The organism is Bacteroidota bacterium (assembly GCA_025059945.1).
Lineage (GTDB): Bacteria > Bacteroidota > Rhodothermia > JANXDC01 > JANXDC01 > JANXDC01.
Genome location: JANXDC010000005.1, coordinates 1 through 113,065, shown reverse-complemented (window position 1 = coordinate 113,065; position 113,065 = coordinate 1). Strand labels below are relative to the sequence as shown.

At 64.3% G+C, this 113,065-nt stretch carries 102 protein-coding genes, 3 tRNA genes and 1 pseudogene (1 of these 106 cut by a window edge); 67 read left to right on the top strand and 39 right to left on the bottom strand.

Going from position 1 to position 113,065, the window contains the following annotated elements:
- The 7 genes in view from trpB to trpE are tightly spaced (at most 18 nt apart) and all read right to left on the bottom strand, a layout consistent with a single transcriptional unit that may run on beyond the window.
- Positions 1 to 734 carry the 5' portion of a tryptophan synthase subunit beta gene (trpB, locus tag NZ993_04430; protein MCS7155038.1) on the bottom strand. It extends 496 nt beyond the left edge of the window, so only the first 734 of its 1,230 coding nucleotides appear in the window; the start codon lies at positions 732 to 734; its stop codon lies off the left edge, out of view.
- Positions 735 to 1,355: a phosphoribosylanthranilate isomerase gene (locus NZ993_04425; GenBank protein ID MCS7155037.1), complete on the bottom strand. Its 621-nt coding sequence runs from the start codon at positions 1,353 to 1,355 to the stop codon at positions 735 to 737.
- Complete coding sequence (trpC, locus tag NZ993_04420) at positions 1,348 to 2,184, bottom strand: indole-3-glycerol phosphate synthase TrpC (GenBank protein MCS7155036.1); 837 nt, start codon at positions 2,182 to 2,184, stop codon at positions 1,348 to 1,350. Before trpC ends, NZ993_04425 begins: the two co-directional genes overlap by 8 nt.
- A complete protein-coding gene (trpD, locus tag NZ993_04415; protein ID MCS7155035.1) occupies positions 2,181 to 3,215 on the bottom strand; it encodes an anthranilate phosphoribosyltransferase in 1,035 nt (344 codons plus the stop codon). Before trpD ends, trpC begins: the two co-directional genes overlap by 4 nt.
- A complete protein-coding gene (locus NZ993_04410) occupies positions 3,212 to 3,814 on the bottom strand; it encodes an aminodeoxychorismate/anthranilate synthase component II (GenBank protein MCS7155034.1) in 603 nt (200 codons plus the stop codon). The genes trpD and NZ993_04410 overlap by 4 nt, the downstream gene beginning before the upstream one ends.
- Positions 3,811 to 4,866 carry a tryptophan--tRNA ligase gene (trpS, locus tag NZ993_04405; GenBank protein ID MCS7155033.1) on the bottom strand — a complete coding sequence of 352 codons (1,056 nt, stop codon included), beginning with the start codon at positions 4,864 to 4,866 and terminating at the stop codon, positions 3,811 to 3,813. Before trpS ends, NZ993_04410 begins: the two co-directional genes overlap by 4 nt.
- 18 nt (positions 4,867 to 4,884) lie before the next feature.
- Positions 4,885 to 6,348: an anthranilate synthase component I gene (gene trpE, locus NZ993_04400; GenBank protein MCS7155032.1), complete on the bottom strand. Its 1,464-nt coding sequence runs from the start codon at positions 6,346 to 6,348 to the stop codon at positions 4,885 to 4,887.
- A gap of 352 nt (positions 6,349 to 6,700) precedes the next feature.
- Here trpE and NZ993_04395 point away from each other — a divergent pair, with 352 nt between their 5' ends.
- Complete coding sequence (locus NZ993_04395) at positions 6,701 to 7,477, top strand: PHP domain-containing protein (protein ID MCS7155031.1); 777 nt, start codon at positions 6,701 to 6,703, stop codon at positions 7,475 to 7,477.
- Between the two features lie 36 nt (positions 7,478 to 7,513).
- Here the strand turns inward: NZ993_04395 and NZ993_04390 are convergent.
- Positions 7,514 to 7,601: transfer RNA gene (locus NZ993_04390), tRNA-Leu, on the bottom strand.
- Between the two features lie 77 nt (positions 7,602 to 7,678).
- Positions 7,679 to 7,753: transfer RNA gene (locus NZ993_04385), tRNA-Arg, on the bottom strand.
- A 123-nt stretch (positions 7,754 to 7,876) separates the two neighbouring features.
- On the opposite strand from NZ993_04385, the gene NZ993_04380 reads away from it, so the two are divergent.
- From NZ993_04380 to thiI, 4 genes are read left to right on the top strand one after another with little or no spacing between them, the layout of a single operon-like run.
- Positions 7,877 to 9,319 (top strand): hypothetical protein, encoded by a 1,443-nt coding sequence (locus NZ993_04380; protein ID MCS7155030.1) that lies wholly within the window; start codon positions 7,877 to 7,879, stop codon positions 9,317 to 9,319.
- A 17-nt stretch (positions 9,320 to 9,336) separates the two neighbouring features.
- Entirely contained in the window at positions 9,337 to 9,735 is a 399-nt protein-coding gene (locus NZ993_04375) for a hypothetical protein (protein ID MCS7155029.1), read from the top strand.
- A 39-nt stretch (positions 9,736 to 9,774) separates the two neighbouring features.
- Positions 9,775 to 10,740 (top strand): NADPH:quinone reductase, encoded by a 966-nt coding sequence (locus NZ993_04370; GenBank protein ID MCS7155028.1) that lies wholly within the window; start codon positions 9,775 to 9,777, stop codon positions 10,738 to 10,740.
- A complete protein-coding gene (gene thiI, locus NZ993_04365; GenBank protein ID MCS7155027.1) occupies positions 10,737 to 12,026 on the top strand; it encodes a tRNA 4-thiouridine(8) synthase ThiI in 1,290 nt (429 codons plus the stop codon). The genes NZ993_04370 and thiI overlap by 4 nt, the downstream gene beginning before the upstream one ends.
- Here the strand turns inward: thiI and lnt are convergent.
- Together lnt and rsmI are read right to left on the bottom strand one after the other, a co-directional pair.
- Positions 11,940 to 13,574, bottom strand: a complete 1,635-nt coding sequence (gene lnt / locus NZ993_04360; GenBank protein MCS7155026.1) for an apolipoprotein N-acyltransferase — start codon at positions 13,572 to 13,574, stop codon at positions 11,940 to 11,942. The two genes, thiI and lnt, sit on opposite strands and share 87 nt — an antisense overlap.
- Positions 13,575 to 13,587: 13 nt before the next feature.
- Positions 13,588 to 14,268, bottom strand: coding sequence for a 16S rRNA (cytidine(1402)-2'-O)-methyltransferase (gene rsmI / locus NZ993_04355; protein ID MCS7155025.1), 681 nt, complete (start codon positions 14,266 to 14,268; stop codon positions 13,588 to 13,590).
- Between the two features lie 67 nt (positions 14,269 to 14,335).
- Here rsmI and holB point away from each other — a divergent pair, with 67 nt between their 5' ends.
- From holB to nadD, 7 genes are all read left to right on the top strand, one after another.
- Complete coding sequence (gene holB / locus NZ993_04350) at positions 14,336 to 15,481, top strand: DNA polymerase III subunit delta' (GenBank protein ID MCS7155024.1); 1,146 nt, start codon at positions 14,336 to 14,338, stop codon at positions 15,479 to 15,481.
- 135 nt (positions 15,482 to 15,616) lie between these two features.
- Complete coding sequence (locus tag NZ993_04345; protein MCS7155023.1) at positions 15,617 to 16,756, top strand: Signal peptidase-like protein; 1,140 nt, start codon at positions 15,617 to 15,619, stop codon at positions 16,754 to 16,756.
- Positions 16,753 to 17,568: a diaminopimelate epimerase gene (gene dapF, locus NZ993_04340; protein ID MCS7155022.1), complete on the top strand. Its 816-nt coding sequence runs from the start codon at positions 16,753 to 16,755 to the stop codon at positions 17,566 to 17,568. The genes NZ993_04345 and dapF overlap by 4 nt, the downstream gene beginning before the upstream one ends.
- 17 nt (positions 17,569 to 17,585) lie before the next feature.
- Complete coding sequence (locus NZ993_04335) at positions 17,586 to 18,830, top strand: DUF5103 domain-containing protein (protein MCS7155021.1); 1,245 nt, start codon at positions 17,586 to 17,588, stop codon at positions 18,828 to 18,830.
- Between the two features lie 73 nt (positions 18,831 to 18,903).
- Positions 18,904 to 20,565 (top strand): amidohydrolase, encoded by a 1,662-nt coding sequence (locus tag NZ993_04330; protein MCS7155020.1) that lies wholly within the window; start codon positions 18,904 to 18,906, stop codon positions 20,563 to 20,565.
- Positions 20,566 to 20,578: 13 nt separating this feature from the next.
- Positions 20,579 to 21,397, top strand: coding sequence for an outer membrane protein assembly factor BamD (gene bamD, locus NZ993_04325; protein ID MCS7155019.1), 819 nt, complete (start codon positions 20,579 to 20,581; stop codon positions 21,395 to 21,397).
- A gap of 5 nt (positions 21,398 to 21,402) precedes the next feature.
- Complete coding sequence (gene nadD, locus NZ993_04320; GenBank protein ID MCS7155018.1) at positions 21,403 to 21,990, top strand: nicotinate-nucleotide adenylyltransferase; 588 nt, start codon at positions 21,403 to 21,405, stop codon at positions 21,988 to 21,990.
- On the opposite strand, the gene NZ993_04315 is transcribed toward nadD, so the two are convergent.
- Genes NZ993_04315 through NZ993_04305 form a run of 3 tightly spaced genes read right to left on the bottom strand, consistent with a single transcriptional unit; the run spans position 21,987 to position 24,432 of the window.
- Positions 21,987 to 22,592: a molybdenum cofactor guanylyltransferase gene (locus NZ993_04315; protein ID MCS7155017.1), complete on the bottom strand. Its 606-nt coding sequence runs from the start codon at positions 22,590 to 22,592 to the stop codon at positions 21,987 to 21,989. The two genes, nadD and NZ993_04315, sit on opposite strands and share 4 nt — an antisense overlap.
- A complete protein-coding gene (locus NZ993_04310; protein ID MCS7155016.1) occupies positions 22,589 to 23,788 on the bottom strand; it encodes a peptidoglycan DD-metalloendopeptidase family protein in 1,200 nt (399 codons plus the stop codon). The genes NZ993_04315 and NZ993_04310 overlap by 4 nt, the downstream gene beginning before the upstream one ends.
- The gene (locus tag NZ993_04305; GenBank protein MCS7155015.1) at positions 23,782 to 24,432 is read right to left on the bottom strand and encodes a hypothetical protein; all 651 of its coding nucleotides are present in this window, start codon (positions 24,430 to 24,432) and stop codon (positions 23,782 to 23,784) included. The genes NZ993_04310 and NZ993_04305 overlap by 7 nt, the downstream gene beginning before the upstream one ends.
- 227 nt (positions 24,433 to 24,659) lie before the next feature.
- Between NZ993_04305 and NZ993_04300 the strand changes: the two genes are divergently transcribed.
- The 8 genes and pseudogenes from NZ993_04300 to NZ993_04265 all read left to right on the top strand — a co-directional run bounded on the left by NZ993_04300 (position 24,660) and on the right by NZ993_04265 (position 35,923).
- Positions 24,660 to 25,334 (top strand): hypothetical protein, encoded by a 675-nt coding sequence (locus tag NZ993_04300; GenBank protein MCS7155014.1) that lies wholly within the window; start codon positions 24,660 to 24,662, stop codon positions 25,332 to 25,334.
- Positions 25,335 to 26,336, top strand: a complete 1,002-nt coding sequence (locus tag NZ993_04295; protein ID MCS7155013.1) for a sugar phosphate nucleotidyltransferase — start codon at positions 25,335 to 25,337, stop codon at positions 26,334 to 26,336. It abuts the gene before it with no gap.
- On the top strand, positions 26,333 to 28,702 hold the full coding sequence (locus NZ993_04290; protein ID MCS7155012.1) for an endonuclease MutS2: 2,370 nt from the start codon (positions 26,333 to 26,335) through the stop codon (positions 28,700 to 28,702). The genes NZ993_04295 and NZ993_04290 overlap by 4 nt, the downstream gene beginning before the upstream one ends.
- Before the next feature lie 8 nt (positions 28,703 to 28,710).
- Positions 28,711 to 29,688, top strand: a complete 978-nt coding sequence (locus NZ993_04285) for a D-glycerate dehydrogenase (GenBank protein MCS7155011.1) — start codon at positions 28,711 to 28,713, stop codon at positions 29,686 to 29,688.
- 59 nt (positions 29,689 to 29,747) lie between these two features.
- Entirely contained in the window at positions 29,748 to 30,176 is a 429-nt protein-coding gene (locus tag NZ993_04280) for a DUF4783 domain-containing protein (protein ID MCS7155010.1), read from the top strand.
- Positions 30,177 to 30,183: 7 nt separating this feature from the next.
- A complete protein-coding gene (locus NZ993_04275) occupies positions 30,184 to 34,062 on the top strand; it encodes an ATP-binding protein (GenBank protein MCS7155009.1) in 3,879 nt (1,292 codons plus the stop codon).
- Between the two features lie 71 nt (positions 34,063 to 34,133).
- Positions 34,134 to 34,490: pseudogene (locus tag NZ993_04270) on the top strand (PaaI family thioesterase).
- Positions 34,491 to 34,756: 266 nt separating this feature from the next.
- Complete coding sequence (locus NZ993_04265; protein MCS7155008.1) at positions 34,757 to 35,923, top strand: phospholipase D-like domain-containing protein; 1,167 nt, start codon at positions 34,757 to 34,759, stop codon at positions 35,921 to 35,923.
- On the opposite strand, the gene uvrB is transcribed toward NZ993_04265, so the two are convergent.
- Positions 35,909 to 37,945: an excinuclease ABC subunit UvrB gene (uvrB, locus tag NZ993_04260; protein ID MCS7155007.1), complete on the bottom strand. Its 2,037-nt coding sequence runs from the start codon at positions 37,943 to 37,945 to the stop codon at positions 35,909 to 35,911. The two genes, NZ993_04265 and uvrB, sit on opposite strands and share 15 nt — an antisense overlap.
- A 122-nt stretch (positions 37,946 to 38,067) precedes the next feature.
- Between uvrB and NZ993_04255 the strand changes: the two genes are divergently transcribed.
- The 5 genes from NZ993_04255 to coaD all read left to right on the top strand — a co-directional run bounded on the left by NZ993_04255 (position 38,068) and on the right by coaD (position 41,680).
- Entirely contained in the window at positions 38,068 to 39,063 is a 996-nt protein-coding gene (locus tag NZ993_04255; protein ID MCS7155006.1) for an ABC transporter ATP-binding protein, read from the top strand.
- Positions 39,064 to 39,222: 159 nt separating this feature from the next.
- Positions 39,223 to 39,687 (top strand): hypothetical protein, encoded by a 465-nt coding sequence (locus tag NZ993_04250; GenBank protein ID MCS7155005.1) that lies wholly within the window; start codon positions 39,223 to 39,225, stop codon positions 39,685 to 39,687.
- Between the two features lie 15 nt (positions 39,688 to 39,702).
- Entirely contained in the window at positions 39,703 to 40,596 is an 894-nt protein-coding gene (locus NZ993_04245) for a hypothetical protein (protein MCS7155004.1), read from the top strand.
- Positions 40,593 to 41,165, top strand: a complete 573-nt coding sequence (gene rsmD / locus NZ993_04240) for a 16S rRNA (guanine(966)-N(2))-methyltransferase RsmD (protein MCS7155003.1) — start codon at positions 40,593 to 40,595, stop codon at positions 41,163 to 41,165. The genes NZ993_04245 and rsmD overlap by 4 nt, the downstream gene beginning before the upstream one ends.
- Positions 41,162 to 41,680 (top strand): pantetheine-phosphate adenylyltransferase, encoded by a 519-nt coding sequence (gene coaD / locus NZ993_04235; GenBank protein ID MCS7155002.1) that lies wholly within the window; start codon positions 41,162 to 41,164, stop codon positions 41,678 to 41,680. Before rsmD ends, coaD begins: the two co-directional genes overlap by 4 nt.
- Here coaD and NZ993_04230 read toward each other — a convergent pair.
- The 8 genes from NZ993_04230 to NZ993_04195 form a co-directional block, all read right to left on the bottom strand.
- Entirely contained in the window at positions 41,630 to 42,604 is a 975-nt protein-coding gene (locus tag NZ993_04230) for a VWA domain-containing protein (protein MCS7155001.1), read from the bottom strand. The two genes, coaD and NZ993_04230, sit on opposite strands and share 51 nt — an antisense overlap.
- Positions 42,601 to 43,494, bottom strand: coding sequence for a hypothetical protein (locus NZ993_04225; GenBank protein ID MCS7155000.1), 894 nt, complete (start codon positions 43,492 to 43,494; stop codon positions 42,601 to 42,603). The genes NZ993_04230 and NZ993_04225 overlap by 4 nt, the downstream gene beginning before the upstream one ends.
- Positions 43,491 to 44,375 carry a DUF58 domain-containing protein gene (locus NZ993_04220; GenBank protein ID MCS7154999.1) on the bottom strand — a complete coding sequence of 295 codons (885 nt, stop codon included), beginning with the start codon at positions 44,373 to 44,375 and terminating at the stop codon, positions 43,491 to 43,493. Before NZ993_04220 ends, NZ993_04225 begins: the two co-directional genes overlap by 4 nt.
- Before the next feature lie 47 nt (positions 44,376 to 44,422).
- A tRNA-Pro gene (locus NZ993_04215) sits at positions 44,423 to 44,496 on the bottom strand.
- Between the two features lie 47 nt (positions 44,497 to 44,543).
- Entirely contained in the window at positions 44,544 to 46,205 is a 1,662-nt protein-coding gene (locus NZ993_04210) for a UDP-N-acetylmuramoyl-tripeptide--D-alanyl-D-alanine ligase (protein ID MCS7154998.1), read from the bottom strand.
- Complete coding sequence (locus tag NZ993_04205; protein MCS7154997.1) at positions 46,172 to 46,969, bottom strand: alpha/beta hydrolase; 798 nt, start codon at positions 46,967 to 46,969, stop codon at positions 46,172 to 46,174. Before NZ993_04205 ends, NZ993_04210 begins: the two co-directional genes overlap by 34 nt.
- 18 nt (positions 46,970 to 46,987) lie before the next feature.
- Complete coding sequence (locus NZ993_04200; GenBank protein ID MCS7154996.1) at positions 46,988 to 49,636, bottom strand: CHAT domain-containing protein; 2,649 nt, start codon at positions 49,634 to 49,636, stop codon at positions 46,988 to 46,990.
- Between the two features lie 222 nt (positions 49,637 to 49,858).
- The gene (locus tag NZ993_04195) at positions 49,859 to 50,581 is read right to left on the bottom strand and encodes a 16S rRNA (uracil(1498)-N(3))-methyltransferase (protein MCS7154995.1); all 723 of its coding nucleotides are present in this window, start codon (positions 50,579 to 50,581) and stop codon (positions 49,859 to 49,861) included.
- A 119-nt stretch (positions 50,582 to 50,700) separates the two neighbouring features.
- Here NZ993_04195 and NZ993_04190 point away from each other — a divergent pair, with 119 nt between their 5' ends.
- The 12 genes from NZ993_04190 to NZ993_04135 all read left to right on the top strand — a co-directional run bounded on the left by NZ993_04190 (position 50,701) and on the right by NZ993_04135 (position 65,167).
- Complete coding sequence (locus NZ993_04190) at positions 50,701 to 50,976, top strand: NifU N-terminal domain-containing protein (protein ID MCS7154994.1); 276 nt, start codon at positions 50,701 to 50,703, stop codon at positions 50,974 to 50,976.
- Positions 50,973 to 51,344: a YraN family protein gene (locus NZ993_04185; GenBank protein ID MCS7154993.1), complete on the top strand. Its 372-nt coding sequence runs from the start codon at positions 50,973 to 50,975 to the stop codon at positions 51,342 to 51,344. Before NZ993_04190 ends, NZ993_04185 begins: the two co-directional genes overlap by 4 nt.
- On the top strand, positions 51,341 to 52,378 hold the full coding sequence (locus tag NZ993_04180) for an NAD(P)-binding domain-containing protein (protein ID MCS7154992.1): 1,038 nt from the start codon (positions 51,341 to 51,343) through the stop codon (positions 52,376 to 52,378). The genes NZ993_04185 and NZ993_04180 overlap by 4 nt, the downstream gene beginning before the upstream one ends.
- Before the next feature lie 109 nt (positions 52,379 to 52,487).
- A complete protein-coding gene (locus tag NZ993_04175; protein MCS7154991.1) occupies positions 52,488 to 54,470 on the top strand; it encodes a peptidylprolyl isomerase in 1,983 nt (660 codons plus the stop codon).
- An 80-nt stretch (positions 54,471 to 54,550) separates the two neighbouring features.
- Positions 54,551 to 55,300 carry a peptidylprolyl isomerase gene (locus NZ993_04170; protein ID MCS7154990.1) on the top strand — a complete coding sequence of 250 codons (750 nt, stop codon included), beginning with the start codon at positions 54,551 to 54,553 and terminating at the stop codon, positions 55,298 to 55,300.
- On the top strand, positions 55,297 to 56,649 hold the full coding sequence (locus NZ993_04165) for a peptidylprolyl isomerase (protein ID MCS7154989.1): 1,353 nt from the start codon (positions 55,297 to 55,299) through the stop codon (positions 56,647 to 56,649). Before NZ993_04170 ends, NZ993_04165 begins: the two co-directional genes overlap by 4 nt.
- Positions 56,639 to 57,643, top strand: coding sequence for a MoxR family ATPase (locus tag NZ993_04160; GenBank protein ID MCS7154988.1), 1,005 nt, complete (start codon positions 56,639 to 56,641; stop codon positions 57,641 to 57,643). The genes NZ993_04165 and NZ993_04160 overlap by 11 nt, the downstream gene beginning before the upstream one ends.
- Positions 57,640 to 59,331, top strand: coding sequence for a S8 family serine peptidase (locus NZ993_04155; GenBank protein ID MCS7154987.1), 1,692 nt, complete (start codon positions 57,640 to 57,642; stop codon positions 59,329 to 59,331). The genes NZ993_04160 and NZ993_04155 overlap by 4 nt, the downstream gene beginning before the upstream one ends.
- A 1-nt stretch (position 59,332) precedes the next feature.
- Positions 59,333 to 61,474, top strand: a complete 2,142-nt coding sequence (locus NZ993_04150; protein MCS7154986.1) for a VWA domain-containing protein — start codon at positions 59,333 to 59,335, stop codon at positions 61,472 to 61,474.
- A 38-nt stretch (positions 61,475 to 61,512) separates the two neighbouring features.
- Positions 61,513 to 63,867: a tetratricopeptide repeat protein gene (locus NZ993_04145; GenBank protein MCS7154985.1), complete on the top strand. Its 2,355-nt coding sequence runs from the start codon at positions 61,513 to 61,515 to the stop codon at positions 63,865 to 63,867.
- Between the two features lie 3 nt (positions 63,868 to 63,870).
- Positions 63,871 to 64,536 carry an energy transducer TonB gene (locus NZ993_04140; GenBank protein MCS7154984.1) on the top strand — a complete coding sequence of 222 codons (666 nt, stop codon included), beginning with the start codon at positions 63,871 to 63,873 and terminating at the stop codon, positions 64,534 to 64,536.
- Between the two features lie 67 nt (positions 64,537 to 64,603).
- The gene (locus NZ993_04135; protein ID MCS7154983.1) at positions 64,604 to 65,167 is read left to right on the top strand and encodes an HDIG domain-containing protein; all 564 of its coding nucleotides are present in this window, start codon (positions 64,604 to 64,606) and stop codon (positions 65,165 to 65,167) included.
- Here NZ993_04135 and NZ993_04130 read toward each other — a convergent pair.
- The 3 genes from NZ993_04130 to NZ993_04120 are packed head-to-tail and all read right to left on the bottom strand — an operon-like array spanning position 65,164 to position 69,043.
- Complete coding sequence (locus tag NZ993_04130) at positions 65,164 to 65,880, bottom strand: response regulator (protein ID MCS7154982.1); 717 nt, start codon at positions 65,878 to 65,880, stop codon at positions 65,164 to 65,166. The genes NZ993_04135 and NZ993_04130 overlap by 4 nt on opposite strands.
- Positions 65,877 to 68,177, bottom strand: a complete 2,301-nt coding sequence (locus tag NZ993_04125) for an ATP-binding protein (protein MCS7154981.1) — start codon at positions 68,175 to 68,177, stop codon at positions 65,877 to 65,879. The genes NZ993_04130 and NZ993_04125 overlap by 4 nt, the downstream gene beginning before the upstream one ends.
- Entirely contained in the window at positions 68,174 to 69,043 is an 870-nt protein-coding gene (locus tag NZ993_04120; protein MCS7154980.1) for a hypothetical protein, read from the bottom strand. Before NZ993_04120 ends, NZ993_04125 begins: the two co-directional genes overlap by 4 nt.
- A 330-nt stretch (positions 69,044 to 69,373) precedes the next feature.
- On the opposite strand from NZ993_04120, the gene NZ993_04115 reads away from it, so the two are divergent.
- Genes NZ993_04115 through NZ993_04100 form a run of 4 tightly spaced genes read left to right on the top strand, consistent with a single transcriptional unit; the run spans position 69,374 to position 72,479 of the window.
- Positions 69,374 to 70,099, top strand: a complete 726-nt coding sequence (locus NZ993_04115; GenBank protein ID MCS7154979.1) for a rhomboid family intramembrane serine protease — start codon at positions 69,374 to 69,376, stop codon at positions 70,097 to 70,099.
- A 13-nt stretch (positions 70,100 to 70,112) separates the two neighbouring features.
- The gene (locus NZ993_04110; GenBank protein MCS7154978.1) at positions 70,113 to 70,931 is read left to right on the top strand and encodes an ATP-dependent Clp protease proteolytic subunit; all 819 of its coding nucleotides are present in this window, start codon (positions 70,113 to 70,115) and stop codon (positions 70,929 to 70,931) included.
- Between the two features lie 4 nt (positions 70,932 to 70,935).
- Complete coding sequence (locus tag NZ993_04105; protein MCS7154977.1) at positions 70,936 to 72,087, top strand: P1 family peptidase; 1,152 nt, start codon at positions 70,936 to 70,938, stop codon at positions 72,085 to 72,087.
- Positions 72,084 to 72,479, top strand: coding sequence for a hypothetical protein (locus NZ993_04100; protein MCS7154976.1), 396 nt, complete (start codon positions 72,084 to 72,086; stop codon positions 72,477 to 72,479). Before NZ993_04105 ends, NZ993_04100 begins: the two co-directional genes overlap by 4 nt.
- Here NZ993_04100 and NZ993_04095 read toward each other — a convergent pair.
- Complete coding sequence (locus NZ993_04095; protein MCS7154975.1) at positions 72,410 to 74,440, bottom strand: tetratricopeptide repeat protein; 2,031 nt, start codon at positions 74,438 to 74,440, stop codon at positions 72,410 to 72,412. The genes NZ993_04100 and NZ993_04095 overlap by 70 nt on opposite strands.
- A 44-nt stretch (positions 74,441 to 74,484) precedes the next feature.
- Entirely contained in the window at positions 74,485 to 74,973 is a 489-nt protein-coding gene (locus NZ993_04090) for an NUDIX hydrolase (protein MCS7154974.1), read from the bottom strand.
- A gap of 127 nt (positions 74,974 to 75,100) precedes the next feature.
- Between NZ993_04090 and NZ993_04085 the strand changes: the two genes are divergently transcribed.
- The 5 genes from NZ993_04085 (at position 75,101) to NZ993_04065 (ending at position 80,232) form a co-directional block, all read left to right on the top strand.
- Positions 75,101 to 75,970: a mechanosensitive ion channel family protein gene (locus NZ993_04085; protein ID MCS7154973.1), complete on the top strand. Its 870-nt coding sequence runs from the start codon at positions 75,101 to 75,103 to the stop codon at positions 75,968 to 75,970.
- Positions 75,971 to 75,993: 23 nt separating this feature from the next.
- Complete coding sequence (locus tag NZ993_04080) at positions 75,994 to 76,200, top strand: hypothetical protein (protein MCS7154972.1); 207 nt, start codon at positions 75,994 to 75,996, stop codon at positions 76,198 to 76,200.
- 15 nt (positions 76,201 to 76,215) lie between these two features.
- On the top strand, positions 76,216 to 77,109 hold the full coding sequence (locus NZ993_04075; protein ID MCS7154971.1) for an arginine deiminase family protein: 894 nt from the start codon (positions 76,216 to 76,218) through the stop codon (positions 77,107 to 77,109).
- On the top strand, positions 77,109 to 77,726 hold the full coding sequence (locus tag NZ993_04070) for a hypothetical protein (GenBank protein ID MCS7154970.1): 618 nt from the start codon (positions 77,109 to 77,111) through the stop codon (positions 77,724 to 77,726). Before NZ993_04075 ends, NZ993_04070 begins: the two co-directional genes overlap by 1 nt.
- Before the next feature lie 88 nt (positions 77,727 to 77,814).
- Positions 77,815 to 80,232, top strand: coding sequence for a prolyl oligopeptidase family serine peptidase (locus tag NZ993_04065; protein ID MCS7154969.1), 2,418 nt, complete (start codon positions 77,815 to 77,817; stop codon positions 80,230 to 80,232).
- A 5-nt stretch (positions 80,233 to 80,237) separates the two neighbouring features.
- Here NZ993_04065 and NZ993_04060 read toward each other — a convergent pair whose 3' ends face one another.
- The gene (locus NZ993_04060) at positions 80,238 to 80,696 is read right to left on the bottom strand and encodes a hypothetical protein (protein ID MCS7154968.1); all 459 of its coding nucleotides are present in this window, start codon (positions 80,694 to 80,696) and stop codon (positions 80,238 to 80,240) included.
- 74 nt (positions 80,697 to 80,770) lie between these two features.
- Between NZ993_04060 and NZ993_04055 the strand changes: the two genes are divergently transcribed.
- Positions 80,771 to 81,898, top strand: a complete 1,128-nt coding sequence (locus NZ993_04055; GenBank protein ID MCS7154967.1) for a DegT/DnrJ/EryC1/StrS family aminotransferase — start codon at positions 80,771 to 80,773, stop codon at positions 81,896 to 81,898.
- Positions 81,899 to 81,900: 2 nt separating this feature from the next.
- On the top strand, positions 81,901 to 82,929 hold the full coding sequence (locus NZ993_04050; GenBank protein ID MCS7154966.1) for a Gfo/Idh/MocA family oxidoreductase: 1,029 nt from the start codon (positions 81,901 to 81,903) through the stop codon (positions 82,927 to 82,929).
- Here NZ993_04050 and NZ993_04045 read toward each other — a convergent pair.
- On the bottom strand, positions 82,926 to 84,062 hold the full coding sequence (locus tag NZ993_04045; protein ID MCS7154965.1) for a glycosyltransferase: 1,137 nt from the start codon (positions 84,060 to 84,062) through the stop codon (positions 82,926 to 82,928). The two genes, NZ993_04050 and NZ993_04045, sit on opposite strands and share 4 nt — an antisense overlap.
- 163 nt (positions 84,063 to 84,225) lie before the next feature.
- On the opposite strand from NZ993_04045, the gene NZ993_04040 reads away from it, so the two are divergent.
- The 3 genes from NZ993_04040 to NZ993_04030 all read left to right on the top strand — a co-directional run bounded on the left by NZ993_04040 (position 84,226) and on the right by NZ993_04030 (position 87,441).
- Entirely contained in the window at positions 84,226 to 85,446 is a 1,221-nt protein-coding gene (locus NZ993_04040; protein ID MCS7154964.1) for an amidohydrolase family protein, read from the top strand.
- Between the two features lie 11 nt (positions 85,447 to 85,457).
- Entirely contained in the window at positions 85,458 to 86,345 is an 888-nt protein-coding gene (gene ubiA / locus NZ993_04035; protein ID MCS7154963.1) for a putative 4-hydroxybenzoate polyprenyltransferase, read from the top strand.
- A 61-nt stretch (positions 86,346 to 86,406) separates the two neighbouring features.
- Positions 86,407 to 87,441 carry an isochorismatase gene (locus tag NZ993_04030; GenBank protein ID MCS7154962.1) on the top strand — a complete coding sequence of 345 codons (1,035 nt, stop codon included), beginning with the start codon at positions 86,407 to 86,409 and terminating at the stop codon, positions 87,439 to 87,441.
- Between the two features lie 8 nt (positions 87,442 to 87,449).
- Here NZ993_04030 and NZ993_04025 read toward each other — a convergent pair whose 3' ends face one another.
- Both NZ993_04025 and NZ993_04020 read right to left on the bottom strand, forming a co-directional pair.
- The gene (locus NZ993_04025; protein MCS7154961.1) at positions 87,450 to 88,151 is read right to left on the bottom strand and encodes a DUF4397 domain-containing protein; all 702 of its coding nucleotides are present in this window, start codon (positions 88,149 to 88,151) and stop codon (positions 87,450 to 87,452) included.
- A 4-nt stretch (positions 88,152 to 88,155) separates the two neighbouring features.
- A complete protein-coding gene (locus tag NZ993_04020; GenBank protein MCS7154960.1) occupies positions 88,156 to 88,815 on the bottom strand; it encodes an MBL fold metallo-hydrolase in 660 nt (219 codons plus the stop codon).
- A gap of 68 nt (positions 88,816 to 88,883) precedes the next feature.
- On the opposite strand from NZ993_04020, the gene NZ993_04015 reads away from it, so the two are divergent.
- On the top strand, positions 88,884 to 90,440 hold the full coding sequence (locus tag NZ993_04015) for a response regulator (protein ID MCS7154959.1): 1,557 nt from the start codon (positions 88,884 to 88,886) through the stop codon (positions 90,438 to 90,440).
- On the opposite strand, the gene NZ993_04010 is transcribed toward NZ993_04015, so the two are convergent.
- From NZ993_04010 to metG, 4 genes are read right to left on the bottom strand one after another with little or no spacing between them, the layout of a single operon-like run.
- The gene (locus NZ993_04010) at positions 90,437 to 92,335 is read right to left on the bottom strand and encodes a M23 family metallopeptidase (GenBank protein ID MCS7154958.1); all 1,899 of its coding nucleotides are present in this window, start codon (positions 92,333 to 92,335) and stop codon (positions 90,437 to 90,439) included. The two genes, NZ993_04015 and NZ993_04010, sit on opposite strands and share 4 nt — an antisense overlap.
- A gap of 19 nt (positions 92,336 to 92,354) precedes the next feature.
- Positions 92,355 to 94,583: a TonB-dependent receptor gene (locus tag NZ993_04005; protein MCS7154957.1), complete on the bottom strand. Its 2,229-nt coding sequence runs from the start codon at positions 94,581 to 94,583 to the stop codon at positions 92,355 to 92,357.
- A gap of 7 nt (positions 94,584 to 94,590) precedes the next feature.
- The gene (locus tag NZ993_04000) at positions 94,591 to 95,064 is read right to left on the bottom strand and encodes a hypothetical protein (GenBank protein ID MCS7154956.1); all 474 of its coding nucleotides are present in this window, start codon (positions 95,062 to 95,064) and stop codon (positions 94,591 to 94,593) included.
- Entirely contained in the window at positions 95,064 to 97,115 is a 2,052-nt protein-coding gene (gene metG / locus NZ993_03995) for a methionine--tRNA ligase (GenBank protein MCS7154955.1), read from the bottom strand. The genes NZ993_04000 and metG overlap by 1 nt, the downstream gene beginning before the upstream one ends.
- A 151-nt stretch (positions 97,116 to 97,266) precedes the next feature.
- On the opposite strand from metG, the gene fusA reads away from it, so the two are divergent.
- From fusA to NZ993_03975, 4 genes are all read left to right on the top strand, one after another.
- On the top strand, positions 97,267 to 99,405 hold the full coding sequence (fusA, locus tag NZ993_03990; GenBank protein ID MCS7154954.1) for an elongation factor G: 2,139 nt from the start codon (positions 97,267 to 97,269) through the stop codon (positions 99,403 to 99,405).
- A 234-nt stretch (positions 99,406 to 99,639) separates the two neighbouring features.
- Positions 99,640 to 100,758: an NAD(P)-binding domain-containing protein gene (locus NZ993_03985; protein ID MCS7154953.1), complete on the top strand. Its 1,119-nt coding sequence runs from the start codon at positions 99,640 to 99,642 to the stop codon at positions 100,756 to 100,758.
- A gap of 37 nt (positions 100,759 to 100,795) precedes the next feature.
- Entirely contained in the window at positions 100,796 to 101,266 is a 471-nt protein-coding gene (nusB, locus tag NZ993_03980) for a transcription antitermination factor NusB (protein MCS7154952.1), read from the top strand.
- The gene (locus NZ993_03975) at positions 101,263 to 101,931 is read left to right on the top strand and encodes a serine/threonine protein phosphatase (protein ID MCS7154951.1); all 669 of its coding nucleotides are present in this window, start codon (positions 101,263 to 101,265) and stop codon (positions 101,929 to 101,931) included. The genes nusB and NZ993_03975 overlap by 4 nt, the downstream gene beginning before the upstream one ends.
- On the opposite strand, the gene NZ993_03970 is transcribed toward NZ993_03975, so the two are convergent.
- Positions 101,922 to 102,722, bottom strand: coding sequence for a BtpA/SgcQ family protein (locus tag NZ993_03970; GenBank protein ID MCS7154950.1), 801 nt, complete (start codon positions 102,720 to 102,722; stop codon positions 101,922 to 101,924). The two genes, NZ993_03975 and NZ993_03970, sit on opposite strands and share 10 nt — an antisense overlap.
- A gap of 28 nt (positions 102,723 to 102,750) precedes the next feature.
- Entirely contained in the window at positions 102,751 to 103,833 is a 1,083-nt protein-coding gene (locus NZ993_03965; protein MCS7154949.1) for a class I fructose-bisphosphate aldolase, read from the bottom strand.
- A 133-nt stretch (positions 103,834 to 103,966) separates the two neighbouring features.
- Here NZ993_03965 and rfbB point away from each other — a divergent pair, with 133 nt between their 5' ends.
- From rfbB to NZ993_03915, 10 genes are all read left to right on the top strand, one after another.
- Entirely contained in the window at positions 103,967 to 105,049 is a 1,083-nt protein-coding gene (rfbB, locus tag NZ993_03960; GenBank protein MCS7154948.1) for a dTDP-glucose 4,6-dehydratase, read from the top strand.
- Positions 105,039 to 105,815, top strand: a complete 777-nt coding sequence (locus NZ993_03955) for a sugar phosphate nucleotidyltransferase (GenBank protein ID MCS7154947.1) — start codon at positions 105,039 to 105,041, stop codon at positions 105,813 to 105,815. Before rfbB ends, NZ993_03955 begins: the two co-directional genes overlap by 11 nt.
- The gene (locus tag NZ993_03950; GenBank protein MCS7154946.1) at positions 105,816 to 106,295 is read left to right on the top strand and encodes a dTDP-4-dehydrorhamnose 3,5-epimerase family protein; all 480 of its coding nucleotides are present in this window, start codon (positions 105,816 to 105,818) and stop codon (positions 106,293 to 106,295) included.
- 85 nt (positions 106,296 to 106,380) lie between these two features.
- Entirely contained in the window at positions 106,381 to 107,532 is a 1,152-nt protein-coding gene (locus tag NZ993_03945; GenBank protein ID MCS7154945.1) for a cysteine desulfurase, read from the top strand.
- A gap of 35 nt (positions 107,533 to 107,567) precedes the next feature.
- Positions 107,568 to 107,894, top strand: coding sequence for an iron-sulfur cluster assembly accessory protein (locus NZ993_03940; GenBank protein MCS7154944.1), 327 nt, complete (start codon positions 107,568 to 107,570; stop codon positions 107,892 to 107,894).
- 18 nt (positions 107,895 to 107,912) lie between these two features.
- Positions 107,913 to 108,431, top strand: coding sequence for a DUF2480 family protein (locus NZ993_03935; GenBank protein MCS7154943.1), 519 nt, complete (start codon positions 107,913 to 107,915; stop codon positions 108,429 to 108,431).
- The gene (locus tag NZ993_03930; protein ID MCS7154942.1) at positions 108,413 to 108,772 is read left to right on the top strand and encodes a DCC1-like thiol-disulfide oxidoreductase family protein; all 360 of its coding nucleotides are present in this window, start codon (positions 108,413 to 108,415) and stop codon (positions 108,770 to 108,772) included. The genes NZ993_03935 and NZ993_03930 overlap by 19 nt, the downstream gene beginning before the upstream one ends.
- 7 nt (positions 108,773 to 108,779) lie before the next feature.
- On the top strand, positions 108,780 to 109,589 hold the full coding sequence (locus NZ993_03925; GenBank protein ID MCS7154941.1) for a class I SAM-dependent methyltransferase: 810 nt from the start codon (positions 108,780 to 108,782) through the stop codon (positions 109,587 to 109,589).
- Positions 109,590 to 109,607: 18 nt separating this feature from the next.
- Positions 109,608 to 110,249 carry a hypothetical protein gene (locus tag NZ993_03920; GenBank protein MCS7154940.1) on the top strand — a complete coding sequence of 214 codons (642 nt, stop codon included), beginning with the start codon at positions 109,608 to 109,610 and terminating at the stop codon, positions 110,247 to 110,249.
- A gap of 113 nt (positions 110,250 to 110,362) precedes the next feature.
- Entirely contained in the window at positions 110,363 to 111,418 is a 1,056-nt protein-coding gene (locus tag NZ993_03915; protein ID MCS7154939.1) for a deoxyhypusine synthase, read from the top strand.
- Between the two features lie 12 nt (positions 111,419 to 111,430).
- On the opposite strand, the gene NZ993_03910 is transcribed toward NZ993_03915, so the two are convergent.
- Complete coding sequence (locus NZ993_03910; protein MCS7154938.1) at positions 111,431 to 112,705, bottom strand: HD domain-containing protein; 1,275 nt, start codon at positions 112,703 to 112,705, stop codon at positions 111,431 to 111,433.
- 177 nt (positions 112,706 to 112,882) lie between these two features.
- On the opposite strand from NZ993_03910, the gene NZ993_03905 reads away from it, so the two are divergent.
- On the top strand, positions 112,883 to 113,065 hold a 183-nt coding region (locus tag NZ993_03905), incomplete at its 3' end, for a carboxypeptidase-like regulatory domain-containing protein (GenBank protein ID MCS7154937.1).

The window sequence follows — 113,065 nt, the reverse complement described above, 5'->3', positions numbered from 1 at the left end:
GATCCCCCGCCTACGCAAGCGACCAGGTGCGTGGGCAGCCGTCCCTCGCGGGCCAGAAGTTGATCCCGCACCTCATCGCCGATGATGCGCTGAAAATCCCGCACGAGCAGGGGATACGGATGAGGGCCGACCACGGAGCCGATCACGTAAAACGTCGTGCGCACGTTCGTGACCCAGTCCCGGATGGCCTCGTTGATGGCGTCTTTTAGAGTGCCGGTGCCGGTCGAGACGGCCCGTACTTCGGCCCCGAGCAAGCGCATGCGCTCCACGTTCAGGCGCTGCCGGCGCATATCGAGCGCGCCCATATAGACGACGCACTCCAGGCCGAATCGGGCGCAGGCCGTGGCCGTGGCCACCCCGTGCTGCCCGGCTCCGGTCTCGGCCAGAATGCGGCGTTTGCCCATGCGCAGGGCCAGAAGCACCTGCCCTAAGGCGTTGTTGATCTTGTGCGCGCCCGTATGGCAGAGGTCCTCCCGCTTGAGGTATATGCGCCCCCGTCCAAAGTGGGCGCTCAGGCGCTCGGCATACGTAAGCGGGGTGGGCCGGCCTACGTACTCGGCCAAAAGCGACCGATAGGCCTGCCAGAAGGCCGGATCTTGACGGGCCTCTCGATAGGCGGCTTCCAACTCCTCGAGGGCCGGCATGAGCGTCTCGGGCACAAACCGACCTCCGTAGGGACCGAACCGCCCTCGGGCGTCGGGCTGCGGCGCAAGCACAGCTTGAACGGGCTCCATTTAGACGTGCTCCTGGGCCTCTAAGGCGGACCAAGCGGCAAAGAGCGCCTGCAGTTTGGCGCCGTCCTTGCGGCCCGGTGCAACCTCCAGACGGCTGTTGACGTCTAGCGCGAAGGGCCGCACGGTTTGGGCGGCCAGGACAAGGTTATCGGGGCCGATCCCTCCAGCCAGAAACAGGGGTGTTTCTTGGGCCAACGCCCGCGCCAGGCGCCAGTTGAAGGTGTGCCCCGTGCCACCCCACAGGTTATGATCGAAGCTATCCAGCAGCAGGTAATCCGCCGCGCCCCGATAGGGTTCGGCCAGCTTCTGGATTTGCTCTATGCTGGCATCGTGGGCTACGGCTATGGCCTTGATCACCCGCAGCCCTCGAGCGCGCAACGCATACAGCAGCTCGGGGGGCTCTAGCCCATGCAGTTGCACCAGTCGGATGCCTGTTGCGCGGGTGATCTCCAGGATCGCCTCGAGGTCGGCGTTTACGAACACGCCCACGGGTTCTGGGCCGTGCACCCAGGCCAAGATCTCCCGGACCCGCTCCGGCTCCACGTAGCGAGGGCTTTGGGGGTAGAAGATGAACCCCAAGTAATCGGCTCCCCCAGCGGCCACCAGCCGGGCGTCATCCAAGCACGTAATGCCGCAAACTTTCAGCCGAGGTTTGCCGTAGCCGCTCATAGAAGTCATGACGCAGACGGTAGAGCGCCTCGCCAGGGTCGGGCGCGCGCATAAGCGATTCCCCGATCAAGGCGGCTTCAACGTTATGCTGGTAGAGAAACCATAGATCATCGGCCGAGCGAATACCGGACTCGGAGACTTTCAGCACATGCGTGGGCACGTGGGCCAGGATCTCCACCGAGTGCCGCAAGTCCACCGCAAAGGTGCGCAGGTCTCGGTTGTTGACGCCAATTAAGCGAACGGCGTCAAAGTCCACCCGCTCCAACTCCTCCTGGGAGTATAGCTCCAGAAGCACGCCCAGCCCCAGGCCGCGGGCGGCCTGCAGAAGGTCTTGAAGCTGATAGCGGTCCAAGATGGACGCGATCAGCAGCACGGCGTCCGCTCCGAAGGCGCGCGCCTCGTAGAGCTGGAATTCATCGATGATGAAGTCCTTGCGGATCAACGGGACATCCACCCAGGGCCGGATCCGTCGCAGGTTTTCCAAAGACCCCCCGAAGAAGGGCTCCTCGGTGAGCACCGAAAGCGCCGCGGCTCCGGCCAGGCGGTAGCTCGTGGCTATGGAGACTACGTCCGGAGCGCTTCGGATCCGGCCGGCCGAGGGGGAAGCAGGCTTGATTTCGGCGATCAGGGCCATGGGCCCGTTTTGGCGCAGCGCCCGCTCTAGGTCCAGGATCGGACCTCCAAAATAGGGCATGGACTCCAGGTAGGCGCGCGTGTAGCGCCGTTTGCGCTCCGCTAGATCCGCCCGCGTACGCTCCAAGATGCGTTCCAAGATGTTCATACGGACTTTTCCCTTATCCGACGCAACGCTTCCAGCACGGCCCAGGCGCGACCGCTCTCGAGGCTATCTCGGGCTAGCTCTAGGCCTCGAGTGGGGTCTTCAGCCGCCCCCGACGCGTAGAGGGCGAAAGCTGCGTTCAAGAGCACCGCATCGCGGTAGGGCCCGGGTTCTCCTTCCAACAAAGCAGCCAGGGCGCGGGCGTTCTCCTGGGGCGAGCCGCCCCGAAGGGCCTCTGGGGCGCTGCGCTCTAGTCCCAGGTCCTCCGGGCTTATCCGGTAGATACGCTTGCCCTGTCCGGAGCGGTATTCGTAAACCGTCGTGGGGGCGCAGACGGAGAGCTCATCCCAGCCCTCATCGCTGTGTACGACCAGAATGTGCTCCCATCCCAACAGGACGGCTACCTCCAAGATCTGCTGTGCGGCCTCGTGCGAAAAGGCCCCTATGAGCTGCCGCCGCACGGGGGCGGGGTTAAGCAGGGGGCCCATGAGGTTGAAGCAGGTGCGCACGCCCAGGGCACGTCGCACGGGCGCCACCTGCCGCATGGCCGGATGGTAGCGGGGCGCGAACAGAAACGCCATCCCGTGCTCTTGAAGGGCCCAGGACGCCTCCTCGGGTTCCAGCTCAATGGGCACTCCTAAGGCCTCCAGCACGTCGGCCGATCCGGAGCGGCTGGAAACGCCCCGATTGCCGTGTTTGGCCACGGGCACGCCCGCTCCGGCCACCACGAAGGCTACGGCCGTGGAGATGTTTCGGGTTTCGGCGTTGTCGCCTCCGGTGCCGCAGACGTCCACCAGCTGGGGGTGTTCAAACGGAATGGGCACGGCGGCTTGGCGCATCACCTCCACAAAAGCCACTAGCTCCTCCAAGGTTTCGCCTCGCGCGCGCAGGCCCAAAAGCAGGGCGGCTGTTTCGAGTTCTGTCCCCTGCCCCTCGATGATCTGCTGCAAAGCGGCCCGGGCTAGCTCTCGCCCCAGCGACTGCCCCTCAGCCAACCGGCCCAAGGCCAAGCGCAGCGGGGATACTGGGTTCATGACGGCCTCTCCTGCGCGCAGGCCCAATCGCGCAGCACCTGGGCCGCCCAGCGCTGCACAAGTTGGGCCCCTACCTGTGTCAGCACGGATTCCGGGTGGAACTGCACCCCCTCTATGGGCCAGTATCGGTGGCGCAGCCCCATGATGAGCCCATCGGCGGTCCAGGCCGAGATCTGCAACACCGGCGGCAGGCTCTCCCGTTCAACGACGAGGCTATGGTAACGGGTCGCCTGAAACGGGTTGGGCAGGCCTGAGAAGATCGTTTGGCCGTCGTGATAAATCGCGCTCGTTTTGCCGTGCAGAGGACGAGGGGCTCGCACGACTCGGCCTCCGAAGACCTCCCCAATGGCCTGATGTCCCAGGCAGACCCCCAGAATGGGCACTTGGCCCCCGAAGTGGGCGATGACGGACTCCGTGATCCCGGCCTCATGAGGCCGGCCAGGTCCGGGGGAGATCACGATCCCGGCCGGCTCAAGCGCCCAAAGCTCCTGCAGGCCTACGGCGTCGTTCCGAAAGACGCGGATTCGGTCCGTTACGCCATAAAGCAGCTGCACGAGGTTGTAGGTGAAGGAGTCGTAGTTGTCGATGACGACAATCATGGTTCGTTCCTTGTGGCGAAGACCGAGCTATAGGTCGTCAACAGGCCCGTGGCCTGCCGCACCCGCTCCATGAGCTCTTCGGCCACCTCGCGCGCCCGGCGTCCGCCTTCCCGCAAGATGTCCCGGACTTCATCCAGGTGGGCCTCCCAGTACAGGCGCCGCTCTCGGGCCTCGGCGAAGTAATGCTCCATGAGCGTATATAGGCGCTCCTTGGCCTGTCCGTAGCCGTATCCCCCTCGTAGATAGGCCTTGCGGATCTCGGCTAGCTCTTCCGGGGTGGCGAACAGTTTCAGCAGCGCGAAAACGGTGCAGGTATCCGGGTCTTTGGGGGCCTCCAGAGGCGTGGAGTCCGTGACGATGCTCATGATGCGCTTGCGCAGGGCCGGCCCAGAGGCGAAGATCTCGATCGTGTTGCCGTAGGACTTAGACATCTTCTGCCCGTCGATACCCGGCACGACGGCCACATCGGGATGGATGTAAGGCTCCGGAAGCTTCAACAGCTCCCCGTAAAGATGGTTGAACTTCTGCGCGATGTCGCGCGCAAATTCCAGATGCTGCTTCTGATCTTGTCCCACGGGCACGAGCTCTGCTCCGTAGATCAAAATGTCGGCCGCTTGCAAAACGGGGTATGTCAGCAGCCCTGCCACCGGCGATAGCCCCTTGGCGATCTTGTCCTTATAAGAGACCCCCTTTTCGAGCAGGCTCACGGGCACAAGGCAGCTGAAAATCCAGGCTAGCTCCGTCACCTGCGGCACGTCGCTTTGCAGAAAGAAGGTAGCCCGTTCGGGGTCCAGGCCCAGGGCCAGGTAGTCTAGGGCCACATCTAGCGTATAGCGCTCCAACAGCGCCCGATCCTGCATCGAGGTCAGCGCATGATAGTTGGCAATGAAGTAGAAGGCGCGGTTTTCGTATTGGAAGGCCAGATGTTGGCGAATGGCCCCAAAGTAGTTGCCGATATGCAGACGGCCTGAGGGCTGGATGCCGGACAAGATCACGCGCCCCTTGGGCAGATGGGGCACTAACTCTTGCACGTGATCGGTCGCGGTGCGCATGGTCTGTTTTCCCTTCTTCTATGTCGGTTCTATCGCAGATAGCTCCAGGTTGGCGGAAGCAAGCGCCAGGGCGCGTTCCAGGGCGCGGGCCTTGGCGAGCGTTTCCTCGTATTCCCGTTCGGGCAGGGAGTCGGCCACCACGCCGGCCCCCGCCTGATAAAAAAGCCGATCTCGGGTGGCGATGAAGGTGCGGATTGCGATGCAAGTATCCAGATTGCCGTGCAAATCCAAGTATCCCACGGCGCCCGCGTACGGGCCCCGGGATTCGGGTTCGAGTTCGTGTATGATCTCCATAGCGCGCACCTTGGGGGCGCCGGTTACGGTGCCGGCCGGAAAACAGGCCCGCAGCGCCTCTACGGCGCTCACCTCGGCCCGCAGGCGGGCCGTAACGTGCGAGACCAAGTGCATGACGTGCGAGTAGCGCTCCACAAAGCCGTAACGCTCCACCCGCACCGAGCCCGGCTCGGCCACGCGTCCCAGGTCGTTGCGTCCCAAGTCGACGAGCATCACGTGTTCGGCTTGCTCCTTGGGGTCGCCAAGCAGCTCGCGCTCCAGCGCGGCGTCCTCCTCCGGATCGCGGCCTCGCCTTCGCGTGCCGGCTATGGGCAACAGCTCAGCTCGACAGCCCTCGACGCGCACCAGGACCTCTGGAGAAGATCCAAATACGGCGAAGTCCCCAAAGTCCAGGTAAAACAAGTAGGGAGAGGGGTTGATGATGCGCAGGGCCCGGTAGACCTGGAAGGGATCGCCCGTGTATCGGATCCCCCAGCGCTGGCTGAGCACGACCTGAAATACGTCCCCGGCCTCGATGTAAGCAAGCGCCCGCCGCACGGCGGCCTCGAACGCCTCGCGGCTTTGGTTGCTGGTAGGTGCGCGATCCAGCAGCATAAAAGGGGCCGGCTTATCGATTTCCTCCGGGGCCGGCCGTCGCAGCCGTTCCTCCAGCGCGCGCAGCCGCCGCTGCGCCTGGAGCTGATCCTGTGCATAGGTCAACAGAAGCAGCCGCCTCTGAACGTGGTCAAAGGCCACCAGGGTGTCGTACAGTCCAAAGCAAGCCTCCGGGATCGCAAACGGGGCCGGTTTGGGCTCCGGAAGGCGTTCTATGTGTCGCACAGCCTCGTAGCCGATATAGCCCACCGCGCCACCGGAGAAGCGCGGCAGCGCGCTTCCATCTGTCTCTTGAGCCGGAAGGCCAGCGGCGGCGACAAGGGCTTCCAGGGCCCGGAAAACATCCGGGCTCTCTTCTTCGGCTTCGGACGTCGTCCAGCGCACGCGCCCCCGCTGCGAGCGCAGCCATCCTATGGGCTCGCATCCGATGAAGGAGTACCGACCCAGTCGCTCTCCGCCCTCTACGGACTCCAAAAGAAAGGAAAGCGCCCCCTGCCTTCGAAGCCTCAGGTAGGCCGAAACGGGGCTCAGCAGATCCGCCGCGAGGGCCCGAATGAAAAGCCGCCTGTAGCGGCTAGCGCCTTGCTCCACCATGGCTTTCTCTTAAAGCGAAAACGCCCACCGGAGACCGGTGGGCGTTTTCGTAAGAGACCTTTCTCGATTATGCGCAGCATATCCGCCCACCGGTCCGGGGCCCGAACCAGAGCCACCACCACCCGCTATGGGCGATATGCGTACGCCGCATCGTGGCAAACCCCTTTCTGTATGCCCGTTACAGGCTCAAAAGCAAGTATACGGAGAGCACGGTAGAGCAGTCAAGGGCACTGCACGCGTCGATAAGTAAACAACCGCGCCCTATAGCGTGATTTTTTAATGTCGCCTTTATCGAGGCTTAACCCGGGAACGCTTTTTTGGCGGGCGTATTGGGACTAGAGCGGGTGCGCCGATGGGTTTAGCCGACCTGCATATCCATACGATCTATAGCCTGGATGGCACCAGCACAGTACGGGCCGTGCTCAAACGGGCTGCAGAGGTCGGCCTGGACGTTGTTGCGATCACGGATCATGATGAGATCCGAGCTTCTCTGGAAGCGTTGTCTCTGGCTCCGGCCTATGGGCTACAAGTCGTTCCGGGAAGCGAGGTGTCCACGGCGGAGGGGCATCTGCTGGCGCTTTTCGTGTACCGCACCCCCCCTGCCGGGCTTTCTTTAGGCGATACGGTGCGGTGGGTGCGCGATGAGGGGGGGTTGTGCATTATCCCGCACCCGGGTCAGAGCCGCTATAGCGTGCGCTTTGGGACCATCCAGCGGGTGCTTCAGGAGCCGGACGTGGCCCCCTTCATCGTGGGCATGGAGGTATTCAACTCCAGCGCCAACAGCCAGCGGCAAAACGAGATCGCCCACGCAACCCTACAGCGCATGCGATGGCCCCTGGCGCCCATCAGCAGCAGCGACGCCCATCTGCTATCCCTGATCGGATCGGCGGCCACGTATTTTCCGGGCCGTACTGCCGAGGAGTTGCGCCAGGCGCTGCTAGCGCGCAGCACACGCGCCGAGGTGATGGATTTCGCACCCCGCCCACTCTTCTTCCTGCAATGGGGGGCGCATCTGGCCCTGCGATACGCGGGGTGGGTCTCGGTCAACCGAGCTCCAGAGGTGCCTGCGAAGAAGGCCTTTCTAGGGCTAAAAGGTGGCTTTCGGCTCCCTGTGGCGTCGAACGTTTAAGAGGCGCTTTCCTGAAGACTCTTCAGAGGAGCTCGATGGTACCCGGGGTGGGACTCGAACCCACACGGCCTCGAGGGCCACTTGATTTTGAGTCAAGCGCGTCTGCCGATTCCGCCACCCGGGCAAAAAGGACTCTACAAAGATAACCTCGCCCATCAGGCGGGGCAACAAAAAAGCCCGGATTTCATCCGGGCCTCAACGTACCCTCGGCAGGATTCGAACCTGCGACCTTCTGCTCCGGAGGCAGACGCTCTATCCAGGCTGAGCTACGAGGGCACAAGCGCCAAATAAAATACGGCGCTTCGCTCGCAAGCGCAAGAGCCTATGGCCTCCCCTGGATGCGCACCTTTCATGAGGCCGCCTTTCGGCGTATATTGCCGCGGCGACGTTGGATAGACGATGACGCAGCTTACGGAAGCGCTTGCCGATCGGCTCGCTCAGCGTCTGCTCCGGATGTTGCCGGCCGGATCCGCCTCAGTGCGTTTAGCGGAACTAGAGGCGCTGGGCTGGCCCGTACCAGTATTGGCCTTTTTGCGCCAGGCCTTTGTGGAGGCCCTTGAAGAAGCCCGGGCGCATCTGGCAAACCCCTGGTTTGACTTCGACGACCCCGCAGTACAGGGGGCTTCGGCTGCCTTTTGGCGGGCCGTGTACCGAACCGCCCGCCTTCCTATGGATCATCGGGCTGATCTTATCCAAAAGGCTGCTCGGGCGATTATCTGGCACCTGTTGGAGCCCGTATCGGCGCTCGTGGACTTCGCCTTCCCCCATGGCTCCGGGGCGCAGGAGTTGGACCGGGTCCTGTTTCGCATGCGCTACTTTGCGGCTTATCCGTATCTGCTGGAGCTCTTTGAGGTTTATGCGCGCCAACGCGGCTGGACGCACCCGGAGCGCGATGAGGTAGCGCGAGCTCTGCGACGGCTGGATCGGCTTTTCTGCGAGGACCTAGATCCCAAAGGATGGCGAGAGCTCTTAAGCCCGTGGTTTGCCTGTTTTCCAGAGGGCGTTCCCGGCGAGGCCCTGTCTTCGTATTTCGCCCGCAAAGAGCGCCCTCAAGAGGCGGCTCGGTTTTCCAGCTGGGCTCGCATTCGTAGCCCCGAGGAGCTAGAGGCCGCGCTCCGGGTTTCGCATACGCCGGAGGAAACCTCGGCATCACTCCCCCGCGTGTGGGCACCTGATCTCAGCGCGACCTTCGCAAGCGAAAGATCTGCAGGCCCCCCGGATTCGGAGCCCCTAGCGTCCTCCGAGTCCACTCAAGCGGAGGCTGAGGACCTAGCCCCCCGGGAGCACTTTTACGAACGGCTACGGCTCTGGGAGGCGGAAGCCCTCTCTGCTGCGCAGGAGTCCCTGGGAGGTACGGCCAATGAAGCGTCCTCAGAGGGCGAGCCGGGGACGTCACCGGCGAGTCCGGAAAGACCATTGGTGGAGCCGCCCGAGGAGGATACTTCCGCTGCTCCCCGGCGGTCCGACGTACACGAGGAGCCGGCCGGGCCCACGCCCCTGTGGAAGGTTTTTCTAAGCCGCCGATCTGAGCCGTCTCGTCGGATTCAGGGCCGCTCGGATCCGCTCTGGAGGCGTTTCCGCACAGATCCCGGAGATCGGGAACCGGAGCTCGTGCTCAGCCCTGAACAGCGATCCCGCTTTGTGCGGGAGATCTTTCGGGGCCAAGAAGGGGCTCTGGAGGCGCTCTTGCACAGCGTGCGTCAGTTTGCGGACTGGAAAGCGTGCAGCCGATTTCTTGATGAGCAACTCTTTGAGCTCTACGACGTGGACCCCTACGCGCCGGCTACAGTGGAGCTAATCGACCTGCTACAAGACTGGTTTGTGCGGCGGGGCCGCGCCTAGGGGACACCGGATCGCCTATGAGGGCTTTTTGCATTGGAATTGGGTTGATCGCGCTTCTGGGATGCGGACACGAGCAAGGGGCCGCCGAGTTCGTGGTGCGTGTAGGGCAGGAGCGTTTTGTGGTCCGCATCATGAGCCCGGATCAGATCGAAACAGCCCGGCAGATTCTGGCTGGACGCTTAAGCCAGCGGATCATCAGCGGGGAGCTTAGGGCCGGAGACGGCGGCTTCAACCGAGATCCCCAGACGGGACGGCGTTGGTCCTGGCACCTAGATCCCCAGACCGTGGTCTTTGCCGAGGTTGCCATAGAGCTCTGTGATGGGCTGCCCTCGCACGTGGAGGCCAATCTCCCCTACTGGCTGGGCACGGTTCGGCGCTTCTGTCCCTGGAGTGCGTTCGTGGAGCGTGAATTATAGCGACACCTTTTGGGGCGGTAACCGGCTTTCGCACCTGCTATGCAAGCCATACGCGTGCGCGCTTTTGGCGATCCGGAGGTGATGCGCCTAGAGGAGGTGCCCACGCCGGAGCCCGCTCCGGGTCAGGTGCGGGTGCGCATTTACGCAGCCGGGGTCAATCCCGTAGACGCCTACATCCGTTCTGGCGTCTACGGTCGGCTGCCTGAGCTGCCCTACACCCCCGGGCATGATGGAGCCGGCGTGGTGGACGCGGTGGGCGAGGGCGTAAAGGGGCTGCGCACGGGCGATCGCGTCTACGTAGCGGGCTCGATCACGGGCACCTACGCGCAATACGCGCTCTGCGAGGCCGATCAGGTCTTCCCCTTGCCGGATCGGCTTTCCTTTGCCCAAGGGGCGGCGCTGGGCATTCCGTACGCCACAGCTTACAGGGCGCTGTTTCAGAAAGGACGTCTAAAGCCCGGGGAGCTTGTGCTCGTACACGGGGCCAGCGGCTCGGTCGGGCTGGCCTGTCTGGAGTGGGCCCGGCTCTGGGGCGCGCGCGTGCTGGGCACCGCGGGCACGGCGGAGGGGATGGAGCTCATCCGCTCCCGCGGAGCGGAGGCCGCCTTCAATCACCGCGCTCCCGGCTACGAGGATCAGATCCTGGCGTGGACCGAAGGGCGAGGCGTGGATTTGATCGTGGAGATGCTGGCCAACGAAAACCTGGAGCGCGACCTGGGTTTGCTCGCTCGCGGCGGCCGCTTAATCATCGTCGGAAGTCGGGGTACGATTGCGATCACCCCTCGGCAGCTGATGAACCGCGAGGCCGTCCTAATGGGCTTTATGCTGTTCTACACCCCCCCTGAGGAGCGCCGGCAGATCCACGCGGCGATTCAGGCGGGGCTTCAAGCGGGGGTTTTAAACCCGCTGGTGCGCGCGCAGTGGCCGCTTGCGGAGGCCCCGCGCGCGCATCGGGTCGTTCTGGAGCCGGGCGCACGGGGCAAAATCGTCTTGGTGCCGGAATGAAGCAAGATTGTTGGCGCAAGCTCGTCTGGGACGGCCTAGCCGTTCACTATCATGAAATCGCCCTAAAGGGCCAAAACCGGCGCTTTTTTCGCCGTCGTCTGCTGGAGCGCCTGCAAGCCGTTTTGGCCGATCAGGATCTGACGGTCCAAGATCGTCTTGATCATCTTTTCATCCCCCTCCGCCCAGATCACCTGGATGAGGCCTTGCAACGCACAAGCCGCGTCTTCGGGGTCGCCTATGCGGTTCCGGTGCGTCTTTTGCCCCGAAGCGCGGAGGCCATGGTGGAAGCGGCCCTGGCGCTGTATCACACCCTATCGGGGGCCGATCGGCCCGCGATAGCGGTGCGGGTGCACCGTTCAGACAAGGGCTTCCCGTTGAGCTCTCGGGAGCTAGAGCGCCTGATTGGACGGCGGCTGGTCGAGGTCGCGGGGGCGCCGGTTCGGCTTTCCCAGCCGGATCTGGAGATCCGCTTCCGCGTGCAGCCCCACGCGGTTTACTTGCTCGGCCCCAAGTGGCGGGGTCCGGGCGGCCTTCCGGTCGGGGTTACAGGTCGGGTGCTTGTGCTTTTCTCCGGCGGAATCGATTCCTCCGTCGTCGGTTGGCTGCTTATGCGCCGTGGATGCACGGTCGATTTCGTGCATTTTCACGCTTTCCCTTCGGCCGAACCGGTGCGCACAAGCAAAATCCCCCAGATGATTGCCCAATTGGTGCGGGACCAAGGGCTGCGGGCGCGCTTGTTTGCGGTGCCCTATCACGTCTTTCAGCTCGCGCTGCTTGCTCATCCGGTCCCTCCGGATCTGGAGCTCGTCCTCTTTCGCCGTTTCATGGTGCGCGTGGCCTCCCGTCTTGCCCGCGCGCACGGCTATCGCGCCCTGGCCACCGGCGATAACCTGGGGCAGGTCGCCTCCCAGACCCTCGAAAGCCTGATCGCCCTGGAGGAGGCGGCGGAGTTACCGGTTTTCCGGCCCCTGCTCACCTACAACAAGCCGGATATCATCGCCTTAGCTCAGCAAATCGGCACCTACCGGTGGGCCGTGCAGCCTTACAAGGACTGCTGCTCGCTAATCGCGCGCCGTCCGGATACGCGCCCCCGCCTGGAGCGGGTTCACGAAGCCGAGGCCCGGCTTCCGCTGGAGGAGATGATCGGCCGCACGCTGCGAAGTGTTGTCTTTTGGCGCTTGCCCGAGGACGGAACGCAGTCAAGTCAGGCTTCGGCCGAAGGGGGGAAAGCTTCTGCGCGACCACAGGGCATAGGCCAGCCCCAGGCCCAGCCAGGTCAAGGCTAACGTGCCGGGCCAGTCTCCGAGATGGGCGTACAGGCTCTGGTGGCGCACCAGCGGCACGGCGGCCAGGCGCGCTTCGGGCTTCCACCAAGCCGTGCGCGCTAGCACGCGTCCCGAGGGCAGGATAAAGCCGCTGATCCCCGTGTTGGCCGCCCGCACCACGGCCCGACGGAAGGCGATGGCCCGCAGCCGCGCGTAGGCGAAGTGTTGGCGATAGCCGCCCGTGTCGCCCCACCATCCGTCGTTGGTGATGACCACAAGCAGCTGCGCCCCTTGGCGGACGAAGCGCCGGATAAAGGGGTCGAAGACAGACTCGTAGCAAATCAGCGGGGCCAGTCGTAGCCCGTTCGACAGCGTAAACGGTTCCGTTCGCCTCCCCACCCCGTAGCTGCTTACGCCGCCTAGATCGACCGTGAGGGCGGCCAAAATGGGCAGCTGATCCAAAAACGGCACGCGTTCCGCGAAGGGCACCAGCTGTATTTTGTCGTAGCGCTGTCGGGGGCGGCCCGGCTCGAAAAGGGCCGCCGAGTTGAAGGCGTCAAAGGGCCTGCCGTCGGCCGCGCGCCGCGCCGATCGGGGGGCTTGATCGGGGTCTGGATAGAACCGCACCGAGACGTACCCGGTCAGCACGGGCACGCCGTGTCGGTCCACCCAGGCCTGTACGGAATCGAGCAGGTCCGAGGGTTGGTGTTCCCAGATCGGTTCCGGGATGGCCGTCTCGGGCCACACGATCAACAGCGGCCGCTTCGGAAGCAGGCCCCAGCTGGCCTGCAGAAGCCGCTTTAGCTGTTCCTGGGGTCCGAGGGTGCTGAACTTCTCCCCCGGATCCACGTTGGGCTGTACGACCCCGAACGGATTTGTGCGCGGCGCCCGCTCCCACTGACCCATGCGCACAGCCCCATAGCTTACAGGCAGCACGAACAAAAGCCACCCCAGCAGGGCCCAGCGGAAGTCGCGTCGGCCGTGTAGCCCATGATAAGCCCAAAGATTCCAGGCTCCTATCCAGGCCGAGGCCCCGAGCACCCCGGTCAGGTCCACAAATTGCGCCAGCAGAGGCCAGTCGGCCAGGCTGTTGCCCAGCACCAGCCAGGGGAAGCGAAGCTCCCAGCGAAAGTGCAGCCACTCCAGGCCGATCCAGGAGGCGAGCAGGATCGAGCGCCCCAACCAGACCCTCTCGGAGCGGCGCCGGACCCAGTTCGCCAGGCCCACGCACAGGCTCTGCACGGCTGCATGGGCCGGAAAGACGGCCGCCGCGCTCCAAGCCCCGGCCGGGACCACGTTAAACAGCAGCCAGTACGTAACAAGCACATTCCAGAGCAGAAGCCCTGGCCATGCGCGGGCTGCCGCCCGAAAAGCCGAGGGGGCCGTCTCTGCGATCCGGAAAAAGGGTATCAGCCCGACCCAGGCCAGAGGCGCCCAAGAGATCGGCGGGAAGGCCAACCCCAGCAGCAGCCCCCCAAAAAGACCGGCCAGCATCGGATGCCGATCCACAAAGGACACGGGGCTCTCGATGCGGAGGACGGGGGCTGCGGCGGGCGTCGCCTTAGGCATCGGTCCGGTCTACCTAGGTTTTGCCGGCCACCACGAGCACAAATTCCCCTCTGGGGGGCTGCGCCTGCACAGAGCGAAGCAGGGATTCCAGGGTGCCACGCCGAACCTCTTCGAAGCGTTTGCTGAGCTCCCGTATGAGCGCTGCGGGTCGATCCGGTCCCAGCACCTGCGCCAGGTCCTGCAGGGTGCGCGCCAGGCGATGGGGGGCTTCGTATAGGGCGATGGTGCGCCCTTCCTGGCGCAACGCCTCCAGGCGCCTGCGTCTGCCCTTTCGGGCGGGCAAAAAGCCCTCAAAGACGAATCGCTCACAGGGCAATCCGCTTAACAAGAGAGCGGGCACAAAGGCCGTGGGCCCCGGAAGAACCTCCACAGGCACGTTCGCCTCCAGGCAGGCTCGAATGAGCAAAAACCCCGGGTCCGAGATCCCCGGCATGCCCGCGTCCACCAACAGGGCCATGCGCGCCCCCGCCTCCAGCCGGCGGATGAGCTCCGGCATTTTTCGGTGCTCGTTGTGCGCGTGGTAGCTTTCACAGCGTATCGCGATGCCGTAATGCTCCAATAGCACGCGGCTGGTGCGCGTGTCCTCGCAGAGCGCAAGCTCCACCTCCTGGCGCAACACGCGCACGGCGCGAAAAGTCCAATCCTCCAGGTTTCCGATCGGGGTCGGAACGACGAAAAGCCGGCCGTTGGCCATCGGAGGGTGAGGTGGTTATCTTACATCGTTTGCGAAAGTAGCGCGTCGGCTCCGGCGGTGCAAGGCTATGGGTTGGCAGGAACTTATCGGGCAATCTCGGGCGCTTGAGACGCTGCGCAGGGCCTTACGCAGCGGTCGCTTGGGGCACGCTTATCTGTTTTATGGCCCCAGCGGCGCGGGAACGGAGCCGGCCGCTTTGCTTATGGCCCGCGCCCTACAATGCCGGCGCGGGGAGCCGGACCCCTGCGATGAGTGCACGGCCTGTCGCAAGGTGCGCGCTCTGGTACATCCGGACGTTCACGTGCTCTTCCCGGCCCCGACGGACGCCTCTGAAGAGGAGATCGCAGAGCGTCGGGCCCGGCTGGCTGAGGATCCGTATGCGGAGTTGGATTTCAGCCAGCGTCAGGCCGAAGGGGATCGGGCGCGCAACCGGCAGGTCCTCTACAGCGTGGCCGTGATCGAAGCCCTACGTCGCCGCCTATATCTGCGCCCTCATGAAGGGCGCTATCAGGTGGTGCTCCTCCTGGCGGCCGAGGCCCTGCGCCAGGAGGCGGCCAACGCCTTGCTCAAGATCCTGGAGGAACCCCCGGAGGCGACTCTGTTTGTGCTCACCACAAGCCGTCCGGATCGGCTGTTGCCCACGATCGTATCGCGCTGCCAGAAGGTTCGCTTTGATCCCCTTGCGGAGGAGGATGTGGTAGCGGCCCTTCGGGCGCGGGGGCTTGAGCCTGAGGAGGCCATCTCACTGGCCCGCATCGCGGCGGGCAACCTTTCGCGGGCCCTCGCGCTGCGCCAAGCCGCCTGGCGTGTGGAGCGCGAGGCCGTCTTGGCGTGGCTGCGGACCGCGGCCTCGGGCCGCTGGATGGAGCTCGCTCGTCATGCGGAAGAAGCCCAGCGTCTGAATCGCGAGCAGCTCAAGGATCGCCTGCAGGTTCTGCTTTTTTGGCTGCGCGACCTGTGGCGATATGGGCACAACCCGGACCCTCAAGGGCTTTACTATCCGGATCAGGTCGAGGTGTTCGCGCGTTTTCACGCCAAGCTTCCGGAGGCGGACCTAGAGGCGATGATCCAGGCCACCGAAGACGCTTTGCGGGCTATTGAACGCAACGGCAACGCGCTCCTGGTCAGTATGGCGCTCAGCTTGCGGTTAAGGCGGGCTATGCGCGGCCAAGCTCTGCAGGCCCAGCCGATAGCTGGGGGACTGGAAGCATAAATCAGGGAACCGCTCATGATGGCAATGGCCACAACGGCAGCGCGCCCCGCCTTTGGTTGCAGCGGGTGCGCCAGTGGCTGCGGTAAAGGATGTCAGGGTGGGGCTTGCGGTACAGGCGCCTGCCCCGCGCTGCGGGTGTTCGACTGGCTGGCCGATTTTGGTATCGAGCAGGCTGCGCAGACCTTCGACGTGGTGGAGGTCTCGTTCAAGGGGAATCGGAAGGCTTTTTACCGTAACGAGCAAGGATTCGCCCTGCGAGCGGGAGATCCCGTCATCGTGCAGGCCGATCGCGGCGTGGACCTGGGTCGGGTTAACCTGACGGGAGAGCTAGTGCGGCTGCGGCTGAAGGCAAAGGGGATCGACCCACAGACGGAGTTTCCCCTCATTCTGCGTCGCGCCACGGCCGAGGACCTAGCCCGACATGAGGGGAATCGAACCCGCGAGACGGAGGCCTTCGCGATCTGCCGTCGATACATCGAGCGGCTCAATCTGGGCATGAAGCTCGTGGACGCCGAATGGCAATTCGACGGCAAAAAACTTACCTTTTACTTCACTGCCGAACGCCGCGTGGATTTTCGGCAGCTCGTGCGCGAGCTCGCCGCCGAATTTCGTACGCGCATCGAACTGCGTCAAATCGGCGTTCGAGACGAGGCCGCCCGCTTGGGCGGTATCGGCAGCTGCGGCCGAGAACTCTGTTGCTCAACGTGGCTGCAAGAGTTCAAGCATGTCTCCACCCAGGCGGCGCGCGTGCAGAACCTGCCCCTCAACCCCGCCAAGCTCAGCGGCCAATGCGGCCGCCTCAAATGCTGCTTGAATTACGAGTTGGAGCAGTACCTGGAAGCGCTCGCTCAGTATCCCTCTTTGGGTACGCGTCTGCTTACGCAACGCGGCGAGGGTGTGATCGAGAAGATCGACATCTTCCAGGAACGGCTCTGGGTGCACTACCCTGAATCCGACACCTGGGAAAGCCTGCTGTTAGCGGAGGTGCGGCGGATCCTGGAGCTTAACCAGCAGGGGGTAATCCCGGCCGTGCAAGCGCCGGTTCAAGAGACGGCTCCGGACGACTTGAGCTTGGATGGAGAGCCCTGGCTGGAGGAGGAGGCCCCCGCTGATGACGCCGAAGCTCCGCCTCCGGAACAGTCCCAAGCCCCATCCAGACGGCGTAGGAGGCGGCGTAAACGCGGCGGATCTTCCTCCTCGGCGGCCTCCTCAGAACCCCAGCTCAATCAGTCGATGTCTTCAAGCCGCAGGCGCAGAAAGCGGCGACGCCGATGAGCATCCCTTTTTGGAAGATGTGCGGTGCGGGCAACGATTTCGTTGTCGTAGACAACCGCGCCCTGGGCCTTGAGCTCGAACTGCAGCCTCGGTGGGCCGTCCGGCTCTGCGAGCGCCGTTTCGGAATCGGGGCCGATGGGTTGCTGCTGCTCGAGTCGGATCCGGAATACGCCTTTCGCATGCGCTACTACAACGCAGACGGCTCTCGGGCCCGGATGTGCGGCAATGGGGCTCGGTGTCTGGCCTACTTCGCCTGGGCGCACGGCATCCCGGACGATCCTGTGGTCTTTAGAACCGACTCCGGCCCATACCGGGCCTCCCGAAGCGGGCCTGAGCGGGTGCGGCTCTACTGGCCCGAGCTGGGTCCGTGGCGGCCGGGGTTGACCGTAGACGGCTGGCCGGCCTGTTGGATCGACACTGGCACAGAACACCTCGTCGTTGGACCGCTGGCCGATGTGGACGGGCTTGAGGTGAACCAACTCGGCCCTCGCCTCCGGGCGCACCCCGATCTGGGTCCGGAGGGGGCCAACGTGAACTTTGTGGCGCCCATTGGCCCCGACGCGCTGCGCGTGCGAACCTACGAGCGCGGGGTGGAGGCTGAGACTTTGGCCTGCGGCACAGGGGCTCTGGCCGCGGCCCTGGTGGCCTATCGCCTAGGTTGGATCGGTTCGCTTCCCGTGCAGGTGCACATGCCTGGCGGGGTGCTCACCGTAGGCGGAGAGCCCACCCCGGAGGGGCGCTGGATCAACCTGTATCTAGAGGGGCCCGTGCAGGTCACCTTCGCGGGCACGTTCCTGGGGGAGGGGCCGTGATCAGAAGCGCATGTCGGATGCTTGCGCTCGCCCTGCTGGGGGGCTGCGCGGGGGCCGGGTCGTTAGAGCGCTTTCCTTCGGAGGCTACGTCGGATCGGACCGATTCGCTCACTCTGGCTACGGTACAGCTGTTTCCCACTGGCGCCGAAGAGGCTCTGCCTGTGCTCGTGCTGGACCAGAAGCAAACCCTGACGCTCGCCTTCGACTGGCTGGGCGCCGAACCCCCTCCGGCTCTGGAGGTGGTTTTTTATCATCTGGATCGCACAGGCAGGCCCGATCTGCTGCCCACGCAATACATGGCGCGTTTTGACCGGGACGTGGTGCGCGACTACCGGGCCTCAATCCGCACGCGGATCCCGTACTATCATGTGCGCTACACCTTTCCGAACGAACAGATCGCCTTTCGGCTCAGCGGTCAGTATCTGGTGCGCGTGTTGCATCCTAAGACGGATGCCGTGCTGCTGGAGCGGCGTTTTTACGTATCTGAGCAAAACCTGGAGGCGCGTCTCCACCTGGACTGGCTCGCCTCCGTGCGCGGCCGGCTCCCGTTGCCTGTGCTGCGGGTGCGCCCGCCGGAGTTCGTGCTCAACCCCGTTGGGGACCTACACGCCTGTTTCGCCGTAAACGGCCGTCTGGAGGCCCCGGATTGCCCCCCGCCCGTGCTGCTGGAATCCCCTTGGGTGGAGTATCGGTCGGGCGCGTTTCGCACCCCAGCCTGGATACAGGAGCCCTTTGTGCTGGATCTGACGCGTCTGGAGGGCGCGCGCTTCCCTCGAATCCGAAGCGTGGAATTCGGCGGCTCCGGTGTGCGGGTGCAGTTGGATACAGATCGGCTGACCTCCCCCACCGGGGGAGAGGCGGAACTCCTAGTGGGGTCTAATCCGATCATTCGGCGGTACGCTCCTCGGGCCGATGTGGACCTGACGGCCGAATACGTGGATGTGGACTTCGAACTGGAGCTCCCCGAAAGACGCCGTCTGGAGGGGCCCGTGTTCCTAGTGGGCAGTTTCAACGACTTCCGCCCCGGTGCGCAATTTCAGATGCGCTATGATCCGGCATCCGGACGCTATCGGGCTACGATCCGGCTCAAGCAGGGGGTGTACGCGTACCAATACGTAACCCTGGACGGCCGCACCGGCCGCCTACGGCCCGTCTTTGAGCGGCTGTTTCCGAACGTTGCGCTCTTTACCGCTTTCGTATACTACCGCGACCCCCGCATTCCCACGGATCGCCTGTTGTGGGTGGGGAGCGCGTTGCGCTGATCGGCGCGTTTGCGCCGATGGTCGATCCGGGGCGTATTTTCGCATCGCTATCGATAACCGTCAGCATAAGCCTATGCGCACGGGTTGGGGCACCATACTAAGCGCGTTCCTCATAGGTGGGCCGGTTATGGCGCAAGAAGCGGCGGACGTGTTGCTCTATAACGGCCGGATTTACACCCTGGCCGAGCCGGCTCAGGTCGAGGCCATGGTTTTGCGCGGAGATCGCATCGCGGCCGTCGGTAGCGCGGCCGAACTGCGACGTCGCTTTCGGGCGCGCACCGAAGTTGATCTGGCCGGACGCGTGGTCCTGCCGGGTCTAATCGACGGGCACGCGCACCTAATGGGCCTGGGCCTGAGCATGCTGCAGGCCGATTTGGTGGGCGCCAACTCCAAAGAGGAGATCCTGGAGCGCCTGCGCCGCTTCGCCCAAAACTTCGCCTCTGGTTCCTGGATCATGGGACGCGGTTGGGATCAGAACCGCTGGCCCGAGAAGGCCTTTCCGACGGCTGAGGACCTGGATCGGGTCTTTCCGGATCGGCCCGTCTGGCTGCGCCGCATCGACGGACATGCCGCCTGGGCCAATAGCAAGGCCATGGCGCTAGCCGGGATCACGGCGCAGACCCCGGATCCGGAGGGCGGTAAAATCCTGCGCCATCCAGATGGCCGTCCCACGGGGGTCTTCATAGACCGCGCCATGACGCTAGTGGAGCGCGTCATCCCTCCGCCCTCGGAGGAGGAGCTAGAGCGAGCCCTGGAGCTGGCCATCCGAGAGTGCCTCCGATATGGCATCACAGGTGTACACGATGCCGGCGTCGACGGCCGCACGATTGAGCGTTACCGTCGCTTTATCGATCAAGGCCGCTTCCCGCTGCGCGTATACGCGATGATCGGCGGAGTGGGGGAGACCCTGTCGCGTTTTTGCTCCCAAGGTCCCCTTATCGGATACGGCGGCAACCGGCTCACCGTGCGCGCCGTCAAGCTGTACGCCGACGGCGCTTTAGGCTCGCGCGGGGCGGCCTTGTTGGCCGACTACGCCGACGATCCGGGCAACCGGGGCCTGCTAATTGTTTCCGCGGATTCGCTCGCCCAGCAGGTGGAGCGCGTCATGCGCTGTGGTTTTCAGGTGGCTATCCACGCCATCGGCGATCGGGGCAACCGCGTTGCCTTGGAGGCGATCGCATACGCCCTTTCGCGCACCGGCCGACGGGATTTGCGCCCCCGCATCGAGCATGCCCAGGTCGTGGCTCTAGAGGATATAGCCCGGTTTCGCGAACTGGGCGTGATCGCCTCCATGCAGCCCATACACGCCACAAGCGACATGTACTGGGCTGAGCAGCGGGTCGGGCCGGTTCGCATTCGGGGAGGGTACGCTTGGCGGCGCTTCCTAGATGCCGGAGTGCGGTTTGCCGCCGGATCGGACTTCCCCGTGGAGCCCGTCAACCCCTTTTGGGGCATCTACGCGGCTGTAACGCGCCAGGATCTGCAAGGGTGGCCTCCCGGAGGATGGTATCCGGACCAGCGGCTGACGCGTCTTGAGGCCTTGCGCGCCTTCACGCTGGGGGCCGCTTACGCGGCCTTTGAGGAGGACCTCAAGGGCAGCCTGGAGCCCGGCAAGCTGGCCGATTTTATCGTGATCGATCAAGACGTGTTCACCATACCGGAGCGGGAAATCGCTAATGTACGCGTGCTGGAAACCTGGCTAGGGGGTGAGCGCGTCTATCGGGCTGGACGCTAGCAAGATGCCCCTCATGCGGCGATCTCTGCCTACCTCTCTGTGCAGGGCCCTGCTAGTGGGGTCTCTAATGTGGAGTGGCTGTGCGGCCTCTCGATCCGCCGAGCGCCTCGATACGGCCGAGGAGGCTTACGAGCGCGCCAAGGCCCTATTCGAAAGGGGTCGTTACAGCCAGGCGGCCGAAATGGCCCAACGGGTCTTCGAGTTCGGCCGCGGCCATGCGTATGCCGAACCGGCGCAGCTGCTGCTGGCCCGGGCTTATTTTCGTGCGCGCGACTACCTGGCGGCCGCCAACGAGTACAACCGCTACATTACGCTTTATCCCCGAAGCGAACACCTGCCGGAGGCTGAGTTCGAGCGCGCCCTATGCTATTATCACCTCGCGCCGCCGCATTACCTGGATCAGGCCGACACGCAGCGGGCCCTCGACTTATTGCGCCTGTTTGTGATGCGCTATCCGGACTCCCCCCGCGCAGCCGAAGCCAGCCAATATGTCGCGGAGCTGCGCAACCGGCTGGCGCATAAGATTTACGAAGCGGCTCAGTTGTACATGCGCATGGAGGCCTGGCAGGCGGCTGCGCTCACCTTTGCCGAGGTGCTCAACCAGTATCCGGAATCCGAGTGGGCCGACAAGGCCCTATTGGGCCAGATCCAAGCCTATGCGGCCTTTGCGCACTCCAGCGTGCGGGCCCGTCAAGCTGAGCGGTACCGGATGGCCTTGGAGGCCGTAAACCGCTTTCGTCAGCTCTTCCCCCAAAGCCCCTTGCGGCCCCAGGTAGAGGCCTTGGCCGCGGAGATCCAAAGCCGGCTCCCCTCGGAACAGGCCATCCGCTGAAGCTGATGCGCATCGGCATCCTGGGTGGCTCCTTTAACCCTCCGCACTGGGGGCATCTGTTCATGGCCGAATACGTGCGCGACGCGCTCGCCCTGGAAGCTGTTTGGTTTGTGGTCGCCCCGCGCCCGCCGCATAAGCTTGAGGATCCGGAGTTGGCCCCAGCCGAAGACCGACTGCGCATGACGCAGCTTGCTGTAGCGGAGGCGCCCGGATTTCTGGCCTCGGATCTGGAGTTCGCCCGCGAAGGGCCCTCGTATACGGTTCATACCCTCGAGGAGCTGCAGACGATATATCCCGAGGCGCGTCTGCATCTGATCTTGGGAAGCGACAGCCTAAGACAGTTTGCCAGTTGGCGAGAGCCCCATCGCATCGTACAGCTGGCTCGGCTTGTCGTGGTGGAACGTCCGGGATACGAGTCCGAGCTTATCCCCGCGGAATGGAGGGCGGAGGTCACTTTTCTGGAGGCCCCTCTTATCGGGATCTCGGCTAGCGCTATCCGAGAGCGGGTGCGTAGGGGCCAATCGATTCGCTTCTGGGTTCCGGAGCCCGTGCGTGCCTACATCGAAGAGCGAGGCCTGTATCGGGTTCCTTAGGAAAGCGTTCCGGAGGCGGCCAGATGCCGGGCCCGTTCGTAGTCCGCGGGGGTGTTGATGTTGAAGAGCACCTCAGGGGAAAACGGAGAGGACTCAAGGGGGATCAGCTCCACCTCGAGCGTCTGCAGCCAGTCCAGGACCCGAAACGCCCCCAGCTTAAGCGAAACGACCAGGGGCTCCAGGGCGGTTCGGCTGTAGCGAGCGCATAAGGGCATGGGCTGAGCGTTCACGGTTGGCACCACGGCCTCCGCGGGGGGATGCACAGCAAGCCAACGCAGAAAGGCCTCGCTTACGAAAGGCAAATCGCAGGCGAGCACGAGCAGATAAGGGGTGCGCAACCGTTTGAAGGCCGCATGAATGCCCGCTAAGGGTCCGGCTCCGGGGTAGCGATCCTCTACGCGCGGCACCGCCGTAGGATAATTTCGGTTTCGAGGTGCGGACAACAGCACGCGATCCTCAAAGACCGCATGCAGCCGGTCTACGAGATGCTCCAGCAGCGTCCGGTCCCCCCAGGGCAATAAGGCTTTGTCCCGACCCCCGAAGCGCCGGCTTTGTCCTCCGGCCAGCAGCACGGCCGAGACTTCTTGCGGGCTTACGCTCATGGTCTTTCCCGGCGGGGTGCAAGCCAGGGTTCGGGATCGACGTGCCTCTGTCCATGCCAGAGGGCGAAGAAGACCCCCGTGCCGCGAGGGGATTCTTCCAGGCCCGCCCGGGCGATGATCTGGCCGGCCGCTACGAGCTCGCCCTCTTGCACGAACACGGTCGAGAGGTTTGCATACACCGTCGTATAGGCCCCATGTTGAATGAGCACCGTGTTGCCGTAGTCGGCCATAAAAAGCACACGCGTTACGCGCCCGTCGAAGACGGCCCGAACGGGGGCGGCCGGCGGGGTGGCGATGTCGATGCCGATGTTGAGCGTCTGCGTACCGTACTCGGGATGCACGCGCCTGCCGTAGCGCTCGGCGATAAAACCGTCGGCGGGCCAGGGAAGTCGCCCTCGGTTGGCCGCAAAGTCCCCGCTGAGCCGCGCTAGGTTCGCTTCCGCTTCCGGCGAGGCCGCTGCTTCGGCCGCGCTGCGGCGCTGCTCCTCCGCGATAAGCGCGGCCAGTCGACGCTCCAGTTCCCGCGCATACCGGCGCTTGGCTTCAAGCTCCCGCTGGATGCGCGCCCGGTCTTGGCGCAGGGAGCGTACGAAGGCATCTCTTTCTTGCAGCTTGGCCAACAACGCCCGCCGCTCCCGCTCGGAGTCCTGTAGCAGGGTTTGGCTAGCGCTTCGCTGGCTGGCCAGGGCTCGTTGCTTTTCCAGAAGCAGCCGCTCCAGCTCGCGCAGCGCCTCAGCCTGCCGGCGACGCTCCTGGGCAAAGCGTCGCAGATAGCGAGCCCGGATGAGGGCCTGATTGAAGCTCTCGGCCGTAAAGACGAGGGCCAGCTCATGCAGCCGGCCGTATCGATAGGCGTATTGGGCCCGCCGACGATACTGCTCCAAAAGCCCCCTGTATCGGTCTTGAATCTGCGCGATCTGCTCCTGCGTATGCGCCATTTCCGCGTCTAGCTCCCGTACGCGCCGGGCTAGAGTCGCCAGCAAGGCGTCCCGCAGTCGGATCTGCCGGTTGTAGTTCTCCAACAGCCGAAGGGCTTGACGTTCGGCCTGTTGGGCGCGGCGCAAGGCTTCTTCGTAGCGTCGAATCTCCTGGCGCAGCAGCTCCAGCTCCTGCTGTGTCTGTTGACGCGCGTTCGGATCCTGAGCCCAGGCCGGGATGCTGGCCAGCCACAGAAACCCCAACAGCAGGCCTACCATCGCAACCGGGGAAGCTGTGGCGGAGGGTTCCACTCTGGCGGGGCGCCGGATTCGGAGAGGGCGCGCAGGCGATACACGAGCTCCCATCCCTCGCGGGGTCTGCGCACCAGAATCCGACGGGGCAGCCAGGCGCCGTTCCAAGACGACCACTCCTCGTAGCGCCGTTCCTCTAGCAGGGTCGTTCCGGCATATCGCTCCAGGCGCGCTGGTAGCCCGTTGGTGGGGTCCAAGCTGATCCGAACATCCGGCCCCCGCCAGGAGGGCTGTTCGGATTCGGCGAGCTCAAGGCGTGCGCTATCGGACCAAAAGCGGGCCAGATCCCGTCCTGATAGCCACGTCCACACCAGAGCCGGGCTAAAGCGCACCGGCTCAGGCAGGGCCAATCCGAAGGGCAGCTGACGGGGGCGCGCGCCCAGCATCACGATCCGTCCGTTGAAGCGGTCCCAGATCTCCAGGGAGTCCCGGACTAGACGCACGCGGGCCACCTCCAGCCCCATCAAGGCCACGATGCGGGCAAACAATAGGCTATCGCCTCGGAAGAAGAGCTCACCCCCCGCTGGCAGGCTCTGCTGCGGGGTCTGGAGCGTAAGTTCGAAGCTCATCTGGGCCGGTGGGGGGGCGGGCTGCAAGCGTTCTGCGGCCATGCGCCATAACTCCTCGGGAGTGTATGAGGGGGAGGCCGGAGGGCGGCTTGCGCAGCCCAGGAGGATGCATAAAATCAAGGACGCCGGTAAAAGGCCGCGAGACATGCCAGGTCTCCCTTCGTCTCCACTGTTGTAAATATGGCGATGCCGATCGAGCCCGGACAAGAAGCGCCTTTACAGCGAAGCGCCTAGGCGCGTATTTTCGAGCCGGTTTTTCGGATCGGGCCATGGAACCGATGTTCTGGATCATACCGCCCCCGCCGGCTCAGGCCTCGGCGGGGCGACTTTGGGTGGAGGTGCGCTATGGGCATCCGGAAGCGGACGGGGTCTTGCCGCCCGCGGTGGAGAGCGCGCTGGTGCGGGCCCGGATTTGGGCCGAACGCGCCCAAGAGCTCGACGTTGAGACGTTGCGCTTAAGCATAAACGCGCAGCGGAAGTTGGGCTTCTACGTGAGCCCGGAACGTCCTCCCCTAGCGTTGGGCTTGTATTACGACCTTGGCTACTACGAAGCGCCGGAACGTCCGGCCTTGTATGTGCACTGTTATGCGCAGAGCTTCCTGCTCGGCCCAGGCCCCAAGCCCTCGACCATGCCGGTTCCGCATCTTAGTCTGCGGCTCTTGCCCAGCGGCTGGCCGCAGCCGGGAAGGCCCTGGCTTGTGCGCTTGGAGTTTTTCAACCGTCCCGCGGCAGGCGCTAGGCTGCAGCTCATAGGCGCTCACAAGACGGCGGAAGAACGCATAGCCGACGCCGAAGGGCTTGTCGAGATGGCGCCGCTTGAGCCCGGCTCTTATGGGCTGCTTGCTGTGGTGCGCCTGGAGCGCTCCGGCACCGTACGGGGTCGCCCGTATGAGGCCATCGAACACCGCGCCACGCTCTGGATTCTTTGCGAAGAGGGGGACTGAATGCATCTTGTGGTGCCCATGGCGGGCAAGGGCACGCGTCTGCGGCCGCACACCCACACCACGCCCAAGCCCCTGCTACCCATTGCGGGCAAATCCATGATCGAACGCATCCTGGAGACCTTCGCCGCCGTCCTTCCGGAGCGCATCGCGACCGTGGGTTTTGTATTGGGCGATTTCGGTCCGGAGGTAACTCGGGAGCTCAGGGCCATCTGCGATCGTCTGGGCTTTGAGGCGCGCTTTTACCGCCAAGAGCGGCCTGAGGGTACGGGGCACGCCGTCTACATGGCGGCCGAGCTGCTTGCGGGCCCAGTGTTGGTGGCTTTTGCCGATACGCTTTTTGAACTGGACCACGCGCCGCATTTCGAGGCGGAGGCCGTCGTCTGGACCTGCGAAGTTCAGGACCCCCGACGCTTCGGGGTCGTGCTCGAGCGCGAGGGCCGGATTACGGATTTCGTAGAAAAACCCTCCACGCCTATCTCAAACAAGGCCATAGTCGGCATTTACTACTTCCGAGAAGGGGCGCACCTGCGCAGGGCCTTGGAGCGCCTGATCGCAGAAGACCGGCGCGGATACGGAGGGGAGCTGCAGCTAACGGACGCCTTGGATGACCTACTCAAACAGGGTCTACATTTCGCCACCTCAAGCGTTTCGGCTTGGCTTGATTGCGGCACGGTCGCGGACACCTTACGGAGCACGTTTTACTTCTTGGAACGTTTGGGACGCTCCGTGGATCCGGCGGCCGCGGTAGAAAGGAGCGTCCTGATTGAGCCCGTCTATGTGGGTCCAGGCGCTGTGATCTCGCGCTCCGTGGTGGGCCCATATGTTTCCGTAGAGGCGGGCGCGCGCCTGGAGGACGCGATCGTGCGGCGCTCCATCGTAAACCGCAGAGCCGAGCTGGTGCGCGTAGCCTTGGAGGAGAGCTTCATCGGACAGCACGCCCGCCTGCGGGGGCTTTCAGGCCGCTTCAACGTGGGCGATCACAGCGCGGCTGAAGGCGCATGATAGAGTGCATTCCGGCTCACGCGCCGGAGCTGCTGGGTTTCGGAACGCTCCGGTCGCGCTTGGAAAGCCTAGCGCTCTCCGAGCCCGGTCGAGAGCGGATCCGCCAGCTCGGCTTCTGGACCGATCTGGATCGGATCCGGCTCTGGATGAGCCGCACAGAGGCGCTAAAAGCCCTCCTAGCCTGCGACGATCCCCCTCCTATGGAGCCATGGCCGGATGTGCGCACAAGCCTCAAAGCGGCGGCCGTTGTGGACGCCGCCTTGTCCGGAGCTGAACTGGTTGCGCTCGCCCGTTGGCTTCGACAGGTTCGGCGATTGCGTAGCTACCTGGCGCTTCGTCGCGAGCAGTGCGCCCCACTTTGGGAGGCCTTTGGCTCCCTAATTCCGCTTCCGGAGCTAGAGGAGGCCATCCTGAAGGCCCTTACGGAAGATGGACAGGTGCGCCCGACGGCCTCCCCAGAGCTTATCCGGTTTCATCAGGAGCAGGCCCGCGTGGACGCTCAGCTGCGTCGGCGTCTGGAGCAGATCCTGCAGCAATGGGCCGCAAAGGGTTTTTTAGCCGAAGATCAGCCTACGTTTCGGGCCGGTCGTCTTGTTTTGCCCGTTCGCGTCGAGCATAAGCGCCATGTGGCGGGGTTTGTGCACGACGTCTCGGCTACGGGCCAGACGGTGTACGTCGAACCTGCGGCTGTCTTGGAGCTCAACAACGAGCTGCGCGCCCTGGAGGCGGAAATCGAGCGGGAACGCGAGCGCGTACTGCGCGCTCTGACCGAATCGGTCCGCGCTCAGCTGGCCAGCTTAGAACGGAACCTAGAGCTCATGGCCTCTTTCGATGAGCTTTGGGCGCGCGCCCAGCTGGCCCGGGAGCTTCGAGCCGAGATGCCGGAGCTCACAGCCGACGGATCCGTCGCGCTTTACGAGGCCCGACATCCCGTGTTGTGGCTGAGCCGGGAGGACAAAAGCTCCGTAGTCCCCGTGACGCTAGAGGTGGGCCGGCGAGCTCGGGTGCTTGTGATCTCCGGCCCCAACGCCGGGGGCAAGTCCGTGACCATGAAGACCGTGGGTCTGTTGGTCCTCATGGCCCAGGCGGGCCTGCTTATACCCGCTCATCCCCGAAGCCGCATCGGCATCTTCGAGCGCGTAGGCGTGGACATCGGCGATGCGCAGTCGGTGGAAAGCGATCTGTCCACCTTTAGCGCCCACCTGGCTCGTCAGCGGGACATCCTGGCGCGCGCCGACGAGCGGACGCTGGTGCTCATCGACGAGCTCGGCACGGCCACAGACCCTGAAGAAGGGGCGCTATTGGGGCAAGCCGTCTTGGAGGAGCTGCTCCAGAAAAACGCCCGCGTGATCGTGACCACCCATCATGGAGCCCTCAAGTCCTGGGCTCTGGTCACAGAGGGGGCGGAAAACGGCTCCATGGCTTTTGATGAAAAGCAGCTTAAGCCCACCTACAGGTTTCAAGCCGGGCTTCCGGGCCGTTCTTATGCTTTCGAGATCGCCCGACGCATCGGGTTGCCGGATGCGATCCTGGACAGGGCTCAGGCGCGCATGCGGGCCAGCTCAGGTAAGCTAGAATCGGTTCTAGCCGCCTGGGAGGCGGAACGCCAGGCTATGGCCGAGGCGCGTCTGCGTCTGGAGCAAGAACGAGAGGCGCTAGAGCGCATGCGCTCGGAGTGGGCCGCACAAAAGGCCCGCTGGGAGGCCGAGCTTGCGGCGCTGCGCGCAAAAGCCCTGGAGGAGGCCGAACGCGTGCTTGCGGAGGCGCGCGCGACCGTGGAGCGCACGATTCGGGAGATCCGGGAGGCGCAGGCTGAGCGGGAGCGTACCCGAAACGCCCGGGCCGCGCTGGAGCGGCTGCATGAGTCCATACGACGTGAACGCCACCAGCTTGCCACATCGGCCAAGGCCGCCGAGCCCATAGCCGTGGGCGATTGGGTCGAATTACTGGATCGGGCCGGTCTTCGGGGGCAGGTTCTGGAGGTGTCGGGTGATCAAGTGCTGCTCCGCGTGGGAGAGTTCAGGTTGCGTACGCACCTAGATCAAGTGCGGCGCGCCGTAATGGCCCCCAAGCCGGAACCGGTGCAAGTGCGCTCTCTCGCACGCCCCATGCTGGCGCTGCACGCTCGGCATGAGCTGGACATCCGCGGCATGCGCTCCGCGGAGGCCGCCTTAGCGGTGGAGCGCTTTCTGGATGAAGCCTTGGCGGCGGGTCTGCAGCAAGTGCGCGTCATCCACGGCAAGGGCCACGGGGTGCTGCGGCAGGTCGTGCAGGAGGTGGCCCGGTCGCATCCGGCTGTCTCCGGCTGGGCTGAGGCTCGTCCGGAGGAGGGCGGAGCCGGAGTCAGTATTCTGATGTTGCGCTAGGAGGCGTTGTGAAGTACAAAGTCTTCGTGACATACCCTATTCCAGAGGCCGGGCTTCGGCTGCTGCGGGAGCAGGCCGAGGTGCTGCTCAACACGGAAGATCGGTTTCTTACCGAAGAGGAGATCATCGCGGCCGCCCAAGAAGCCGACGCGCTCCTGAGTTTGCTCCAGGATCCCATCACGGCCCGGGTGATCGAATCCCTGCCTCGGTTGAAGATCATCGCCAACTACGCCGTGGGCTACAACAACATCGACATAGCCGCCGCCACGCGCCGGAGGGTGCTGGTCACGAACACCCCCGATGTGCTGACCGACGCCACGGCCGATTTGACGATGGCCCTTATCCTGGCCGTGGCCCGGCACGTGGTGCAGGCCGATCGTTTTGTGCGTCAGGGCCGCTTTACGGGGTGGAAGCCCAATTTGTGGCTGGGGCTGGAGCTGCGCGGCAAGGTGCTGGGCATCGTGGGGATGGGCCGAATCGGCTACGCCGTAGCCCGTCGGGCCGTGGCCTTTGGCATGGATGTGTTGTACCATAACCGTCGACCCGCCAACCCGACGCTCACGTATCTGGTCGGAGCCCAGTACGTTTCCCTGGAGGAGCTCCTGGAGAGGGCCGATGTGGTCTCGCTGCATTGTCCGCTTACGCCGGAGACGTATCACCTGATCGACCGGCGCGCGCTGGCGCGCCTTAAGCCCACGGCGATCCTTATCAACACCGCCCGGGGGCCCGTTGTGGACGAGACCGCTTTGGTGGAAGCCCTGCAAGCGGGGCGCATCGCGGGGGCGGGTCTGGACGTTTTCGAAGAGGAGCCCCGCGTCCATCCGGCCCTGCTGGAGTTGCCCAACGTGGTCCTTACGCCCCACATTGGCAGCGCCACGCGCGAGGCCCGGGAGCGCATGGCCGTGCTGTGCGCCGAATCCATTATCGCCGCTCTTTCTGGCCGCGGACCGGTGCCCCGGGTCGTCAACCCAGAGGCTCTCACTTAGCGGCTAAACCCGCCGGCGTTGACAAGACCACTTCCATCGTACCTAATTGCGGTGTGCCTATGGGTCGCAAGCTGCGAATACTGGGGCTGATGCTGTGGGCGGGCTTCGCCCCCCTGTGGGCCCAGACCGGAGGCCCGCCGCGGGAACCGGCTGAGGGGCCCTTTGCGCAGATCCAGAGCGCCTTGTCGAGCGGCGCGGTGCGGGCCCTGGTGACCCTAGTCAAAGAGGGCGTGGAGATCGCTGTGCTGGAAGAGCGCGACCTCTACAGCCGTCGTCAGGCCGAGTACGTCCTGGGCGCGTTCTTTCAGCGCTTCCCCCCCGCCGGTTTTCAGTTTCGCCACCGTGGGGGCGCTGACGGCAGCTCTTATGGCATAGGGGTGTACACGTATCGCGGCCCCGATGGTCGCCGGGGGCAGCTGCGCGTCTACGTGCTGCTCCGCATGGGTGAACGGGGATGGGAGATCGAAGAGCTGCGCTTTGAAACCTGAACACCCCATGCGTTGCAAGAGGCTACAGCGAGGACGATGCGCGCGTATCGTCCTTTTTGCGTATTTCGGAGGGGGCCTCTGCCTGTTTGGCCTGTGGGGGCTGTGGGAGTATACGCGCTGGCTTCGCTGGGATGAGGCCGAAGCCCGAGCCCGCCAAAAGGTCCAAGAAGCCATCCAGAACGCATGGAGGGGGTTTGAGGCTGAGCTACAAGGGCGTGCCACGCAGCTAGTCCGTCATCCCATCGTGCGCCAGGGGCTAGAGGGCCAGACTTGGACGCTGGTGAGCTGGCTGGAGCAGCTGCGCTGGGAGGAGGAGCTCTGGAGTGTGGATGTTCTGGACCCCGATGGTCGGGAGCTGGCCTGGCGTGGCCAGCGGATGCCCCTGGCCGCAGAAGGGAGCGCTCAAGGGCCGCAGGGCGAGCTCATCGTGGAGCCGGGCCGTCGGGTGTACTTGGTGGCGCTGCATCCCGTGCGGACTCAAGATCGCCTGCTCGGTTTTGTGCGGATCGGGCGCTTGCTCCGTTCCTGGTTGCCCGTGCAAAACGCCTATATCCGCGAATACGATTGGGTGCGACCTTGGCGGGAGCGATGGGGTAGGGGGATTGAGATCCATTGGCTAGGGTCCGTAGGTGAGCCACAGGCGAATATGGCCGAAGGTGCGCCCTTGCGTCTATCGGACGGCCGCATGGTAGGGCTGGTGCGCGTAGGCCGCCTAGAGCGCCCCCTCGCGTTTCTGCCCTGGTTTGCCCAGGCCAGCAAAGGCCTGTGGGCGCTCTGGCTCATCTTGGGGTGCGTCCTGCTGGCGCTTCGATGGGGTCCTCCGCTGAATGGCCCCCGACCCGAGCTCGCCTTGCTTGTGTGGAGCCTTTTCTGGTGGGCTTTTCGATGGGCGCTTCAAGCTGTGCCGTGGACGGGGGAATGGTTCCGACCGGTTTGGCTTGGATCCGGAGCTTTGGGGAGCTTGAGCCGCTCGCTAGGGGATTTGTTGCTAACGGGCCTTTTCGCCTTCGGCTGGGCGCTCGGCCTATGGCGGTGGGCCCGTTGGCCGCCGGCTTTCCTCCCGACAAACACCCTCTGGGGGCCGGCTTACGCGTTTTGCGGACTCTTTCTGGGCCTAATCTGGGCGGGCCTGGGGAGGCTCTTGGAGCAGCTGGCCGTTGATTCCACGCTTACGTATCTCGCGCTACAGGGGCTATTGCCGGACCTCCCCGTGATGGGGTTATATGCGGCCCTGTGTCTGCTGGGGACGGCCATGCTGCTTGTGGGCCTTTGGCCTTTGGGGCAGCTGGAGCGGCGATCTCCGCCCTTGAGCCCTCTTGCGGCGGCGACCGCGCTGTTGGGAGGCCTTCTTGTGGCCGGCGTCGCAAGGCCTGCGGCCTGGGATCTGCACCTGGCCTTTTCCTTCGGGGCGACGCTGGCGTACACGCTATGGCGCCTGCGCTCGCAGGGCGCGGGCGGGCCGCTACTGCCCTATGGGATGGCCCTGCGTTTTCTGCTGTTGGCCCCTACGGTCCTTGTGCTGCTTTTGTATCCGCTATGGCTGCGGGCGGTGCGCGCGCAGTGGCGGGTGCAGATGCAGGAGCTCGCCCAGCGCCTGGTGCGTCAGGAGGATCGCTGGGTGATGTTCACCTTGGAACAGGCGTTGCGCCAGCTACAAGGCGAGCCTGAACTGGCCGAGGCGTTGCGCCGGTCCGGGGGCTCGGTGGATTCCCTGTTGGCCGATATGGGGCTATGGGCCCTTTTGCGCGCCTTACGCGGATATCAAATCGAGCTGCGAGTATACGACCTACTGGGCCGCGGCCGCAACCATCCACCGGAGGCGATTGTACTGGGGCCCGCTCTTCCGGAGCGGCTTCCGGCTGACTGGATCGCCTCCTATTACCGGCAGGTGCGCCGAGCTGGACCTTGGGTGTACGTGGTGCCCGGGCGTTCCGGTCGTCAAGAGCGCTATGAGGGGGTGGCTCCGGTGCTCACCCCGGACCGCCGCTTCTTTGTGGGCTGGATCGTGGTCCGCGCTGTGCCGACGGGCCTGAGCACGCTTATCGACATGCCCCTTCCGCGGGTGCTGGTGCGCTCGGAGATGTATGCCGATTGGCAGGCTCGCTTCGCTGTGGCCGTCTTCGAACGCGGACAGCTACTGCGCAGCCGGGGTGGGGCCTTTGCGCGCCATCGGCTGGATCTGCCGGCCCTCACCCAGGACCAGTGGCGGCTGGAGCGCGAGGGGGAGCGCACGTATTGGACCCTCTATCGCCCCGCCGGACAAGAACGCGTGGTGGCTGTGCGTGCGGAGGCCCCAGCCGGGCTGTTGCATCTGTTTTTCGCCTTCCAGCTGTGGCCGCCGGCGTTTGCGGCCGCTCTGTGCCTGTTGTTGGCCCTTAGCTTCGCTCTGCCCCGAGGGGTGCTGTGGCGGTATCGGCGTTTCCGGGACAAGCTTTTCGACGCGGTGCTGCTTCTGTCGTTGCTCGTGTTCATCGCCGTAGGCGGGATGGCCTACCGGGTTATCCGACAGCAGAACCTAGAGCAGCTGCGGCAGCAGGTGCGCGGGGATCTCGAGACCGTACAGGCGTACTTGGGGCGCGCAGGAGCCTGGGAGACGGCCCGGTTTCGAGTCGCCAGTGCGCAGTTGGACTCTCTGGCCCAATTGCTGGACGTGGACATCAACCTTTATCGCGAAGCGCGGCTAGAAGCCACAAGCCGGCCGGCGGTCTTTCAGTACCACCTGCTCGACGATCGGTTGCCCCTTGCCGTGTATCGGCAGCTCTATGGAGAAGGGCTGCTGGAGGTATTTAGCCGCACGCAGATCGGACGTTTTACGTTTTGGACGGGCTATCGTCTTTTGCAGCAGCCCCCCAGCACCTTCCGCGGCGTGTTGGCCGTACCCACGCTGCCGCAGCAGCAGCGCGTCGAGCTGCAGCTGGCCACCACGATGGCCTACCTTATCGGCGCCTATGCGGGGGTATTGCTTGTTATGGTGCTCCTTGTGGCTTTGTTGGCTGACGCCGTCGCCGCCCCTCTGCGGCGACTGCGGGCTGGGCTGGAGCGGGTGGCCCAGGGGCGGCTCGATGAGCCCATTCCGGTGCGGACCGAAGACGAACTGGGGGAGCTGGCTCGCTCCTACAACGCCATGCTGGCCGAGCTGGATCGCTCGCAGAAGGCCCTGACCCGACAGGCCCAGGAGCTGGCCTGGCGCGAAATGGCCCGACAGGTCGCGCACGAAATCCGCAACCCCCTTACGCCCATGAAGCTGAGCCTTCAGTACCTGGAACGCAGCTACCGGGAGGGCCGCGAAGACTTCGGCGACCTGTTCGCGCGCACCGTGCGCGTGCTGCTGGAGCAAATCGAAACGCTCAGCCGCATCGCCTCGGAGTTTTCCCACTTCGCCCGCATGAGTCCAGCCCCCCCGGAGCCGCTGGACGTGCGAGAGGTCCTGCAAGAGGCGGCCGCGCTTTTCGAGCAGCATCCGGGCATCCGAATCAACTGCCTGTTTCCGGATCAACCTCACGTCGTGCGGGCCGGACGCGAAGACCTGCGGCGCGTTTTCGTGAACCTGCTGCAAAACGCCATACAAGCCATGCCCAAGGGCGGAGAGGTGCACCTGGAGCTCAGGGCCCAAAACGGATACGTGCGCGTGGCCGTATCGGATACCGGTCCGGGCATCCCGCCGGAGATCCGGGACAAGCTTTTTTTGCCGAATTTTTCGACCAAATCCAGCGGCATGGGCTTGGGCTTGGCGATCGTGCGCAAGACGGTGGAGGACCTGGGGGGACGGGTGTACTTCGAGACCGAACTGGGCAGGGGAACGACGTTTTTTGTGGAACTTCCGCTTCAGGCGGGCGTTTCGGCCTCGGCGTCTTCATCGGAATCGGAAACGACGGGCGGAACATGACGAACTGGCCCGATCCGAATCTGCATCCGCAACTGCTGCGCAAGGCCTTTCAGGAGCGCCTTCGGGGCACGATGGGCGAGTGGATGGAGATGGAGTTCCGGGAGGTAGGCCCCGATCGGCTTGTGCTGCGCATGCCCGTATCAGAGCGCCACAAACAACCCATGGGCCTGCTGCATGGGGGGGCCACGGCGGCCCTGGTGGAAACGGTCGCCTCCTTCGGCAGCGCTCTGCATTGTCCGCCCGGTTCGATGCCCGTGGGGGTGGAGATCAACTGCAACCATCTGCGTTCCAAGACTGGCGGATGGGTGGAGGCCATCGCCAAACCCCTGCATTTGGGCAGGCGCCTGCACGTCTGGGACGTACGCGTTCGCGACGAGGCCGACCGGCTTGTAGCCGTTGGCCGCTGCACGATAGCCATCGTTCCCGTGCGACGGGCTGATCTGCCCGCGGCGGAGGCGGATCCGGAGGCGGCCTTGGAGCGCCTGCGCGAGAACGCCCGCCTCACGGACAACCTCTCCGACGAAGTCGCCCAGGCCGTCCTGCAGTGGGCCGAAGCCCAACTGCGAGCCGGCCTCATACAGCCGGATCGTCTTTTTGCATTGCTCCGGCGGCTCAATCTAGAGGGGCCCGCCGATCCCGAAGAGGCCCTCAACAGGGCCCAGGCCCTGCTTAGTGAATCCTGAAAGCCCTCCGTATGCTGCGTCGCGCCGCACCGTTGCGATGGGTAAGCGGGCTTATCCTGCTTGCGGCCTTGGCCTACTTGGCCTACCGCGGCGGAGCAGGGGAGCTGCTACGGCGGCTTCTGCCGAGCTCGGAGGTTCCCGCGCCCCCGCTTGCCCCCTCGGAGGCTGTCGCGGTGCGCCAGGGCAAGTGGTTTACGGCCTACTTTACGCGCCCCCGCTATCCGGATCGGCCCGAAACGCGCCGCGGAGGGCTGGATGAGGTCTTTGCAGCGGATCTTGAGGCCGCGCGCCGCTCCGTTGACATAGCCGTCTTCGATCTGGACGCCCCCCGCATCGTGGAGGCCCTCGTGCGCGCTCACAGACGAGGGGTTCGGGTCCGGCTGGTTCTGGATGCGGAAAACCTGTCTGATCCCCGCATGGCGCGCGCCGTGCGCCGGCTAGAGGCCGAGGGCGTACCCATCGCGTGGGATCGACGACCGGCCTTCATGCATCATAAGTTCGCCATCCTGGACGGGCGGGTGCTCTGGACCGGCTCCTGGAACATGACGGAAAACGAGACCTACCGCAACAACAACAACATGCTTCGGCTGTCGAGGCCCGAAATCGTGGCCAACTATGCTTGGCGTTTTGAGGCGCTCTTCGCAGGCCGCTTCGGGTCCTACGACAGGCGGGAGATTCCGCATCCCGTAGTCAAGCTTCCCGAAGGGGCGCGGGTGGAGACGTACTTTTCGCCTCGCGGCGGGGCCGAGCGGGCCATCGAGCGTCGCTTGGCCGCAGCGCAGGAGCGCATCCTGCTAATGGCTTTCGCCTTTACGGCCAACGGGCAGGCCCGTTGGCTCATCGCTAAGCATCGGGCCGGTTTGCAGGTGCGCGGGATTTTTGAAACCCGAAACGTGGAGGCCGCCGGGGCGGACTTCGAGCGGCTCAGGCGCGAGGGCCTCGACGTGCTCAAGGATGGCAACCCATACGTGATGCACCACAAGGTCTACGTGATCGACGGCCGTATCGTCATTACGGGCTCGTACAACTTCACGGCCAACGCCGAGCGCGCCAACGAGGAGAACCTCCTCATCATCGAAGATCCGGAACTAGCCCGCTACTACGAAGAGGAATTCGCCCTGCTGCGCGCACAGGCGCAACAGGCCCTGGCCCAGGCCCCCTTCTTAAGAAGGCCCTAGGGCGCCTTCGAGCTGCTCCAGCTGTCGGATCGCGTCCCGCAGTTCGGCTGCGCGCTCAAACTCCCAGGCCTCGATGGCCTCTCGCATCTGGCGCCTGAGTTCCGCTATGAGCCGCTGCCGTTGCTCCGGCTTCAAGTACGAGACCAGCGGATCTACGACCTGCGTTGGCTCGGGCTCTACGTAATAGCGACGCCGCTCCTGACGCGCGGTCAGGTGATCGGCCACCGCGGTCGTCTGCAGGATCTGCTCTGGTCGTTTGCGCACCGTCTGCGGGACGATGCCGTGCCGCCTGTTGTAGGCCTCTTGAATAGCCCGGCGGCGGCGGACCTCTTCGATCATGCGCCGCATGGCCTCGGTGACCCGATCTGCGTACAGGATCACCTTGCCGGCCGCATTGCGCGCAGCCCGTCCGGCTATCTGGATCAGGGACCGCTCGGAGCGCAAAAACCCCTCTTTGTCCGCATCCAGGATCGCCACAAGCGCCACCTCCGGAAGATCAAGGCCCTCGCGGAGCAGGTTGATTCCCACGAGCACGTCGAACTCACCTAGCCGCAGATCGCGCAGGATATCCACCCGCTCCAGGGCATCGATCTCCGAATGCAGGTAGCGGACGCGAAAACCGAAACTCACCAGGTAGTCCGTCAAGTCTTCGGCCATGCGCTTGGTGAGCGTGGTGACCAGGGCTCGCTCCCCGCGCTCGACCACGCGCCGGATTTCGTTCATAAGGTCTTCGATCTGGTTGCGCGTTGGTCGGACCTCCACCTCTGGGTCCAAAATCCCCGTGGGACGGATGATCTGCTCCACGACCACCCCGCCGCATTTTTCTAGTTCATACGGACCCGGGGTGGCGCTGACGAAGATGACCTGCTGGATCAGGGATTCGAATTCGTCAAAGCGCAGCGGCCGATTATCCAGGGCGCTCGGCAGCCGAAACCCGTGCTCTACGAGCACCTGTTTGCGGCTGATGTCTCCGTTGTACATGCCGCGGATTTGCGGGATGGCGATGTGGGACTCGTCGATAATGAGCAGGTAGTCTCGCGGAAAGTAATCGAACAAACAATACGGCCGCTGGCCAGGCGCGCGGCCGGACAGATGCCGGCTATAGTTCTCGATCCCGGAGCAGTAGCCGAGCTCCCGCATCATCTCCAAATCGAAGCGTGTGCGCTGCTCTAGTCGCTGGGCCTCCAGGAGCTTACCCTGAGCCCGCAATTCGGCTAGGCGCTCCTCTAGCTCGGCTTCGATGCTGCGTATGGCCCGCTCCAACTGTTCAGCGGGCGTAACGAAGATCTTAGCGGGATAGATGCTAACCGCTTCCAGATGGGCCTGCGCCCTCCCTGTGAGGGGATCGAGGCGCACGATTTCTTCCAGCACATCCCCCCAGAAGCCGAAGCGCAAGGGAGCGTCCTCATAGGCCGGGAAAAGCTCCACGAGATCGCCTCGGACCCGAAAGGTGCCGGGTTCCAGGGTTTCATCTTGGCGCGTATAGAAGACGTTGACCAGGTGCGACAGCAGCTCATGACGCCGCAGCGGCTGTCCGGCTCTAAGGTGCAGGATCTGGCTGCGGTAGTCCTCTGGTGAGCCCAGCCCGTAGATACACGAAACGGAGGCGACCACCAGCACGTCGTCTCGACCCGATAGCAGGGCGCTTGTGGCCCGCAGCCGCAGCCGGTCGATCTGTTCGTTGATGGCGAAATCCTTTTCGATGTAGGTATCTGTGGCCGGCAAGTAGGCCTCGGGCTGGTAGTAGTCGTAGTAGGAGATGAAGAACTCCACGGCGTTATGCGGGAAGAACTGCTTGAACTCCCCGTAAAGCTGCGCGGCGAGCGTCTTGTTGGGGCTGATCACCAAAGTGGGTTTGTTGACCTGGGCGATCACGTTGGCGATGGTAAACGTCTTGCCCGTGCCCGTGGCGCCCAGCAAGGTCTGGTATTTGAGGCCGCGTCGTACCCCCTCGACGAGCTCTCGAATCGCCTTAGGCTGATCACCGGTGGGTTCGTATTCGGAGACAAGCTGAAACGGCATTCTTTGCCCCCCTCTTCCAGAGAGCAAAAACGGGCTGGTGTGGGGTTCGGTTCCGGCTTTTTCTTCCGGGCAGGTATCGGGCCCAGGTGGGATGTAGAGCCGGAGCGCTATTTTTTCGCGCCTTGCGTAGCCCTAACTTCACGGCCGTGTTGCGTCTAGCCGGTATCTGGAAGCGCTTTTCGGATCAGGAGGTGCTGCGCGGTATCGACCTGGAGGTCGCGCAGGGGGAATGTTTTGCTCTGCTAGGGCCAAGCGGATGCGGCAAGACCACCTTGCTGCGGCTCATAGCCGGCCTTGAGCGGCCCGATCTCGGCCGCATTTGGCTTGACGGCGGGGATATCACCGAACTGCCTCCGCAGCGGCGACCTGTGGGGATGGTCTTTCAAGATTACGCCTTATTTCCCCACCTGAACGTGCTGGAAAACGTGGGCTTCGGGCTAGCCGCGCGAGGCCTGGCACGCTCAGCACAACATGCGCATGCGATGCGCATCTTGCGGCGGCTGGGTTTGGAGCGGGAGCTGAGCAAGCCCGTCTCCGCTCTGAGCGGTGGTCAGCAGCAGCGCGTAGCCCTGGCCCGTGCGCTCGTCCTGGAGCCTCGTCTTATGCTCTTTGACGAGCCGCTTTCCAACCTGGATGCGGCGCTGCGCGAGCAGGCTCGCACGGAGCTTAAGCGCCTGCAGCGCGAGAGCGGGCTTACGGCCATCTACGTAACCCATGACCAGCAGGAGGCTCTAGCCCTAGCCGATCGGGTAGGTATCCTGTGGCAGGGGCGGCTGGAGCAAGTAGGCACGCCGCAGGAGGTCTATAGGCAGCCCGAGACCGAGTTCGTGGCTCGTTTTCTGGGCGCCAACGTGCTGCCTGAGGCGCCCTGGGTGGAGGCTTGGGGGTTGCGTTCCGAGCCCGGGCACCGATGGGCCGTACGTCCGGAGGACTGGGACGTCAGCCCGGATCCGGCCGGCTGGCCCGTGTTGGCTCGGCAGTTTTTTGGGCTCTATGTGGAATTGCTGGTGCAGGCTGAAGCGGAACCTTTGCGTGTCTGGGTGCCGGCCGATTTCCCCGAGGCCTTAGCCGTTCGGATACGCCCGCGAAGGCCGGTACGCGTACGGGCCACCGGCTAGGCAACTTTGTTGTAATCCGACCGAGCTAGAGTCTAGGCGCGTTGCGCTTCAGGCGCTGCGCGCGTATTTTCACGCGCCCTGCTTGCCGATGATCGGCCCCATAAAAAGGCCTTTTCGGGAGCTCGCGGAGGGCTGTTACGGATCACAGGAGGCTTGCGGATGGCGTCACCACAAAACACACTGCAAAACCTGCTCAAGGGTGTCTTGGCCGTTCTTATCGCCGTATTGGGCTATCTGCTCTATCGCTCGATTACAGACCCGTGGCGGGAGTACGAACGCCAGCAGCGGATGACGGAGCTCGTCCGCATCCGCATGGACAACGTCCGAACGGCCGAGCGAGAGTTCTTTCGGGCCTTCGGCCGCTTCACGGCCAACTGGGATTCCCTGATCCAGTTTCTGAAAACGGACTCGCTCGTGCAGGCCAGGCTCGATAGCCTGTTTCCGGTCTACGTCGGCTCGCGTTTTGTCCCGGATTCCCTGCCCTTCTCCCCGAGAACAGGTAAGCGCTTTATCCTCTTCGTCAACGATACGGCGAAAGTGTATTTTCTCAAGGACCCCGACGGGCCGGACTTCATCGGGGACTCCGTGGACGCGACCAAGGTCCACGTGGCTAGCTGGGAGTGATCGTCGGCGCCCTCCATGGATCGCCTCAGCGTGGGCATCGCCTTCGAGGGCTCGGTGCTCTATTATGCCGAGATCGAGCATCAGCCCTTAGCTCGGCGGCTGGTGCGGCTGGGGAGCTGCGAGTTCTCTTTTCCTCTGGAGCCGGTCTTGTTGGGGCCATCCCCCCCGCCGGGGCAGCTGGACACAGTTCGGCAAGCGCTCGAAAGCGTGCTGGGGCGTTCCTTGTCCAGGCGCCTTACGGTGAGCGCGCCGCTCTCGGCATTGCCACATGCTTTCATCCCCTTGCCCCCGGACGCGTCCCCGCAAGAGCAGGCCCGAAGCGCCTGGTGGGAGCTTGAACGGCTCTACCCTGTTCTGGAGCCTTCCAAGCACCGATTGCGCTGTTACACCCATCATAGACCCGATGAAGCGGGGGCGGTGCTTGCGGTAGCCGTCTCAGAGGCCTTATATGAGCGCTGGCGGGAGCTCGTACGTCCGCTGGCGGTAAAATCGATCCACATCGCGCCCACGCTTGTGGCCGCCGAACGGGCTTTCGAGGTTTCTTTCGGAGAGAGGCAGGAGCAGGCGATACTGCTTGTGGGCGCGTATCACGAATACACGGAAGTGGCTCTCAGGTGGCAGAGCGCCTGGGCGGCCGCGGCGAGCTACCCCGTTGGTGACGCCCTCAACGCCCTGTATTTCGGCCTGCGGCTGCTGGAGGCGCATCGGATCGGATTGTCCCATCTGGGGCGCGTCTATTACTACACGAACGCCGAGGAGTCGGCATTTGGGCAGACGCGCGAAGTGTTGCGTTGCCCGATTGAGCCCTTAGATCCCTTCGCCGGGCTTGTGCTCCAACGGCACCGTCTACCGCCGGATCTGCCGCTTTCTACGTACGCGCTTCCAATCGGCGCGGCCCTGGGGCTATGATGCGCATCATCGCCGGGGCGTTCAAAGGACGTCGCCTGTACACACCGGCTGGTGTGCGCATCCGGCCCACAAGCGAGCGCGTGCGCGCGGCCATCTTCAATTTTCTGCAACACCGCGTCGACTGGCCTCGGGTTCGCGTCCTGGATCTTTTCGCCGGGACTGGCTCTTTGGGGCTGGAGGCCTTGAGCCGAGGGGCGCGGGGCGTGACCTTCGTAGAAAGGCATCCCGTGGCGTGCGCCCAGCTTCGGCGCACCCTCGATTCTTGGGCGGTCTGGGAGCGGGCCGAACCGGTGTGCATGGCCGTAGAACGCTATCTGGAGCGGGCTCAGGAGCCCTTCGAGGTTATTTTCGCCGATCCCCCGTATCATTACCGGGACTACCCGGATTTGGTGCGCCGCATCCAGGCCTCGGCCGTCTACGGACCTAACACGTGGCTGGTGCTCGAACACGGCCCCGGACTTCTCTGGGAGGCGCAGCCGGACTGGATCGATACGCGCCGCTACGGCCGCACGATGGTGAGCTACTTTCATTCCGAACCTCCGCCGCCCTGGGAGGGTTCTGCGTCATGAGGCGCGCGCTTTACCCCGGCACTTTTGATCCGATCACCCGAGGCCATCTGGACATCCTAGAGCGGGCCTGCCGGCTCTTTGACGAGGTGTGGGTGGCCGTGGGAGTCAACCCAAAGAAGCAGACGCTTTTCTCGCTCGACGAGCGGCTGGCCCTCATAGAGCGCTGCGTGGGCTCTTGGCCCCAGGTGCGGGTGGTGGCCTTTGAGGGACTTTTGGTGGATTTCGCCCGATCCGTGGGCGCCTGCGCCGTAATCCGGGGGCTGCGCCAGGTGAGCGACTTCGACTATGAGTTCCAGATGGCGCTTACAAACCGTCGTATGGCCCCCGAGATCGAGACCGTTTTCCTCATGCCCAGTCAAGAATACACCGTGCTGTCCGCCTCTTTGGTCCGGGAGATCGCGCACTGGGGCGGTGACGTAAGCCCATATGTGCCCGATCCCGTACTTGAAGCGCTTCGGTCTCGGTTACAGAAGGGCTCGGAGCCGCGTGCCGGAGAGCAGAAAGTCCAACACTAGCAAGCCCAGGGCCGCAAGCAGCAAGATCGGATAAAGGGGTTCGCGCAAACCGGGGCCCGGAACCACGATTCGATATCGCTCCAGTTGATCGATCTCCCGGTAGATGCGCTCCAGGCTCGTGTTGTCCGTTGCCCGAAAGTAACGCCCGCCTGTCCGAGCGGCGATCGCTTCCAAGGTCGGTTCATCTACGTCCACGCGCACCATCACGTATCGGCGCCCCAGTATAGAATCCTCGATCGGATAGGGCGCTTCGCCGCGCGTGCCGACGCCGATCGTGTAGACGCGGATGCCGAATTGCCGGGCCAATTCGGCCGCTGTCTCGGGCGCGATAGGGCCGCGGTTGTTCTGGCCGTCTGTCAGGAGCACGATCACGCGGCTTGGCGCCCGGGAGGTGCGCAGCGCGGCCACGGCCGTAGCCAGGCCCATGCCGATGGCCGTGCCGTCTTCGAGCAAGTCGGGCCGCAGGTCATCTAAGATGCGCAGTAGAAATCCGTAGTCCGTTACCAGAGGCGAGGCCGTGTACGCCTCGCCGGCGAAGGCCACAAGGCCGATGCGGTCTTGGGTGCGGCTCTGGATAAAGGCGCGCGCCATCGCCTGGGCCGCCTCAAAGCGATTCGGACGTAAGTCCTCGGCTCGCATGCTACCCGAAAGATCCAACGCCAGCACGATATCGATGCCCATGCGCGCCTCGGGGGCCACGCCGAAAGTTCGCTCTGGGCTAGCTAAGGCCAGCACGCACAGCGCAAACGCTCCGGAGCGCAAAAGCAGCGGTACAATCCGAAACCAGAATGAGGTCCCCACAGCGGCCGGAAACCTTGAAACGGGAACGGCTCCCCAGCGCCGCTCTCGCCAGAAGTGAAAGCCCCAGTAAAACGGAAGCAGACCGAGCAGAAGGAGCCAATGCGGATGGGCGAAAGTGATCATCGGCGTCTTGCTTCTGGGCCCAGCAACATGCCCAGCAAACCCAAGGCGGCTTCACGAGCCCTCTGAGCCTGTTCGGCTGAAGCTGGGTATCGGGCGAACTTGACCAAGTCGGCCTTCTCGAGGAGCTGGCGCAGCAGACTTAGGGCCGATTCCGGCCAGCCGCGTTCTCGGGCCAGAGCTAACAGCTCGGAACTGGTGCGCTCCCGGGCCGGAAGCCCAGCCTCCTCGGCCAGCAGATCGCGCAGCGTATCGACCAACTCCTCGATAAATGCCCCGGGATCGGAGCCCTCCGTCCAAAGGAGCCGACGCAGGCGTTCTTGGGCCCGCAGACGAGCGCGGTAAACCCCGGGCTCCCCAAAGTACAGCTGAACACGCCCTTTGTGGATGACGAAAAGCGCCCATAGGAGCACAAGGCCCAGTAGGATGTAGGCCGGCCATCGGGCCTCCGGGGCGGCCATGGATGCGCTCTTTAGGTCCGCCAGATCGCGCATCGTATCTGGCAGGGCGGAGAGCACCCGCAAGGGGGGCGCGGCCACGGTGAGCGATCCGCTCCAGCCGGAAGAGGCGCGAAGCGCCAAACGCCAAGAAGGCTGCACCACGGTGTCCGCAGCCAGCAAGAGCACGACGACGAGCAAGCTATCGCGTCGCCATCCCGGCCCTACTGGCTCGGCCGGCCAGCGCGCAAAGGCCAGCACCTGCGCAAGCTGGCTATCGACCTCTGGGGGCGCAAGCCAGTCCAGCGTCATGGAGTCGGGATGTTGCACCACGAGGACCCAACTGGCCCGATCTCCCAGCTCTGCTCGTTGGGGTGCGCTCCAATAGGAGCGCACCACGGGCTCTGCCTGCCGGCTGGCGAGCAGCAAAACGGCTAGCGCCGCCGCGCAGATCATGGCCTTCTGCTCCGATTCCGGAAAAACAGGACGAGATCCCTTACAAAGGGACGGCTTACGTCAATTTCGATCGCGTCTACAGAGGCCCTCCGGCATCGCTCCTGCCATCGAATCCGCTCTTGCGCATAGACGCGCGCCCAAGATCGGCGCACATCGGCCCGAAGCGTGTCCAGCCACCGCAGGCGACCCGTCTCTAGGTCCTGAGTCGGTACCCAGCCAACGGGCTCTAGCTCCGCCTCGCGGGGATCAAAGAGGCGGATGAAGACCACATCGTGTCGCGCGCGCAGCATGCGCAGCTGTTTGCCGTATTCGGAGGCCCAGCCATCGGAGAGCACGAGCACGATGCTGCGGCGTCGCAGCAGGCGGCGGGCGAACTCCAAGGCCCCCGCCAGGTCCGTGCCCCGGCCTTCGGGACGAAAAGCCACCAGTTCCCGCAGGATCCGAAAGCCGTGTCCGCGCCCCTTACGGGGCGGCAGAAAGCGTTCGATGCGATCGGAGAAAAGCACGAGCCCTGTCCGATCCTGGCTCTGCAGCGCGCTCAAGGTCAGAAGGGCCGCGATTTCCGTGGCCGCCTCGGCCTTAAGACGGGAGCGTGACCCGAAGCGCAGCGAGGCCGACACGTCCAACAAGATCAGCAGGGTCTGCTCCCGCTCCTCTTCGAAGACCTTGACGTAGGTTTCCCCCATGCGGGCCGATACGTTCCAATCGATCGCCCGCACCTCATCGCCCGGCTGATACGGACGCACTTCGGTGAAGGTAAGCCCCCGGCCCTTGAAGGCCGCTTGGTACTGACCGGCAAAGAGTTGGTTGACAAGCCCCCGCGTGCGCACCTCTAGGCGGCGCACCTGGGCTACAAGTTCGCGGAGCTCATAGGCTTGCACGAAGCCAAAATAAAAAGCCCGCCTGGATAAGCCAAGGCGGGCTCGCGTCGGGCAACCGGGATTTGAACCCGGGACCCCTACCACCCCAAGGTAGTGCGCTACCAGGCTGCGCCATTGCCCGAGCGGAAGACAAAATTCGCATCCGGAACCGGCAAACGCAAGCCTGCTTCAGGGCTCCTCATGGATGTCAGGCAGATCGTTTTCGTACAGCACCACATCGCCCGGCCGCAGCCGCTGGCGTAGGTGTTCGTTGGCCTCAAAGAGGTTCCGGAAAACCCGCACGCGTTTCTTAGGAAAACCCGCCTCCTCTAGCCCCTCCCGAATGGGCTGGGCGCGCTTGGATCCGATAAGCAGCACCTCGTCGGCGTTCTGCGCGATGATCCGGCCCAGCTCGCGGTTAAAGCTCGCCTCCTCGGGGCCGAGCTCCACCATGCCCGGGGTGACGACGAAGCGCCTTCCGGTGCGGAACTGCCCCAGGATCTCCAGCGCGTTACGCGCCCCAACGGGGTTGGAGTTGAAAGCGTCGTCGATGATGTAGACGCCATCCCGCTCGATCAACTGCAGCCGATGCGGAACGGGCTCCAGGCGCGCCACCGCGCGCCGGATCGCCTCCATCTCGACGCCCAGATGTCGGGCCACGGCTACAGCCAGCAGGATGTTCGTCACATTATGGCGGCCCAGCAGGCGCGTGCGCAAGGTGTGCGCGACGCCCGTGGCGCTCTCCAGAAGCTCGAACTCCGTGCCCCAGGGCCCATAACGAATCTCTCGGGCCACGTAGTCGGCCTCCGGCCGTGTCGAGCTCACCGTGCGCACCACAACGTGGCGCGTGCGCGCCGCGTCCTCGGCCAAGGCGGGGTAATCTACGTTGAAGACCGCCATGCCCCCCTCGGGCAAAGCCTCGATAAGCTCGTACTTGGTGCGCCGGATCGCCTCCACGGAGCCAAACGTCTCCAAGTGGGCCACGCCGAGGGCCGTTAGCACCCCAATGCGCGGACGGGCGATGGCGCACAGCTCCCGGATATTGCCTGGATATCGAGCCCCCATCTCGAGGATGAGCACCTGATGATGGGGACTGAGCTGTTCGTTGATCACCTTGCATATCCCCATCGGGGTATTATAGCTGCCGGGCGTGGCCAGCACGTGAAAGCGGCTCTTTAGGAGTTCGGCCAGGATAAACTTCGTGCTCGTTTTGCCGTAGCTACCCGTAATGCCGATAACGAGCAGCTCAGCTGCGTCGGCGAGCTTGGCGCGCGCCCGGCGTTTGAAGCCCTCCTGGATGCGGTGTTCTAGGGGTTTAAGCAGCCACGCCGCCCCGTAAACCAGGGCCGGAATAGCCAAAAGCGCTCCGTGCAACCCGGGCAACCAGGCCCCCCAGTACGGCGCAAGCCCTAGGAGGGCCTGCCCGAGTGGCACAAGCGCTGAAGTCAAAAGCAGAAGCAGCGCGCTCACAGAAAGAAGCCGCCTGAGGCGCCAAGTGTAAACGAGCGGCTTTTTTTGTCGGGATCGCCGATACAGGGGAGCCCGGCTGATCCAGTACGCGGATAAGCCAGCCCCGACCAGCAGGGCGACCTCCGGTCGCGGGGTCCACCAAGATCCCAGCGCCAGCAGGGCCATGCCCAGATCCGTCGGCGTGAGCACTTGGGTCCGATGCTCGGCCAGCCATTTGCGGTAAAAGCCGAAGGAATAGCCCTCAAGTTGGAGCACGTGCAGGAAAAACCGAAGCCGGATCCAGCCGTAGTACCCGGCCGCTACCAACGTAAGCCCAAGCCCAATCCAGTCCAGCAGCCCCATGTCCACTAGCTGTGCAAGAACTCCCGCACAAGGTGGCATACAGTTTTGGGCGCATCCTGCAGCAGATGATGGCCCGCCTGGGGTATTACGTGCAGAAGCGCCCCCGGGATGCCCTCCCGGAGCCGATACGCCTGATCTAAGGGTGTAACCCGGTCCTGTTCCCCCCACAAGATGAGGGTGGGAAGGCGGATTTGCGGCAACAGGCCGTCTAGGTGATCCGTTACCGTGCGTACCAGGACTTCGCGCATGACCCCGTGGGCCTGTCGATAGTCGCGCGAGCCCAGCATACGCCAGAGCGCGCTTCGGCGCAGGCGGTCTAGGGCCCTGTCGCGCCACAGCTCAGGCAACATCCGGAGCGGAGCTTTAAGCGCCTCGGCTGCGGTGTGCCGCGCATAGTAGCGCCAGGTGCGCCGGGGACGAAGACCCGCCGCGCTGAGCAGCACCAGCCGCTCCAGGGGGCCCCTAAGCTGTGGATCGGCCGCCCAGCGAAGTGCGATGCGGCCGCCAAAAGAGTGCCCGATCGCCGCAAGTCCTTCTGCAATGCCTTCGCGCCGTGCTAGCTCCGCTATGGCTTCTGCATAACGCTGTACGGTCCAGGCCTCCGGTGGCGGAGGACTATAGCCAAAACCGGGTAGATCGATGGCGTACACCCGATGTTGAGGGGCCAGAGACGTCACCAGAGGGGCCATGGCCTGGGCGTTGGCCCCCCAACCATGTAGTAAGAACACCGGCCGGCCCTCGCCATGGACGCTGTAGCGAATCGGGCTAGAGAAGATCGTTTGATGCCGTGTGGGGTGGCGCATCGCGCAAGCAGGGCCAAGTTAGCGCCCTGGCGCGGGCCGTTGCAAAACACGCCTCCGCCATAGCCATAATCCCATCGCGCTCAGCAGGAGCGCGGCGGCGAGGGCCAACGTGAGCCCAGACCGGGTCCTGCGCGGAGGGGGGAGGGCGACCGGCTCAGGGTGCCCGTAGAGCACAAACGACGCCCAGAAGAACGGATGCCGGGCGATCCCGGGTGCTTGGGCTAGATAGTCCAGGCGGGCCAGACGCAGCGCCTCATCGCGCCCCTGCCCGGAACGCAGATGCATATAAAAGCGCCCCACGATCCAGGCCGTTATGGCGTCATCGACCGGCCACAGGCTCCCGATCAGGCTGCGGGCGCCGGAGGCGAAGAAGCCGTAAGCCAAGGACAGCAACCCCTCGCCCACGTAACCCGGGCCGCGGGCTGTGTTGCAGGCGCTGAGCACCACGAGCTCCGCGCGCAGCGGACGGGCCAGGATTTCATGCAGCTGCACAAGTCCGTCGTGTTCCGCCGTAGGGCTTAGCAAAATCGCCGAACCCGACGGGTCGGCGGGATCCACCACGGCGTGGGTGGCGATGTGCAGCAAAGAAGCGTTCGTCGCGATTCGCCAAAAGGCCTCCTCGGTGGCCTCGGCGGCTGTGAGCACATCCGCCCGTTCGAAGAGCTGTTTCAGCAGCACAACCTCGCGTCGGGCCTCCGGCAACGCCGGAAGTCCGGCCGAAGCGAAGCGCGCCGGAAGCCGATCCGGATACCCGAAGGCCACTACAGAAGGTTTCAGGAGGGTATCGGGCTGGTAGGAGGCCAACAGCCGCAGCGCCGGGCTGTAGGTAATGGCCCAGCGCTTAAGGGCCCACTTGGCGTCCTCTAGGGCATGCCGATCCGAAGGAGGGCGATACAGGAGCATCTCAAATGGGAGCCCGTACAGGGGTTCATCGGGCACCAAGAGCAAGCGCGCGACACGGCTGAGCTCCCGCTCCAGCGGCTCCAATAGAACGCGATATAACGCCCAGAGCGTGTCCGCGGCTAGGGGGGCGCTATGGAAACTCGTAGCTCCCCGTAGCCACGGCAACCCGCTCAAGGCCGAAGCCAGCCGGCTTCTGTTGGTCGGCAGGCTGCGGACCGAAACCGAGGTCCCTTGTAGCAAAAAGACCCACGCGCTGTCGGGTTCGATAAAGTAGACTAGCCCGAGTCGGTTTTGCTCCTCCAGCAGGCGACCGATCGCCCGCAGTTTCTCCCGAGAAAGCGCAACTCCGAGGGATCCGCGCCGCTGGTAGCGCGTCCAAAGCAATTCGGCTTGGCTGATCGCCTCCTCTACGCGGTCTCGTTCCGGCCCAGGGGGCAGGAGGGCCCGACGGGCGTAGAGGTCGCTCAAGTGGTCCTGCACCCGTTCGAGGTCGCGAGCCTCTTCAGGGGAAAGCCGAGCCAGGAGCCGGCGTCGTCCCATCAGGTCCTCTGCGTATCGCCCGCGCGTTTGCTCCAAGACCAGCAGGGCCTCTTCGAGTCGGCCCTGAGCGAGCAGCACGCGGACCAGCCCCCGATAGGGCTCTTGCCACTGGGCGAACGCCCCGGGAGCCCAGGGCGTGCCGGCGATCGAGTGCCGGCGCTGTTCCGCTAGCCTACAGGCCGCGCGCAGCGCGAACTCGGCCTCTTGCAAACGCCCGGAGCGCCGATAGGCCTCGCCTAGCAGGCTGAGGGTCCACAACGTAGAGCCCCGCACTCCAAAGCGATGCGCCCAATCTAAGGCTCTAAGGGCGTAGGAGACGGCTTCCTCTGCCCGGCCCCGATTGAGGGCGAGGTCGCTCAGGCGCGTATAAAGGCGGACCGTACCTTCCGGCAGCGTGTGGAGTTTGGTGAGCCGCAGCCCGGCCTGCAGCGCCGCTCCGGCGCGCTCCGGGAATCCGGCCTCCATCCAGAGCCACCCCAAGAGCTCATAGCGCACAACGGCCCGCCCCCATTCTTGGGCTTGTATCGCCTCCTTAAGCGCCTGCTCTTGCAGGACGATCCCTTCGCGGATGCGGCCGGCGCGATACAAGGCGAAGGCCCGTAGCGAGGACCACAGTGATCGATGTTCAGAAGCGACCGAAGCGGCGCGCAACACCTGTTCTGCCCGGCTTAGCCACCGCATCGCGCGGGCCGTGTCGGAGAGGACTAGATACACGCTGGCGACGGCGTTCTGGCTGCGCACGAGCTCGTTCGGATCGGGAGGCCTGAGTTGCGCAGCCTGCTGCGCGGCCGCTAGATACTGTTCTAGCGCGTCCCCATAGCGCTCCAGCTGCTGCAGCACGTACCCGAGCCGATAATGCAGGCTGTAAAGCAGGCGGGGCCGCTTGCGTTTTTGAGTTAAGTAAAGCGCCAGCGCCCGCTGACCGGCTTCCCAAGCAGGCTCCCAAAGCCCCATGGCTATGTAGGCCTGCGTTTGTACGGAATGGCCGTGCACCTGCGCCATGGAATGGTCTAGAAGCTGAGCGCGGCGCAGAAAGCGCTGACTGCGCACCAGGGCCTCATAGGGTCTTTCTTGCAGCGTTTGGCGGATGGCTACGTATTCAGCCCTAAGCTCCTCAGGCAGCTCCTGGAGGATGTCTGGGGAGACCTGTGCCTGCATGGGCCCAGAGAGGCACAACAATAGCCCCACCGCTGCTGGAAGCCCCTTGCGGACCTGTTGCGTCATGCTGACGTTAGGCGTCTTTGTAAAGACACACCCCAAGCTAATATAGGGGGCTTATGGCCCAAACCGAAATGGAGGCAGGGGACCCATGGAGCTGCTTTGGGAACGTTTTGATGACGAAGATGAGGCATCCGGGGGAGGAAAGGGCAAAGGAGGCTCTGGGGGAGGGAGCTCTGGCGGCGGGGATCCAGAACCCCCGTCGCCTCCGCCGCCAGATGGACGGGTTTAGTCGCGACTGGCCCCGAGCAGGAGCGAAGCCACCACAAGGGCGGCGGTTTCTGTGCGCAGCCGGCGTGGTCCCAGGCCACAGGGGGTCACCCGATGGGCGCAGGCTTGATTGAACTCCTCTGGAGTGAACCCCCCTTCGGGCCCGATCAGCACGCTCAAGGTGGCTCCTTGAGGAAGCGGAAGGGGTAGCAGTTGCCCCAATGACGGGAATTCGAAGCCGGGGCCGTGGGCTATGTAGCGCCAGCGCGATCGGTCCCGCTCCAGCCACCGCTCAAAAGGGGTGAGGGGCCAAAGCTCAGGCAGGCGGCTGCGGCCGCTCTGTTTGAGGGCTGCTATGGCCACGCGTTTTAGCCTCTCCGGGCGTATCTGTTGGCGTTCGCTGCGTCGTGTGCGCAGCGGCACGATGCGCCGCACCCCCAGTTCGGTGGCCTTTTCCACCAGCCAGGCAAAACGTTCCTCTTGTTTAAGCACCCCCACGGCTAAACTCAACTCGTAGGGGGGCTCTCCTAAATCGCGCCGGGTCTCGAGGATTTCCCCCTCGGCCTCCGGGCCCAAGAGGCGGCGCAGGCGCACCGTGTGGACGGCTCCTTGTCCGTCGGTGACCTCAACCAGATCCCCCACCCGATGCCGAAGCACCCGCATCAGATGCTGGGTCTCTTCCGGGGGAAACCGCAACACCGGGGGGCTGATGTTAGATGCCGGACAGAAGAATCGCTCCATTCGCTATATAGAACATTCAGGATGCGCTTGCGCCCGTTCTGGAAGCATTCTACCTTTCGCCGGGTCCACTTAATAGTCTGGTACTGTTATTGCTTCCCGAGGACCCTGATGAGTGCGTCATGGCGGTGCAGCTACTGTTCTCCCCAACGCCGAATCCTAACAGCGTCAAAATTACGGCCGATAGGCCGTTTCTGGAATCCGGCAGCTTGTCCTTCACTTCACCGGAGAAGGCGGCTGGCCATCCCCTAGCGGAGCCCATCTTCGCTCTGGGGGGCATCTATAGCGTCTTCATTATGCCTCAATTTCTGACGGTGACGAAGATGCCTCAGGAGGACTGGGACCGTCTTCTGCCCGCTCTTCGGGAGATCCTGGAGCGGTATTTTGAGGGCCCATGAGGCGCAATCCCCGGGAGCTGGGCCGCCAGGGCGAAGCGCTTGCGGCGGCATACTTGGAGCGCAAGGGCTGGCGCATTCTGGATCGCAACTACCGCTTTGAGCGGGCTGAGGTCGATCTGGTGGCCACCGACGGGCGCGAGATCGTGTTCGTAGAGGTTAAAACGCGCGCCTCACTCGATATGGGCTATCCGGAGGAGGCCGTCACGGCCCATAAGCAGAGGCAGTTGTACCGTGTGGCGCAAGCCTGGTTGCAGGAGCGTCGGATGTGGGGGGCTCCGATTCGCTTTGATATCCTCGCCATCGTATGGCCCCCCGGAGGGCAACCCAGTATCGAACACCTCGAAGATGCGCTGTGGGAGATGTCATGACGCAGTTCGATTGCGATCTGCTGATCGTGGGGGCTGGTCCGGGTGGTCTGGGGCTGGCCGTAGAAGCCCTACAGGGAGGGTTCCCTCGAGACCGACTGCTTGTTTTAGAGAAGGCCGAGCAGCCCATCTGGTCGATTCGGGCCTTGTATCCGGACAACAAGCTCACGACCGCTAATTACAAAGGCTACACGGCCGAGGCCCGGGGCTTGCTGACGATCGAGGACATGAGCAAAGCGGATACGATCGCCTTCTTTGATCGGCTCATAGCTCAGTACCAAGTCCCGATCCGATATGCAGAGGAGGTCTGGGCTATCCGGCCTTGGTCCCAGGGTGGATACCTCGTACAGTCTACGAAAGGCGAGTATCGAGCCCGTCTGGTGGCCATTGCAATCGGCATATTCGGGCGTCCGAACAAGCCGGATTACCCCATCCCGGGGGCGCTCAAGGCGCGCGTGCATTTTGATCTGACCTCCTGGAAGCCCGAACCCGGCCTGGAGGTGCTCGTCGTAGGCGGAGGCGATTCAGCCGGCGAGTACGTGCAGTACCTAGCGCAGGACGGCTGCCGGGTCACGCTCTCCTATAGGCGCAAGCAGATCGTGCGCATGCTGGAGCAAAACCGGGAGGCGGTCCTGCGCCTGGCCGCCGAGGGCCGTATCCGGCTTTGGCTCGGCTCCAACATCACACGCCTGGAGCCGACCCCGGACGGACGGCCCCGGGTCGTGTTTGCAGAGCCGGAGTTCGATCAGCCCGTTTTCGATCACATCGTCTACGCCTTAGGGGGCACGACCCCGGAGAACTTCCTGCGTTCGGCCGGCATCGCCTTTCAAGATAAAACGCCCGTCCTGGATGAGGCCTTCGAGACCAACCAGCCGGGTCTGTTCTTGGTGGGGGATCTGTGCGCGAACATGAAGGGGGGCTCTATCATCTACGCCTTCAACACCGCCCATGCCGTCTGGAAGCGGATCCGGGAGCGTTACTGGAGCCCCTCGGAGCGGTTCTGCTACGGCGACCCGATCCAGGTGGCGCGCCCCTAGCGGTTCTTCTAGGCCAGCCTTGCGTTTGGCGCCCTGGGGGCCGTAAAATCATCCGCCTCTAGCGGCATTGAGCCCTCAGTTCAGCATGCCATTCGCCGGAAGAAGCCCTATGCGCTTGTTTCCCTGGGCGGGGGCGCTCTGGCTTTTGGGTTCGGGTTGCGCCTTCCTGCGGTCGGGGTCCGATCCCGTCGTGGCCCGCATTGCCGGAACGCCTTTGCGTTTCTCCGAGGTCCAGGCGCGGTATCTGCGGTCGGCTGAGGCGCGGGTGGATTCGGCTGCGGCCTTTGTGGAGTTTTTGGAGCGCTACGTCGATTACCGGCTCAAGGTTCTCGAGGCCCGCCGACAGGGGCTGGACCGGGATCCTCAGCTTGCGCAGGAGCTTCGGGAGTACCGTCAGCAGCTGGCCCGTCCGTATCTGCTGGAGAGGGCCGTGCTGGAGCCCATCATGCGCGATCTGTATCGGAAACGGCAAGAGGAGATCCGGGCCAGTCACGTGCTCGTGCGCCTGCCCAACCCGCAGGATACGCTTGAGGCCTGGCGCCGCATCCAGGCCTTGCGCGATAGCGTGCTCGCGGGGCGCCCGTTTGCCGAGATCGCGCGACGCTACTCCGAAGACCCCTCCGCCCGTCAGAACGGAGGGGATTTGGGCTACTTCACGGGCGGCCGCATGGTGCGGGAATTCGAGGAAATGGCCTACCGCACCCCCGTAGGAGGGGTCTCGCCCGTTTTCCGAACTCGCTTCGGCTATCATTTTCTGATGGTTCTGGATCGTCGGCCGCGGACGCCCGACATCCGCGTGGCCCACATTTTGGTGCGCACCCCCCAGGATACGATCAGGGCCGACACCGCTGAGGCGCGCCGGCGCATCTGGGCCTTATATGAGCGGCTGCAGCGCGGAGAGGACTTCGCCACCCTGGCGCGGCTGTACTCCGACGATCGGGCCTCGGCCGAGCAGGGGGGGGAGCTAGGGGTGATCGGCTTCGGGGAGTTTCCGGTCAGGGAATTCGAACGCGAGGCCTTCGCCCTGCACGAGCCCGGCCAGTATTCGCGTCCCTTTCAGAGCCCGTATGGATGGCACATCGTGAAACTCCTGGAGCGGCTGCCGCGTCCCAGTTACGAGGAGGCGGTGGCGGAGCTTCGGGAGCTAGCCCAGCGCCTGCCCCAAAGCCGCGAAGAGGAGCGGGCGCTCATCGAGCGAACCTGGGATGAGGCGGACGGCCTTTTTTACGATGACGTGCTGGCGCGCCTTGTGGAGGCCACCGATACCAGCGCGCGCGTCGGGAGCTGGCGGGCTCAAGAGTGGCCCGATTCCCTGCGACGGGCCGTGTTGATGCGTTTGGATACGCTCGCATTTAGTGCCGAAGACCTGCTCACCTACATCCTGTCGCGGCCCGTTTTCATGGTCTGGGGCGATCCCCGGGTGCGCAAGCAGCTTCCGGAGCTGGCCGCGGAGTTCCGCCAAGAGGTCGTGCTGCGGTACCTGGAGGGACAGCTGGAGAAGCGTTACCCCGAATTCGGCCGGCTGATGCGGGAGTACGAAGAGGGGCTGCTTGTGTTTGCCCTTACGGAGCGTGAGGTCTGGAACCGAGCCCAACGGGATACAGCGGCGCTTCGGGACTGGTATGCGCGGCATCGAGAACGGTACCGATTCCCGGATCGGGTACAGATCATTCGCTGTACGACGCCGGATTCCTCCCTGGCCGTGGAGGTGCTCAAGGCTCTGCACGCAGGTCTTGCGCCTGACTCCCTGCGGGCTCGCTATCAACGAGATGATGTGCTGCGGCTCCGGGTCGAGACGCTGTACGTGGAGCGGCCCGTGGGGGCTCCGCAAGATGAGATGCTCTTTTTGCCCGATGGGGCCACAAGCGGCCCTCACCGGTACGGGGAGGGTTGGGTCGTGCTGCGTCGGGAACGCTTTGAGCCCGCCCGCCCCAAGCGCTATGAGGAGGCGCTGGCTCAGGTCATTTCCGAGTACCAAGAGCATCTGGAGCGGCTCTGGGTTGCGCACCTGCGCCGTAGCTACGGGGTCGCCGTTTATTCCGATCGCGCGCACAGGGCGTTTGCGCGGTGGGCCGTTCGTCGGAACTCCTAATCCTCTGCACGGGGCTTGCGGTTTTGTCGTGGTGGGGCTGTCGCCCGCCAAAGCCAACTGCGGAGCGTGTCTTAGCGGAGGTGGGCGAAGCCCGGCTCACGCTCTCCATGCTTCGAGCTGAGTGGCCAGAGGGCCTGTCGGGGTCCGATAGCGTCCGCTACGTGGCCGCCTACGTGGAGCAGTGGATTCAAAACGAATTGCTTTACCAGGCCGCGCGGCGGCAAGGGATTGCCGATAGCCCCTCTGTGCGCCGAAGGGTGCAGCAGGCCGAGCGGGCGATCGTCGTGGGCGCTTTCTTGACGCAGTGGGCTCGCAAGCAACCTATAGAGCTTAGCGATGAGGAAGTGCGCGCCTACTTTGCGGCTCATCGCGAGGAGTTTCGGCTGCGCGAGGACTACGCCTTGGTCCGGTATCTTGCTACCTTTACGCGAGAACAGGCTGAACAGGCCCGCCGCGCCCTGCTTGAACGGCGTCCCTGGCCGGAGATCGTGCGTCGCTATGCAGCCGATACTGCCGCAGCCTGGGCCGTCTCCCGGGCATTTCATCCGATTAGCCGCCTGCTTCGTCCCTACGAGTCCCTAAACCGCCTCGTGCAGGTCCTAAGACCTGGGGAGGTGGCGCCCGTTGTGGAGCTAGAGGGTCTTTACCACGTGCTCCAGCTTGTGGAACGACGCCCCGCCGGAAGCGAACCGGAGTGGGATTGGGTGCGTCAAGACGTGCGACAGCGGCTGGAACTGCTCCGGCGGAAACAGCAACTCGATGCGCTCGTTCAAGAGCTACGCCGGCAGATACCGGTCCGGGTGGCGGATACGCTCAGAAACAGAGGATGAGGATGGTTCAAAACTGGGGTCTTGTGCTGGCCTTGGCCCTGTGGCCTTCGTCCATGGTCCTGTCCCAACCGCGCATACTGGATCAGATCGTGGCCATGGTGGAGGATCAGCCCATCTTGCGCTCCGAGGTCGATACCCGATCGTTTTTGTACATGCAAAACGGCTATCCCTACTCGAAGGCGCTCTGGGAGCGGGCGCTTCAGGACCTGATCCAGGAGCGCATCCTGCTGCTTCGCGCCAGGGAGGATACGCTGGTTAAGGTCTCCGAGGCCGAAGTGGATCGGGAGCTAGAGCAGCGCTTGGCGCAGCTGGTCCGCCAGCTGGGCTCGGAGGATCGGGTGCAGCAAGTATACGGCAAGCCGCTTGTGCAGCTTAAAAGCGAGTTCCGCGAGGAGGTGCGCAACCAGCTGTTGGTGCAGCAGTATCAGCGGCAGCGCCTGGGCTCGATCCGCGTCACTCGGCCCGAGGTGGAGGCCTGGTTTCGCTCTATACCTGAGGACAGCTTGCCGATCGTGCCCACGACGGTGGAGCTGGCCCACATTGTGGCCAAGCCCCGTCTGAACCCGGAGGCGCGAAACCGGGCTCTGCATCTGGCCCGGGCGCTTCGGGATAGCCTCCTGAGGGGCCGAGATTTCGCCGAACTAGCCCGCCGCTATTCTCAAGATCCCGCTACCGCCGCTGAAGGCGGCTACTTGGGGGAGTTCCACTTAAGCGAGCTCGTGCCCGAGTTCTCGGCTGCGGCTGCGGCCCTGGAGCCGGGCCAGATCTCGGAGGTTGTCGAAACCTCCTTCGGATTTCACATCATTCGGCTCAATGCGAAGCGCGGCGACCTGATCAACACCAGCCACATCTTGATCCGGCTCGGGCCGGAGGCGCTCGATCCGGAGCCCGCCATACGAAAGCTGCAGGCTATCCGGGACTCGATCCTCCTACATAAGCGCCCCTTTCATGAGATGGCGCGTCGGCACTCCGAGGATCCGGAATCGGCCCCCCTGGGCGGGCAGATCCTCAACCCGCAAACCGGCCAGCGGGGCCTGCCCCTGGAGGCGCTGGATCCCCTGTTTCGGGAGACGGTCGACACGCTTCAGGTGGGCTCGATTAGCTTACCGGCTCCCTTTCAGATGCTCGACGGTTCCCGGGCCTATCACATCGTCTGGCTGCAGCGTCGGGTCGAGGCCCACCGGGCTAACTTGGAGCAGGACTACCCCCAGATCGAACAGGTTTTCCTGGTCCAACGGCGCCAGGAGCTCTTGCAGGAACTCGTACGCCGGGCCGCGCGCGGCATCTACGTGGAAGTCCGTGTTCCGCTGTCAACCCCCATTCCCTGGATAAGCAACCATGAGCGCTGAGCCTAACCGCTGGGCTTCCGCCGAGGTGGCCCAAGCCGAAGCCCTGAGCGAGGCCTATGCCCAGCTTCGCCGCGAAATCGCGCGCGTCATCGTGGGCCAAGAGGCCATTATCGAGCAGCTTCTCATCGGACTCTTGGCGCGCGGGCACTGCCTGCTAATCGGTGTCCCCGGCTTGGCTAAAACGCTACTGGTCCGCACCGTGGCGCAGGTGCTGGATTTAGGCTTTAGCCGCATCCAGTTCACCCCGGATCTGATGCCAAGCGACATTACGGGCACGGAGATCATCGAGGAGGACGTCGCCTCCGGCCGCCGGTACTTCAAGTTCGTCCGCGGCCCCATCTTCGCCAACATCGTGCTCGCCGATGAGATCAACCGCACGCCCCCCAAGACCCAGGCCGCGCTCCTGGAAGCCATGCAAGAGCATCGCGTTACGGTGGCCGGCCAGACCTATGAATTGCCCGAGCCGTTCTTTGTGTTGGCCACTCAGAACCCCATCGAGCAAGAGGGCACCTACCCGCTACCGGAAGCGCAGCTGGATCGGTTCATGTTCAACTTGTGGCTGGACTACCCCAGCTTCGAACAGGAGCTCGAAGTGGTGCGTCAGACCACCGGGGATCGACAGGTGCAGCTTGTCCCTGTTTTGAACGCCGAGCAGATCCTGGCTTTTCAGCGCTTGGCGCGGCGCGTGCCTGTAGCGGAAAACGTAATCCGCTACGCCGTGCGCCTTGTGGCCCGAACGCGTCCCTCGCTTCCGGAGGCGCCGGACTTTGTGCGCACCTGGGTTAGCTGGGGGGCAGGGCCCCGTGCCTCGCAGTACCTGATTCTGGGCGCCAAGACGCGCGCCCTCCTGCAGGGCCGCTTCACCCCGGATATCGAGGATGTGCGGGCCGTGGCCGTGCCCGTGCTACGGCATCGGATCGTGACGAATTTCAACGCCGAGGCCGATGGGATCCGGCCCGAGCACATCGTGGAGAAGCTTTTGGCGTTGGCATGATCGCCAGCGTGTCTGGGCGTTGGAGGTCCTGGTCGCTGCTGGCCGTGCTGTGGGTCGCGCAGCCTCTTTGGGGCCAGACGCGCTATTGGATCTTCTTTCAGGACAAACCGGAGACGCTATCCGGGTCGGCTAGTGCGGATCTGCGTTGGCTTACCCCGGAGGCGCTAGCTCGACGCCTGCAGGCCGGTGAGGGGCCGCTATGGTCGGAAGAAGACCTGCCCGTAAGTTCGCAGTACGTAAGGGCCTTGCAGGCAATCGGCGTCGAGCCTGTGGCGCAGAGCCGGTGGTTTAACGCCGTATCGGCCGTTCTGTCGGAGGCGCAGCGCGCTCAGGTGGAGCGGCTGCCCTTCGTGCGCGCCGTGCGGCCCGTGGCCCGCTTTGTCAGACCCGATCCCGTGGAGCTGCGTCCGCTTCCGGAGGAGGCGCTTCCCAAAGGGCTTTCGCGCGGGGCTACGGGGCTCGATTACGGGCCCTCCTGGGCGCAACTGGCCCTCTCGAACGTGTTCCGGTTGCACGCGCAGGGTCTTTCGGGTAGGGGGGTGCGTATCGGGTTTTTGGATGCCGGTTTTGAGGTGCGCACCAGTCCTGCCTTTCGCGCCCTGCTGGCCGAGGGGCGGCTAAAGGGCGCGCGGGACTTTGTAGAGGGAGACGCGGACGTCTCCAACACCCCTAGCCACGGCACGGCCGTGCTCTCGGTGGCCGTAGGCTATCATCCGGGCCGTCTTATCGGCCCGGCCTACGGAGCGGAGGTCCTCTTGGCCCGCACCGAGGACGTCAGCTCGGAAACGCGCCAAGAGGAGGACTTCTGGGTAGCTGGGCTGGAGTGGCTAGAGGCTCAAGGGGCCCGGCTGGTGAACTCCTCGCTGGGCTATACGACTTTTGACGGCGGGATCGGCGATTACAGCTACACCCACATGGACGGGCGAACCACCTTGGTTACGCGCGCGGCCCAGCGGGCCGCCTCCCGCGGGGTGCTCGTGATCAACGCCGCGGGCAACGAGGGGGCGCGTCCGTGGCGCTACATAGTGGCCCCCGCCGACGGAGACTCCGTGATCGCCGTCGGAGCCGTGCGGGCCGATAGCTCCTTGGCCCCCTTCAGCAGCCGGGGCCCTACGTACGATGGTCGCATCAAGCCCGACGTCTGCGCCTTGGGCGTAGGCGTCGTCCTGGCCACCCCTTCGGGTGGTTATGCCCAGGGTAGCGGCACCTCCTTTGCCGCCCCGATTGTAACGGGGATTCTAGCGCTGCTGCTTGAACGGTCCCCCGGCCTGCGTCCGCGCGAGTTAATCGCGCTGGCGCGCCGATCCGCTCACTTGGCCGATCGCCCCAACAACGACTACGGCTATGGGATTCTAGACGCGGCCCGCTTGCTCGCCCAAGCCACGGCTCTTTCCGCGGAGGCGCCCCTCGAGCCGGAAGAGGAGTTAGGTGCGCCGTATCCGCACCCGTTTCAAAGGGGCGTATGGATACCCCTGCGAAGCGCGGGATCCGTGCGGGCGGAGGTCTTCTCTCTTACCGGAGAGCGGCTTCGGAGGCTTGAACAGCCCACCGCCCTTGGCTCGGAGGCGGCCTTGTACTGGGACGGCCGCGCGGCGGACGGCCGGCCTGTAGCTCCGGGCCTGTATCTGCTGCGCGTTTCTATAGACGGCCGCGTAAGTTGGCGTAAGCTCCTAAAGGCTGGGCTCTGAGATGCTGTATACGGCGCACGCCCTCTGGTGGGGGCTCCTTTGGCTCGGCCTGGGCATCGGAGTGGCGTACTGGCTTTACCGCCGAACAGAACCCGAGCTGCCCACCTGGAAGCGCGCGGGCATGGCGGCTCTGCGGGCGGGCGCGATCACCCTGTTGGGCATGCTGCTGCTGGAGCCCGTCTGGAGCTATCGACATCGGCTCATCTTGTATCCTCAGATCGCCTGGCTCTTTGACGACACCCAAAGCTTAGACGTTCAGAGCCCATCCGGACGCCCCGCAGAGGCGGCTCGAAACATAGCCCGCGCCCTGTGGAGCCGAAATTGGTCCCCGATCGAGCCCGTAGCGTTTCGCTTTGCCGAGGACACGGCCCGCCTGCCGCATCCGGACTCGCTGCGCTTTGAAGGACGGCGCACCAACCTGTCTCGGGCCCTGGAGGCCGCCTCGGCCCAGCGGGACCGGCTCAAAGCCCTCGTGCTCGTTACAGACGGCAACCACAACAGCGGCCCCAGCCCCTTGTACGTGGCCGAACGCCTGGGCCTACCCGTCTACGTGGTGGCCGTGGGGGATACCATGCCCTATCGGGATCTGCGCATCGAACGCGTGCTTAGCGGCCCGATCGCCTACGTGGGGGCTGAGATGCCGGTTTCGGTGTCCGTGCGCGCCGAAGGGGCTCCGGAGCTCCTTCAGCTAACCGTGCGCCTGGAGCGCGACGGCCGAGAGCTAGCCCGTCAAGTCGTGCCCCTGCAGCCCGGCCACAGCGGGCTAGCTGAGTTTCGCCTTGTTCCGGAGCGGCCCGGCCGGCAGCTATATCGGGTGCGAATCGATCGCATCGGCGGGGAGCGCACCTACGCCAACAACGAGGCGGCCTTCGCGCTGGAAGTGCTCGAACGCCGCCGCCGCGTGCTCGTGGTGGCCGGGGCTCCGAGCCCAGACCTGGCCCTGCTGCGGCACGTCCTAGCGCTCGATCCGGACCTGCAGGTGGAGGCGCGCACGCAGAAAAACGCCGCTGAGTTCTACGAGGGGCCGCTTCCGGAACGCCTGCAAGATTTCCAGGCGCTGTTTTTGGTGGGCTTTCCGGGCCCCGTGCCCATGGAGGGGGCTCTGGAGCGCTTAAGCCGGGCCGTGCGCGAAGAGCAGCTGCCGGCGGTCTTCATCTTGAGCCGGCAATCCGATCTCAGAGGCCTGGAGGCGAGCTTCGGGGGGGCCTTCCCGGCCCGCCTTGTGCGCCCGCAGGCTCGGCAGGAGACGACCGTTTTCTTCGAGCCCACGGGCCTGGGCCTCGCGCACCCGGTGCTGGAACTGGCCCCGGAGCAGAGCGGAGCCATCTGGGAACGGCTGCCGCCCGTCTCCACCTTCGAGGGGGCCTTTGAGCCCCGGGCTTCCGCTCGCGTCTTGGCCTCGATGCGGATCCGAGACGTGCGCCTGCCCGATCCCCTCGTGCTGGTGCAGCAGCTGGGCCGGCTGCGCACGGCTGCTCTCTTGGGTTGGGATTGGTGGCGCTGGAAAACGGTAGGCGAAGGGACGGCCGGGATCGGATCGGCCTACGATGCGCTCATGCGCAACCTGCTAAGCTGGGTGTCGGCCGTGCGCGATGAACGCCTGGTGCGCGTGCGACCCGCACAGCTTGGCTTCGATCCCCAAGAGCCGATCGACTTTCTGGGGCACGTCTACAACGAAAGCCTTGAGCCCGTATCCGATGCCGAGCTTAGGCTTTCGATACGCGGTCCCGCTGGGCTGGAGCGGCGCCTGCTGCTGGAGCCGCGCGGAGAAGGGCGCTACGAGGGCCGCACAGAACCCCTGCCCCCGGGCCTATATCGGTACCGGGCTGAGGGGCGCCGTCGAGGGGAGCAGATCGGGGTGGATGAGGGGGAGTTTCTTGTAGCACCCTTGGACCTGGAGCGCCGCGACATCGGGCTCAACTTGCCCCTTTTGCGTCAGCTCGCGGCCCGAACGGGAGGCGCCGTCTTCGGCCCCGAAGAGCTTGACTCCTTGCGGGCCCTTTTGCTATCCCGGCATGGTCTTGCGCAGAGCCAGGAGCGGATCCGGCGTATCGCCCTCTGGCAGCATCCCGCGCTGCTGGCCTTGGTCCTGCTTCTGCTTACGGCCGAGTGGCTCTGGCGTCGGCGGAACAGCCTTCCTTGATCCGGCGATACAACAAAGTGGGGCCGTAGGAGGGTGCCATGCGCGCAGGCGGGTTCTGCTTGCTTTGCTTTTCGTTTTGGGGCGCGGCTCTGGCGTATGCCCAAAGCGATTCGCTTTATCTGCGGCAGGGGCAGGAGGCCTTTCGGGCGAGAAACTGGAGCGCTGCGGAGCGGGCCTTTCGTCAGGCCTTGGCGATAAACGAGCGAAACGCCGAGGCCCACTATCAGCTGGCCCGCGTCTACTGGGAGATGGGGGATCGCCGCGCCGCCGGCCGAGAGCTGGACCGGGCCCTGGAGCTGGATCCCCAGAACGTGCGCTACCTTGTGGCCCGACTCGAGCACCTGCGCCAGGATAGCGGCTTTAACCTTTGGGATCTGCTCAATGAGGCCAAACGCCGCGACCTGGCACGTCGGATCCTCCAATTGGACCCCGAAAACGCCTTCGCTCTGGAGGCTTTAGGGGAATCCTACGCCAACGATTACTGGCGCTACCGCGACGCCGTTTCTCTGGTCGCCACGGAGTTATACGACTTTCCCCTCCGGCAGGAGGAGAACCCGGAAAGCAACCCGTTTCGCCGCCTGGATGAGACCGTAGGCCGAGAGCAAACCCGGCCCCCCGACGAACCGCCGGGGCCTGGCGGGGTGGAGGTCGAACGCGGGCTCTCTTTTCTGGAGGCCTTTGGCTTGCAGGGGGAGCAAATCGCCCAAATGACCCAGCGTCTTGTCCGCGCCGCCTTCGTCGAGGACCCCTTTGATCTGGAATTGTTGCGCCAGCAGGGCGAGCCCCTTTCGGATTGGCGCGCGCGGGGAGAGCGGGCCTATCGGATGGCGCGCGGGCTCCTAGAGCGCGCCCTTGCGCGCGACCCCATGCGCCGGCAAGCTTACGACAAGCTCTTTCGCCTCTACATGCTGCGGCATGAGCTGGAGCCCGCCTATGAGCTCATCCGCCAAATGTATGTTTTCTTCGGCCAGGATCCTCAGACATGGCTCTACATGGGGCTTCTGCATTACCGGGCCAAGCGCTACGAGGAGGCGGATAAGGCCTTTCAGACCGCCTTCCACTACGATCCAAGCCTAAAGGCCGTCTTCGAGGACGTCTCGTATTTGGTACCGGAGCCGGAGCGCAAAGCCTACGAAGCGGACCCCGAAGGGTATACGGCGCGCTTCTGGGCGAGCAAAAAGCCTCGGTTGCTGGTGCTCTACAACGAGCGCAAGCTGGAACACTTTGCGCGCATGGTCTACGCCGATCTGCTGTTCCGGGTAGAGCCCCTGCAACTCCGGGGCTGGCAGACCGAACGGGGGCGGATTTTGGTTCGCTACGGTCCCCCGTCTCGCAGCATGAAGCTGCTGCCCTGGATGGCGGCCTCGGAGCAGAGGGCCAACCTCCCGGAGCAGATGCGCACCTTTGATATCTGGGACTACGGTCGCTTTCGGTTCGTCTTCGTCGATGAGATGCGCAACGGCAACTTCATCCTCTACACCCCGCCGGCTTCGCACAAAAACCCCTGGCTGGTGGACTACGCGATCAAGGCCCGCGAGACGTTCCGAAGCCTTCCGGAGCAGTATCGGTTCGATCCACCGGGAAGGCTTTTTAAGATGCCTTATGTCGTAGCTCGTTTTCGAGGTCAGAACGGGCAAGCCGACGTCGTCGTCCCTTATGGGGTGCCGATTACGAATCCGGATGCGCTTGCGCGGCAGGTGCTCGTGGCCCAGCAGGGGCTTTTTCTGGTGGATGCGCAGCGCACGGTGCGCGCCGAGCGGCGCAGCACGTTCTACGGGCTTCGGCCCGATAAGCTCGTGCGCTTTAAGAGAGCCGCCCTCTGGATCGACGCACAGCTTATCTCCGCCCCTCCGGGCCGATATGAGCTTTCGCTGGAATTCGAGGAGAGCACCACACAGGCCGTGGCGCTGGAGCGGACCGCATTGGAGGTGCCCGACTACGACGCCCCGCGTTTGCAGATGAGCGATCTTCTGCTCGCCTATCACGTGGAGGAGGCCGATCCCCCCGGATCGGGCGAGGCGTCGCTGTGGCGAAACGGGTTTCGGATACTGCCCGCCCCTTGGCCGGTTTTTGCGCGCGAACAGCTCCTATATGCCTATTTTGAGCTCTATCAGCTGGGGCTTCAGGGGGGTCGAGGTGCTTATCAAGTCGAGGCGATCGTGCGGCCTCTAGAGCGCACAAGGGGGCTTCGCAGGCTCTGGCGCGCGCTCTTTGGCGCCCCAGGCGGGGTTGCGGTGCGCTTCGAGTACACCACGGAGAGACCCGATGCGGCCCGATACGTGCAGATCGACGTAAGCCGCCTGGATCCCGGCTTGTATGAGCTCACGCTGCGCGTACGCGATCTAGTCAGCCGTCAGGTGCGCGAGGCCATGCGCCGTCTGTATCTGGAATAGGCCATGCGCCGTCAAAGGCCCGATGCGTCGTTGCTTTTGCTCGCCTCTCTGAACTTGGTGCTGATAGCGGCCTGGCTCGTGGTGCGTCTTTGGCCCCTACAGCCCCTCGCCGAGCCGCCGCGCTTTGTGGACCCTCAGGTCAAGGAGCTTGTGCGCCTGGAAGACGTCCCGCAGACCACCCTAGGCGTCCCTCTTCCCCCTCCTGTGGTGCCGCTTCCGCCGATCGTGGTGCCGGATGATCGGCTTCTGGAGGAGGAGCCGATCCCCTTGCCGGATCCGGTTTCGCCGTCCCCAATGGCGGGCTCAGGTCCTGTCGGGTCTGGGCCAGCCGGCCGCACCGAGCCGCTGCTGGTGGAGGAGGCGGAGGTGAGCCCCCAGCCCATTCGGGTGGTGGAACCCGAGTATCCGCCTGAGGCGCGTCGGCGCCGCATCCGGGCCGAGATCATCGTGCGCGTGCTTGTGGACGAGAAAGGACGCGTAAGCGAACCCGTAATTCTGCGGCGGCTTCTATACGGCCGCCAGAACATCCCCCAGGAAGTCGAACGCCTGGGCTACGGGCTTGAAGAGGCCGCCCTAAACGCCGCGCTGCGCTGGCTTTTTCGGCCGGCTGAACACCGAGGCGAGCGGGTGCAGACCTATACGGTGATCACCTTTCAATTCGGCCAGTGAAGCCCTTTGCTCCGGCCGTTGCGCGCCCCTACCTTTGAGGCCACCAGCAGCAGGGGAGCCAGGTGTGATGTTTTCGCTTGAGGCGGCTCGCCGTCTTATGGAAAGTTGGATTCAGGCGGAGTCTCTCAGGCGGCACCTATACGCCGTGGAGGCCGCCATGGGCTATTACGCCCGCCATTTCGGCCAAGATGAGCAAAGCTGGCGTATCGTAGGGGTGCTGCACGATCTGGACTATGAACGTCATCCCTCGCCAGAGGAGCATCCCTACGTGGCCGTGGCCTATCTGCGCACCTTAGGGCTTCCGGAGTCTTGGCTGGAGGCCATCTTGGCCCACGCCGATTACACGGGTGTGCCCCGTCAGAGCCTTATGGCCCGAGCGCTGTACGCGGTCGATGAGATGAGCGGCTTCGTATTGGCCTGCGCCTACGTGCGGCCTCAAGGAATAGAAGACCTGCAGCCCTCTTCTGTGCTCAAGAAGATGAAAGACAAGGCCTTTGCGGCGGCCGTAGGTCGGGAGGAGCTTCGGCGGGGCGCAGAGGAGTTGGGGTTGCCGCTCGAGGAGCACATCGGACACGTCATCGCGGCCCTGCGCGCGGAGGCCGAGCGCCTGGGACTGGCGCGCCGGGCCTAATTCTCTTCGGCCGAGCGCCGGATGTCCAGGATGCTCGTATCGACGTAATCCGTGAGCACGATCTTCTTGAGCGCCGCCAAGCGCCTGGTGATCTCCGCGATCCGCTCCGCCGCCTCGTTGATGGCCTCCAGGGCGTGCACCACCTCCGGATCCAGGCGGTAACTAGAGGCCAGGCTGAGAAGCATCTGCACGTAGCCCGTAATAATGGAGAGGGGGTTGTTGATCTCGTGATTGATCGCCGCTATGGTCTGCTGCAGAAGCCTCAGCTTTTCGAGCTCGGCCCGCTGTTGCTCTAGCTCAGTTAGCTGCCGCTCCAGCTCCCGCCGCCGCAGCACGTCCTGCAGCACAAGGGGCAGCTTCTCCAGATGGCTCAGATCCGGCGCTTTAGTCAGGTAGTCGTAAGCGCCGGCCTTCATAGCGGCCACGGCCACGTCCTCGCGCCCCACGCCGGTCAGCACCACCACGGGCGTTACGTGGCCCAGCTCCCGCACGTGCGCGATGACCTCTAGCCCGTCTCCGTCGGGTAAGTTGTGATCGGTGAGGATCAAATCCACAGAAGGGCCTGAAAGCAGCCGCTGCAGGCATGCCGAGACCGTGGAGACCGTCTCCAGCTTGGCCTCCGGCATCGTCCGCTCAATGGTATGGCGGACGAGCATCGTGTCGCCCAGGTTGTCTTCGACCAGCAAGATCCGCAGCGACGTAGGTCCGGTCATACGCTAGCGGGTCGTTCCTTGGGCAGCGTGAAGTAAAACGTCGCTCCCTCTCCAAGGGCGGATTCCACCCAGATACGGCCCCCGTGTTGCTCGACGATCTTCCGGCAGATGGTCAGCCCCGCGCCCGTGCCCTCGAATTCCTCTTGGGGGTGCAGGCGCTGAAAGATCTTGAAGATCCGCTCATGGTGTTTGGGGTCGATTCCGATTCCGTTGTCCCGCACATATACTATATACTCATTTTCCGACTCCGATGCACCGATCTGCACGCGCGGTAGAGGACTACGGTTGTATTTCAGGCCGTTCGTGATCAAGTTGTGCAGCACCTGGCGCAGGCGCAGCGGATCGCCCCAAACCGTAGGCAAGGGGGTGAGGATGTCGATCTCAAACGGTCGCTCCTTGGCCAGCGCCTGGGGAAAGTCCTCTTGCACAAGCGTGCGCACAAGCTCCTCTAAGTTTACCTCCATAAACGGGGCTTGCGTGCGTCCGATGCGGGACAGTTCCAGCAGGTCCGTGATGAGGCGGCTCATACGCTGTGCGGACTGCTTGATCAGCTCAAGCAGCTCCCGGCCGTGTTCGTCGAGCCGTTCGATCTGCTCTTCTCCAAGTAGGGAGATAAAGCCCAAGATGTTGCGCAGCGGGGTTTGCAAATCGTGGGAGACGATGTACGTGAAGTCGTCGAGCTCCTCCACAAGGGCGGCCAGCTGCTGGTTTTTGGCCTCCAGTTCCGCCGTTCGGGCCCGCACTAACTGCTCTAGGTTTTCGGTTTGGGCTTCAAGCTTGGCCTGTAGCTCCTTGGCCTCCGTAACGTCCACGCCTACGGCCACAAAGGCCCCCGTGGGTCGACTCCGGTCCACAATGCGGCTTGAGGACCAGGCCAGCACGCGCTCTCGGCCTGTTCGGCTTCGCAGGCGCATCTGGAAATCCGCATGCCCCTCAGCGGGCCGAAACAGTTTCGAAAGCGCGGCAATGGCCTCCGGCTCGGCCGCCGTCTTCTCCAGAAAGACCTCCAGCGAGGGGACCTCGGCCCGACTGTAGCCCGTAAGCAGTTCGGCCTTTCGATTCCAGATTTGCGTCGTGCCCGCTTCATCGAAGGCGAAAATGGCGACCTGCGCGGTTTCGATAAGGTTGTTCAAGAAGGTCTGGGCTTCGCTGAGCTCTCGGGTGCGCTGCTCGATCAGTTGCTCCAGGTGATCGGCGTAGCTGCGCAGCTGATGTTCCAGGCGCTTTTGTTCGCTTGCGTCCACCAAGGCGACCAGATAACGTCCCTCTGAGGGCAGTGCGCGGCCTATCGCGAGCACATAGGCGCGTCTGCCGTTGGGCAGTTGCCACGGCTCCGGGGCGGTCGCATAAGGGGTTTCGCCCCCAAAGGGCTCTAGCCAGCCGGACCAATCGGGCCCGGCCACAAGTTGATCCAGGGGTTTTTGCCGCAACTGGGCGGGCTCCAGACCGAGCCAGCGGCTCAGCGTCTCGTTGGCTTCTCGTATGCGCAGCTCCGCATCCAGCACGCAGACGGGTACGGGCAGCGCCGCAAACCAACGTCCGTACTCCGCTTCGGGCGCTTGGCTCCACTGCTGGGCTAGCGCGTAGAGCCGCGCAAGCAGGCCCTCTAGTTCATCTCGGGCCGGCTCCCTCGGGGCCGGCCCCTCGACGGCGCGCCGAGCCTGAAGCGCCTCTACCAGGGAGAGGGCGCGTTCGGCCGGCCGCACAAGCCGTCGGTGTGTAAACAGCATCAGCGCTCCGACCACGAACAACCAGATGCCCGCCACGAGGGGCAAGCTGCGGGCCACATAGCCCCAAAAGGCGCCTCGGAGGGCTGATCGAGGCTGCTCTACGAGCAGCACCCCGACCGGGTCTTGAGGGTCGACGTCGGGTTCCACCCCCCAAAGCGGATAAGCGTAGAGCAGATCGCCCTCTGGAGAGCGACCCCAATAAGGCGTGCGGAGGGCCAATACCTGCGCGACAAGGCCCCGATAGGAATCCGGAACAGGCCGAAGCCGCTCGGCCGGTCGATGGCTGTAGCGAATCCGGTATCGATAGTCGACCTCCCAAAGCAGCTTAAGGCCGTGTCGGGAGACCAGCTCCAGCGCATAACCGCTGAGCTCTTGCGTTCCATTCCCGAGTCGAAGCGTGTTCCAGGAGACGGCTAGCTGTTCGGCCCGCCCGCGGGCCTCCTCCAAAAAGGCGCGATAGACGCCCTGCCAGTGAACAACCACGAACGCCACCAGGCCGATCGTGATGGGCAACAGCCATCCGATCGCGATCCGGTAGTAGAGGCTATGGCGAAACGGGCCGTTCAACGCCGTATTCCTCTAGAAAGCGCCCGCCACCCCTCGGGGTCCGGTAGGGGCCGCACCGGGGCGTCGCGCGCTATGCGGCCCTGGCGGACCCAGAACCGATGCGCGGCCCATTGATAGGCCCATAGGGGCCCGCCGGGACTTAAGAGCTCCTCGTTCAGTCGGGGCGTGCCCAGTCGATACAGAGCCACAGCGCGCCGCATGGCTTCAGCGGAGCCGTTCATAAGCGCGGCCCATCGGGCAGAGGCGACCTCAGGTGCGGCCTCCCATCGGACCAGCGCATTGGCCCAGCCCGCAAGCAAGGCCAGAAGCTCGCGGCGGTATCGGTGCGCCGCAGAGTCGGAGATCAGCAGCACCCACATCGGCGGGGTGCGCAACCGCTCTGCGCGCGCCAGCACGCTCCAGCCCGGTGGCACGCTGTCCAAGAGCGCAAAGCGCACCGGCGCGCGTTCCGCAAGCGGGCCAAACCGATCCGGCGGCAGCGGATCCAGCAGGGCCGCGGCGCGGCTGGGCAGCAGACCGCGTTCCAGAAGCAGGCGTTCCGCCCAAAAATGCTCTCGGCCTCCGGCTACCACAGGGATGCGATGTCGCGCCAGATCCGACCATTCTACGGCCCGACCGATTAGGATCGGATGCCGGGATGCCATGCCGAGCACGAGCGGAACGCGCCAAATCGGACGCTCGCTTTGCATCCGAACGGCCTCCAGGAAGTCCACTAATCCGGCCTGCAGCCTCCCAGAGCGCAGGGCCTCAAGCAGGGCGGCCTCCGACGGAAAGCGCCGAAACCGCAGCGCGGCTCCCTCAGGCAGCAACCCCTCAGCCTGCGCCCAGAGCAGGGGAGCAGCCAGGACCGAAGTTGTCCAGCCCACCTCTAGCTCCGTAGCCCGCGGGCCGGAGGGTGCGCATCCGAACGCGACAAGCGCCGCCAGGGGCAACCGGAGTTCGATCCTTTTATGAAGAAAGCCAATGATGCAATTTTTGGTTGACATTTTAGGATGCCGATTAACAAACCGTATGCCGCCCCTGCTCAGCTCGGTTTCTGCACCGCAGAGCGCGCCCTTTAAGGTAAAATCGGAACCCCGAACCCCCACTGGTCGCTTTCTTGCTTACCACTGGGCGGAGGCGGTTATTTTAACGAGGCCTGCTTAGGGTCTCAATGTGAACCGACGCCACACTCGAGTCGAAACGAGGCATACGGCGTGTTTCCCTTGCACGACACTATCCCCCGGCGAGAGAGCCCCTTTGTGACTTGGGTTCTGATTGCGCTTAACGCGGGGGTGTTTCTGATAGAGCTGGCCCTGCCCGAGCCCGCCCTAGAGGCCCTGGTGCACGCCCTCGGCGTTGTCCCGGCCCGTTACACGCAGCCGGGCTGGACGGCGGAGGTCGCCAACTACTGGCCTCTGCTGACCAACATGTTCTTGCACGGGGGCTGGATGCATCTGATCGGCAACATGTGGATGCTCTGGATCTTTGGGGACAACGTCGAGGATCGGCTAGGTCATGGGCGTTATCTGCTGTTTTATGTGCTGTGCGGATTGGCGGCGAGCTGGACGCATATTCTGCTGCATCCCAACTCGACGGTTCCCGCTATAGGAGCCTCGGGGGCTATATCGGGGGTCATGGGGGCTTATCTTCTGCTGTTTCCCCGGGCGCGGGTGATTACGCTTTTCCCCCTCTTCTTTATCCCGTATTTCCTGGAGCTGCCCGCCATCGTGTACTTGGGTGCCTGGTTTTTGATGCAGCTTTTCTCGGGTGCGTTTTCGATCTTGGCGCCTGGCGAAGGCGGTGGGATCGCCTGGTGGGCCCACGTAGGGGGGTTTCTGGCCGGGGCGCTGCTTGGGCCTCCGATGCGCCGGCGTCGGCGCTATTATAGGCCGTATTTTCGAGACGAGCACATCCCGATTCGGTATCTGTATCCGCGGTAGGAGGGTCTTGACTGTGGGGATTGGGGAGCTCTTTTGGCTATTTGTGCTTTTCGGGGCTTTGCAGCCTGTGATCCGGCAGCGCATGCTGGATGCGGCCCGTCAGCGGATGATCGCCCGACTTGAGGCCGAACGCGGCTCGCGCGTGATCCTGCTTGTGCATCGGCAAGAGACGATGAGCCTACTTGGCTTTCCCCTCGTGCGCTACATCGACATCCAAGACTCCGAGGAGGTGCTGCGGGCCATCCATATGACCGATCCCGACGTGCCCCTGGATCTGGTGCTGCACACCCCCGGGGGGCTTGTGCTCGCTTCTTTGCAGATCGCGCGGGCTCTTAAGGCCCATCCGGCCAAGGTGACCGTTTTTGTGCCCCATTACGCCATGTCGGGCGGCACGCTCATCGCCCTGGCGGCCGATGAGATCGTCATGAGCCCGCATGCCGTGCTGGGCCCCCTGGACCCGCAACTGGGGCAGTATCCCGCGCCCTCCTTGCTGCGCGTGGTGCAGCAGAAGCCCCTTTCGGAGATCGACGATCATACGCTGGTGCTCGCCGATTTGGCCGAGAAGGCCACCCGACAACTTCAGGAGGCTATTGTTGAGCTGCTCGGGGAACACATGTCCGCAGAGCACGCCCACGAAGTGGCCCGGCGGCTGACCGAGGGACACTGGACGCACGATTACCCCATCACCCCAAAGGCCGCTCGGGAGCTCGGTCTGCCTGTTTCCACGGACCTTCCCCCCCTGGTCTACCAGCTTATGGCGCTTTATCCGCAACCGGTGCGTCAGCGTCCTTCGGTGGAGTACCTGCCTGAGCCGCGCACTTCCCGCGCGTAGGAGGATGAAGATGCCCTGGCATCGCGATCTGGTCGGCATGCTGCTATGCATGGGGTTGGCTATGGAGGCCACAGGACAAGGCGAGCGACCCCGGGCGAGGGATTTGGGGCTGCGCCCGGGGATTTTGAGCCCCGGCCGATGGAACGCCATCACGGATGTGCCGGGTGTTCGGGTCGGGCATCGCACAATCTGGGAGGGGCAGGACGTGCGCACGGGAGTGACCGTAATCTTGCCCCATGAGGGCAACCTGTTCGAGGAGAAGGTTCCGGCCGCCGTTTGGGTGGGCAACGGTTTTGGCAAGGCGGCCGGTTTTCTGCAGGTGCGCGAGCTGGGGACGCTCGAGACCCCAATTGCGCTCACGAACACGCGCTCTGTCGGAATCGCGTGGGATGCGCTTGTCGAGTGGACGCTCCGGCAGCCCGGCAACGCCGAGGTGCGCAGCGTCAACGCCGTGGTCGGGGAGACCAACGACGGGTTTTTGCACGATATCCGAGGCGGGCATGTGCGGCCGGAGCACGTCTGGGAGGCCATCGCCAACGCCCGCTCCGGACCCGTGGAGGAGGGCGCTGTGGGCGCCGGAACGGGCACCGTGTGCTTTGGCTGGAAGGGCGGCATCGGCACGGCCTCGCGCGTGCTGCCGGCCCGCTATGGGGGGTACGTGGTGGGGGTGCTTGTGCAGACGAACTTCGGCGGCCTGCTGCAGGTCGATGGCGTTCCGGTGGGCCGTGAGCTGGGGCGGTTTTTCATGCAGGGCGAGGTGCCTTATGATCCGCCCGATGGCTCCTGCATGATCGTGGTGGCCACAAACGCCCCCGTAGACCGGGCCACGCTGGAGCGCATGGCCCATCGGGCCATCCTCGGCATGGCCCGAACGGGCTCCTTTATGGCTAATGGGTCCGGTGACTTCGTCATCGCCTTCAGCACGGCCTATCGGATTCCACATCAGGCGCCCAACCCCCCTGTGATACAGATCCCGAGCCTGCATCCGGAGGTGCTCAACCCCTTGTTTTTGGCTGTAGTCGAGGCTACCGAAGAGGCCATCTACAACAGCCTGTTTCGGGCCGTAACGGTGACGGGCTATCGGGGCCGCACTGTGGAGGCCATCCCGATTGAGCGCGTCCGAGAGGTGCTCAGGCGTTACGGGAGGCTACCGTGATCTACGAGCGTCGCCGCGATCCCCCGCTGCCCCGTATGCGTTTTTTGATGCGCATGCTCTGGCATGCCAGCGGGGCGGCTCTGCTGGTGGGGGCTGCGCTGGGCCTGGGTATGTGGGGGTATCGCGTTTTCGTCGGGCTTGATTGGGTGGACGCCTTTTTGAATGCCGCTATGATCCTGGGGGGTATGGGTCCAGTGGCCGAACTGCGTTCTCCAGCCGCGAAGATCTTCGCCGGATGCTACGCCCTTTTCTCGGGGCTTCTGTTTCTGGTCACGGCCGCGGTGCTGTTAAGTCCCCTTGTACACCGTTTTCTGCATGCCTTTCACTGGGATCCGGAGGAGGAGCCCCCCAACAGGGCGCGCAGCCGATCGGATCGGGGCTCATCGGGGTAGCGCTGCAGAAAGCGCTCCGCCATCCTGCGGGCCTCGCGCAGCCGGCCGTTTTGCGCGTAGGCGAGGGCCAGATTGAAAAGCGCGTCCGCATGCGCCGGCTCCAGGCGCACCACCTCCTCCCATTCGGCGATGGCCTCCTGAAGGCGGCCCGTTTGGGCGAGCAGAACGGCCAAATTGTTGCGCGCCTTGGCGTAATCGGGCTCTAGCGCAACAGCCCGCCGAAGGTGCGCTTCGGCCTCTTGGGGCGCTCCCAGCCGAACAAGCAAAGTGCCGAGGTTGAAGCGCGCCTCCGCTAAGCTGGGCCGCAGGCGCACGGCCTGTTCGTAACAGGTGCGCGCCTCCGCAAGGCGTCCTTTCAGCTCCAAAAGCCGGCCCAGGTTCGTGAGCGCCTCCGGAAGCTCGGGCTGGCGTCGTAGCGCCTCTTGATAGCACCGTTCCGCTTCCTTCCAGTCTCCGTCCCATTCCGCCAGGCGCGCCAGGGCCAGCAGCCGCTCCGCTGTGGGCTCAAGCGCCGCGGCCCGGGCGTAGGCCGCGCGAGCCCGGCTTCGCTCACCCCGCCATTCGTAGGCGTATCCCAGCAGGTACCATCCTTCGGCATGGCCGGGGACCTCCCGTAGCCCGCGCAGCAGGCGGTCGATGGCCCGCTCTAGGGCCCTCGTTTCGGGATGTTCGCGGGCGTAGGCAAGATAGGCGATGCCCTCGTAGACCGGATAAGCCGGATCCCGCCTGAGTTCCGCGAAGACCGGCGTAAGCTGCCCGCTGGTCCTCTGGGGCGGAGGTGTCCCGGAGGGGGGCCGATCGGGTCGGCGCGGGATGGCGTGATCCGTGAAGGCCGCATGGGGCACGGCGCTGGGCCGGATCCGGGGCATGTGGCAGGAAGTACACGGGGCCTCAGGCCCGTGCGTGGCGGCGAGCGGGCCCCGCGAGAGGCGCCCGAGGTCGTGACAGCCCTGACAGATCCGGTTGAAGTGCTCCGGACCTAATTCGCGGCTTGCGCGATGCGCGTCATGACAGCTCAGGCAATCCAGCCGCCCTCGGCTGCCTCGGAAACAGGCGCTCTGCTGCATGCGCTCCACATGGCTTGCGACCTGCACCGTGCTCGCCGAAAGGGCAGAGTCGACGAAGGCGACCCAGTAATCCGAAAGCCTCCGACCCGGTCGGTAGTCCAGCGGCCCTTTGCCCTCCCGATAGAAGGATACGGTTGTCTCCAGATGGCATTGTTGGCAGAGGTCCAGGCGCCGCTCCGGGGGAATACGCCGGGGGTTGAGGATCGTGGTGTCGGGTCCGCTTCTGGACCGCTTGCCCCCTCGGTGCAGGGCCACATGTCGTGCCCCCGGTCCGTGGCAGCGTTCGCAGCCGATGCCCAGGCTAAAGGCCTCGTATCGATTGCTCGTCTCCGGAACAGGCCTAAAATGGCCCGTGTGGCAGCCCAGGCAAGCCTGCCGGATTGGGCGGAAAAAACGCGCGTTGGCCCGCTCATAGCCTGGGCTTAGGCCCCAGCGGCCGCTCTGCGCATACCAGCTCAGGGGCAGCTGGAAGAGGTATCCGTTTTCCTCGTATAGGTATGTGCGCGCGGCGTTGCCCGAGCCCACCACGTATTGCATGGGATAGACGAGCCGATGCGTTTTGCGGCCTCGGGCATCTAGCCGGTATTCCTCCTGAAAAAACGCATCTCCCTGACGGAAGGCACGGTAGTAAAACCCCGTTCGGGGCTCATAGACGGCCTCTTGGCCGCTGAGATCCTCCACCACCCGATCCGGGGCGAGCCGGTAGAGGGCCTGCGCCTTGGGGGTGCGCCGGTACAGGGCCGCGATATCGCCGTGGCAAGAGGCGCAGACCGAATCCCCCACGAACGCATCTACGCTTTCCGGGGGTGCATCGGGTTGCGCTCCCCGGCAGCCCGCCCAAAGCAGAAAGAGCAAGCCCAACAGGCCGATAGGCTGGCTTGCGGTGCAGCGCACGAAGAGAAGTTATGCGCTCGCAGTCTGCCCTACAAGGCGCTTTTTCAGAGCAGCCCCCGGTAAGCGGCCCAGAAGATGGCGCTCACCATGGTGGCCTGGATGATGCGGCCTTGTTCGACGAGTTTCGGCAGCGCGTGCGCCGGCACGAGCTCAAGCCTGAAATCCTCCATCGGATCGCGTTTTGCGCTCGAAGTGGCCCGTGCGCCGCGGGCCAGAAACAGATGGACCCAGTTTGTGTGCGTGTGGGGGTTGAGCGCTACGCGCCCCAGAGGGAGCCACGCTTCGGCCTCGTAGCCCGTCTCCTCGCGCAGCTCGCGCCGTGCGGCCTCCAGGGGCGTCTCTCCTGGGTCCACCACACCGCCCGGAAGCTCCAGGGCGATTTCGCCCATGCCGTGCCGATAGGTCTCCAGCAAGACCGCTTCCCCCGTCGGAGTGATGGCCAGCACGTTGGCGAAGTCCGGCTGCTCGATCACGTGAAACTCCGCGATTTCGGCTCCGCTGGGCAGCCGAAGCCGATCTACGCGCACGTTCATCCACCAACGCCGAACAAGATAGCGGCGCTTTAGCACCTGCCAGGGTTGGGGCATAGGTCCTTCCGAGGTTTGCGCAAAAAAGGCAAGCCGCCCTAAGTTCGGAGCCCCTAACCGGAAAACCAACTCTATGATGGAGGTTGGGCGCGCGCTGCTTGATGCAAACTTCTGGGAGCGGCTCCTCTGGGGTGCCCTTCAGGTGGCCGTGATCCTGCTTTTGGCCTGGGCCCTTTACGGCGCCCTGATCCGGCTGCTTCGACGTTATGAGCGTCGTGCGGCCGGGCTTTCGGCTGTGGATCCGGAGCGGCAGCGCATCTACACGATCGTGACCCTGCTGCGGAGCCTGGGCCGTTATTTGGTGGGCATTTTGGCCCTGCTTTCCGTTTTGGCCGCCATCGGGATCAACATCGGCCCGATTCTGGCCGGCGCCGGCGTTGCGGGGCTGGCCATCGGCTTCGGGGCCCAAACGCTCGTAAAGGACGTCATCGCGGGCTTTTTCCTTCTCTTCGAGCGCCTTATCGCCGTAGGCGACTTGATCAACCTGCGCGGGGAGATCGGCGTCGTAGAAGAGATCGGGCTTCGCGTAACGAAGATCCGCAAGTTCAACGGCGAGCTGCTCATTGTGCCCAACGAGGAGCTGCGGTTTTTCGGCAACCGGAACCGCGACTTTATGCGGGCCGTTGTGGAGTTGGACGTGGCCTACGAGCAGGACGTGGAGCGCATCATGCAAATCCTAAACGCCGTGGCCACGCGTTGGGCCCAGGAGCGCGCCGAGATCGTGCTGGAACCGCCGGTCGTGCAGGGCATTCTGCAGTTCGGCGATTCGGGTATGCGCTTGCGCCTGAGCGCGAAGGTAAAGCCTGGGACGCAATTTGAGGCGGAGCTGGAGCTGCGCCGCCGCATTCGGGAGGCCTTCGCCGCGCACAACGTGGACATCCCGTTTCCACGCAGGATGGTCTACGTGCACGAACAACAGCCGGATTTCCGGATTCGGGAGTAGCGATGGGAAGACGACAGGTGCGGATGGACCCTCAGACGGCCCGGGAACTCGCGCCGGAGCTGATCGGCTCGGAGGTGAACGCCGTGCTGCAGGACCGTCGGGTGCTGCGGGGGCGTCTGGTGGAGGCTTCGGAGGCCGGTCTTACGCTGCGGGACCTGCGCGGGCGACGGCATCCGGTCCCCTGGCAGGAGCTGCGCGAGCTCATATGGGATGTTGTGGCGGCTTTCTAACGGGAGACCCTTCTTATGCGCGTATACCGAAGCGCGGCCGAGATAGATTTTCACCTGACTGATCTACCTCGCCGGGCTGAGCCCGGGCGCGTGCTCATGGTGCGGCCCGATTACTTCGAGGTCGCCTACGTGATCAATCCCCATATGCAGGGTCAGCTCGGCAAGGTGGACCGCGCCCGGGCCTTGGAGCAGTGGGAGGCCCTGCGCGCCGCATACGAGCGCCTGGGCTTTTCGGTTGTGGTCCTGGAGCCCGTGCCCGGACTTCCGGACATGGTTTTTGCAGCCAACCAGAGCCTGCCGTTTCAGAGTCCGGAGGGCCGGCGCCGGGTCTGGATGAGCCGCATGCACGCCCCCCAGCGTCGACCCGAGGTGCCGCACATCGAGGCCTGGTATCGAAGCGAGGGCTACGAAGTCGATCACTTCTCCGACCCCGAGGTGTCGGACTTCGAAGGGATGGGAGATGCGATCTGGCATCCGGGGCGCATGTTGCTTTGGGGGGGATACGGGTTTCGCTCCAGTCTGCGGGCTTACGAGGAGATCAGCCGGCGCTGGGGGGTGCCCGTGGTGGCCTTGGAGCTTCGGGATCCGGACTTTTACCACCTGGATACCTGCTTTTGCGTGCTCGATGAGGAGACGGTTCTGCTCTACCCGGGGGCCTTCAGCGCTGAGGGGCTTGCCCTCATGCGGCGGCTCTGGCCGCGTCTGTTGGAGGCCCCGGAGTCGGAGGCAAGGCGTCTTTTCGCCTGCAACGCGCACACGCCAGACGGCCGACACGTGCTTATCCAGCGCGGCTGCTCGGAGACCGCGCGCATGCTCACGCAGCACGGTTTTGCGGTCATTGAAGTGGACACAAGCGAGTACCTCAAATCCGGCGGTTCGGTTTTCTGCATGAAGATGATGGTCTACTGATGCGCCCCTTCGAGGATGAGATCTGGGACGAGGCGCAATGGGAGGCGTTTCTGCGCCAGCTTGAATCGCGTCGCGAACGCCACTGGGGCGCGCCCGAGGGCAGTGATCCGCTGGAGCTGCTCGGCTTAGGTCCAAGCTGGCGCCGCTGGCTTGAGCTCCCCCCTGAAGAGCCGCCTCGGTTTGCCGAAGCAGAGGAGGAAGACCTGCTCCAGTGGGGCCCGGCGCGGGATCCGCTCTACCAGCAGGCCCAAGCGCTGGGCGCGGCCGTGCTCCGATGGGCGTACCGACAGCCCATCGCGCACAAAGATGGGCCCTTTGTGCACTTCGTCGATCAAGTCCTGCAGATCGCCGCCCGACTGGCGGCCGCCTACGGGTTGGGATGGGAGCGAGAGGTGCTGGGCGGGGTGATCGCCTATCACCGCCGAGCCCTAGAGCACGCCAACGGGGCCCTAGAGGGGCTCCATGAGCTCCCGAAGCGACCCGGCCGCATCGACCGGGCCCGATATCGGAGCTGGGCCGAGGCGCTTCTGGAGCTGCGCAACGCCCTGGCCCTGCGCTTGGAGGCCCTGCGGGAGCGCTTCGCCGCGGGCTTGGAGGGGCCGTTTTGGGATCTGTGAGGTTCGTTGCGAGCCCGTTACAGTTGCCTTTTGTGCGCCTAGAGGGCTTGTTTGTGATCGTATCCAAACGCGTCAGGAGAGAGCCATCATGCGCGCGCGCATCGGGTGCATGCTGCTTGTGGGCTTTCTGTGGGGATCATCTGCAGGGGCCCAGGAGGTTTCCCGATACAAACAGCCCTCTTCGGACATCGTGGCGCTATTGGAGGCGCCTTCACCGCCCTCGGTGCAGCTGAGCCCAGATGGGCGATGGCTTCTGCTCATGGAACGCCCGACGATGCCCACCATCGGGGACTTGGCCCAGCCGATGCTGCGCCTGGCCGGTGTGCGCATAAACCCCCGCACAAACGGGACCTTTCAGACGCAATTCATCGTGCGTCTTACGCTTCTGGACCTGCAGCGCCGCCTTATGCAGCCGGTGGAGCTTCCGCCAGAGCCCCGGATCGGCTTTGTGTCTTGGTCCCCCGACGGACGCCGGATCGCCTTCGTACAGCAGGACTCCGAAGGGCTAGCCTTGTACGTAGCCGACCCCCTTACGGGCCGCTCCCGACGTTTGGAGGTCGGGCGTTTAAACGGCTCGCTTGGGCAGCCGTATCAGTGGCTCGGCGGGGATCGGCTTCTGTGCTGGGTGGTGCCCGAGGGCCGCGGAAAGCCGCCTGCGCCGCCTGAAGTGCCTGAGGGGCCGCGCGTGCAGGAAACGGCCGGCCGGCAGGCCCCGGTGCGTACCTTCCAAGATCTACTCAGCTCTCCGTATGATGAGGCCCTCTTTGAGTACTACTTTACCGCTCAGCTCCTGGAGCTCGACCTTGCTACAGAGCGCGTTTCCTTGCTGGGAGAGCCGGGCATCTTTGATGAGGTTGAGCCCTCTCCGGATGGCCGATATCTGTTTGTGGCCCGCATCCTGCGGCCGTACAGCTACTTTGTCCCCTACGGCAGCTTTCCGCGCCAGCTTGAGATCTGGACGCGCCCCGGGGGCGTGCGACTGCGCACCCTGGCTCTGCTGCCTTTAGCTGAGGACACTCCGATCGGGGGGGTGCGCAAAGGGCCCCGTCAGGTGCGCTGGGATCCCACGCATCCGGCCCGGCTGCTCTATGTGGAGGCCCTTGATGAGGGGGATCCGCGTCGTCGCGTCCCCCACCGGGATCGGCTGGTGGCCTGGGAGGCGCCCTTCGAAGCTCAGCCCCAGGAGTGGCTGCGCACGGAGTTTCGGCTCACCGGCCTACAGTGGACCGAACGAGGCGATGGGCTTTTGGTCACTGAGCTGGACCGGCCTACGCGCAAAACGCGCACCTTCTGGTACGATCCGCGCAACCTGTCCGCTCCGCCCCGGTTGCTTTTTGACCGGCTCACGGAGGACCGCTATAACGACCCCGGCCAATGGGTGATGCGCACCCGGCCTGACGGACAACGCTTCATCCGGCAATCCCCCGACGGCCGCTACGCTTACCTCATCGGGGCCGGGGCCACGCCACGCGGAGAGTATCCGTTTCTGCGCCGGATCGATTTGCGCACGTTTCGAACCGAGGAACTCTTCCGCAGCGCCGATCCCTACTACGAGATGCCCATCGCGCTACTCGATGAGCGCCTTCTGCTCACCAGCCGCGAGTCCGCTTCGGAGCCCCCGAACTACTTCCTGCGCGATCTGAGAAGCCGAACCGCGGTGGCCTTGACGCATTTTCCCGATCCGCAGCCAATTTTCCGCAAGGTCCGCAAGCAGCTCATCACGTACCGACGCAAAGACGGCATCCAGCTTTCGGGCACCTTGTACCTGCCCCCCGACTACCAGCCCGGAGAACGTCGCCCGGCCTTCATTTGGGCCTATCCCATCGAGTTCGCCACGGCCGATGCGGCCGCGCAGGTCTCTGGATCCCCGAACCGGTTTACGCGCGTATCTGGGGCTTCCCACCTGTTCCTGGTGCTCAAAGGGTACGTGGTCTTGGATAACGCCGCCATGCCCATTTTGGGCGGGCAGCGAGCTAACGACACCTTCCTTGAGCAGCTCATCTTGAACGCCGAGGCTGCCATCCGTGCCCTCGACAGCCTGGGAGTAGCCGATACGCGCCGCCTCGGGGTGGGAGGGCATTCTTACGGCGCCTTCATGACGGCCAATCTGCTGGCGCACTCGGAGCTGTTTCGAGCGGGGATCGCCCGCAGCGGCGCCTACAACCGCACGCTGACCCCGTTTGGCTTTCAAAACGAAGAGCGAACCCTCTGGGAGGCGCCCGAGCTCTACGTGCGCCTGTCTCCGTTTATGCACGCAGATAAAATCAACGAGCCCCTGCTGCTCATCCACGGGGATGCCGACAACAACGCGGGCACCTTCCCTATTCAGTCGGAGCGCATGTACCATGCGCTTAAGGGCCTGGGCAAGACGGCGCGTCTGGTGCAACTGCCCCTAGAGAGCCACGGCTATGCGGCGCGGGAGTCTGTTTTGCACGTGATTCAGGAGATGATCGAATGGATGGACCGCTTCGTGCGCGGTAGCCCGATCGGATCAGGCGGCCAGTAGCCGTTTTATCGGCCCCGAAGCCTCATAAGGCGTTCTAGGAAGCGCTCGAGCTCATAGCCGTCCACCGCAAGACCAGCCCGAAAGGTCTGGTTCGGAAAAAACTCCAATAGCCCGGCCCGTAAAGTGAGCAGCACAGCCTTGCGGTGAGGATGTTCGGCGGGCACATCGAGCGGCTCCGGAAGCGCCCGCTCTGAGATCGGAATCCGGAGCCGCTCGATCGCCTGAGCGCCCAGGACAGCTAGCACCAGTCGGGTCGTGGGCAGTTGCGGTGACCAATCCGGGGGCAGCCGCAACCGCCCCCGCAGCTCAGGCAGCCGATCTTCGATCAGCCGCAGGCATTCCGAGACGGTTAGCTCGGCGCGCAAGAGCAGCCGTTCGGCTTCCCACGGGCTCAGCGTTCGGGGTGCGGATCCCGAACAGCCCAGCAACCCAAGTCCCCAAAGGAGCAGAACGGCCTGTCGCATAGACTTTCCCCCGGGCGCGGCTTGTGGCTATCTTGGGCGCGGCCAAAGGGCCTCTGCGAATATAGGATCTGCCGATGGATAAACCCCTTACCGCGCCTCAAATTCAGATGGTGGATCTCCTGGGGCAGCATCGCCGCATCCGCGATGAACTCTTACGGGCCATCGAGGAGGTGCTCGACGGGGGGCAATACATCCGGGGTCCCCAGTGCGAGCGCTTTGAGGCGAATTTGGCCGCCTATCTGGGCTGCCGGTATGCGATCGGATGCGCTAGCGGCACAGACGCGCTGTTGATCGCGCTTATGGCCATCGGCTTAAGGCCGGGGGAAGAAGTCATCACGACGCCCTTTACCTTCGTGGCCACGGCCGAGATGATCGCCCTGCTCGGGGCGCGGCCCGTATACGCGGACATCGATCCGCGCACCTTCAACCTGGATCCGGCCGATGTGGCCGCGCGCATTGGCCCGCGTACGCGCGCTATCATTCCCGTGCACCTCTACGGGCAGCCGGCGGATATGGACGCCATCCTGGATTTGGCCTCCCGTCATGGCCTGTATGTGATCGAAGACGCGGCCCAGGCCATAGGGGCCGAATGGCGGGGCCGTAAGGTGGGCACCCTGGGGCACGTTGGCTGTATCAGCTTCTTCCCCTCCAAAAACCTGGGCGCCCTCGGCGATGGCGGCGCGGTCGTGACAAACGACCCTGGGCTAGCCCAGCGTATGCGCATGATCGCCAACCACGGGGCGCGCATCAAGTATCACCACGAACTTGTGGGGCTCAACTCCCGGCTTGACACGCTGCAAGCGGCCCTGCTGGACGTTAAGTTGCGATATCTGGAGGCTTACCTGGCCGCCCGCCAGGAGGCAGCCGCCCGCTACGACGCCCTGCTGGCGGATATCCCGGAGATCGTCTTGCCGTTTCGGGACGAGCGCGCCCGGCATGTGTTTCACCAGTACACGATTCGGGCCTCTGATCGCGACCGGCTTCGGGCCTTTTTAGAGGCGCGCGGCGTGCCCACTATGATCTACTATCCCCTTCCCCTGCACCTACAGCCCGCCTACCGGCACCACGGCTACGCCGAGGGGGATTTCCCCCAGGCCGAGCGCGCGGCGCGCGAGGTGCTCTCGCTGCCCATGCACACGGAGCTCAACGAAGCGCAGCTGCAGCACATCGCAGATAGCATCCGGGCCTTCTACGGGCGCTGACCATGGATCGGGTGCGATTGGCCCATGTGGGGATGGGCTATTGGGGGCGTCAGGTGCTGCGCAACTTCGCCGCCTTGCCGGAGGTGGAGCTCCTGTGGGTCTGCGATCTGAATCTGGATCGCCTCCGGGAGCAGCTCGGTGAGCGCGCACAGGTGCGCGTTACTAGCCGCTTTGAGGACGTGCTGGCGGACCCGCGCGTGCAGGCCGTCTCCATCGCCGCGCCCACGGAGTGGCATTTTGAGATGGCCCGACGCGCCCTGGAAAGCGGCCGCGATGTGTTCGTGGAAAAGCCCATGACGCTCACCGTAGAAGAGGCCCAGCGCCTGGTGGAGCTTGTCGAGCGCACGGGGAGGATCCTCATGGTGGGCCACCTGCTACTGTATCATCCGGCTTTTGTGTACGCCGAATCCCTTATCGAGCGAGGCGAGCTGGGGCTTTTGTATTACCTGTACAGCACGCGGGTGAACCTGGGCATCGTGCGCCGGCACGAAAACGCCTTCCAGAGCCTGGCCCCGCACGATATCGCGCTAGCCCTCCGCTACCTGCGGGACCGCCCCGTGGCCATCTCCGCGCACGGGCAAAGCTTTCTGCAGCCCGGCATAGAGGATGTGGTCTTCGCCACGCTGTACTTCGAATCCGGTCGCATCGCGCACCTGCATACCTCTTGGCTGGATCCCCACAAGATCCGGCGCGTTACGCTTGTGGGCAGCCGCAAGATGCTGGTCATAGACGACGTGGAGGCCGTGGAGAAGGTCCGCATATACGACAAAGGGGTGGACGTGCAGCCTACGGAGCCTAAGCCCTACGCCACCTATACGGAGGCCATGACGGTGCGCGACGGGGACATCTACATCCCCCGTATCCCCATGCAGGAGCCGCTTCGGTTGGAGTGCGAGCACTTCGTCTGTTGCGTGCGGGAGCGCCTGCGGCCCAAGAGCGACGTCTACGACGGCCTGCGCGTAGTGCAGGTGCTGGAGGCCGCCAAGCGCTCCCTGCAGACGGGCCGCACAGAACCTATAGCGGCCCTCTAGGGCAGCCGCTCGTAGACGCTTTGTAGCAGGCGCGCCTCAAACTCCCATCGGTAGACGTCGAAGACGGCTCGGGTGCGCTCGCGCCAGCGCCGACGGGCGGCATCATCGGTCCGCATGCGCTCTATGGCCTCGCGCAGCATCTCCGGATCACGCGGGTCGACAAGCAGCCCCACGTCGAAACCCGCCACTATGGCGCGGATTTCGGGCAGATCGCTGGCCAACACGGGCAGACCGGCCATGAGGTATTCAAACAGCTTGTTGGGCAGCGCGTAGCGGTGATTTAAGCAGGTGTCCTCAAGCAGGCTGACGCCCACGTCGGCTGAGGCCGTGTACGCGAGCAGTTCCGCGGGGGCAACAGGGTCCAAAAACCACACGCGTCCGCTTAAGCCCAGGCGCCGGGCCCGCTCTTGTAGAGGGCCCCTCAGAGGGCCTTCGCCAAGTAAAACCAGGTGGGCATCGGCTAGATTAGCCCGCCCGAAGGCCACAAGGAGCCGCTCCAGGCCGCGGCCGCGCTGCATATGCCCTTGATGCAGAAACAGGAAGGCCTCCGAGGGCAGCCGGAGGCGCTCCCGCAACCGCCGGCTCGGAGGGACAGGGCGGTAAGCTGGAACGTTGCGCACCACAAGCGGCTTGGGGATCTCGTACCGAAGCGCAAGCAGCTCGGCGATGCCTTCGCTTACGGTGAAAACCCAATGGGCGCGTCTGATGTAGCGTGCCTCCAGGGCGCGCCAAAAGGCCCGCACCCAGGGGCGGCCGACCGTAGCCGCGACGTCCGGATATAGCTCGCGCGCATCGTATGTGAGCGCAGCACCCCATCGGTCTGCGGCCCAGGCGCAGGCCGGAAGGCTGTATAGGTCCAGGGCCTGATACAGCTCAGCCGGCAGGGCGCCTAGCAGCCGCCGCGCGGCCCGATCGTGGGCCCAGAAACGGGCTGGGCCCCGGTCAAAGCGCGTCGTAAGCCGGTGTACGGGCCAAGGGCCTTGAGCCTGGGCCGCGTCGTAGCCCACTAGATGCACCTCCCATCCCAAGGCCTCTAGCAGCTCCGCCTCCCGCAGGGTGCGGCTGTCGCGGAGCGCAGGCCCCAGGCCGAGCAAAACGGCTCGCGGACGGGATCGAGGTGCCCCCGTTACCATACGAATCACGGCACAAGCGCATACAATCTGTGCGCAACCCCCTAAGCCGCAGCCCGACGGACGCCCTCTAGATCCGGTAGCCGGCCCAGAGGGCGCGCACCGAGCTTCGAAGATAATACGTCCTTCGGGAACCGAGGCAGCTTCGGCCGCTATCTTTGCCTTGATGCGCGCAACTACGCTCTGGTATGCGCCGTGGGTGTTTCCGGGCGACAGGGCCCCGATTCGGGAGGGCGCGGTGCTGTTGGACTCCGAAGGCCGCGTGCTCGCCGTAGGGCCTTATCGCGCGCTTCGGAGCCGTTTCTCGGGCGCCTCGGTTTGTCCGGTGGAGGGCGCGCTGGCGCCGGGGTTTGTGAACGCGCACGTGCACCTGGAGCTATCCCATCTGCGCGGTCGCATTCCGGCCGGCCTGGGTTTGGCCGGCTTTATCCGCTCTCTGCAGGCTCAACGCGATGGCGCGGCCTCTGAGGTGCGCCGGGCCGCCATAGAGGAGGCCATTCGAGCCTTGCAGGCCGAAGGCGTGGTGGCCGTTGGGGACATCGGCAACGGGGTTGAGGCCTGGGGTCCGGCCTGTGCGCTGGGCATGCGCGGGGTCTTCTTTCTGGAGCGCTTCGGCTGGGACCCAGAGCGGGCTCAAGAAATCTTCCGGAAGGCCCGGCAGCAGCTGCGGGCCGGATGCCTAAGAGGAGATCCGGGGCGCCGATACGCCTTAACGCCGCATGCCCTTTACTCGACCTCGGAGCTCCTGATTAGGCGTATTCTGGCCGAAAACGCCCGCCTTGGGCTTCCCTGTAGCCTGCACATGCTCGAATCCGAAGCCGAACGCGAGCTCTTCACCTCGGGCGGGGGCTCCCTGGCCGAGTTGCTTCGGGCGCTGGGGGCCGATCTGAGCGGCTGGCGTCCGCCCCGAGAGAGCCCGCTTCTCTGGCTTCTGCGGTGGGTGCACCCTCGACAGCGCCTTTTGCTTGTGCACATGACCGTGGCCCAACCGGAGGAGCTTGATCTTTTGAGGCGTTTTCCTCGCGTGGCCGTTGTGCTGTGTCCGCGTTCCAATCGCTACATCGAAGGCCGCATGCCTCCGCTTACGGCCCTTCTGGACCGGGGTGTTGGGGTGGCGGTGGGAACCGACAGCCTGGCCTCGAATAGCCGGCTTTCGGTATGGGCCGAACTGCAGGAGCTCGGACAGGCCTTCACGGAGCTCACGCTGGAGCAGGCTATCCGGTTGGCCTCCTGGAATGGGGCCCGTGCTTTGGGGCTGGGGCGTATCTTGGGCGCGCTGCGCGTAGGGCGCCGACCGGGGTTGGTGGCCTTGGAGGGCGATCTAAAGCACTGGCGCGAACCCGGGGCCGTGCAGGCAAGGGCGCTACATCTGGGGACGAACAGCTAGGGAAGACTGCGATGCATTCGCCTGAGCTCACGGGCCTTGCATGGTGGGCCCGCCTGCGCCTTTGGGGCTCTTTTGTGAGGTTTTCGCATACCGTTTTCGCCTTGCCCTTCGCGCTGGCCAGCTTGGCTGTGGCCTTTCGGGGAAGGCCCTTTGAGGGGCGCGTGCTTGCGCTGGTGCTTTTGGCCATGGTGACGGCCCGCAGCGCGGCCATGGCCTTCAACCGCATCGTAGACCGCGAATACGACCGGCGAAACCCCCGGACGGCCATGCGAGAGCTGCCCTCGGGCCGGCTGTCTTTGCGTGCGGCCTGGGGGTTTTTTGCCATAAACGCGGCGGGTTTTCTTCTGGCCGCGGCGCTCATCAGCCCCCTGTGTTTGGCGCTCGCCCCCGTCGCTTTGGCGGTGTTGCTGGGCTATTCCTATAGCAAGCGCTTTACCGCGCTCTCCCATTTCCTGTTGGGCGCCGCCTTGGGTTTAGCCCCAGTCGGGGCGTGGCTAGCTGCGATGGGGCGCCTAGAGCCCGCGCCCGCGCTGTTGGGGGCGGCCGTGTTGTTCTGGGTAGCAGGTTTCGACATCCTTTACGCCCTGCAGGATGTGGATTTCGACCGGCAAGCGGGGCTTTACAGCGTGCCGGCCCGAATCGGGATCCGGCCGGCGTTGCGCATCTCGGCCGCGTCGCATGGGCTTTGTGCGCTTCTGCTAGCCGGCTTCGGGCTGCAGGCCCAGCTTGGCCTGTACTTCTGGATCGGATATGCAGGCTTCCTCTTGGCGCTTCTGCGCCAGCATCGGCTTGTGAGCCCGGAGGACCTCTCGCGCCTGGATCAAGCCTTCTTTACGGCCAACGGATGGGCTAGCCTGTGGATCGGGGCTTGGACGATTCTGGACGTGCTGCTGACATAGAAGCTGAGGGAACCTAAACGCCGAAAGGCGTTTCCTACAACAATAGAAGGAGGCAACAAGAATGCGAGCGCTGCCCTTGCCCCCGCACTTTGATCCGGAGCGCGTGGGGGCGCTTTGGAAAGTCGACTACGAGGCCCTGGCGCAGGCCGCGCGCCAGTGGGCCCGCGCCTACGGAATCCGGCCGGCGGTCGAAGATCGGTTCCGTGTGGCGCTGCTTCTGGTGGATGTGCAGAACACGTTCTGTTTGCCGGACTTCGAACTCTTCGTCCGCGGCCCCTCCGGCATGGGGGCGGTGGAGGACAACCGCCGGTTGGTCGCGTTCTTGTACCGGTGCCTGCCTTGCGTCACGCAGGTTGTGCTCACGCTCGATACGCACCAGGCGGCGCAGATCTTTCACAGCCTCTTCTGGGTGGATGCCGAGGGTCGGCATCCGGACCCCTACACGCAGGTGACGGCCGAGGAGGTGCGAAGCGGCCGTTGGCGTCCGAATGCGGCCTTGGCTCCTGTTCTGGGAGTGGAGGAGGAGCGCCTAGCGCGACATGCCCGGTATTATACGGAGGCCCTGGAGCGCGCAGGCAAGTACGTGCTCACGATCTGGCCCTATCACGCCATGCTGGGCGGAGTGGGACATGCCCTGGTGCCGGCCGTGGAGGAGGCGGTCTTCTTTCACGCTGTTGCGCGCTACAGCCAACCCGACTTCCGTATCAAGGGTCGGCATCCCCTTACGGAGCACTACTCGGCTTTCGGCCCCGAGGTGCACACGGGAGCCGACGGGGAGCCCTTGGGCGCGGTGGATCAGGAGCTCATCGATCGGCTCTTGAGTTTTGACGCCATCTTGGTCGCAGGACAGGCCAAAAGCCACTGCGTGGCCTGGACGGTAGAGGACCTGCTAGCACGCCTTCCGGATCCGGCCTTGGCCCAGCGGGTATATCTTCTTGAAGACTGCGCCTCGCCCGTCGTGGTACCAGGCGCGATCGATTACACCGAGGCCGCGGAGGCTGCTTATCGGCGCTTTGCCGAGGCCGGCGCGCACCTGGTTCGCAGCACCACGCCCATGGAGGACTGGCCGGGCCCGATCAAGGAGCTCTTCGCTTAAAGAGGGCCCTATCCGGAGGGCCGGGGCACAAGAAACCAGTACGTTCGCTCCGGGCCGAGTAGAAGCCAGTAAGCCTGCCCGCGCCGCAACGTCTGCGCGCTCTGGGCCCACAGGGAGCCATTGGGAAGGTATATGCGCACCCGAACCGAAAGGTCGTCCTCCCCGAAGCCGTAGAAGTCCACAGGAGGGGCGGCCTCCTCAAAGCGTAGCGTGGGTGTCTTTAGGGATCCGTAGCCCGTCTCAAAGTGCACCTGTAGCGGTGGGGTTCCATCGGCTAGGTGCACGACCTGCACCAACAGGTGCGCTTCGCGCGCCTCCAGAAGCCGCCGCTCATCGAACCGGCGCAGCGCGGGCTCACCCCCTCGGCGGTATAGCATAACGGCGTACGCGGCCCGCCAGGTCGTATCCGGAATCCAGAGCGCCTGGCGCAACACCGGTTCCCCCCGGACCCGGCGCAGCTCGATTTGGTGCGCGCCTGCGGGCACCGAAAGATATCGGGAGGCCCCACCGGGGGGCAGCGCCTCCGCCCAGAGCGCCGCCTCCCAGCGCGCCTCTATGGGTCCCAGAAAGTCGGCCAGGTGTAGCAGCCGCACGCGCGCCAGCTCCCGGTGCAGGGGCTGATCGAAACCCGTAAAGGCGGGGGTGCCCGCCTCATAAAGGCACGCCCCCGCGCTGAGGCTTAAGAGCGCGATAAGCGGGCGCGGGCCCATCCGTTTAGCGAAGCGCGGCCAAGGCTTCCAAGATAAACGGGTTGTGGCGGCGTTCGGCCCCGATTGTGCTCGGGGGGCCGTGTCCGGGATAGAACCGCACGGCATCCCCCAAGGGCAGCAGCTTGCGCACGATGCTCTCCAGAAGCTGCTCGTATGAGCCCCGCCAAAGGTCCGTGCGCCCGATGCTGCCTTGAAAGAGCACATCGCCACTGATCAGCAGCTGATTTTCGGGGTCGAAAAAGCATACGCTGCCCGGCGAATGCCCCGGGGTGTGCAGGACTTGCCAGCGGGTGCGACCAAAGCAAATATGCTCCCCTTCGGCAAGCCAGCGGCCAACGGGGGGCGAGGCCTCCACCTGAAGGCCGTAAAGACGGCCGATCTCCTCCAGCTGCTCCAGTAGCGGGGCGTCCTCCGGATGCAGCTCCGGGCTCAGGCCGAAGCTTTCGGCGATGAAGCGGTTGCCCAGCACGTGGTCTAAGTGCCCATGCGTATTGAGCAGGCGCACGGGCCGCAGGCCTAGCTCCTGGATCCGGCCGAGCAGACGCCTGCGTTCTTCGGCTGTCCAGCAACCCGGATCGATGATCACAGCCTCTCGGGTCTCATCCCAGACGAGCAGGGTGTTTTCGGCAAAGGGGTTGTAAGTGAAAACCTCGACTTGCAGCATATCGCGTGCTCCGGAAACCTGCGCGATCTTTCAGACGAAGAAGACACAAGTCGGTGCGGAGGCGCAAGATGGACCGTTGGCGTCTGTTATGGGTCGACGATGAGATCGAACTGCTGCGGCCGCACGTTTTGTTCCTGGAATCCAAGGGCTACGGCGTGCGCACCGCCTCCAACGGCCAGGACGCGGTCGTGCTCGTAGAACAGGAGCCCTTTGACCTCATCCTGCTCGATGAGCAGATGCCCGGATGGGGGGGGCTAAGAACGCTGGAGGAGATCAAGCGCCGCCGGCCGGGTGTTCCGGTCGTGATGGTCACGAAGAGCGAAGAAGAGCATCTCATGGACGCCGCCATCGGGGCGCAGATCGCCGATTACCTCATCAAGCCCGTCAACCCCAACCAGCTGCTGCTTGTCTGCAAACGCCTTCTGGAGCGGCATCGGCTGCAGCAGGAGCGGGTGCTCTTCTCGTATCGGCAGGAGTTCGCCGAGTTAAGCGCGGCTATTGAAGAGGCCGACTCCTTTGCCGCCTGGGCGGAGCTATACCAACGTCTGGTGCGCCGCGATCTGGAGCTGGAGCACGGAGACGAGGCTCTTCGACAGGTGCTGGAGGAGCAACGCGCAGAGGCCAACCGAGCCTTCGGGCGCTTTATAGAGCGGGTCTATCCGGAGTGGGTGCATGCGGATTCGGACAGACGCCCTCCCATGTCTCCGGATGTGCTGCGGCGCTGGGTTGCGCCCCTGCTTGGTCGGGGCTGGCCCGTGGTGTGGTTTGTGATCGATTGCCTGCGCTACGATCAGTGGCTCGTTTTCGAGGAGCTTTTGCAACCGTACTTTCGCATTCAGCGGGAGCTCTATCTGGGCATTCTACCCACGGCCACGCCTTATGCGCGAAACGCGCTCTTTTCCGGTCTTTTTCCGGCCGACATCGAACGTCGGTTTCCGGATTTTTGGCGGAGCGCCGAAGAGGACGAATGGAGCCAAAACCGCCGCGAAGACGCGCTCCTGGAGGATCAGCTCAAGCGGCTGCGCATAGGGGTGCGCGCACGCTATGAGAAGGTCCTGAGCTCCGCCGAGGGCAAAAGCCTCCTGCAACAGGCCTCCGCGCTGTTACAGGGGGAACTGGCCGCGGTTGTGGTGAACTTTTTGGACATCCTGGCCCACAGCCGGGCCGATTCGAACGTGCTGCGCGAGCTCCTGCCGGATGAGCGCGCCTATCGGAATCTGACGCGCACGTGGCTGGAGCACTCCTGGCTCTATGAGCTCTTGCGGTGGCTTGCCGAGCAGAAGGTGCATCTGGTGATCACGACCGATCACGGGGCCGTGCGCGCCCTGCGCGACACAAAGGTCATCGGGGACCGGGACACGAGCACAAGCCTCCGCTACAAGTACGGCCGCAACCTCAAATGCGACCCGAAACACGCCATCTTCGTTAAGGATCCTTTCACGTACCGGCTGCCCCGGCGCGGTGTCAACACGAACTACATCTTGGCCAAAGAGGACTACTACTTCGTGTATCCGACGCAGTACCACCGGTATCAGCAGCAGTACTACGACACCTTTCAGCACGGCGGGGTGTCTCTGGAGGAGATGCTCCTGCCGGTGGCCGTTCTGGAGCCACGCGGGCCTTAGGGGCGGCTGTAGCCGAAAGTCCGTTCCACCGTATTGCCCGCCCGATCCGAGATGCGCACGCGGATCTCATGCCGGCCCGGCGGCCATTCCCTCGGGGGCGGAAGCCGGATCCCCCCGGCTTCGGGGTCGTACACGGGGATCTGGCGTCTTCCGTTGATCCAGAGGCCTAGGGCCCTGTCGTCGATCCCGGAGCGTTCATCCCAGATGCGTACAAGCAGGGGCTGCGCGCTCGCTCTAGGAGGAGGGCGGAAGCGGACCTGCGGGGGCAGGGTGTCGCGCATGGCCCGGAAGCGGCCCGGAAGCGAGCTGGCCGCCACAAGCGTTTCTCCCTCCCAGCGGGAGCCCACGTAGCGCCAGCCCGATCCCACCTGACGGTATAGGCCCCAACTCCGATCACCTGCTGCGGCTCCCTCGGGCCGTAGGATGACCTGGAAGGAGTCCGCCAGAAGCGGTGTGGGAAACTCCACCAGCAGCTCATTGGGCTCTGCGCTGTGCAGCCCGATTAAGCCTTCTCCGAACAGGGAGGGCCGGAAAAAGCGCACCCACCCCTGGCCTTCAAAGCTTGGAATCGTGAGCTCGCGCTGAGCCGGAACCGGAAACAGCCGCAGGTCCAGTCGGCGGCGTTCGCCATCTAGGGTCGTCCACTCCAGGGCTACGGGCCTCGGATGAACGGGCCAGCGCAGTAGCGCCCGCCCGTTGGTCGGTCGGTACAGGCGTCGGCTGGAGTCGGCGTATACGACCACAAGCGCAGGGCTCGCCTCCGGAAGCGTGATCCAGGCTAGCTCCTGCTCTGTCGCCTCTATGAGCGGACCGGGGCCCGTTTGCGGCCGGAGCGTCCGAGCCCCCCAGTCCGCCGGGGGGACCTCCGGAGGGATGGGATCGGCGACTTCCAGCAGGCCCTCAAGCGCGCTTTCGTTTCCCCAGACGTCGCGGGCGATGATGCGCAACCGATGTCTGCCCGGGGGCAACCGGAGCACGCCCGTGCCCACGTAAGCCGCAAGCGGGTTGGCCGGATGCCGCCACAGGCGCACAAACGGACGGCCTGTGCGCACGCGCAATCCGTAGTCGCGATCCAGATCATAAGCCGCCTGATGGCGGTAGGGGATCTGATGGAGGTTGCGGGCGAAAACCCGCCGGCCCTCCACCCAGAGCTCCAGTTCCGGAACGGCCAACCGATATCCGGAATGCTCCATGTAGTCGATGACCTCCACGGCCAGCCCCACGGCCCCCTGTACGCGCAGCGGCGGAGCAGGGCGAATCGGAGCAAAACGGCTTCTGCGCAGCGTCCAAACGTATGGTTCCGTCGTCCCCATCACGCGCGAGGAGTCCGAAAGCGGTAGCACAGCCAGCCTGTAGAAGACCGGCGGCATGCGGTCGCGCACGCCGCCTAGCCCGTAGCGCAACGGGTCAACGGCCACATCCCCGGGGGCGCGATACTCCAGGTGCAGATGCGGGGGGCCCGATCCCGTATCCCCGGAGTAGGCGATCACCTGACCGGCCCGGACCGGGAAGGCGTAAGGGGGGAGTTTGCGCGCCACCCGGTAGCTCCAGCTCTGCCGCTGCAGGCGCGCCACCAGCGAATCCAACTCCCCGGCGAACCGCTCCAGGTGCGCGTACACGGAGCGGTAGCCGTCAGGATGCGTGATGTAGAGCACCTTACCGTAACCGTACGGGCTTACGGCCACGGAGTCGACGTAACCGTCGGCTATGGCGTAGACCGGATACCCTGTGTGCCGATTGGTGCGGATGTCGATGCCCATATGGAAACGGTTTTCCCGGTCCGAGCCAAACCCGGATCCCAGCAGCCGGCTGGCGTCGGTGGGCCACAGCAGGGATTGGGCGTATAGGTCTGCGCTGGCAAGAAGTAAAAACAGAGCCGCAATACGCATCCGCATGGTGTGCTAACAGGGGGGCCTACCGCCGCAGGCGGACCTGCACGACATAGTTGCGCGGCGGCGCCAGCAGAGCGGGCCGCTCCACGTAGTAGTATTCGAGGGCGTTGCGCACGATCAGGTTCATCGTCCAGGGCCCTCGGCCATAGCCCAGGCGCAGGTCCAGGACGCGGATGGGCACGATCACCTGTACGTCCTCCACGAAGCGGGCGAACTCGGCGTCCACGCGCTCCATTTTGCTCAGGTATCGGAAGTCCATCCCCAGGCTCCAGGGCTTGCTTTCGGCTTCGAGCGTCCAGAGGAGCAGATGGCGGGATCGGAAGGCCAGCGCTTGCTCGATGGGCCCGGACCGGTCCACGGGGTCCATGTACGTATAGCCCAGGCGCGTGCGCAGCCAGGTTCGGGGGGAGGCCTCAAGCTCCGCCTCCAGGCCCCGAATACGGGCCTGCGTGACGTTTTGAAACTGGAAGGCTCCGCCGCGCAGCCCGGCAAGCCCCCGTTGAAACCGGGCTTCGATGAGGTCGCGGTACACGTTCCAAAAGCCGGCCAGATCGGCCTGCAGCCAGGGGGCGGGGGTCCAGCGGGCTCCGAGTTCCCAGGAGAGGCTCCGTTCGGGTCGCAACCGAGGGTTGGGGGCCAGCGGAAGGAAGCCCTCATCTTTTACGTAACGCTCCGCAATCGAGGGGACTCGAAAGCCATGTCCGTAAGAGGCCCGCAGGGCCAAGGCCGTTGAGGCTGTCCACACGAGGGAAGCTTTGGGGCTGAGGCGCGTATACGTGAGCTCCCCCGTAGGGTACCAGTCCAGGCGGATCCCGAAAGTGGGTTTGAGCGCAGGGCCAAGCTCCGGCAGCTCCCACTGCAGAAAGGCGGCCAGATTCGGTTGGGTGCGGAATCGGAGGCCCTCCTGGCCCCGATAAAAACCTGATCGCACAAAGCCCACCTCGCCGCTCAGGCCGGCCGTCAGGGTGCCCAGTCGCTCCGGTTGCCAGGTGCTCTGCTCATCGAAGCCGAGCACGTGCAGTCGGGTCGCGTTGGAGTCCCGGCGCGCCGGATCGGGCGAGTTCAAAGGCGTGACCCAGTTGAAGTAGTAGCGCAGGCGCAGCAGGTGGAAGGTTCTGGCGTTGGGCAGCCAGGTGAGCACGGGTATGAGGCTACTCTGCACGGTGCGGTTGTGGTTGTTGCCCCCCGTGGCCCGATCGGTTTCGTAGACTAGGGCGTTGCGGGCGTTGTCCCAGAAGTAGAAGGTCCGCGCCTGGCTGCGGATGGCCGAGCCGTAAAGGTCCCATTTCCAGCGTGGCCCCCACCGGCCGGTGAGTCGGCCGTAGGCCCGAAGCCGGAACTCGTCGTTGTCCTTGCGGAACCCCTCGTCGCGTTGCACCGTAAGCGAGGCCCAGTAGCCGAACTCGGGACGGGGCCGGTGGCTGTGGCCGAGCACAAGCCCGGAGAAGAAGCGAAACCGGCGCGCCCCCGGCCAGGCTTGTTTCCATTCCGCGTAGCGCACAGGCTCATAAGCCCCCACGTAAAGGCGCGCCGTCGTTTGGGGTGCATCCGAGGGCGTGCGCGTAATCAGGTTCACCACGCCCCCTAGGGCGGAGGAGCCGTAAAGAGCCGAACCGGCTCCCTTTACGACCTCGATGCGCTCGACCTGATCCAGGGGAAAGGCGTCAAAGGAGGTCTCCCCGCGATCCAGGGCCTGCAGGGCGATGCCGTCGAAGAGCACGGCCACGCGGCTGCCGACGCCGTAGCTGAAGCCGCTTGAACCCCGGATGTTGATCTGGTTTTCCGTCAGGTATACCCCGGGCACATAGCGCAGGGCCTCATCGAGCTTGAGCGCGTTGCGCGCCTCTAGATCCCGCAGGGCCAGCAGGCTCACGCTAATCGGGGCCTCTAGCAGGCGCTGTTCGCGGCGCGTGGCCGTTACGACTACATCGGGGCTCTGATAGACGCGCTCCCGCAGCTGCACTTCCAGCCGCACCACCTCTCCGGGGCGGATCTCCACCAGGCGCTGATAGGTCTCATAGCCCACCATGGAGACGCGCACCGTATAGCGGCCCGCCGGAACGCGTTCGATGCGGAAGCTGCCGTCCGCCCGAGCGGCCGCGCCCCACAGCGTGCCCTCTAGCAAGACGTTCGCGCCCGGCAGGGGTTCACCCGAGGCCGTGCGCACCACCCCCTCGAGGACCCCGTAGGCCGGCTGTTGCGCCCAGGCGCGCAAGGTCCAGCAGAGCAGTATCAGGGCGGCGGCGCGCATCGTGATGCTATCGGGGTGGAAAGGGGGGACGTCGGTAAAAATCCACCGTGATCTGGATGTCCCGCCTCACAAGGCCGCCTTCGACGCGGAAGGCTTTCGGCGCGGCCGGATCATCGGCGTACAAGCCCACCGGCCGCCAATCCAACAGGCCCGGGCCGAACCGCTGGGCGATGCCCGAGTAGAGGTACAAGCCGGCCGGCACGGAGTCGACGAAAAACGCGAACGAATCCGCTCCGAAGTAGCTCAGCAGCGAGGGGCTGTAGATGAAGTTGTTGAGGTTGAGAAAATCGGCGGTGTCGCGGGGCAGGATCCGGAAGGCCACAAAGCGCAGATCGCGCACGGAGTCCCGAGGGGGCCATGGGGAGCGCACCCGCACCGAACCCCGAATGGCCCCGTATTCCGGCGGCGGGGGCGGGCTAATGCCGTGATCGCAGCTGAAGGCCACAAGGGCGCAGAGGCCCGCTCCGATGATACGGCGCATCAGCGCACCACTGCTCCGTTTTCCGCCTCCGTGGTCAGCAGCTCCAGCCTGCCGTCGGCGTTTTCGGCCACGAGGATCATGCCCTGTGATTCCAAGCCGCGCAGCTTGCGGGGGGCTAGGTTGGCCACCACGATCACCTTGCGGCCGATGAGCGCCTCCGGGTCGTATTGTTCGGCGATCCCGGCGATCACCTGACGCCGCTCCAGGCCTAGGTCCACCACAAGACGCAAGAGCCTATCCGCTTTGGGCACGCGTTCGGCCTCCAGCACCGTGCCCACGCGCAGATCCAGGCGCGAGAACTCCTCGTAGCTGATCGGCTCCGATTTTAGGGGTACAAGCTGGGCCGGTGAGGCCGATCCGGTGTCGGCTTGTCTGGTCTGCTGCATAGCGTGTAGGCGGGCAAGTTGGCGTTCGATGTCCGCATCGGAGATTTTGCGAAACAGTACCTCGGGCTCGCCCAGCCTGTGGCCAGGCTCCAGCAGGGGCCGCGAGGCGGCCTCCCAGCGCAACGCCCCTGAATCTAGGCGCAGAATGCGCCGCATGCGCTCGGCGGTAAACGGCAGCACGGGCTCCAGGAGCACGGCCAGAGCCGCGCACACCTGCAGGCTTACGAAGATCGTGTTGGCGCAGGCCTGTGGATCGGTCGTGTGCGTGGCCCACGGGGTGGTGTCGTTGAAGTATTTGTTGCCCATGCGGGCCAGGGCGAGCGTCTCGAAGACCGCCTCCCGGAAGCGAAACGACTCATACAGCGCTCCGATCCGCTCCGGATATTCCAGTAGGCTCAGCAACATGGCCGTATCCCGGGGGCTCGGCTCGCGCAGCTCCGGAACCCGGCCCTCGAAGAAACGGGCCGCGAACGTGAGCGTGCGATGAATGAAGTTGCCCAGCACGTCCGCCAGTTCGCCGTTTACGCGGGCTTGAAATTCGCGCCAGGAAAAGTCCGCATCCTTGGTCTCGGGCATCGTCGCGGCCAGCACGTAGCGCAGCAGGTCTGGCTCGAACTCCTCTAGGTACTCGTGCAGCCAAACGGCCCAGTTGCGGCTGGTGGAGATCTTTTGGCCCTCGAGGTTGAGAAACTCGTTGGCCGGCACGTTGTCCGGCAGCACATAGCCCCCGTGGGCCATGAGCATGGCGGGGAAAATAAGGCAGTGGAAGACGATGTTGTCCTTTCCGATGAAGTGCACCAGTCGCGTCTGGGGGTCCATCCAGTAGCGCCGCCACCGGTCCGGGTCCCCAATGCGCTGAGCCCACTCCTGTGTGGCGGAGATGTACCCGATCGGGGCCTCAAACCAGACGTAGAGCACCTTGCCCTGGTGATCCGGCAGGGGCACGGGCACTCCCCAGCTGAGATCGCGTGTGACGGCCCGGTCCTGTAGCCCCGCCTCCAGCCAGGATCGGCACTGCCCCAATACGTTGGGCTTCCAGTAGGTTTTGCTGGCCAGCCACTTTTCGAGCGCCTCCTGATATCGGCTCAACGGGAAGTACCAGTGCGTGGTCTGGCGCAACACGGGGGTGGAGCCCGTCAGCATGCTGCGCGGGTTGCGCAGCTCAAGCGGACTCAACGTCGAGCCGCAACGCTCGCACTGGTCTCCGTAGGCCTGCTCAAAGCCGCAGACTGGGCAGGTGCCCACCACGTAGCGGTCGGGCAGGAACATGCCCTTCTGCTCGTCGTAAAGCTGTGCTTCGGTCTTTTGCCGCAATACCCCCTTTCGGTGTAGGGTTAGGAAAAACTCCTGCGCAACGCGATGGTGCAGGGCCGAGGAGGTGCGGCTGTAGTGATCGAAGGCGATGCCGAAGGCCGCAAACGTATCGCGGATGAGCACATGATATCGGTCGATCACTTCGCGGGGCGAGACCCCCTCGCGATCGGCTCTGAGCGTGATGGGCACCCCGTGTTCGTCGGAGCCGCATATGAAGAGCACCTCGCGGCCCCGCCGGCGCTGGTAGCGCGCAAACATGTCGGCCGGCAGATAGGCGCCCGCTAGATGCCCAATATGCAGGGGGCCGTTCGCGTACGGAAGGGCAGCGGTGATCAGGATGCGATCAGCCATACGGTATGGAGCGGATTCGTAGTGGCAGAATTTAGCGGCTCCATTGGGGCCCGAGCAACCGGAGACTTGACAATAATGAGCCGCCCCCTATATTGACCCCTCCCGACCGGTCTCGGGTCGGGCTCAAGAGCAATTGGGCAAGGAGGTGCATATGCCGGTCTACGATCCCCAGCGGGTGCGCAACCTCGTATTGGTGGGCCATGCGGGTTCGGGCAAAACCACGCTGGCCGAGGCCATGCTATTCGCCTGCGGCGCTATCGCCCGGATGGGTAGCGTGCCAGAGGGCAACACGACGGCGGACTTCGATGAGGCCGAGGTGCAGCGCAAGTTCTCGATCTTCACCTCGATGCTGCATGCGGAGCGAGGTGGGTACAAGCTCAACCTGCTTGACACCCCTGGGTATCCGGATTTCTTGGGCGAGCAACTGGGGGCGCTCAGGGTAGCCGACACGGCGCTGCTTGTCATCAACGCGGTCGAGGGGCTGGAGGTGGGCGCCGAGAACGTTTGGCGTGAGCTGGAACGTCAGCAGAAGCCTGTGGTGATTGTCCTCAACCAACTGGACAAGGAGCATGCGCGCTTTGAGCAAACTGTATCGATGCTTCGCCAGCGCCTAGGGCGGGCGGTAACGGCGATGCAGTTCCCCGTACAAGAGGGGCCGGGTTTTCGGCAAATCGTCGATGTGCTGCGCATGAAGTTGCTTGTGTTCGAGCCCGGAAAGCCCGATCCGGTTCGGGTGGAGCCGATCCCTCAGGCGCTAGCCGAGCGGGCCGAGGCGTTGCACAGGGAGCTCGTAGAGAACGTGGCCGAACACGACGATGCGCTTCTGGAGCGCTACTTCGAGAAGGGTGAGCTCACGTTCGAAGAGCTGAGCGCGGGCATGCGCCATGAGCTGCTGGAGCGCTCTCTGTTTCCTGTTTTCTGCACTGCCGCCTCCAGCGCGATCGGCGTGGGGCCGCTGGTGGAGTTTTTGCAACAAGTGGCCCCCTCGCCCCAGGAGGTGCCCCCTCCGCTTTTGGAGCAGGGCCGGAGGCTGGTTGCGGATCCGTCGGGGCCGGTTGTGCTGTATGTCTTCAAGTCCATGATCGAGCCCAAGATGGGCGAGTACGCCTTTTTCCGCGTCTACTCGGGCACGGTGGAGCCCGGCATGGATCTGGTCAACCATCAGAACGGGGCCGTGGAGCGCTTGGGCGCTCTGTACGTTATGAACGGCCGGCGCCGCGAGGAGGTCCCCCGCCTGCTTGTGGGCGATCTCGGGGCCGTGGTCAAGCTCAAGAATACGCGCACCGGCCATACGCTCCGTGACAAGACCGTCGACTGGGGCATCCCGCCCACTCCCTTGCCGGAGCCGCGCATTACAGTGGCCATTCGCAGCCGGGGCAAAGGCGATGAGGAGAAGATGGCCCAAGCCCTGCACCAGCTGCACGAAGAAGACCCCACGCTGATTTTTCGGCATGATCACGAGCTCCGGCAGCTGCTCCTGGAAGGTCAAGGGGAGATGCAGCTTATTGTGGCGCAGGACCGGCTGCGCGCGCGCTTTGGTCTAGAGGTGGAGCTCGTAAAGCCCCGCGTGCCGTATCGGGAGACGATCCGCAAGTCCGTGCGCACGCAGTACCGGCACAAGAAGCAGACCGGCGGCGCCGGGCAGTTCGCCGAGGTGCATTTCCTGATCGACCCCTACCAGGAGGGCGCCCCCTATCCGCCGGACATTACGGTGCGCGAAGAGCAGCTACTGGAGCTCAAGTGGGGGGGCAAGTTGCTTTTCACGAACGCCATCGTGGGTGGCGCCATCGACGCCAAGTTTATGCCCGCTATTCTGAAGGGCATCATGGAGATCATGGAGCGCGGGCCGCTGACCGGCTATCCCGTCGTAGATGTGCGCGTAGCCGTACACGGCGGGCTCATGCATCCGGTCGACTCTAACGAGGCCGCCTTTAAGACCGCCGCACGCATGGCCTTCAAGCAGGGCTTTCTGGAGGCGCAGCCGATTCTGCTGGAGCCCATCTACGATGTGGAGGTGTGGACGCCGGAGGCCTATATGGGCGACGTAATCGGGGACTTGTCCACGCGTAGGGGCAAGATTCTGGGCATGGAGCCCGATGGGCATCTGCAGCGCGTTCGGGCCAAGGTGCCACTGGCCGAGCTGTACAAGTACGCCAGCGCCCTGCGCTCCCTCACGCAGGGCCGAGGCGTGCATCGGGCGGCTTTAAGCCATTACGAACCCGTGCCCCGAGAGCTACAGGAAAAGCTCATCGCCGAGGCCCGCGAAGAGATGGTGCTCGAGGACGCTTAGGGTTGTGTGTTTTTCTTGCCTCGGACAGATGCAGGGGACGCCCACAAGGCGTCCCCAGTTCTTATTAGGGCCTCCTACAAGAAGGCGTCCGGTGGAGCTCAGGTTGAGGTAGCGTACACCCGAGGGGGTAGTGTATTTTCGCAGCGCCAATGGTGGGACACCCCCGTTCCCTTGTACTACACGACTGGAGCAAGCATGACGGAAGTGCGCTATAGCCCCCAGACCGAGACCGAGTTGACCCTCTTTAACCTCATAGAAGCCCAGGAGCACGAGCAGGTCGTCTTTTGCTCCGCTCCCGAGGTCGGGCTTCGGGCCATCATCGCCATCCACAACACCACCTTGGGACCCGCCTTAGGGGGCACCCGGATGTGGACCTACGCCTCGGACCTGGACGCGCTGCGGGACGTGCTGCGTCTTTCGCGTGCCATGACGTATAAGGCTGCCGTCGCCGGTCTCAACCTGGGGGGTGGTAAGGCCGTGATCATCGGGAACCCCAAGACGGATAAATCCGAGGCCCTCTTTCGGGCCTACGGCCGCTTCATCGAGGGGCTGGGCGGCCGCTACATTACGGCCGAGGACGTGGGCACAAGCGTCCAGGACATGGAATACGTGCGCATGGAGACCCGCTACGTCACGGGCATCAGCCGCGCCCTTGGCGGATCCGGGGACCCTTCGCCGGTTACGGCCTTGGGCGTGTACGTGGGCATGAAGGCCTGCGTAAAGGAGGTCTTCGGAACCGATTCCCTGGCGGGTCGCTCCGTGGCCGTGCAAGGACTCGGACATGTGGGGCTGCATTTGTGCCGGCATCTGGCCAAAGAGGGGGCCAAACTGTACGTAACAGACCTCTACGAGGAGCGTATCCAAGAGCTGCTCAAGGAGATCAAAGCCGAGGCTGTGCCGCCAGAGGCCATCTACGACGTGCCGGCGGATATCTTCAGCCCTTGCGCGCTGGGTGGAGTGGTCAACTCGGAGACCATCCCCCGCTTTCGCTTCACCATCATCGCCGGCGCGGCCAATAACCAGCTGGCCGACGAAGACCTGCACGGCCGCATGCTCATGGAACGGCGCATTTTGTACGCGCCCGACTACGTCATCAACGCCGGCGGGCTCATCAATGTGGCCAACGAACTGGAGGGCTACAACCGAGAGCGGGCTTTAGAACAGGCCCGGGGGATCTACGACATCGTCCGCCAGGTTATCGAACTAGCCAAACGAGAGCGCATCGCCACCCACGAGGCAGCCAACCGATTGGCCGAGGAGCGCTTGCGACGGGTGGGCGCAATTAAGCACCTCTACACGGGCCAGGGGGACTTCGGCAGCCGTCCGGGCCCATGGCGGCGCTGCTGCCGTTAGGCTATCTGTGCCCTCCCTTTGGGTAGCGGGATGCGGCATGCCAGAACTCTTAGATCGTCACGCGTTGCGGGAACTCGTCCTACAGGCGCTATACGCCTACGAGGTGGGTCGCCAGGATCCCGTCTACGTTTACCAAGACCTCATCGCCTCCCGTCTTCAGCATGATCCGATAGGGCTCGAGTTTGCCCAGAGGCTTTATCGGCGCGTTCTTGAGCACCTGGAGGTGCTGGACCGCTACATCAGCCGGCATGCGACGAACTGGGATTTGGAGCGCATCGCCGTCATCGACCGCGTTGCGTTGCGTATGGCGATCGCGGAGTTGCTCTATTTCGAGGATATTCCCCCCAAGGTCTCCCTGGACGAGGCTATCGAGCTAGTCAAGCGCTTCAGTACGGAGGAAAGCCACCGATTCGTTAATGGTGTCCTGGATAGCATTCTGGAGGAGTTGCGCACCACGGGCCAGCTGCGCAAAACGGGTCGGGGGCTTATTGAGACCTCTCCGGAATGAATAAATACTTCGTCATTGGCGACGTGCATGGTTGCCTGCGGACGCTCAAAGCCCTCTTAGATCGGGCCCAGCCGGAGCCGGATCGCGTGCTGGTCTTTCTGGGGGATTACATCGACCGTGGCCCCGATCCGGCCGGTGTGTTGGAGTTTCTCGCGGACTTAGAGCGTCAGCGGCCGGATCTAGTGCTCTTAAGGGGCAACCACGAACAACTCATGCTCGAGTACTGGCAAGACGGCGATCCGGTGCTGTGGGGGCTCAACGGCGCGGAGTCCACCTGGCGCTCCTATCAAGCCCGCTACGGCCGACTGTACTTCCCCGAGGCTCATATCGATCTGGTGGGCCGCACGCGACTGTACTACGATACGGCCGAGTACTTTTTTGTCCATGGGGGCCTGCGTCCAGAGCGATCCATCGCATGGCATCTGGAAAACCCCGATCCGGAGCTCTGGCTGTGGTCGCGAGAGCATCTAAAGGTCCCCCATGAGGCGCTGGTCTGGGAAAAGCCGGTTGTATTCGGGCACACACCGCTTCCGGAGCCCTTATTAGAGGAGCGGCGCATCGGTCTCGATACGGGCTGCGTGTACGCGGCCGTGCCCGGACTGGGTCGGCTTACGGGCTTGTATCTGCCCGAGCGGCGCCTGGTGCAGGTGCCCTATCAGGGCTGAGCGTACAGCCGTCGCAGACGAGCAATCACCTCCATAAAGTGCGCCACCCGCTCCACCTCGACGGGGGCCTCCGGACGTCGGCCACGCTTAAAGCAGGTGCCCACAATAAAGCCGTCGGCTTGGGGGAAGAAGTGCGGCAAGTTCTCAGGGCTAAGGCCGCTGCCGACGAGCACAGGCCGGGATGTGGATTCTCGTACGCGTCGCAGTTCGGCTAGCTCCGCCGCTTGTCCCGTAGCCGTGCCCGTAACCAACAAAGCGTCGGCCAGCCCGCGTTCGGCCGCGTCTTGGGCTTCTTGCTCGACGCCATAGGGGCCGATGGGAACGGAGTGTTTTACGTTCACGTCCGCGAAGATCTGCACCGGGCTGCCCAGTTCGGCTTTGCGGCGTTGCACATGGGCCGCGCACCCCTCGATCAGGCCCTGATCGGTCAGGCGGGCGCCCACGTAGACGTTGACCCGAATAAACTGCGCTCCGCAGGCGGTGGCCAGCTCCAAGGCGGCCAGCGCGTCGTTGCGCAGCACGTTCACCCCAATCGGGCAGGAAAAGCGTTCCCTTAAGGCGCGCAGCACCTCCCGCATCACGGCAAGCGCCTCGGGCGGAATCTGGGACTTGAGAAAGGGGATATCGCCGAAGTTCTCGACCATTAGCCCGTCGACGCCGCCTGTGATGAGCGCCTCGGCGTCTTGCAGCGCGGCCTCCAGGATGGCCGCCACGGACCCTCCGTAGCGGGGGCTTCCGGGAAGCGGTTTCAGGTGCACCATGCCGAAGACCGGGCGCTCCAGCCCCAGCACGGGCCGCGCTTGTTCTGCGTGCGTCACCCTAGGCCACGGTGATTTCGGGATTCAGGTACACGTCCTGGATCGCGTGCAGAAGCCGGATGCCCTCCTCCATGGGGCGTTGGAAGGCCTTGCGGCCCGAGATCAAGCCCATGCCGCCAGCGCGCTTGTTGACGACGGCCGTCCAAACCGCCTCCGCTAGATCGCTTGCCCCCTTGGATTCCCCGCCGGAGTTGATAAGCCCCACGCGGCCCATGTAATTGTTCACCACCTGATAGCGGCACAGGTCGATTGGGTGCTCAGAGGTGAGCGCCTCGTAGACTTTTTTGTGCGTGCGGCCGAAGTTGAGTGCCGTATAGCCGCCGTTGGTCGTGGGCAGCTTTTGCTTGATGATATCCGCCTGCAGCGTGGCGCCCAGGTGATTGGCCTGTCCGGTCAGATCGGCCGCCGTGTGATAGTCGATCCCGTCTTTTTTGAAGGCCGCATTGCGCAGATAGCACCACAAAACCGTGGCCATGCCGAGCTCGTGCGCGTAGGCGAAGACCTCCGCGATCTCTTGAATCTGGCGGCTTGATTCCTCGGAGCCGAAGTAAACGGTCGCCCCCACGGCCACAGCGCCCATTTCATAGGCCTGCTCGACCGTGCCAAAGAGGATCTGATCGTACTTGTTGGGATAGGTAAGCAGCTCGTTGTGATTGATCTTCACGATAAAGGGGATCTTGTGCGCGTATTGGCGCGCCACGGCGCCGAGCACCCCAAAAGTGGAGGCCACCGCGTTGCAGCCGCCCTCAAGGGCCAGGCGTATGATGTTCTCGGGGTCAAAGTACAGGGGATTGGGGGCAAAAGAGGCGCCGCCGGAATGCTCTACCCCTTGGTCTACAGGCAAAATCGACAGATATCCGGTGCCCGCTAGCCTGCCATGCCCGAAAAGCGCCTGCAGGCTGCGCAGGACGCGGTTGTTGCGATCCGAGTTGGCCCAAACCCGATCCACGAAGTCCGGTCCGGGCAGATGCAGCATCTCCTTGGGAACCGTCTGACAGACATGCCCTAGCAAATACTCAGCCTGATCGCCCAGCAGCTGGACGATGCCGTCTAGCGTGTCGGTGCGCACTTCAAGCGTCGACATGACCTAAACCTCCCTTTCTGCGTCGGTTTCTACAGCCCAAAAATAGACCCTACGCGCGAAACTGCCAAGTTCGACTGGACAGCCAGGCTCGGACGTGCGTAAATAGCACACGCCCGGGAGACGGGAGCCCCCTATGCGACGTATTCTCGTTACCGGTGGTGCGGGCTTTATCGGCTCCAACCTTTTGCTTGAGCTCGTACCCCGGTATCCGGATTATCTGTTTGTGAACCTCGACAAGCTCACCTACGCAGGCAACCTGGAGAACCTGCGCCCCATAGAATCAGCCCCCAACTACGTCTTCGTCCGAGGCGACGTGGCGGATGCTGAGCTCATCGATCGGCTTTTCCGGGACTTCGGCCTAACCGGCGTCATCCATCTGGCGGCCGAATCGCACGTAGATCGTTCGATTTTAGAGCCCGACGCCTTTTTGCACACGAACGTTCTGGGCACGCTCACGCTCCTCAAGGTGGCCCAGCGGCATTGGGAAGGGCGCTCCGAGAACGAAGTGCGCTTCTATCACATCTCAACCGATGAGGTCTATGGCTCCCTGGGGCCGACAGGCTATTTTACCGAGGAAAGCCCCTACCGGCCTACGAGCCCCTATGCGGCCTCCAAGGCCGCTAGCGACCATCTGGTGCGGGCTTGGCATCATACGTACGGGCTTCCGGTGGTGATCTCGAACTGCTCCAACAACTTCGGTCCGTACCAGTTTCCGGAGAAGCTCATTCCGCTTATGATCCGTAACTTGATCCGGCTTGAGCCCCTGCCCATCTACGGAAGCGGCGAAAACGTGCGGGATTGGATCTACGTGCGCGACCACGTAGCGGCCATCGAGCTGATCTACCACGCCGGCCGCGTGGGGCAAACCTACAACGTGGGGGCGCGCAACGAGTGGCGCAATCGCGACCTTGTGGAGCTGCTCTGCGATTTGCTCGATGCGGAACTGGGCCGTCCGCCGGGTATGGGCCGCTCTCTGATTCGCTTTGTGCCCGATCGGCCCGGGCATGATCGGCGTTACGCAATCGATCCGAGCAAGCTGGAGCGGGAGCTGGGCTGGCGGCCGCGTTATGCGTTTGCGGAGGCGCTTCGGGAGACTATCCGTTGGTATCTGGCCAACCAGGATTGGCTAGAGCGCGTAACCAGCGGAGCCTACCGCGAATACTACGCGCGTCAATACGCCCAACGCATCGCCGAGGGAAGAGCCTATGGAGCTTAAGGGTATCGTCCTGGCCGGCGGCACAGGTTCTCGGCTGTATCCCCTGACCAAGGTCACGAACAAGCACCTGCTGCCCGTCGGCCGCAAGCCCATGATCTATTACCCGATCGAGAAGCTTCGGGAGATCGGCATCGAGGACATCCTGATCGTCACCGGAACCGAACACATGGGCGACGTGGTGCAGCTGCTGGGCAGCGGTCGGGAGTTCGGCTGCCGTTTTACGTACAAGGTGCAGGATGAGCCTGGCGGCATCGCGCAAGCGCTCGGGCTGGCCGAGGGCTTTGTGGGAACAAGCCGCATGGTCGTGATCCTAGGCGATAACATCTTCGAGGCCTCCTTAGCGCCCTACGCGGAGCGGTATCGGATGCAGCCCTCGGGGGCCAAGATTTTGATCAAACGGGTGCCGGACCCCAGCCGATACGGGGTGCCGGAACTGGGCCCGGATGGCCGCATACTGGGCATCGAGGAAAAGCCCCTTGCGCCCAAGTCCTCCTTCTGCGTTACGGGCATCTACTTTTACGACTCGCGCGTCTTCGACGTCATCCGGGGCCTTAAGCCCAGCGCCCGCGGAGAGCTAGAGATCACCGACGTCAACAACGCCTATATTCGGTGGGGAGAGCTTACCTACGATGTGCTGGAGGGGTGGTGGACGGACGCGGGCACCTTCGAGTCCTACTACCTGGCCAACGAGCTCGTCTCCGGTCGCATGAACGACGCCGAGCTTTGGGCCTACTACGCACGCCAATCCGAAGGGCGGGAAACGTAAATGCGGCAGCTGCGTTCGCGCATTCCCGGGGTGCGCGTCTGGGAGCTTGTGCGATATGAAGACGAGCGCGGCTGGCTCATGGAGCTCTTCCGGCAAGATGAGCTCGCCGATCCGGCCGCCTATCCCGTGATGGCCTACGTTTCCGTGACCCGTCCGGGTGTGGCCCGAGGGCCGCACGAGCACCGGGAGCAGGCGGACCTGTTCTGCTTTCCGGGGCCCTCCAACTTCGAGGTGCGGCTCTGGGATAACCGGCCGGAATCGCCCGCCTACGGACAACAGGAACGTTGGCTGGCCGGCGCAAGCCGTCCGCTGGCCTTTTTCGTGCCCCCGGGTGTGGTGCACGGTTACCGAAATGTGGGATCTGTAGACGGCCTCATCATCAACTGTCCCAATCGCCTATACCGAGGCTGGGGTCGAAGCGAGCCGGTCGATGAAATCCGGCATGAGCTCGATCCCGAGAGCCCTTTTCGAATGGACTAAGCCCCGTCCCTAGTTGTATTCGGCCCATCTAAGCCCTATTTTGTGAGCAAGGAGAGGCTCACCCCAACTTACAAGGGGGATCCAGATGGCCAACGCGGACTGTCTTGTGTACCTGGACTACAACGCCACCACGCCCGTCGACAGCCGCGTCTGGGAGGCCATGCGGCCCTACTTCTGCGAGCATTTCGGCAACCCCGCAAGCCGGCTGCACCGCCTCGGTCGTGTAGCCGCCGAGGCGATAGAGCGGGCGCGCGCCCAGGTGGCGGAGCTCATCAACGCCGATCCCGCGGAGATCTGCTTTACGGCCGGGGCCACAGAAGCCGTAAACTGGGCCATTAAGGGATTGGCCTGGGCGCATCCGGAGCGCCGGCACTGCGTTACGATCGCCACCGAGCACAAGGCCGTGCTAGAGGCCTGCCGCTGGCTGGAACGCCAAGGCTGGTCCCTGACCGTGCTGGGGGTGGATCGGCAGGGGCATGTCGATCTGCAAGCCCTGGAGGCCGCCCTGCGGCCTGAGACCTTGTTCGTGGCTGTCATGTGGGCCAACAACGAAACGGGGCTTATCTACCCGATCGCGGACGTGGTCCGGATCGCCCACGCGCGCGGCTTGTACGTGCTTACGGACGCCACGCAAGCCGTGGGCAAAATCCCCGTCGACGTTCGGCGCACGGGCGTGGACTTGCTGGCCGCCTCGGGGCACAAGTTCTACGCCCCCAAGGGGGCGGGCTTTCTGTACGTTCGGCGCGGGATCCGCATTGAACCGCTCTTGCACGGCGGCGGGCATGAAGGCGGGCTGCGAAGCGGCACGCCCAACACCCCGGCCATCGTCGGATTAGGCTATGCGGCCCAGATCGCCCGCCTGCAGATGGAGGCCGAAGCGATGCGACTGTGCGCGCTACGCGACCAGCTAGAGGAGGCCCTGCTGGCGCTGGGGGCGCAGCGCAACGGGGCGCGCGAGCCCCGGCTTGCGCACGTGCTCAACGTCCGTTTTCCGGGGATACGCAACGATCAACTGGCTCGAGCTCTTCCCGAACTGGCCTTCTCCACGGGTTCGGCCTGTTCATCGGGCCTTTCCTTGCCCAGTCACGTGCTGCGCGCGATGGGGCTTTCGGGAAAAGAGGCCACCGAGTCCATACGGATCAGCTTGGGCCGTTTTACGACGCCGGAGGAGATCGCCTTCGCCCAGGCCCGCTTTGCGGCCGTGGTGCCGGAACTTGCTGCGGCGGCTTCGGTGTAAAAAACCGGTCCTTCAAAAGACGAGGTCCTGGGGACATGATCACCGTTAGCGAGCGCGCCGCAGCCCAGATCCGCAGGATCCGGGAAAAAGAGGGCAAGGGGCCCGAGTACGGCGTTCGGGTCCGTATCATCGGCGGCGGATGCGCTGGGCTGACCTATCAGCTGGAATTCGAGTGCGCAGCGGGCCCCGACGATCAGGTGTTCGAGGACAAGGGGATTCGGCTTTTTGTCGATTTTCGCAGCTTCCTGTACTTGGCCGGATCCGAGCTGGACTTCTCCGACGGGCTAGAGGGCAAGGGCTTTCACTTCCGAAACCCCAACGCAGCCCGCACCTGCGCCTGTGGAGAGTCCTTCGCCGTCTAAAAAAGCGGGAGGGACGCCTTGCCGCGCCTAGAGCCCGAACCGCAAAACCGCGTGGCCCGCTCGGGGCTGCTCGTCTTCGACCTGGAGGCGCTCTTCGATGGGGCCCCTATTACGGGCATAGACCTGCGGGACTTCCTGCACATGGGGCTCTTATTACGGGAGCGGGAGTTTCGCCAGGCCCTGGCCGCGCACGACTGGAACCAATATGCGGGCCATCACGTGCACCTGTACTGCTCCACAGCGGCCATCGTGCCGCAGTGGGCCTACCCGCTTTTGTGCGCGCATCTGGCCCCCTACGCGCGCTCGATCTGCCTGGGCTCTCGCGAGGAGCTGCTGCGCGACTACTACGTGCGCGCCCTGGCCCAGGTGGATTGGGCCCAGTACGCCGGGCGCAAGGTCGTGCTCCGGGGCTGCGCCAGCCCCCATGTGCCCGCCTCTGCCTACGTAGAGGCCACCCAACGGCTGCTTGCGGTCTGCGATAAACTCCTCTACGGGGAACCCTGCTCCGCCGTGCCCCTATGGAGACGCCCCCGCTAAAGATCGCCGAGGTGTTCTACGACGATGGCTGCGCGTTGTGCTCAAGCTTTCGCCGGTGGCTAGAGCGCCGCGCGCCGGGGCGGTTTCGCTTCGTTCCGATCTCCACTTTGGCCCCCGCAGAACAGGCTAAGATGTCTAGCCTTATCGTGCGCTTTGCGGGCCATCGATGGACGGCCTCTGAGGCGGTCTTCCGGGTTCTGGGGCTTTTGCCCTGGCCGTGGCGCGTCTTCTCCCTAGGTCGCTGGATCCCCCGACCTTGGCGCGATGCCCTCTATCGGTTCATCGCCCGTCGTCGATACCGGCTGGGTCGTGCCGCACCGCAGTGCGAATGCCCCCTGTAGGGGTCCCATGGACATCCTCAATTACCTGCCTCCGAAGCGGTTTGCCGAGTACGACGACTTTCTGACGTTTATCAGCATCTACGACGATCGCCGTCGCGAGTGGGCCTACAAGCGCCTGCTGCGCCGACACAGGGATCGCATCCGAGGGGCCGTCTGCCTGGAGGCCGGCTGCGGGCTGGGGATCTTTAGCGCCTACCTGGCCCGTTTGGGCGCTCGGCGCGTGTACGCGGTCGAGTCCAACCCCTTGCTGTATGGGCTGGCCCGCGAGCGGCTGCGGGCTTTTCCCCAGGTGCGCGTTCTGCGGGCCGACCTGCGGGACTTCGAAGCGCCTGAACCCATCGACGTGCTCGTACACGACCTATACGGACAGCTGCTGTACGACGAGGACCTGCATGTGCTCTCCCAGCTGCCGATTCGGCCTCGGCTGGTTTTGCCCAACGGGGGGCGGCTGCTTGTGGGGACCGTGCGGGCCGCGCTCATAGCCGATCGCACCGTGTCTCTGGACGTGCTCAGTCGGCTCGACGGGCTGCTCGTCTCAGGCCTTTTTGCTGAAAGGGGTCTGCGGCCACAGCGCCAGCTCTGCCGGTGGCGCTTTGGCGAAACCCTCTCCTATATTCATGGCAACCTGGAGGGACTTGAAGGGGAGGTGGTGTTCTTCGCGATGGAAGTCCTGCACGATGAGCTGCCCATCTGCCGTGCCGGAGAGTGCCCGAATTGGTCGTATGTGTGGACTTGGCGCCGCGCCGATCGCTTTTGGCTGCGTTTCGAGCCGGACAAACGCGGCATGCGCGTGCGTTTCGGATGGGAGGACCCTTAAGAACGGAGGGATAGACAGATGCCCATTCACACTCGCCTTGCGAATGCCGCAGTCGTGGGGCTGCTCCTGGTGGGAGGGTTTGGATGCACCAGCGTGCGCGTAAGCTCCTACGTGGATCCCGCATATCGGGAGGCTACGCCCCCCAAGCGCGTCGTGGTGCTGGCGGATCTGCAGGATCTGGCCTGGCGCCAAAGCGTAGAGCGGGCCACAGCAGAGGAGCTCAGCCGAGCAGGTCTTGAGGCCCTCTTAGCTCTTGAGGTGGCCCCGCCTACGCGGACGTGGACTCAGGAGTCCCTTCTGGAGCACCTAAAGGCGCAGGGCTTTGAGGCCCTTGCGCACGTGCAGCTGCTCACACAGGGGCAGCGTCTGGAATCCGTTCCCATCGAGACCGTCACGCGCGTCTACGAGAAAGGGCGTCCGGTGCAGGAGATCCGTACCCAAACCCAAGGGCTTGAGGCCCGCCAATATGCCGGCCTCGGCCTGCGCCTTTACGCGCTCCCTGGGGGCAACGTGCTGTGGATGGGAAGCGCCTTTGCGCAAAACCATTTCTCCCTATCCGGCTTTTTTACGAGCCCGGACTACGAGCAGCGCTACGCGCTGCGGGCTGCGGCGCGGCGGCTGGCGCGGGAGCTGGGGGGCCTGCTGCGGCAGAGCCGCTAAAACCGGGGGAACCTCCCTAAGGACCGGGGCATATAAAGATCTGCGACTTTCGCTTGCAGGGGACGAGGATATAGGCCTCGCCCCCTCTAACATTTTCGGGCGGGAGAGTGAGCATGCCGCAGCGAACCAAGGCCGATTATCTGCGGGAGCCGATTCGACATCTGGACATGAGCACCTTCGATGCGGTGCCTCTAATAGAGGCCATGGAACACATGGCCTTTCAGGCCCGCAACCTGGCCCGAGCCGCCAAGATCTACGAGCAGATGCTCCGGGATACCGACTGCACGGTGATCCTGACCTTGGCCGGATCGCTTTTTAGCGCCGGCCTAAAGCGGCTCGTCTATGACATGATCCGCTACAACATGGTCGACGCGATCGTCTCTACGGGCGCGATCATGGTCGATCAAGACTTCTTTGAGGCTCTGGGCTTTCGGCACTACAAAGGAAGCCCTTGGGTGGACGACGAGGAACTGCGCGCTCTGCACATCGACCGGATCTACGATACATACATCGACGAAGACGAGTTGCGGGAGTGCGATTTTACGATCGCGCGGATCGCCGATCAACTTGAACCCCGGCCGTATTCGTCCCGCGAGTTCCTCTACGAGATGGGCCGATATCTAGAGGCCCAAGGAGGGCCTAAGGTGGAAGACTCCGTCGTGTATGCCGCCTATCGGTACGGGGTGCCCATCTTCGTGCCCGCCTTTTCGGATTGCTCAGCGGGCTTTGGGCTCGTCTACCACCAAACGCAGCGGCCGGAGCAGCATGTGACGATCGATTCGGCGGCGGATTTTCGGGAGCTAACGCAGCTGAAAATCGCGGCACGCGAAACAGGCCTGCTCATGATCGGGGGCGGCGCGCCTAAGAACTTCGCTCAGGACGTTGTCGTGGCGGCCGACATCCTCGGCGCAGAGGCCCCCATGCACAAGTACGCCGTGCAGATCACGGTGGCCGATGAGCGCGACGGCGGGCTATCGGGCTCCACGCTCAAGGAGGCCAGCTCCTGGGGCAAGGTGGCCACAACATATGAGCAGATGGTCTTCGCCGAGGCTACTTTGGCCATGCCGCTTTTGGTGAACTACGCTTGGCGCAAAGGGGCTTGGCGAGAGCGGCCCCGCCGGCGCTGGCAGGAGTGGTTGGCCTCGGCCGAGTTGACGGCCCGCTCGTAATTCGGCCTCGGTTCACAGCAGGCCCACATCGCTGGCCACCTCCTTGGGCAGGCAAACGTAGTGCTTGACTACGGGATGGGCTAGAACCTCGATCGCGGGCGTGTCCGTGGCACGGGAAAATTCCACCCGTCGGCCGTCGGGATACCAGACCCATATACCCTCGTGTCCGAGCTGATAGGCGCTGTTCCGGGAGTTGTCCAACTGCAAGTAAGCCGACACCGTGTCGGAGTCATCGGGTAGCCCTTTCGTTCTGAGCCACCTTCGAACGGCCTCGCGCCAGCGGGCTAGTTCCGCCTCCGTGGGCGGGTGATCCAAGAAGATCGTTCGAAATAGGCGGCGTTCCAAAAGCCTCCGGGCCAGATCCCGCAGTACGGGCTCCCGTCCCAATGCCCAGCGTTTAACGGCCCCCAGCACGTCCGCATCGTCCAGTTGCACGAAGGCCTCCAGGACTTCCTCGGATAGCTCTTGCGGGGGTCGCTCCAGGAAGAAGCGTAGCGCCGGCGAAAGCCCCTCCAGCGCGGACCCGTGCTCCGAGGCCAGCCTGCGGGCCCGCTCCAGGAGGGCCAAAAGCAGCTTGTCGGCGGCCAGCACGGTCTTGTGCAGGTACACCTGCCAGTACATAAGACGCCGGGCGATGATGTAGTTCTCAAGCGCGTATACGCCCTTTTGCTCGATGACGAGCTCCTCGGCCTCCACCCGCATCGTCTTGATGATCCGTTCTACGCCGATCACCCCCTCGGCCACGCCGGTGTAGAAGGAGTCCCGGCGCAAGTAGTCCAACCGGTCCATGTCCAGCTGGCTGGAGACGAGCTGGTGCAGGAAGCGCCGCGAGTAGGCGCCCGTGAAGATGGCGATCGTGAGCCTGAGCTCTGGATCCCGAAGAGCCAGGCGTTCCAAAAGAGCCCGGGTGAGCCGTTCATGCGAAAACCCCGGCAGCAGCACGGCCTCCAGCACATGCGAAAACGGCCCATGGCCTAGATCATGTAGCAGCGCCGCCAGAAGCGCCGCCTCATGCTCCGGGGGGCTAATCTCGGTTCCCTTCTCCTGCAACGTCTGCAGGGCCTCTTGCATGAGCGCCATCGCGCCCAGGGCGTGCTGAAACCGGCTGTGTTCGGCTCCTGGGAAGACCAGAAAGCCCAGGCCCAGCTGGCGGATGCGCCTTAAGCGCTGCGTGTACGGATGATCGACGTATTCTAGCACCCGGCCCCGGGGAATGCTGATGAACCCGTGCACGGGGTCAGCCGATAGCTTGTAGCGGCTCATAGCGGATCCCTGAACTGTCGGCATATCGCACAAACTTATGCAGCTGACCCCTGTCGCGGGGCCCTTGCCCCGCGGAGATAAAAGTCGGGCTTGACAAACGATCGTTCATATTGTATTATGCTCCGTGACGCGGGGTCGGCTAGATCCCCCTAGGGGGAAAAGTCCCTCACGCATCGCAACATCAGCATAGGAGGAGAGCACATGCCACGTCGCGCTACGCTGCTGTGGATGTTTCTCTGCTTATGGCCCCTAGGGCTCATGGCGCAGAACTTGGTGATTCGGGGTTCGGTGCGGGATGTGAACAACGAGCCTTTGCCGGGGGCGAACGTTTTCATTGAGGCGCTCACGTTGGGCGCCACGGCCGATGTGAACGGCAATTATCGT

Coding starts and splice junctions, on each gene's coding strand:
- trpC (MCS7155036.1), bottom strand. CDS start 2,184: ATGAACATCTTGGAACGCATCTTGGAGCGTACGCGGGCGGATCTAGCG.
- trpD (MCS7155035.1), bottom strand. CDS start 3,215: ATGAACCCAGTATCCCCGCTGCGCTTGGCCTTGGGCCGGTTGGCTGAG.
- NZ993_04410 (MCS7155034.1), bottom strand. CDS start 3,814: ATGATTGTCGTCATCGACAACTACGACTCCTTCACCTACAACCTCGTG.
- trpS (MCS7155033.1), bottom strand. CDS start 4,866: ATGCGCACCGCGACCGATCACGTGCAAGAGTTAGTGCCCCATCTGCCC.
- trpE (MCS7155032.1), bottom strand. CDS start 6,348: ATGGTGGAGCAAGGCGCTAGCCGCTACAGGCGGCTTTTCATTCGGGCC.
- NZ993_04395 (MCS7155031.1), top strand. CDS start 6,701: ATGGGTTTAGCCGACCTGCATATCCATACGATCTATAGCCTGGATGGC.
- NZ993_04380 (MCS7155030.1), top strand. CDS start 7,877: ATGACGCAGCTTACGGAAGCGCTTGCCGATCGGCTCGCTCAGCGTCTG.
- NZ993_04375 (MCS7155029.1), top strand. CDS start 9,337: ATGAGGGCTTTTTGCATTGGAATTGGGTTGATCGCGCTTCTGGGATGC.
- NZ993_04370 (MCS7155028.1), top strand. CDS start 9,775: ATGCAAGCCATACGCGTGCGCGCTTTTGGCGATCCGGAGGTGATGCGC.
- thiI (MCS7155027.1), top strand. CDS start 10,737: ATGAAGCAAGATTGTTGGCGCAAGCTCGTCTGGGACGGCCTAGCCGTT.
- lnt (MCS7155026.1), bottom strand. CDS start 13,574: ATGCCTAAGGCGACGCCCGCCGCAGCCCCCGTCCTCCGCATCGAGAGC.
- rsmI (MCS7155025.1), bottom strand. CDS start 14,268: ATGGCCAACGGCCGGCTTTTCGTCGTTCCGACCCCGATCGGAAACCTG.
- holB (MCS7155024.1), top strand. CDS start 14,336: ATGGGTTGGCAGGAACTTATCGGGCAATCTCGGGCGCTTGAGACGCTG.
- dapF (MCS7155022.1), top strand. CDS start 16,753: ATGAGCATCCCTTTTTGGAAGATGTGCGGTGCGGGCAACGATTTCGTT.
- NZ993_04335 (MCS7155021.1), top strand. CDS start 17,586: ATGCTTGCGCTCGCCCTGCTGGGGGGCTGCGCGGGGGCCGGGTCGTTA.
- NZ993_04330 (MCS7155020.1), top strand. CDS start 18,904: ATGCGCACGGGTTGGGGCACCATACTAAGCGCGTTCCTCATAGGTGGG.
- bamD (MCS7155019.1), top strand. CDS start 20,579: ATGCGGCGATCTCTGCCTACCTCTCTGTGCAGGGCCCTGCTAGTGGGG.
- nadD (MCS7155018.1), top strand. CDS start 21,403: ATGCGCATCGGCATCCTGGGTGGCTCCTTTAACCCTCCGCACTGGGGG.
- NZ993_04315 (MCS7155017.1), bottom strand. CDS start 22,592: ATGAGCGTAAGCCCGCAAGAAGTCTCGGCCGTGCTGCTGGCCGGAGGA.
- NZ993_04310 (MCS7155016.1), bottom strand. CDS start 23,788: ATGGTAGGCCTGCTGTTGGGGTTTCTGTGGCTGGCCAGCATCCCGGCC.
- NZ993_04305 (MCS7155015.1), bottom strand. CDS start 24,432: ATGGCCGCAGAACGCTTGCAGCCCGCCCCCCCACCGGCCCAGATGAGC.
- NZ993_04300 (MCS7155014.1), top strand. CDS start 24,660: ATGGAACCGATGTTCTGGATCATACCGCCCCCGCCGGCTCAGGCCTCG.
- NZ993_04295 (MCS7155013.1), top strand. CDS start 25,335: ATGCATCTTGTGGTGCCCATGGCGGGCAAGGGCACGCGTCTGCGGCCG.
- NZ993_04290 (MCS7155012.1), top strand. CDS start 26,333: ATGATAGAGTGCATTCCGGCTCACGCGCCGGAGCTGCTGGGTTTCGGA.
- NZ993_04280 (MCS7155010.1), top strand. CDS start 29,748: ATGGGTCGCAAGCTGCGAATACTGGGGCTGATGCTGTGGGCGGGCTTC.
- NZ993_04275 (MCS7155009.1), top strand. CDS start 30,184: ATGCGTTGCAAGAGGCTACAGCGAGGACGATGCGCGCGTATCGTCCTT.
- NZ993_04265 (MCS7155008.1), top strand. CDS start 34,757: ATGCTGCGTCGCGCCGCACCGTTGCGATGGGTAAGCGGGCTTATCCTG.
- uvrB (MCS7155007.1), bottom strand. CDS start 37,945: ATGCCGTTTCAGCTTGTCTCCGAATACGAACCCACCGGTGATCAGCCT.
- NZ993_04250 (MCS7155005.1), top strand. CDS start 39,223: ATGGCGTCACCACAAAACACACTGCAAAACCTGCTCAAGGGTGTCTTG.
- NZ993_04245 (MCS7155004.1), top strand. CDS start 39,703: ATGGATCGCCTCAGCGTGGGCATCGCCTTCGAGGGCTCGGTGCTCTAT.
- rsmD (MCS7155003.1), top strand. CDS start 40,593: ATGATGCGCATCATCGCCGGGGCGTTCAAAGGACGTCGCCTGTACACA.
- coaD (MCS7155002.1), top strand. CDS start 41,162: ATGAGGCGCGCGCTTTACCCCGGCACTTTTGATCCGATCACCCGAGGC.
- NZ993_04230 (MCS7155001.1), bottom strand. CDS start 42,604: ATGATCACTTTCGCCCATCCGCATTGGCTCCTTCTGCTCGGTCTGCTT.
- NZ993_04225 (MCS7155000.1), bottom strand. CDS start 43,494: ATGATCTGCGCGGCGGCGCTAGCCGTTTTGCTGCTCGCCAGCCGGCAG.
- NZ993_04210 (MCS7154998.1), bottom strand. CDS start 46,205: ATGCCACCTTGTGCGGGAGTTCTTGCACAGCTAGTGGACATGGGGCTG.
- NZ993_04205 (MCS7154997.1), bottom strand. CDS start 46,969: ATGCGCCACCCCACACGGCATCAAACGATCTTCTCTAGCCCGATTCGC.
- NZ993_04200 (MCS7154996.1), bottom strand. CDS start 49,636: ATGACGCAACAGGTCCGCAAGGGGCTTCCAGCAGCGGTGGGGCTATTG.
- NZ993_04195 (MCS7154995.1), bottom strand. CDS start 50,581: ATGGAGCGATTCTTCTGTCCGGCATCTAACATCAGCCCCCCGGTGTTG.
- NZ993_04190 (MCS7154994.1), top strand. CDS start 50,701: ATGGCGGTGCAGCTACTGTTCTCCCCAACGCCGAATCCTAACAGCGTC.
- NZ993_04185 (MCS7154993.1), top strand. CDS start 50,973: ATGAGGCGCAATCCCCGGGAGCTGGGCCGCCAGGGCGAAGCGCTTGCG.
- NZ993_04180 (MCS7154992.1), top strand. CDS start 51,341: ATGACGCAGTTCGATTGCGATCTGCTGATCGTGGGGGCTGGTCCGGGT.
- NZ993_04175 (MCS7154991.1), top strand. CDS start 52,488: ATGCGCTTGTTTCCCTGGGCGGGGGCGCTCTGGCTTTTGGGTTCGGGT.
- NZ993_04165 (MCS7154989.1), top strand. CDS start 55,297: ATGAGGATGGTTCAAAACTGGGGTCTTGTGCTGGCCTTGGCCCTGTGG.
- NZ993_04160 (MCS7154988.1), top strand. CDS start 56,639: ATGAGCGCTGAGCCTAACCGCTGGGCTTCCGCCGAGGTGGCCCAAGCC.
- NZ993_04155 (MCS7154987.1), top strand. CDS start 57,640: ATGATCGCCAGCGTGTCTGGGCGTTGGAGGTCCTGGTCGCTGCTGGCC.
- NZ993_04150 (MCS7154986.1), top strand. CDS start 59,333: ATGCTGTATACGGCGCACGCCCTCTGGTGGGGGCTCCTTTGGCTCGGC.
- NZ993_04145 (MCS7154985.1), top strand. CDS start 61,513: ATGCGCGCAGGCGGGTTCTGCTTGCTTTGCTTTTCGTTTTGGGGCGCG.
- NZ993_04140 (MCS7154984.1), top strand. CDS start 63,871: ATGCGCCGTCAAAGGCCCGATGCGTCGTTGCTTTTGCTCGCCTCTCTG.
- NZ993_04135 (MCS7154983.1), top strand. CDS start 64,604: ATGTTTTCGCTTGAGGCGGCTCGCCGTCTTATGGAAAGTTGGATTCAG.
- NZ993_04130 (MCS7154982.1), bottom strand. CDS start 65,880: ATGACCGGACCTACGTCGCTGCGGATCTTGCTGGTCGAAGACAACCTG.
- NZ993_04105 (MCS7154977.1), top strand. CDS start 70,936: ATGAAGATGCCCTGGCATCGCGATCTGGTCGGCATGCTGCTATGCATG.
- NZ993_04090 (MCS7154974.1), bottom strand. CDS start 74,973: ATGAACGTGCGCGTAGATCGGCTTCGGCTGCCCAGCGGAGCCGAAATC.
- NZ993_04085 (MCS7154973.1), top strand. CDS start 75,101: ATGATGGAGGTTGGGCGCGCGCTGCTTGATGCAAACTTCTGGGAGCGG.
- NZ993_04080 (MCS7154972.1), top strand. CDS start 75,994: ATGGACCCTCAGACGGCCCGGGAACTCGCGCCGGAGCTGATCGGCTCG.
- NZ993_04075 (MCS7154971.1), top strand. CDS start 76,216: ATGCGCGTATACCGAAGCGCGGCCGAGATAGATTTTCACCTGACTGAT.
- NZ993_04070 (MCS7154970.1), top strand. CDS start 77,109: ATGCGCCCCTTCGAGGATGAGATCTGGGACGAGGCGCAATGGGAGGCG.
- NZ993_04065 (MCS7154969.1), top strand. CDS start 77,815: ATGCGCGCGCGCATCGGGTGCATGCTGCTTGTGGGCTTTCTGTGGGGA.
- NZ993_04060 (MCS7154968.1), bottom strand. CDS start 80,696: ATGCGACAGGCCGTTCTGCTCCTTTGGGGACTTGGGTTGCTGGGCTGT.
- NZ993_04055 (MCS7154967.1), top strand. CDS start 80,771: ATGGATAAACCCCTTACCGCGCCTCAAATTCAGATGGTGGATCTCCTG.
- NZ993_04050 (MCS7154966.1), top strand. CDS start 81,901: ATGGATCGGGTGCGATTGGCCCATGTGGGGATGGGCTATTGGGGGCGT.
- NZ993_04045 (MCS7154965.1), bottom strand. CDS start 84,062: ATGGTAACGGGGGCACCTCGATCCCGTCCGCGAGCCGTTTTGCTCGGC.
- NZ993_04040 (MCS7154964.1), top strand. CDS start 84,226: ATGCGCGCAACTACGCTCTGGTATGCGCCGTGGGTGTTTCCGGGCGAC.
- ubiA (MCS7154963.1), top strand. CDS start 85,458: ATGCATTCGCCTGAGCTCACGGGCCTTGCATGGTGGGCCCGCCTGCGC.
- NZ993_04030 (MCS7154962.1), top strand. CDS start 86,407: ATGCGAGCGCTGCCCTTGCCCCCGCACTTTGATCCGGAGCGCGTGGGG.
- NZ993_04025 (MCS7154961.1), bottom strand. CDS start 88,151: ATGGGCCCGCGCCCGCTTATCGCGCTCTTAAGCCTCAGCGCGGGGGCG.
- NZ993_04020 (MCS7154960.1), bottom strand. CDS start 88,815: ATGCTGCAAGTCGAGGTTTTCACTTACAACCCCTTTGCCGAAAACACC.
- NZ993_04015 (MCS7154959.1), top strand. CDS start 88,884: ATGGACCGTTGGCGTCTGTTATGGGTCGACGATGAGATCGAACTGCTG.
- NZ993_04010 (MCS7154958.1), bottom strand. CDS start 92,335: ATGCGGATGCGTATTGCGGCTCTGTTTTTACTTCTTGCCAGCGCAGAC.
- NZ993_04005 (MCS7154957.1), bottom strand. CDS start 94,583: ATGCGCGCCGCCGCCCTGATACTGCTCTGCTGGACCTTGCGCGCCTGG.
- NZ993_04000 (MCS7154956.1), bottom strand. CDS start 95,064: ATGCGCCGTATCATCGGAGCGGGCCTCTGCGCCCTTGTGGCCTTCAGC.
- metG (MCS7154955.1), bottom strand. CDS start 97,115: ATGGCTGATCGCATCCTGATCACCGCTGCCCTTCCGTACGCGAACGGC.
- fusA (MCS7154954.1), top strand. CDS start 97,267: ATGCCGGTCTACGATCCCCAGCGGGTGCGCAACCTCGTATTGGTGGGC.
- nusB (MCS7154952.1), top strand. CDS start 100,796: ATGCCAGAACTCTTAGATCGTCACGCGTTGCGGGAACTCGTCCTACAG.
- NZ993_03975 (MCS7154951.1), top strand. CDS start 101,263: ATGAATAAATACTTCGTCATTGGCGACGTGCATGGTTGCCTGCGGACG.
- NZ993_03965 (MCS7154949.1), bottom strand. CDS start 103,833: ATGTCGACGCTTGAAGTGCGCACCGACACGCTAGACGGCATCGTCCAG.
- rfbB (MCS7154948.1), top strand. CDS start 103,967: ATGCGACGTATTCTCGTTACCGGTGGTGCGGGCTTTATCGGCTCCAAC.
- NZ993_03955 (MCS7154947.1), top strand. CDS start 105,039: ATGGAGCTTAAGGGTATCGTCCTGGCCGGCGGCACAGGTTCTCGGCTG.
- NZ993_03950 (MCS7154946.1), top strand. CDS start 105,816: ATGCGGCAGCTGCGTTCGCGCATTCCCGGGGTGCGCGTCTGGGAGCTT.
- NZ993_03945 (MCS7154945.1), top strand. CDS start 106,381: ATGGCCAACGCGGACTGTCTTGTGTACCTGGACTACAACGCCACCACG.
- NZ993_03940 (MCS7154944.1), top strand. CDS start 107,568: ATGATCACCGTTAGCGAGCGCGCCGCAGCCCAGATCCGCAGGATCCGG.
- NZ993_03930 (MCS7154942.1), top strand. CDS start 108,413: ATGGAGACGCCCCCGCTAAAGATCGCCGAGGTGTTCTACGACGATGGC.
- NZ993_03925 (MCS7154941.1), top strand. CDS start 108,780: ATGGACATCCTCAATTACCTGCCTCCGAAGCGGTTTGCCGAGTACGAC.
- NZ993_03920 (MCS7154940.1), top strand. CDS start 109,608: ATGCCCATTCACACTCGCCTTGCGAATGCCGCAGTCGTGGGGCTGCTC.
- NZ993_03915 (MCS7154939.1), top strand. CDS start 110,363: ATGCCGCAGCGAACCAAGGCCGATTATCTGCGGGAGCCGATTCGACAT.
- NZ993_03910 (MCS7154938.1), bottom strand. CDS start 112,705: ATGCCGACAGTTCAGGGATCCGCTATGAGCCGCTACAAGCTATCGGCT.